The organism is Xanthomonas citri pv. citri, from assembly GCF_000961215.1.
In the GTDB taxonomy this organism is placed as follows: domain Bacteria; phylum Pseudomonadota; class Gammaproteobacteria; order Xanthomonadales; family Xanthomonadaceae; genus Xanthomonas; species Xanthomonas cissicola.
Genome location: NZ_CP008998.1, coordinates 747952 through 863294 on the forward strand (window position 1 = coordinate 747952; position 115343 = coordinate 863294).

General features: G+C 65.4%; 91 protein-coding genes, 1 other RNA gene and 1 pseudogene (2 of these 93 only partly in view). 72 read left to right on the top strand and 21 right to left on the bottom strand.

Annotation, left to right across the window (positions count from 1 at the left end; genetic code table 11):
* From AMD14_RS03750 to hslU, 8 genes are all read left to right on the top strand, one after another.
* Nucleotides 1-26, top strand: partial view of a S9 family peptidase gene (locus tag AMD14_RS03750; RefSeq protein WP_015462840.1) — the final stretch only. It extends 2083 nt beyond the left edge of the window; only the last 26 of its 2109 coding nucleotides appear in the window; the start codon falls outside the window, past its left edge; it ends in the stop codon at nucleotides 24-26.
* Between the two features lie 362 nt (nucleotides 27-388).
* Entirely contained in the window at nucleotides 389-787 is a 399-nt protein-coding gene (locus AMD14_RS03755) for a YbaN family protein (RefSeq protein ID WP_003482768.1), read from the top strand.
* 56 nt (nucleotides 788-843) lie between these two features.
* Complete coding sequence (gene lptM / locus AMD14_RS03760) at nucleotides 844-1092, top strand: LPS translocon maturation chaperone LptM (protein ID WP_011050444.1); 249 nt, start codon at nucleotides 844-846, stop codon at nucleotides 1090-1092.
* Complete coding sequence (gene dapF / locus AMD14_RS03765) at nucleotides 1082-1936, top strand: diaminopimelate epimerase (protein ID WP_015462841.1); 855 nt, start codon at nucleotides 1082-1084, stop codon at nucleotides 1934-1936. The genes lptM and dapF overlap by 11 nt, the downstream gene beginning before the upstream one ends.
* Nucleotides 1933-2604 (top strand): DUF484 family protein, encoded by a 672-nt coding sequence (locus AMD14_RS03770; RefSeq protein WP_003482765.1) that lies wholly within the window; start codon nucleotides 1933-1935, stop codon nucleotides 2602-2604. Before dapF ends, AMD14_RS03770 begins: the two co-directional genes overlap by 4 nt.
* 180 nt (nucleotides 2605-2784) lie before the next feature.
* Nucleotides 2785-3702, top strand: coding sequence for a tyrosine recombinase XerC (xerC, locus tag AMD14_RS03775; protein WP_003482764.1), 918 nt, complete (start codon nucleotides 2785-2787; stop codon nucleotides 3700-3702).
* A gap of 196 nt (nucleotides 3703-3898) precedes the next feature.
* On the top strand, nucleotides 3899-4450 hold the full coding sequence (hslV, locus tag AMD14_RS03780) for an ATP-dependent protease subunit HslV (protein WP_011050447.1): 552 nt from the start codon (nucleotides 3899-3901) through the stop codon (nucleotides 4448-4450).
* Between the two features lie 110 nt (nucleotides 4451-4560).
* Nucleotides 4561-5928, top strand: coding sequence for an ATP-dependent protease ATPase subunit HslU (gene hslU / locus AMD14_RS03785; protein ID WP_003482762.1), 1368 nt, complete (start codon nucleotides 4561-4563; stop codon nucleotides 5926-5928).
* A 198-nt stretch (nucleotides 5929-6126) separates the two neighbouring features.
* On the opposite strand, the gene AMD14_RS03790 is transcribed toward hslU, so the two are convergent.
* From AMD14_RS03790 to AMD14_RS03805, 4 genes are all read right to left on the bottom strand, one after another.
* Nucleotides 6127-6582, bottom strand: coding sequence for a nucleoside deaminase (locus tag AMD14_RS03790; RefSeq protein WP_003482760.1), 456 nt, complete (start codon nucleotides 6580-6582; stop codon nucleotides 6127-6129).
* The gene (locus AMD14_RS03795) at nucleotides 6579-7079 is read right to left on the bottom strand and encodes a GNAT family N-acetyltransferase (protein WP_011050448.1); all 501 of its coding nucleotides are present in this window, start codon (nucleotides 7077-7079) and stop codon (nucleotides 6579-6581) included. Before AMD14_RS03795 ends, AMD14_RS03790 begins: the two co-directional genes overlap by 4 nt.
* Before the next feature lie 115 nt (nucleotides 7080-7194).
* Nucleotides 7195-8283 carry an HlyD family secretion protein gene (locus AMD14_RS03800; protein WP_011050449.1) on the bottom strand — a complete coding sequence of 363 codons (1089 nt, stop codon included), beginning with the start codon at nucleotides 8281-8283 and terminating at the stop codon, nucleotides 7195-7197.
* Nucleotides 8280-9929 carry an MFS transporter gene (locus AMD14_RS03805; protein ID WP_011050450.1) on the bottom strand — a complete coding sequence of 550 codons (1650 nt, stop codon included), beginning with the start codon at nucleotides 9927-9929 and terminating at the stop codon, nucleotides 8280-8282. Before AMD14_RS03805 ends, AMD14_RS03800 begins: the two co-directional genes overlap by 4 nt.
* 87 nt (nucleotides 9930-10016) lie before the next feature.
* Here AMD14_RS03805 and ubiE point away from each other — a divergent pair, with 87 nt between their 5' ends.
* From ubiE to AMD14_RS03865, 11 genes are all read left to right on the top strand, one after another.
* A complete protein-coding gene (gene ubiE / locus AMD14_RS03810; RefSeq protein WP_011050451.1) occupies nucleotides 10017-10778 on the top strand; it encodes a bifunctional demethylmenaquinone methyltransferase/2-methoxy-6-polyprenyl-1,4-benzoquinol methylase UbiE in 762 nt (253 codons plus the stop codon).
* A gap of 189 nt (nucleotides 10779-10967) precedes the next feature.
* Nucleotides 10968-11858, top strand: a complete 891-nt coding sequence (locus tag AMD14_RS03815; RefSeq protein WP_003482753.1) for a GGDEF domain-containing protein — start codon at nucleotides 10968-10970, stop codon at nucleotides 11856-11858.
* A gap of 118 nt (nucleotides 11859-11976) precedes the next feature.
* Nucleotides 11977-13923, top strand: a complete 1947-nt coding sequence (locus tag AMD14_RS03820; protein WP_015472604.1) for a M1 family metallopeptidase — start codon at nucleotides 11977-11979, stop codon at nucleotides 13921-13923.
* A 189-nt stretch (nucleotides 13924-14112) separates the two neighbouring features.
* A complete protein-coding gene (locus tag AMD14_RS03825; RefSeq protein WP_003482749.1) occupies nucleotides 14113-14832 on the top strand; it encodes a hypothetical protein in 720 nt (239 codons plus the stop codon).
* A 352-nt stretch (nucleotides 14833-15184) separates the two neighbouring features.
* Nucleotides 15185-15799: an HAD family hydrolase gene (locus AMD14_RS03835; RefSeq protein ID WP_015472603.1), complete on the top strand. Its 615-nt coding sequence runs from the start codon at nucleotides 15185-15187 to the stop codon at nucleotides 15797-15799.
* A gap of 535 nt (nucleotides 15800-16334) precedes the next feature.
* A complete protein-coding gene (locus tag AMD14_RS03840) occupies nucleotides 16335-18365 on the top strand; it encodes a methanol/ethanol family PQQ-dependent dehydrogenase (RefSeq protein ID WP_075149944.1) in 2031 nt (676 codons plus the stop codon).
* Complete coding sequence (locus tag AMD14_RS03845) at nucleotides 18362-20137, top strand: quinoprotein dehydrogenase-associated putative ABC transporter substrate-binding protein (RefSeq protein ID WP_015472601.1); 1776 nt, start codon at nucleotides 18362-18364, stop codon at nucleotides 20135-20137. Before AMD14_RS03840 ends, AMD14_RS03845 begins: the two co-directional genes overlap by 4 nt.
* Nucleotides 20138-20162: 25 nt before the next feature.
* A complete protein-coding gene (locus tag AMD14_RS03850) occupies nucleotides 20163-20834 on the top strand; it encodes a c-type cytochrome (RefSeq protein WP_040107572.1) in 672 nt (223 codons plus the stop codon).
* Nucleotides 20831-21877, top strand: a complete 1047-nt coding sequence (locus AMD14_RS03855) for a beta-propeller fold lactonase family protein (protein ID WP_011050457.1) — start codon at nucleotides 20831-20833, stop codon at nucleotides 21875-21877. The genes AMD14_RS03850 and AMD14_RS03855 overlap by 4 nt, the downstream gene beginning before the upstream one ends.
* A gap of 34 nt (nucleotides 21878-21911) precedes the next feature.
* On the top strand, nucleotides 21912-23018 hold the full coding sequence (locus AMD14_RS03860; protein ID WP_003482739.1) for an S-(hydroxymethyl)glutathione dehydrogenase/class III alcohol dehydrogenase: 1107 nt from the start codon (nucleotides 21912-21914) through the stop codon (nucleotides 23016-23018).
* An 11-nt stretch (nucleotides 23019-23029) separates the two neighbouring features.
* Nucleotides 23030-25414 (top strand): TonB-dependent receptor, encoded by a 2385-nt coding sequence (locus tag AMD14_RS03865; RefSeq protein ID WP_015462848.1) that lies wholly within the window; start codon nucleotides 23030-23032, stop codon nucleotides 25412-25414.
* A gap of 97 nt (nucleotides 25415-25511) precedes the next feature.
* Here the strand turns inward: AMD14_RS03865 and AMD14_RS03870 are convergent, their stop codons facing one another.
* Entirely contained in the window at nucleotides 25512-27497 is a 1986-nt protein-coding gene (locus AMD14_RS03870; RefSeq protein ID WP_005911193.1) for a sigma-54-dependent Fis family transcriptional regulator, read from the bottom strand.
* 261 nt (nucleotides 27498-27758) lie between these two features.
* Nucleotides 27759-28634: a carbohydrate kinase family protein gene (locus AMD14_RS03875; RefSeq protein WP_045713524.1), complete on the bottom strand. Its 876-nt coding sequence runs from the start codon at nucleotides 28632-28634 to the stop codon at nucleotides 27759-27761.
* A gap of 275 nt (nucleotides 28635-28909) precedes the next feature.
* On the opposite strand from AMD14_RS03875, the gene AMD14_RS03880 reads away from it, so the two are divergent.
* From AMD14_RS03880 to AMD14_RS03925, 9 genes are all read left to right on the top strand, one after another.
* Nucleotides 28910-29956 (top strand): rod shape-determining protein, encoded by a 1047-nt coding sequence (locus tag AMD14_RS03880; RefSeq protein WP_003482734.1) that lies wholly within the window; start codon nucleotides 28910-28912, stop codon nucleotides 29954-29956.
* A 172-nt stretch (nucleotides 29957-30128) separates the two neighbouring features.
* Nucleotides 30129-31481, top strand: a complete 1353-nt coding sequence (gene mreC, locus AMD14_RS03885) for a rod shape-determining protein MreC (protein WP_011050460.1) — start codon at nucleotides 30129-30131, stop codon at nucleotides 31479-31481.
* A complete protein-coding gene (gene mreD, locus AMD14_RS03890) occupies nucleotides 31478-31963 on the top strand; it encodes a rod shape-determining protein MreD (RefSeq protein ID WP_005911183.1) in 486 nt (161 codons plus the stop codon). Before mreC ends, mreD begins: the two co-directional genes overlap by 4 nt.
* A gap of 3 nt (nucleotides 31964-31966) precedes the next feature.
* Nucleotides 31967-34027: a penicillin-binding protein 2 gene (mrdA, locus tag AMD14_RS03895; RefSeq protein WP_011050461.1), complete on the top strand. Its 2061-nt coding sequence runs from the start codon at nucleotides 31967-31969 to the stop codon at nucleotides 34025-34027.
* A complete protein-coding gene (rodA, locus tag AMD14_RS03900) occupies nucleotides 34024-35142 on the top strand; it encodes a rod shape-determining protein RodA (RefSeq protein WP_011050462.1) in 1119 nt (372 codons plus the stop codon). Before mrdA ends, rodA begins: the two co-directional genes overlap by 4 nt.
* A gap of 357 nt (nucleotides 35143-35499) precedes the next feature.
* Nucleotides 35500-36891, top strand: a complete 1392-nt coding sequence (locus tag AMD14_RS03905; protein WP_011050463.1) for a glycoside hydrolase family 28 protein — start codon at nucleotides 35500-35502, stop codon at nucleotides 36889-36891.
* 268 nt (nucleotides 36892-37159) lie between these two features.
* Complete coding sequence (mltB, locus tag AMD14_RS03910) at nucleotides 37160-38299, top strand: lytic murein transglycosylase B (RefSeq protein ID WP_005911174.1); 1140 nt, start codon at nucleotides 37160-37162, stop codon at nucleotides 38297-38299.
* On the top strand, nucleotides 38296-39723 hold the full coding sequence (locus tag AMD14_RS03915; protein ID WP_011050464.1) for a septal ring lytic transglycosylase RlpA family protein: 1428 nt from the start codon (nucleotides 38296-38298) through the stop codon (nucleotides 39721-39723). The genes mltB and AMD14_RS03915 overlap by 4 nt, the downstream gene beginning before the upstream one ends.
* Nucleotides 39724-40139: 416 nt before the next feature.
* Nucleotides 40140-41345, top strand: a complete 1206-nt coding sequence (locus tag AMD14_RS03925; RefSeq protein ID WP_011050465.1) for a D-alanyl-D-alanine carboxypeptidase family protein — start codon at nucleotides 40140-40142, stop codon at nucleotides 41343-41345.
* A 120-nt stretch (nucleotides 41346-41465) separates the two neighbouring features.
* Here AMD14_RS03925 and AMD14_RS03930 read toward each other — a convergent pair whose 3' ends face one another.
* Nucleotides 41466-42527, bottom strand: coding sequence for a lipid A deacylase LpxR family protein (locus AMD14_RS03930; RefSeq protein WP_005911164.1), 1062 nt, complete (start codon nucleotides 42525-42527; stop codon nucleotides 41466-41468).
* Nucleotides 42528-42792: 265 nt separating this feature from the next.
* Between AMD14_RS03930 and AMD14_RS03935 the strand changes: the two genes are divergently transcribed.
* From AMD14_RS03935 to AMD14_RS03950, 4 genes are all read left to right on the top strand, one after another.
* Nucleotides 42793-43071, top strand: a complete 279-nt coding sequence (locus tag AMD14_RS03935; protein ID WP_003482721.1) for a YbeD family protein — start codon at nucleotides 42793-42795, stop codon at nucleotides 43069-43071.
* Nucleotides 43059-43757, top strand: coding sequence for a lipoyl(octanoyl) transferase LipB (lipB, locus tag AMD14_RS03940; RefSeq protein ID WP_011050466.1), 699 nt, complete (start codon nucleotides 43059-43061; stop codon nucleotides 43755-43757). Before AMD14_RS03935 ends, lipB begins: the two co-directional genes overlap by 13 nt.
* Before the next feature lie 15 nt (nucleotides 43758-43772).
* The gene (gene lipA, locus AMD14_RS03945) at nucleotides 43773-44786 is read left to right on the top strand and encodes a lipoyl synthase (protein ID WP_003482719.1); all 1014 of its coding nucleotides are present in this window, start codon (nucleotides 43773-43775) and stop codon (nucleotides 44784-44786) included.
* Nucleotides 44787-45187: 401 nt separating this feature from the next.
* Nucleotides 45188-47347, top strand: a complete 2160-nt coding sequence (locus AMD14_RS03950) for a carboxy terminal-processing peptidase (protein WP_171843855.1) — start codon at nucleotides 45188-45190, stop codon at nucleotides 47345-47347.
* A gap of 84 nt (nucleotides 47348-47431) precedes the next feature.
* Here the strand turns inward: AMD14_RS03950 and AMD14_RS03955 are convergent, their stop codons facing one another.
* Nucleotides 47432-48175 carry a sulfite exporter TauE/SafE family protein gene (locus AMD14_RS03955; protein WP_005911157.1) on the bottom strand — a complete coding sequence of 248 codons (744 nt, stop codon included), beginning with the start codon at nucleotides 48173-48175 and terminating at the stop codon, nucleotides 47432-47434.
* 87 nt (nucleotides 48176-48262) lie between these two features.
* Here AMD14_RS03955 and AMD14_RS03960 point away from each other — a divergent pair, with 87 nt between their 5' ends.
* A complete protein-coding gene (locus AMD14_RS03960) occupies nucleotides 48263-49168 on the top strand; it encodes a LysR family transcriptional regulator (protein ID WP_011050468.1) in 906 nt (301 codons plus the stop codon).
* A gap of 87 nt (nucleotides 49169-49255) precedes the next feature.
* On the opposite strand, the gene AMD14_RS03965 is transcribed toward AMD14_RS03960, so the two are convergent.
* Entirely contained in the window at nucleotides 49256-50119 is an 864-nt protein-coding gene (locus AMD14_RS03965; RefSeq protein WP_011050469.1) for an endonuclease/exonuclease/phosphatase family protein, read from the bottom strand.
* Nucleotides 50120-50301: 182 nt separating this feature from the next.
* On the opposite strand from AMD14_RS03965, the gene AMD14_RS03970 reads away from it, so the two are divergent.
* From AMD14_RS03970 to gnd, 8 genes are all read left to right on the top strand, one after another.
* Nucleotides 50302-51357 carry a bifunctional nicotinamide-nucleotide adenylyltransferase/Nudix hydroxylase gene (locus AMD14_RS03970; RefSeq protein WP_011050470.1) on the top strand — a complete coding sequence of 352 codons (1056 nt, stop codon included), beginning with the start codon at nucleotides 50302-50304 and terminating at the stop codon, nucleotides 51355-51357.
* A 123-nt stretch (nucleotides 51358-51480) separates the two neighbouring features.
* Nucleotides 51481-52884 (top strand): nicotinate phosphoribosyltransferase, encoded by a 1404-nt coding sequence (locus AMD14_RS03975; protein ID WP_011050471.1) that lies wholly within the window; start codon nucleotides 51481-51483, stop codon nucleotides 52882-52884.
* A 22-nt stretch (nucleotides 52885-52906) separates the two neighbouring features.
* The gene (locus tag AMD14_RS03980) at nucleotides 52907-54007 is read left to right on the top strand and encodes a hypothetical protein (RefSeq protein ID WP_011050472.1); all 1101 of its coding nucleotides are present in this window, start codon (nucleotides 52907-52909) and stop codon (nucleotides 54005-54007) included.
* Nucleotides 54000-55064 carry a DNA methyltransferase gene (locus AMD14_RS03985; RefSeq protein WP_011050473.1) on the top strand — a complete coding sequence of 355 codons (1065 nt, stop codon included), beginning with the start codon at nucleotides 54000-54002 and terminating at the stop codon, nucleotides 55062-55064. The genes AMD14_RS03980 and AMD14_RS03985 overlap by 8 nt, the downstream gene beginning before the upstream one ends.
* Before the next feature lie 74 nt (nucleotides 55065-55138).
* Nucleotides 55139-55918: a DUF2242 domain-containing protein gene (locus tag AMD14_RS03990; protein ID WP_003482701.1), complete on the top strand. Its 780-nt coding sequence runs from the start codon at nucleotides 55139-55141 to the stop codon at nucleotides 55916-55918.
* A gap of 124 nt (nucleotides 55919-56042) precedes the next feature.
* Complete coding sequence (locus AMD14_RS03995; RefSeq protein ID WP_005911143.1) at nucleotides 56043-56423, top strand: glycine zipper 2TM domain-containing protein; 381 nt, start codon at nucleotides 56043-56045, stop codon at nucleotides 56421-56423.
* A gap of 162 nt (nucleotides 56424-56585) precedes the next feature.
* On the top strand, nucleotides 56586-57929 hold the full coding sequence (locus AMD14_RS04000; RefSeq protein ID WP_015462853.1) for a hypothetical protein: 1344 nt from the start codon (nucleotides 56586-56588) through the stop codon (nucleotides 57927-57929).
* Between the two features lie 20 nt (nucleotides 57930-57949).
* Nucleotides 57950-58891 (top strand): phosphogluconate dehydrogenase (NAD(+)-dependent, decarboxylating), encoded by a 942-nt coding sequence (gnd, locus tag AMD14_RS04005; protein ID WP_003482694.1) that lies wholly within the window; start codon nucleotides 57950-57952, stop codon nucleotides 58889-58891.
* A gap of 74 nt (nucleotides 58892-58965) precedes the next feature.
* On the opposite strand, the gene AMD14_RS04010 is transcribed toward gnd, so the two are convergent.
* Nucleotides 58966-60021: an oxidoreductase gene (locus AMD14_RS04010; RefSeq protein ID WP_011050476.1), complete on the bottom strand. Its 1056-nt coding sequence runs from the start codon at nucleotides 60019-60021 to the stop codon at nucleotides 58966-58968.
* Nucleotides 60022-60171: 150 nt separating this feature from the next.
* On the opposite strand from AMD14_RS04010, the gene AMD14_RS04015 reads away from it, so the two are divergent.
* The 5 genes from AMD14_RS04015 (at nucleotide 60172) to folK (ending at nucleotide 65186) form a co-directional block, all read left to right on the top strand.
* The gene (locus AMD14_RS04015) at nucleotides 60172-60543 is read left to right on the top strand and encodes a BON domain-containing protein (RefSeq protein ID WP_008572114.1); all 372 of its coding nucleotides are present in this window, start codon (nucleotides 60172-60174) and stop codon (nucleotides 60541-60543) included.
* A 281-nt stretch (nucleotides 60544-60824) separates the two neighbouring features.
* Entirely contained in the window at nucleotides 60825-62636 is a 1812-nt protein-coding gene (locus tag AMD14_RS04020; protein WP_005911134.1) for a sensor histidine kinase, read from the top strand.
* Entirely contained in the window at nucleotides 62633-63073 is a 441-nt protein-coding gene (locus AMD14_RS04025) for a response regulator (protein WP_003482689.1), read from the top strand. The genes AMD14_RS04020 and AMD14_RS04025 overlap by 4 nt, the downstream gene beginning before the upstream one ends.
* Nucleotides 63074-63076: 3 nt before the next feature.
* A complete protein-coding gene (locus AMD14_RS04030) occupies nucleotides 63077-64579 on the top strand; it encodes a response regulator (RefSeq protein WP_003482683.1) in 1503 nt (500 codons plus the stop codon).
* Nucleotides 64580-64670: 91 nt separating this feature from the next.
* Nucleotides 64671-65186 (top strand): 2-amino-4-hydroxy-6-hydroxymethyldihydropteridine diphosphokinase, encoded by a 516-nt coding sequence (folK, locus tag AMD14_RS04035; RefSeq protein WP_003482682.1) that lies wholly within the window; start codon nucleotides 64671-64673, stop codon nucleotides 65184-65186.
* A gap of 168 nt (nucleotides 65187-65354) precedes the next feature.
* Here the strand turns inward: folK and AMD14_RS04040 are convergent, their stop codons facing one another.
* Nucleotides 65355-66092 (bottom strand): pteridine reductase, encoded by a 738-nt coding sequence (locus tag AMD14_RS04040; protein WP_011050478.1) that lies wholly within the window; start codon nucleotides 66090-66092, stop codon nucleotides 65355-65357.
* Between AMD14_RS04040 and AMD14_RS04045 the strand changes: the two genes are divergently transcribed.
* Nucleotides 66091-67344, top strand: coding sequence for a class I SAM-dependent methyltransferase (locus AMD14_RS04045; protein ID WP_015472594.1), 1254 nt, complete (start codon nucleotides 66091-66093; stop codon nucleotides 67342-67344). The genes AMD14_RS04040 and AMD14_RS04045 overlap by 2 nt on opposite strands.
* The gene (locus tag AMD14_RS04050; protein ID WP_005911118.1) at nucleotides 67332-67751 is read left to right on the top strand and encodes a VanZ family protein; all 420 of its coding nucleotides are present in this window, start codon (nucleotides 67332-67334) and stop codon (nucleotides 67749-67751) included. Before AMD14_RS04045 ends, AMD14_RS04050 begins: the two co-directional genes overlap by 13 nt.
* Nucleotides 67752-67992: 241 nt before the next feature.
* Here AMD14_RS04050 and AMD14_RS04055 read toward each other — a convergent pair whose 3' ends face one another.
* Together AMD14_RS04055 and AMD14_RS04060 are read right to left on the bottom strand one after the other, a co-directional pair.
* Nucleotides 67993-70038: a TonB-dependent receptor gene (locus tag AMD14_RS04055; protein ID WP_011050479.1), complete on the bottom strand. Its 2046-nt coding sequence runs from the start codon at nucleotides 70036-70038 to the stop codon at nucleotides 67993-67995.
* Nucleotides 70039-70455: 417 nt separating this feature from the next.
* Nucleotides 70456-71316, bottom strand: coding sequence for a 2OG-Fe(II) oxygenase (locus AMD14_RS04060; RefSeq protein WP_003482675.1), 861 nt, complete (start codon nucleotides 71314-71316; stop codon nucleotides 70456-70458).
* A 187-nt stretch (nucleotides 71317-71503) separates the two neighbouring features.
* Here AMD14_RS04060 and AMD14_RS04065 point away from each other — a divergent pair, with 187 nt between their 5' ends.
* The 24 genes and pseudogenes from AMD14_RS04065 to AMD14_RS04180 all read left to right on the top strand — a co-directional run bounded on the left by AMD14_RS04065 (nucleotide 71504) and on the right by AMD14_RS04180 (nucleotide 106020).
* On the top strand, nucleotides 71504-72976 hold the full coding sequence (locus AMD14_RS04065) for a beta-helix domain-containing protein (protein ID WP_045714546.1): 1473 nt from the start codon (nucleotides 71504-71506) through the stop codon (nucleotides 72974-72976).
* A gap of 77 nt (nucleotides 72977-73053) precedes the next feature.
* On the top strand, nucleotides 73054-75711 hold the full coding sequence (locus AMD14_RS04070) for a TonB-dependent receptor domain-containing protein (RefSeq protein WP_011050481.1): 2658 nt from the start codon (nucleotides 73054-73056) through the stop codon (nucleotides 75709-75711).
* Nucleotides 75712-75880: 169 nt separating this feature from the next.
* Complete coding sequence (locus AMD14_RS04075; RefSeq protein ID WP_011050482.1) at nucleotides 75881-76690, top strand: type II secretion system protein N; 810 nt, start codon at nucleotides 75881-75883, stop codon at nucleotides 76688-76690.
* The gene (gene gspD, locus AMD14_RS04080) at nucleotides 76687-78765 is read left to right on the top strand and encodes a type II secretion system secretin GspD (protein WP_011050483.1); all 2079 of its coding nucleotides are present in this window, start codon (nucleotides 76687-76689) and stop codon (nucleotides 78763-78765) included. The genes AMD14_RS04075 and gspD overlap by 4 nt, the downstream gene beginning before the upstream one ends.
* Before the next feature lie 4 nt (nucleotides 78766-78769).
* Nucleotides 78770-80257: a type II secretion system ATPase GspE gene (gspE, locus tag AMD14_RS04085; RefSeq protein ID WP_003482668.1), complete on the top strand. Its 1488-nt coding sequence runs from the start codon at nucleotides 78770-78772 to the stop codon at nucleotides 80255-80257.
* The gene (gene gspF / locus AMD14_RS04090; RefSeq protein ID WP_040260265.1) at nucleotides 80244-81446 is read left to right on the top strand and encodes a type II secretion system inner membrane protein GspF; all 1203 of its coding nucleotides are present in this window, start codon (nucleotides 80244-80246) and stop codon (nucleotides 81444-81446) included. Before gspE ends, gspF begins: the two co-directional genes overlap by 14 nt.
* A gap of 28 nt (nucleotides 81447-81474) precedes the next feature.
* On the top strand, nucleotides 81475-81939 hold the full coding sequence (gene gspG, locus AMD14_RS04095; RefSeq protein WP_011050485.1) for a type II secretion system major pseudopilin GspG: 465 nt from the start codon (nucleotides 81475-81477) through the stop codon (nucleotides 81937-81939).
* Between the two features lie 48 nt (nucleotides 81940-81987).
* On the top strand, nucleotides 81988-82452 hold the full coding sequence (locus AMD14_RS04100; RefSeq protein ID WP_040107729.1) for a GspH/FimT family pseudopilin: 465 nt from the start codon (nucleotides 81988-81990) through the stop codon (nucleotides 82450-82452).
* Entirely contained in the window at nucleotides 82436-82816 is a 381-nt protein-coding gene (gspI, locus tag AMD14_RS04105; protein ID WP_011050487.1) for a type II secretion system minor pseudopilin GspI, read from the top strand. Before AMD14_RS04100 ends, gspI begins: the two co-directional genes overlap by 17 nt.
* Nucleotides 82813-83415, top strand: a complete 603-nt coding sequence (gene gspJ / locus AMD14_RS04110) for a type II secretion system minor pseudopilin GspJ (RefSeq protein ID WP_003482658.1) — start codon at nucleotides 82813-82815, stop codon at nucleotides 83413-83415. Before gspI ends, gspJ begins: the two co-directional genes overlap by 4 nt.
* Entirely contained in the window at nucleotides 83415-84404 is a 990-nt protein-coding gene (gene gspK / locus AMD14_RS04115; protein ID WP_011050488.1) for a type II secretion system minor pseudopilin GspK, read from the top strand. The genes gspJ and gspK overlap by 1 nt, the downstream gene beginning before the upstream one ends.
* Complete coding sequence (gspL, locus tag AMD14_RS04120; RefSeq protein ID WP_011050489.1) at nucleotides 84401-85489, top strand: type II secretion system protein GspL; 1089 nt, start codon at nucleotides 84401-84403, stop codon at nucleotides 85487-85489. Before gspK ends, gspL begins: the two co-directional genes overlap by 4 nt.
* Entirely contained in the window at nucleotides 85486-85962 is a 477-nt protein-coding gene (gene gspM / locus AMD14_RS04125) for a type II secretion system protein M (protein ID WP_011050490.1), read from the top strand. Before gspL ends, gspM begins: the two co-directional genes overlap by 4 nt.
* A 5-nt stretch (nucleotides 85963-85967) precedes the next feature.
* Nucleotides 85968-86678: a type II secretion system protein N gene (gene gspN / locus AMD14_RS04130; protein ID WP_015462858.1), complete on the top strand. Its 711-nt coding sequence runs from the start codon at nucleotides 85968-85970 to the stop codon at nucleotides 86676-86678.
* 717 nt (nucleotides 86679-87395) lie between these two features.
* Nucleotides 87396-90104, top strand: a complete 2709-nt coding sequence (locus tag AMD14_RS04135) for a TonB-dependent receptor (protein ID WP_011050492.1) — start codon at nucleotides 87396-87398, stop codon at nucleotides 90102-90104.
* Nucleotides 90105-90257: 153 nt separating this feature from the next.
* A pseudogene (gene galA / locus AMD14_RS04140) lies at nucleotides 90258-93151 on the top strand (beta-galactosidase GalA).
* Nucleotides 93148-95544, top strand: coding sequence for an alpha-N-acetylglucosaminidase (locus tag AMD14_RS04145; protein ID WP_011050495.1), 2397 nt, complete (start codon nucleotides 93148-93150; stop codon nucleotides 95542-95544). The pseudogene galA and the gene AMD14_RS04145 overlap by 4 nt, the downstream one beginning before the upstream one ends.
* A gap of 115 nt (nucleotides 95545-95659) precedes the next feature.
* Nucleotides 95660-96826 carry an acyltransferase family protein gene (locus AMD14_RS04150; protein ID WP_011050496.1) on the top strand — a complete coding sequence of 389 codons (1167 nt, stop codon included), beginning with the start codon at nucleotides 95660-95662 and terminating at the stop codon, nucleotides 96824-96826.
* 256 nt (nucleotides 96827-97082) lie between these two features.
* Nucleotides 97083-97805, top strand: coding sequence for a GntR family transcriptional regulator (locus AMD14_RS04155; protein ID WP_005925199.1), 723 nt, complete (start codon nucleotides 97083-97085; stop codon nucleotides 97803-97805).
* 43 nt (nucleotides 97806-97848) lie between these two features.
* On the top strand, nucleotides 97849-99126 hold the full coding sequence (locus AMD14_RS04160; RefSeq protein ID WP_003482635.1) for a sugar MFS transporter: 1278 nt from the start codon (nucleotides 97849-97851) through the stop codon (nucleotides 99124-99126).
* A 40-nt stretch (nucleotides 99127-99166) separates the two neighbouring features.
* A complete protein-coding gene (locus AMD14_RS04165) occupies nucleotides 99167-100234 on the top strand; it encodes a LacI family DNA-binding transcriptional regulator (protein ID WP_003482633.1) in 1068 nt (355 codons plus the stop codon).
* Between the two features lie 6 nt (nucleotides 100235-100240).
* Nucleotides 100241-101269, top strand: a complete 1029-nt coding sequence (locus tag AMD14_RS04170) for an SIS domain-containing protein (RefSeq protein ID WP_003482628.1) — start codon at nucleotides 100241-100243, stop codon at nucleotides 101267-101269.
* Between the two features lie 2 nt (nucleotides 101270-101271).
* The gene (gene nagA / locus AMD14_RS04175) at nucleotides 101272-102426 is read left to right on the top strand and encodes an N-acetylglucosamine-6-phosphate deacetylase (RefSeq protein WP_011050497.1); all 1155 of its coding nucleotides are present in this window, start codon (nucleotides 101272-101274) and stop codon (nucleotides 102424-102426) included.
* 924 nt (nucleotides 102427-103350) lie between these two features.
* On the top strand, nucleotides 103351-106020 hold the full coding sequence (locus AMD14_RS04180) for a TonB-dependent receptor (protein WP_040107573.1): 2670 nt from the start codon (nucleotides 103351-103353) through the stop codon (nucleotides 106018-106020).
* Nucleotides 106021-106199: 179 nt separating this feature from the next.
* Here AMD14_RS04180 and AMD14_RS04185 read toward each other — a convergent pair whose 3' ends face one another.
* The 8 genes from AMD14_RS04185 to AMD14_RS04215 all read right to left on the bottom strand — a co-directional run.
* Nucleotides 106200-107432, bottom strand: coding sequence for a multifunctional CCA addition/repair protein (locus tag AMD14_RS04185; RefSeq protein WP_003482622.1), 1233 nt, complete (start codon nucleotides 107430-107432; stop codon nucleotides 106200-106202).
* Nucleotides 107433-107587: 155 nt separating this feature from the next.
* Nucleotides 107588-109258, bottom strand: coding sequence for a choline dehydrogenase (betA, locus tag AMD14_RS04190; RefSeq protein WP_011050499.1), 1671 nt, complete (start codon nucleotides 109256-109258; stop codon nucleotides 107588-107590).
* Between the two features lie 121 nt (nucleotides 109259-109379).
* On the bottom strand, nucleotides 109380-110852 hold the full coding sequence (betB, locus tag AMD14_RS04195) for a betaine-aldehyde dehydrogenase (protein WP_011050500.1): 1473 nt from the start codon (nucleotides 110850-110852) through the stop codon (nucleotides 109380-109382).
* 40 nt (nucleotides 110853-110892) lie between these two features.
* Nucleotides 110893-112872 (bottom strand): choline BCCT transporter BetT, encoded by a 1980-nt coding sequence (gene betT, locus AMD14_RS04200; RefSeq protein ID WP_005925222.1) that lies wholly within the window; start codon nucleotides 112870-112872, stop codon nucleotides 110893-110895.
* Nucleotides 112873-113015: 143 nt separating this feature from the next.
* Nucleotides 113016-113092, bottom strand: a non-coding RNA gene (locus tag AMD14_RS22770) — sX9 sRNA.
* A gap of 61 nt (nucleotides 113093-113153) precedes the next feature.
* Complete coding sequence (locus tag AMD14_RS04205) at nucleotides 113154-113891, bottom strand: endonuclease/exonuclease/phosphatase family protein (RefSeq protein ID WP_005911045.1); 738 nt, start codon at nucleotides 113889-113891, stop codon at nucleotides 113154-113156.
* Nucleotides 113892-113940: 49 nt separating this feature from the next.
* Nucleotides 113941-114759: a thiol:disulfide interchange protein DsbA/DsbL gene (locus AMD14_RS04210; RefSeq protein ID WP_011050501.1), complete on the bottom strand. Its 819-nt coding sequence runs from the start codon at nucleotides 114757-114759 to the stop codon at nucleotides 113941-113943.
* Between the two features lie 91 nt (nucleotides 114760-114850).
* Nucleotides 114851-115343, bottom strand: the 3' portion of a protein-coding gene (locus AMD14_RS04215) for a thiol:disulfide interchange protein DsbA/DsbL (RefSeq protein ID WP_003482610.1). Its footprint extends 158 nt past the window's final position; only the last 493 of its 651 coding nucleotides appear in the window; its start codon lies beyond the right edge, outside the window; it ends in the stop codon at nucleotides 114851-114853.

Consider the following 115343-nt stretch of genomic DNA (forward strand, 5'->3'; position numbering starts at 1 on the left):
TGCTGGATCAGCTGGGCGTGAAGTAGCTGGAGGGTCGGGATTTGGGAGTCGGGATCTGGGATTGGTTGCAGCGGATGGCTTGGGCTGGAGCTGGCTGCTCGTTGGGATGCGATGGCTAGCCTCCCTCCATCGTCCGCTCCCCGCCTTCGCCTGTCCTTATCGGCGCGTCGCATTCGCCGCCTCGCCCTGAAGCGAGCCGGGTAGCGTAGTCCGGCGTCGCTGCATATTGGGCTGCGTGTCTGACCGCAGCGAGGCTGGGCGCCTTGTCACCGCTGGCGACCAGCGCGCTGCACGCCGCCCGCTGCGGACAGCGCGCCCTCCTGCGGCGACACAATCACCGCTGCAGGGCCGACTCACCAAACCGCAGCGCTGGCCGTATCATTTGCGCATGACGCGACCGACTCGATTCCGCTGGGCCTGGTGGTTGCTGGCCTACGCCAGCCTGGCCACCGGCATTGTCGGGATCTTCGTCCCGGGGCTGCCGACGACGGTCTTCATCCTGATCTCTGCCTGGGCGGCTTCGCACGGCTCCGAACGCCTGCATAACTGGCTGCTGTCGCATCCGCGCTTCGGCCCGGCGATCGTGGAATGGCAGACCTACCGTGCGGTCAGCCGCAAGGCCAAGTGGATGGCGACGCTGACCATGACGGTCTGCGCCGCGATCATGCTGTGGTGCGTGCCGGTGTTCTGGGTCAAGTGCCTGTCGATCGGCAGCATGGCCGTGGTAGCGATCTGGCTGTGGTTGCGCCCCGAGCCGCCGCCGCGCCCTCTGCCCGGCGCGCACTGAACGCAGCGGGCCATTGAGCGCACGGCCATAACGGTGTTCTGGCTATACTTCGGCCCATGAGCATTATGTCCCGACCGTCTGTTCGTCTCGCACTGGTTGGTGCGACCTTTGTCCTGCTTGCCGCCTGCGGCAACAAGGGCCCGCTGGTGATGCCGCAGAAGCCGGTGCCGGTGGAAGCCCAGCCGGTGCCGCAGCCGGCGGATGCGTCGCAACCGCTGGACGAGTCCACGCCTGCGCCGGTGGATGGCGACACCAAGCCTGCATCCACCACCGACCAGCCCGCTAGCAGCGGCAATGAGCGCTGACGGTCGCAGCGGGCGTCTGCGTTTCACCAAAATGCATGGCGCCGGCAACGATTTCGTGGTGCTGGACCTGCGCGACGGTACGCCACCACCGGATGCCGCACTGGCAGCGCAGTTGGCCGACCGCCACTTCGGAATTGGCTGTGATCAGATCCTGACCATCGAGGCGCCGCGCAGCGAAGGCGCCGCGGCAGCCTACGGCATCTGGAATTCCGATGGCTCGGCCGCGCGCCAATGCGGCAATGGCGCACGTTGTGTCGCCGCGTGGCTGGTGCGCGACGGCACCGCCCAGGGGGAGCGCTTCATCATCGACAGTCCGGCGACCGCGCACGCGGTCGAGCGCCTCGACGGCGACCGCTACGCGGTGGCGATGGGCGTCCCGCAGTTCGAGCCCACCCAGATTCCGCTGGCCGGGTTTGCGCATGCACGCGACGAATATGCGCTGCCGGTGCACGGCGAGACCGTGCGCTTTGGTGCGGTGTCGATGGGCAACCCGCACGCGGTGGTCGAGGTCGGTCGCGTCGATGCAGCGCCGGTGGAACGCGTGGGCGCGCTGCTGCAGCAAAACGCTGCGTTTCCCGATTCGGTCAATGTGGGTTTCGCGCAGGTGGTCGACCCCGTGCATGTGCGCCTGCGCGTGTTCGAGCGCGGCGTTGGCGAAACGCTGGCCTGCGGAAGTGGCGCCTGTGCGGCTGCGGCGGTGTTGATGCAGCGCGGCCGTGTCGAGCGCGATGTGCAGGTGTCCTTGCCCGGTGGCGAGTTACGCATTCGTTGGCCCGGCGACCAGGAGCAGGTGGTGATGTCCGGCCCGGCTGTGTTCGTCTTCGATGGAGAGTGGAACCGATGAGCGAGAACACGGATAAATTCGGCGCGCACGAGGTGGCCACGTGGTTGCGACGTCACCCCACCTTCCTCAAGCAGTTCCCGGATCTGGCGGTGAGCTTGCTGGTGCCGCGCGACGACGGCCCCACCGCCTCGTTGGCCACCTACCAGCTGGAAGTACTACGCGACAAGAACCGCGAACTGTCGCGCCGCCTGCACGAGCTGGGCAGCAACGCGCAGGAAAACGAGCGGCTGGCAGTACGCACCCATCAACTCACGCTTGCGTTGATGCGCCAGACCAGCGCGGCCGACACGCTCAAGGCCATGGCCGCCTCGCTGGCAGAAGATTTCAACGGCGAACTGGTGCGGCTGGTGTTGCTCAAACCCATCGATGCGCTGGATGCGGACTGGCTGCAGATCATCGCAATCGACGATGCGCGGCTGGCGCCGTTCCGCGATTGCCTCAACGATGGCGAGCCCATCTGCGGCCGCCTGCAGGCTGAAAAACACGCGCTGCTTTACGGCGCACAGGCGGGGCAGGTGCAATCCACCGCGTTGCTGCCGCTGCCGGGCATCGGCCTGATCGCAGTGGGGAGCAGCGATGCCAACCGGTTCTATCCCGGCATGGGCACGCTGTTCCTGCGCATGATGGGCGAATCGCTGAGCGTGGCGTTGCAACGCTTCGACGTGTGAGGCCGATGGCTGCGTCCATCGACGTTGGCGACATGGGGTCGTTGGCGATGGCGCTGCTTCCGCAGCGGGGAGGGCGAGGTGGTGGCAGTCGACTATCCGGGTTGTCTGCACCTGCAGGGCGCGCGTTCGCGCGCATGTTGCAGATGACGGCAGTCACGCCGCGATATCGGAGGCGCTGACGTGTCATCGGTCGATGAGTTCCTGACGTACCTGCAGGTCGAGCGGCAAGTATCGGCGCACACGCTGGACGCGTATCGGCGCGACCTTGCTGCCCTGGTCGTCTGGGCGTCTGAGCAGAAGACAGACGATGGCGTGCAGGACGCTGCAGTGCCTGCCGAGACTGCACAGTTCGATAGCGCGCACTTGCGGCAATTCGTTGCGGCAGAACATCGGCGCGGGCTGTCGGCAAAGAGCCTGCAGCGCCGTCTGTCGGCATGCCGCAGTTATTACGCCTGGTTGCTCAAGCGTGGCCGCATTTCGGCCAGCCCGGCGGCGGCGCTGCGTGCGCCCAAGGCGCCGCGCAAGTTGCCGCAGGTGCTGGACGCCGACGAAGCAGTGCGTCTGGTGGAAGTGCCGACCGATGCGCCACTAGGCCTGCGCGATCGTGCGCTGCTGGAAGTGTTCTACTCGTCCGGGCTGCGCCTGAGCGAGTTATGCGCATTACGCTGGCGCGACCTGGACCTGGACAGCGGCCTGGTGATGGTGCTCGGCAAAGGCAGCAAGCAGCGCCTGGTGCCGGTGGGCTCGCACGCGATCGCCGCCTTGCGCGAATGGCGGCGCGACAGTGGTGCAAGCGCCGACAGCCACGTCTTCCCTGGCCGTGCCGGCGGTGCGATTTCGCAACGTGCGGTGCAGATCCGCATCAAGCAACTTGCCGTGCGTCAGGGCATGTTCAAGGACGTGCATCCGCATATGCTGCGCCACAGTTTCGCCAGCCATATCCTGGAATCGTCCGGCGATCTGCGCGGCGTGCAGGAGTTGCTGGGCCATTCGGACATCGCCACCACCCAGATCTACACGCATCTGGATTTCCAACACTTGGCCAAGGTCTACGATGCTGCGCATCCGCGTGCCAGGCGCAAGAAAGCTGCAGAGTGAGCGCTAAGCTGTAAGCAGCCGGCAGCCGGCGTCATCGACTCCTGCAGTTCACTGCCGCAGGTCGGTCTGCATGTCGCGTGCAAACGTGTTGCCGTCTCGCAAGTGAGCGCTGCCACACCAGCCTGCGGCGACTGGTCGCAGCGTGCTTGAACCCGGCAGGGGCGTCCCCACCTCCTTGGAAACCCCCGGAGGATCCATGGACCCTAGCCAGAACCCCAACATCGTTCACGCCACCACCATCATTTCGGTTCGACGTGGTGGGCATGTCGCCGTCGCCGGCGATGGCCAGGTCACCCTTGGCCATACGGTCATGAAGGGCAATGCACGCAAGGTGCGTCGGCTCGGGCGCGAGGGTCAGGTGCTGGCCGGTTTCGCCGGTGCGGCAGCCGATGCGTTCACCTTGTTCGAATTGTTCGAAGCCAAGCTCGACAAGCATGGCCAACTGACGCGCGCTGCAGTGGAACTGGCCAAGGATTGGCGCACCGAGCGCCGGCTGGGCAAGCTCGAAGCGCTGCTGGCCGTGGCCGATAAAGAAACCTCGCTGATCATCAGCGGCACCGGCGATGTGGTCGAACCGGAAGACGGCATCATCGCCATCGGCTCGGGTGGCTCGTACGCCTTGTCGGCTGCGCGCGCGCTGCTGGCGCACACGCAACTGGATGCCAAGACCATTGCCGCCGAAGCGATCAATATCGCCGGCGATATCTGCATCTATACCAATCGCAACGTGGTGGTCGAAGAGCTGTGAATCGGGAGTGGGGAATCGGGAATCGCAACAGCGGTTTCGTCCCCACTTCGACGCCATAGGCTCTTGATGTTTGCTTTTGCGATTCCCCTTTCCCAATTCTCGATTCCCTAATGCCTAATATCGATACCGCCACCATGACTCCGCGCGAAATCGTGCAGGAGCTCGACCGTCATATCGTTGGTCAGCACGACGCCAAGCGCGCGGTTGCCATCGCGCTGCGTAACCGCTGGCGCCGCATGCAGTTGCCGGAAGAACTGCGCAACGAAGTGATGCCCAAGAACATCCTGATGATCGGCCCTACCGGTGTGGGCAAGACCGAGATCGCACGGCGCCTGGCGACACTGGCCAACGCGCCGTTCGTCAAGGTCGAAGCCACGCGCTTCACCGAAGTGGGGTATGTGGGCAAGGATGTGGAGCAGATCATCCGCGACCTGGCCGATACCGCCGTCAAGCTGTATCGCGAGCAGGCCAAGGTGCGCGTGCGCAACCAGGCCGAAGAGCGTGCCGAAGACCGCATCCTGGACGCATTGCTGCCACGTCGCGCGACCGGTATCGGGTTTGATCCGGAAGCGGCGCGCAACGAGCCCTCCTCGCAAGATAACGACACCCGCATCAAGTTCCGTCGCATGCTGCGCAACGGCGAGCTGGACGAGCGCGAGATCGAACTGGAAGTGGCGGTGAACGCCAGCATGGACATCATGACCCCGCCGGGCATGGAAGAAATGGGCCAGCAACTGCGCCAGATGTTTTCCAATCTGGGCAGCGGCAAATCCCAGAAGCGCAAGCTCACCATCAAGGCAGCGCGCCCGCTGTTGATCGAAGAAGAAGCGGGCAAATTGGTCAACGAAGACGATGTGCGCACCGCGGCCATCGAAGCGTGCGAGCAGCACGGCATCGTGTTCATCGATGAGATCGACAAGGTGGCCAAGCGCGGCGAAGCCGGCTCCAGCGGTGGCGATGTCAGTCGCGAAGGCGTGCAGCGCGATCTGTTGCCGCTGGTGGAAGGCTCCAACGTGTCCACCAAGTACGGCACGGTCAAGACCGACCACATCCTGTTCATTGCATCAGGCGCGTTTCACCTGGCCAAGCCCAGCGATCTGATCCCGGAGCTGCAGGGCCGCTTCCCGATCCGTGTGGAACTGACCGCGCTGACCAAGGCCGATTTCGTCCGCATCCTCACCGAGCCCAAGGCCGCCTTGATCAAGCAGTACGAAGCCCTGTTGCAGACCGAAGGTGTGGCGTTGACGTTTGCGTCCGATGCGGTGGATCGGCTTGCCGAGATTGCCGCGCAGGTCAACGAGCGCCAGGAGAATATCGGCGCCCGTCGCCTGCACACCGTGTTGGAGCGTTTGCTCGATGTGTTGAGCTACGAAGCGCCCGATCGCGATGGGCAGAGCGTGACCGTGGACGCCGCCTATGTGGATGCGCAGCTGGGTGAGCTGGTACAGGATCCGGACCTGAGCCGCTACATCCTCTGACGACGTTGCACGGCAACCTGCGCGTGGGATGGAACAGACCCGCCAATGGCGGGTCTTTTTGTTTGCAGCATGCACGACGGACGAGGCGGGCTTTGGCAATGATCGGCATTGTGGTATCGGGCAACGCAACGGCCGCTGCGCAGCGGCATTGCCCGCGGCCTGTGATGGTGCGGCAATGCCGTGGTGCTTTAGCTGACCTCAGTCCTCGCCAATATCTTCGTTCCACACATCCGGGTTGGCGGAAATATAGCCACCGAGCAGATCGATGCATTCCTGGCTCTGCAGATCGATCACGTTGACGCCGTGCTCGCGCAACCATGCGATGCCGCCCTGGAACGTGACCGATTCGCCGACCACCACGGTGCCGATGTTGAACTGGCGCACCAGCCCGCTGCAGTACCAGCACGGCGCCAGCGTGGTGACCATGATGGTGTCCTTGTAGCGGCGCTGGCGTCCGGCCTTGCGAAACGCGTCGGTCTCCCCGTGTACCGAGGGATCGTTTTCCTGCACGCGGCGATTATGGCCGCAGCCAAGCAGGCGCCCGTCGTTGTGATACAGCGCCGCGCCGATCGGGATGCCGCCTTCGGCCAGGCCCTGGCGGGCCTCGGCAATGGCGGTGTCCAGCAACGCGCGGTAATCGGGAGTGGTGATCATGCGAACTCCAAAGGGGCCGCGCCGGCAGGGCGCAGCATGTCGAGATGGGGAATGCCGTCTTCCAGGTACGGTGCGGAAGCAGGTGCAAATCCGTGCGTCGCGTAGAACGATTGCAGGTGCGCCTGCGCACCGAGCTGGATCGCGCAACCCGGCCACTGCGCGTGCACCAACCCGATGCCTTCGCGCAACAGCGCATGCGCCAGTCCAGTGCCACGAAATGCAGCAGCGACAACCACACGGCCGATGCTCGGTTCGGAATAACTCAAGCCTGGGGGCAGCACGCGCAGGTAAGCCGCCAACGCGGCGTCATTGGCGATACCCAGCACATGCAGCACGGCGGGATCGGTATCTTTGCCATCCAGTTCGGGATAGGCGCATTGCTGCTCCACCACAAACACATCCGTGCGCAGCCGCAGCAGCGCATACAGCTGCATGGTGCTCAGTTGCGCAAACCGCAGGTGCTGCCAGCGCAGGAAAGGAAGAGGCAGGGTGGGCATCACTGCATGATAGCGGCTGTGCCGCGGTTGAGCTGCGACGTCATGCCGGTGGGGGTACTGGCCGACCCGCCTGCGTGCGACGGCATTGCTGCCCACGCTCGGGGGCAGGTTGTGCCTAGTCGACCGCGCTGTCGGTATCGACGGCCACCACCACCGACATGCCCGGCCGCAGCCGCGGCGCCAGCGGCTGGTCCGGGTCGACGCTGATGCGCAGCGGAATGCGCTGGGCAATCTTGACGAAGTTGCCGGTGGCGTTATCGGCCGGCAGCACGCTGAATTCGGAGCCGGCAGCCGGCGAAATGTCCTGCACGCGGCCATGCAGACGCGCATTGTCCAGTGCATCCACGGTGAAGCTGGCGCGCTGGCCGATCCGGATCCGGGCCATCTGGGTTTCCTTGAAATTGGCCACGATCCACAGCGTGTCCGGCACCAGCGACATCAGCTGCGTGCCGTTGGTGACGTAGGCGCCCTGGCGCACGCCAAGCTGACCGAGCTGGCCATCGCGCGGGGCCAGGATGCGCGTGTTGTCCAGGTTGATCCGTGCCAGCTGCACGGCGGCCTGCGCGTTGGCAACCGCGGCTTCCAACGCGGCGCGGTTGACGGTCACGCCGCGCGCGTTTTCTTCGGCGGCCTGCACTGCGGCACGTGCCTGCGCCACGCCGGCCTCGGCCTGCGCGCGCGCGGCGAATGCGGTGTCGCGGTCCTGTTCGGAGACCAGTTGCTGGCTGGCCAGCTGCTGCGTCCGTGCATAGGCCGAACGGGTGCGGTCGCGTTGTGCCTGGTTGCTGCTCAGCGCCGCGCGTTGCTCGGCAATCGTCGCTTCGGCGCTATGCCGTTGTTGATCCCAGTTGGCGAGGTTGGCCTGCGCGGTCTGCACTTGCGCCTTGGCCTGTTCGAGTTGCTGGGCATAGATGCGGTCGTCGATGCGTGCCAGCAGCTGGCCGCGCTTGACGTGCGCAAAGTCCTGCACCGGCACCTGCGTGACATAGCCGCTCACCTGCGGCGCAATCACGGTGATCTGACCGTGCACCATCGCATTTTCGGTGCGTTCGATCGCACTGACGAACGGCGGCAACCGCCAGGCATATAGCACCAGCGCCACGCCGATCAGGGCGAGCCCGCCGAAGCCAATGACCCCGGCGAGACGGCGACGCCGACGACGTTGCCGGTCGGCAGGCGGGGAGGAATCTGCTGGTGTATTCATGGGCGCGCAGTGGGAGCAGGAGGGGAGGGCGATACCGAGGGCCGCAGATAGCGGCGCCACACCAGCACGGACAGGATCCACACGCCGGTGGCGATGGCGATGCAGCCGATCAACAGGAACACGTCGTTGTACGCCAGCACATTGGCCTCGCGCGTGGCGACGGTGCCCAGCGTGCGCACGCCTTGGGCCTGACGCAGTGCCGGGTCGCCGATGCTGCGGCCATACAGGCTTGCATAGGCCTGCACGCGCGCGGCCACCTGCGGGTCGGTCAGCACCAGATGTTCCACCAACTGGCTGGAATGGTATTTCTCGCGCACCACCTGCACGGTGCCGAGCAGGGCGCTGCCGAGCAGGCCGCCCATGTTTTGCGCCATGCCGAACAGCACGATGAAACTGATCAGGTTGCCCGGCTGCGCGATCACCCGGCCGATGCCGGCCACCATCGCCGGGCCGATGAAGAACGTGCTGCCGAAGGCGAGCAGGAACTGGCTCGCATACATCTGCTCGGGGCGGGTGAGGCTGGTGGCATCGGCATCCATGAAGCAGCCGGTACAGATGGCCGCCACCGCGATGATCAGATGTTCGGCAACCCGCGCCGGGTTGATCAGCCACGCGCTGGCCGCCACGCCGACCACTGCGCCCAGCAGCATCAGCGCGAACAGGGTCTGCAGTTGCGTGTTGGCCAGGCCCAGCGTCTGGAAGAAGCCGATGGCGCCGGTGCTTTGTTCGGACAGCACCAGCCGGATCAACAGAATCGCCAGCCCCAGCCGCAACATGTCCGCACTGGCCAGCCAGCGCGTGTTGATCATCGGATTGCGGCGGTTGTGTTCGATCCAGGCCGCCGTGCACAGCAGCACGATGGATGCGGCCAGCACCACGCCCAGCCACGGCGTACTGGTCCACCACAGCAGGCGCCCGAGCGAGAGCACCGCGGCCATGCCGGCGGCGCCTGCGGCGAACAGACTGAAGGTGAGGAAATCCAGCGGCTCGAACACGCGATACCGGTCGCTCGGCGGTAACTTGAGCGCCAGCACGCAGGCCAGCGCGAACACCGCCAGCCCGCACTCGAACAGGTACAGGCCTTGCCACTCGCCAAATTCCAGCAGGTCGGTGGAAAACACCCGCGCCAGCGGCAACGCCAGTTGGGTCATGCCCAGGCCCAGCACCACGGCCTTGAGCCGGTATTTCGTTGGAAATGCCTGGATCACGTAGTACAGGCCCAGCGAGCTGAGCGCGGCGCCCACCAAGCCATGCGCGGCGCGCACGGTGATCGCCGAGCTCAGGCTGTGCACGAACAGATGCGCGAAGGCGATGAGCGCGTACAGCGCCAGGAAGATTTCGGTGAACCGGCGCAGCCCGAACTGCTGGCGAAACTTTACCAGCAGCAGGTTCGCCGACATGTTGGTCATCACGTAGGCGGCCGGCAGCCAGGCCATTTCGGTGGCATAGGCGCCCAAGGTGCCTTGCAGATAGGTCAGGTTGGCGGTGACCAGGGCATTGCTCAGCCCGCCGGTGAGCGCCACCACCACGCCCACCAGGCCGTACTGGATCCGCCGCCGGGTAGGGTGCAGGGGGGTGGAGGCCGACCCCGGCAGGGTGGGCCGCTCATGGGGCTGCCAGTCGCGCTGGACGTACTTGTCGCGCACTGAATGCTCGCAGGGCCGGTCGGAGGTGAAAACGCGATTGTGGTCCGGTTGCGGTCATGGTGGCGTCAGCGGTGCGATAATCCGCCCATGAGCGAATCCCCCTATACCTCCGGTACTACCCATTTCGGCTTTCGCGATGTCGCTGCCAAGGACAAGCAGAAGCTGGTCGGTGAAGTGTTCACCTCGGTCGCCCGCAATTACGACCTGATGAACGATCTGATGAGCCTGGGCGTGCACCGCGCATGGAAACGCTACTTCGTGGCGACCGCGCAGGTGAAGCCAGGCGACCGCGTGCTGGACCTGGCCGGCGGCACCGGCGACATCGCCGTGCTGCTCAAGGAGCGGGTGGGCAACGAAGGGGCCGTGGTGCTGGGCGACATCAATGCCGGCATGCTGTCGGTGGGCCGCGACCGGCTGACCAACCGCGGCTTGGTGTCCGGTTTCGACTACGTGCAATGCAACGCCGAAGCGCTGCCGTTCCCGGACCAGAGTTTCGATCTGCTGACCATTTCCTTCGGCCTGCGCAACGTCACCGACAAGGACGCCGCCTTGCGCGAGATGTACCGCGTGCTGAAGGTGGGCGGACAGGCGCGCGTGCTGGAATTTTCCGAAGTCACCGCCGACTGGTTCAAGCCGATCTACGACTTCCACTCGTTCAAGATCCTGCCCAGGCTGGGCCAGCTGTTCGCGCGCGATGCCGATAGCTACCAGTACCTGGCCGAAAGCATCCGCAAGCATCCGCCACAGGAATCGCTCAAGGGCATGATGGGCGAGGCCGGGTTTGCGCGTTGCCACTTCAAGAACCTCACCGGCGGCATCGTGGCGATCCACTCCGGCTACAAGATCTAAGCAGGGCGTTTGAGCCGGCTGGTGTCGGCGCGCTTAGCGTGCGCTGGCGCTCGCCCACCGCGTGCACGGGATCGCTTGTTGAGGCGAACCGGTGCCGCACATGGGTACAACCAGCGAGGTCTGAGACTTCCGTCGCGTTGGCTCCACACGCTCTCGGCGACACTAAGCGCTCTTTTGCCGGAGTGTTGGATGCGCTTGTACGCCGGGCTCTCGCGCGTGTTTCCCCGCTCCTTCAGCGCCAAACTGCTGGCGGTGACCTTCCTGGGCATCCATCTGCCGTTGCTGTTGTTGATCGCCTGGTTGGCATCGCAGAGCGAACTGGACGGGCGCCCGCTGTGGTCGGTGGTGATCGTGGCATTGCTGGCCACGCTGGCCGGCACCGCGCTGACCTTGGTTGCGCTGTATCGGCTGCTGGCGCCGCTGCGCATCGCCGCCGATGCGCTGGATTCGTATTACGCCGATCAGCGCCTGCCCACGCTTCCTGAACAGGGCGACGACGAATTGGGCCGGCTGTTGCGCGGCATCAACCGCAGCCTGCGTGGCATCGATGCCGGCATGCGCGATCTCAAGAAACACGCCTTGTTCGACCCGCTGACCGAGGCGCTGAACCGGCGCGGTTGCGAACAGGCGATGCGCGATTCGGTGATCGCCTCGCAACGCGAAGGCTGGCCGTTCGTGCTGTTCGTGCTGGACATGGACAACCTCAAACAGATCAACGACCGCTTCGGCCATCTGGCTGGCGACCGCGTGCTGGTGCGCCTGGTGGACTCGGCCTACGGCTGGTTGGGTGCGCAGGACTGGGTCGGGCGTTGGGGCGGCGACGAATTCCTGATCGGCATCCATGCCAGCGAAGACGACGCCACGCTCAAGCTCAACCAATGGCTCTCGATGCTCGAGCGCGAGGATGCCGGCGATGCGCCGCTGCATGTGAGCGCCGGCAGTGCGGTGTGCGAACAAGGGCTGGATGCCACCGAACTGTATCGCCGCGCCGATGCGGCGATGTATCGCGCCAAGTTCTCCGGTGGCCGGCGTCTGGTGCGCGACGGGCACGACGCTCCGCGCGGCCATCCGGTGATCTGACCTGGGCAAGCCGGTTGCGATACTGAGTGGCAGGTCATCGCTTATGGCCGCCGATGGCACGGGCAGGCTGCGGCGCAGGGCGCTAAAATGCCCAATTCTCCTTGCTGCGGTGCCGTCGATGCGCTTCCCGTTCCTGTCGCTGTCCCTGGCCGTGTCCATCGCGCTGGCCGGCTGTTCCAATGACTCCACGCCGTCGGTATCCCCCACCGCGCCGGCCGCCACTGCCAAGGCTCCCGTGAAAGCAGATGCCCGCAACCACGACGAAAGTTCCTACGCCCAGCCGCAGTTGGTGGTCATCAAGGACCTGGCGCTGGACCTGAAGCTGGATTTCGATGCCAAGCAGATCGGCGGCACTGCCACCTACACGCTGGAGTGGAAGGACAAAGCCGCCAAGCAACTGGTGCTGGATACGCGCGAGTTGAGCATTGCGCAGGTACAGGCAGACGATGGCAAGGGCGGCCTGTCGCCGCTGCAGTTCGCCCTGGCGCCGGCCGACAAGACCTTCGGTAGCAAACTCACCATCGAAGCGCCGAATCAGCCGGGCAAGGTGGTGATCACCTATCACACCGCGCCGACGGCCTCGGGCCTGCAGTGGCTGGAGCCGTCGATGACCGAAGGCAAGCAGCTGCCTTTCATGTTCAGCCAGTCGCAGGCGATTCACGCGCGCAGCTGGGTGCCGCTGCAGGACACCCCGAGCGTGCGCTTCACCTACAGCGCACATGTCACCTCGCGCCCGGACGTGATGGTGCTGATGAGCGCCGACAACGACCCCAAGGCGGCACGCGACGGCGATTACAGCTTCACGATGCCCGAACCGATTCCGTCCTACCTGCTGGCGATCGCCGCCGGCGATGTGGTGTTCAAGCCGATTTCCGCGCGCTCGGGCGTGTGGGCCGAGCCGGCCATGGCCGACAAGGCCGCCAAGGAATTCGAAGACACCGAAAAGATGATCGGTGCGGCCGAAAAACTTTACGGCCCGTATCGCTGGGGCCGTTACGACATGCTGGTGCTGCCGCCGTCGTTCCCGTTCGGTGGCATGGAAAATCCGCGCCTGACCTTCGCCACGCCCACCGTGATCGTCGGCGACAAGTCGCTGGTCTCTTTGGTGGCGCACGAACTGGCGCATAGCTGGTCGGGCAACCTGGTGACCAATGCCAGCTGGAAGGACATCTGGCTCAACGAAGGGTTCACCACCTACGTGCAGGGCCGCATCACCGAGGCGCTGTACGGCACCGAGATGGCCGAGATGGAGCGCGAGATCGACCAGGGCGATCTGCTGGCCGAAGTGAAGGACATGCCGCCGGCCGACCAGGTGCTGGAGTTGCCGCCGCTGGCCCAGCGCGACCCCGACGAGGCCTTGAGCCAGGTCGCCTACGTCAAGGGCGCGTGGTTCCTGCAGTTCCTGGAGCAGCGCTTCGGCCGCGAGGTATTCGACCCGTTCCTGCGTGGCTGGTTCGACGATCACGCCTTCCAGAGCGCCACCACCGACCAGTTCGTCGATTACCTGAAGAAGAACCTGCTGGACAAGCATCCCAACACGGTGAGCGCGGCCGACGTGGATGCGTGGCTGAAGCAGCCGGGCATTCCGGCATTTGCGGCCAAGGCGCGCTCGCGCAGCTTCTCGATCGTGGATACCGCACGCATCGCCTGGAGCGGCAGCGGCACCTTGCCGAACAAGCAGGTCACCAGCGAGTGGGGCACGCAGGAATGGGTGCACTTCCTCAGCGGCATGGGCGCCACGCTCAAGCCCGAGCAGCTCAAGCAGCTGGACGAGGCGTACCACTTCACCGGCACGCCGAATGGCGAGATCGCGATGCGCTGGTATCCGCTGGCCATTCGCAGCGGCTACACCGACGCGCGCGCTGCCGCGGGCGAGTTCATCGAACGCGTCGGCCGCCGCAAGCTGGTGCTGCCGATCTACGCCGAATTGTTGAAGACTCCGGATGGCATCGCGTTCGCCGAACAGGCCTTCGAAAAGGCCAAGCCCAGCTATCACCCGATCACCACCGCATCGGTGGCCGAGATGATCGCCAAGGCGAAAGCGGCACCGCCGGCGCAGCCGTAATGGCAGCGGAGGGCGTTGCAGCGCCCTCCCGCCACCTCCATCGCTGCCGTAGGAGCGCACCCGGGCGCGAGGTGGCGTTACCGGGAATGCTCCATCGCGCCCGGGTGCGCTCCTACGGTCTACGGGTTTGATCACGGGTACGGCGGGCAGGCTGGTATCGTTGACGTTGAATTCGCCCCGGAGTCGACGATGAAGTATCTGCTGAGCGCGGCCTTGTGCGTCGCCGCCTTGAGTGCCTGCACCGACCGCGAGGCGCAACGTCAGGCGCAGGCCACCGCGCAGGCGCAGGCCAAGGAAACCCAGGCCGAGGCGCTCGCCAAGCAATACGACGAAGCGGTGAAAGCGCAGAACTGGGACATGGCGCGTGCGCATGGTGCGGCCTTGATCGAAGGTTATGCGGGCACTGCGGCCGCCACGCGCATCGAGCCAGGCTATGCCGATATCAAGGCCAAGGGCGAGCAGGCGCGCGAGCTGCGCCGCATGCAGGCGCTGTGGCAATACTCGCAGGTGCCGGCCAAGGGCGGTACGCAGCGCTCGGCGATGATCGACGCCAAGCAACGTGTGGATGTGGATGGCAGCGGACCCAAGCCGGTCAGCCTGGTGTTTCGCGATCATCCGCAGTGGAAGCGCCACAGCTACCTCGTGCTCAAGGCCGGCGATTTCAACTGCTACGGTGGCTGCAAGGTGCAGGTGACGGCCGATGGCGGCGCACCGCGTGCCCTGGCGGCGCACCGCCCGGATACCGACGAAGCCATTGCCATGTTCATCGACGATGACAAAGCGTTGTGGAAGCTCGTACGCAACGCCAAGCGCATCGGCATTACCTTCCCGGTCAAGGCCGGCGGTACGCGCACCGCAGAGTTCGAGGTCGGCGGCCTGGACACCACGCAGATGCCCGGGTGGAAGTAGGCGAGTCCGCGATGAGTGCTGGCGTACACCGATCTGTTTGCGAGTTGGTGCAGCATTGCCGCGCTTGATCGATAGTGCAGTACCCGGTGTGATGGCGCTGCAGCGCACCGGCATTCAGCGCTCGGGATGGTCAGCAGACCTGGCGCGCATTCGTTCGGATGAAGGGGCGCGCGCGTTGGCGTGTCCGCGCAGGGACATGTCGAGCGAGCGCCACCCGCACCTGGTTGGCAATGCGCGCAAACGCCTGGTTGACCGCCTTGGGCGAGGTCGCCGATTGCGCACTGCAGGTTGGCCGCGCCGCCGCCTGCCGCACCGAATCGATCACTTTGATGTCTTTGCAAGGATGGACAACATGACAAGCGCCGCTCTCTCTCCCACGTTGTCCGACTATCGCCATTGGGTCTTCGATATGGACGGCACGCTGACCGAAGCTGCGCACGATTTCGCCTTGATCCGCCGCGTCCTGGACATTCCGCCAACGGCGGACATCCTGCATCACCTGGCAGCGTTACCGGCCGACGAAGCGGCGGCCAAGCATGCCTGGTTGCTCGAACACGAGCGTGCGCTCGCCCAAGGCGCACGCGCCGCGCCGGGCGCAGTGGCGCTGGTGCGCGCGCTGCATGCCGCCGGTTGCCGGCTTGGCATGCTCACCCGCAACGCGCGCGAGCTGGCAAAGATCACGTTGCAGGCGATCGGTCTGGACGATGCATTCGCCTGGGACGACATCGTTGGCCGCGACGAGGCTGCCCCAAAACCTGCGCCCGACGGGCTGCATTATTTCGCGCGGCGCTGGTCGGTGCAGGGCAGCGCGCTGGTCATGGTCGGCGATCACCACAATGACCTGGCCTGCGGCCGCGCCGTCGGTGCCTGCACTGTCCTGGTCAATACACCCGGCGACCCCTGGCCCGGTTTCGCCGACTGGCGCCTGCACGATTGCACGCAGTTGCTCGCGCAATGGGAGCGCTAGGGTGGCGCGTTGTGCCTGTGCAACGGGGGTAACGTGCACCCGAGCAGGCATGGGAACTGTTGACTAGCCGCCGACGTCATGACGCGTCGTGGACGGCGCACCTGTCTATTGGCCGTATCCGTCTCCGCATTCGCCTTTCTGACGCCTTCGCCCAGCGGGGGAGAAGACCGGCATGCCTGGCGACATCGCGCAGTGCTGCTTGCCATAGCGCATTGCCCTGCATCAGCGGCGCAGCGATCTGAGTTCACGCCACGCTCGGCGTTGCTGGGATGTCACTGGACCGTCTGCACCACCTGTGTCACAGCACGTGCGGCGCAAACTGTGCCAAAACCGTGACAGCACGAGATGCCCAGCGCGCCGTCATCACCCCCGGCCCTCGCTGACTCGACGTGGTGCGGCGCACCAGTGTGCTGGCATGCCGTTTGCCCAGGTCTCTCCCGACGTTTCCTACGTCCGCATCGCCACGGCGGTGATAGCGCCTGCGCTGCGGGATGTTTCAACCGACTGGTTGTTCAAACGAGAGGGGTAGACGCACATGCACCAATCTTCCTGTCGCAGCGTACGCAGCGCCGCGCTGCTCATGCTTGCGCTGAGCGCCGTTCTGTCTGGCTGCAAGAAAGACACACCCACCGAAACTGCGGCGCCGGCAACGGCTGCAACACCTGCCGCTGCGCCCGCCGCTGCACCCGCCGCCGCGGCCGTGGTCGACACCGATAGCGAGTTCACCGCCAATGCCAGCAATGCGGACAACTGGGGTGGCGTGGGGCGCGACTTCGCACTCACCCGGCATAGCCCGCTGGCCGAGATCAATCGCGACAACGTCAAGAATCTGAAGATGTCGTGGGAGATGAAAACCGACGCCACGCGCGGCCACGAAGGCCAGCCGCTGGTGATCGGCAGCATCATGTACATGGTCAGCGCGTATCCGAACAACGTGTTCGCCATCGATCTTGCGGCGCAGGACGACGGCGGCAAGGTGTTGTGGAAATACACCCCGCAACAGGACGAACGGTCGGTGGCGGTGGCGTGCTGCGACACGGTCAATCGCGGCGCCTCGTATGCCGACGGCAAGCTGGTCTTCGGCAGCCTCAGCGGCGATGTGATCGCGCTCGATGCCAAGACCGGCAAGGAAGTGTGGAAGCAAAAACTTGCGCACCCGGACAAGGGCGAAACCATCACCATGGCGCCGATCATCGCCGACGGCAAGGTGGTTGCCGGCATCAGCGGCAACGAGTTCGGCGTGCTCGGTCGCGTGGCCGCCTACAACCTTGACGATGGCAAGCAGGCATGGTCCTGCGATGCGGCCGGTACCGACAAGGCGATCTGCCTGGGCCCGGATTTCAACAAGGCCAATCCGCAGCATGGCCAGCTCGGCGACCTGGGCGTCAAGACCTTTCCCAACGACGAATGGAAGCGCGGAGGCGGTGCAGCCTGGGGCTGGTACAGCTACGACCCGAAGTTGAAGCTGGTGTACTACGGCACCGGCAATCCCGGCCTGTGGAGCCCGTCGTACCGTTGCGGCAAGACCTCGCAGGAGGAATGCAACAACGGCGAGCATGACAACAAGTGGTCGATGACCTTGTTCGCGCGCAAGATCGATACCGGCGAGGCGGTGTGGGGCTACCAGAAGACCCCGTTCGACCAGTGGGATTACGACGGCATCAACGAGCCGATCCTGGTCGACCTGAGCATCGATGGCAAGCAGGTTCCGTCGGTGGTGCAGTTCGACCGCAACGGGTTTGCCTACGTGCTCGATCGGCGCGATGGCACGCTGCTGCGCGCGCACAAGTTCGTGCCGGCCAACTGGGCCGAACGCATCGACATGAAGACCGGTCGCCCGGTGAAGGTGGCCGCGCATTCGCCGCTGGAACGCGGCAAGAAGGTGCAGGCGTTCCCGTCGGCGATGGGCGGCAAGGACCAGCAGCCGTGCTCGGTGGATCCGGCCAATGCGGCGGTGTTCTTCTGCGGCACCAATAACTGGCACATGGAGCTGGAACCGCAGGAGCGCGGCAACACCATGATGGGTCTGCCGTACGTGTTCGCCAACGTGATGATGAAGCCGAATGAGCCGGGCGCGCTGGGCATCGTCAAGGCGTTCGATGTGGTGGAAGGCAAGTCCAAGTGGGAGATCAAGGAGAAGTATCCGGTGTGGAGCGGCACCCTGGTCACCGACGGCGGGCTGGTGTTCTACGGCACGCTGGATGGGTGGTTCCGCGCGGTGGACAAGGACACCGGCAAGAAGTTGTGGGAGACCAAGTTGCCGTCCGGCATCATCGGTAACCCCATCGCCTACAAGGCCAACGGCCATCAGTACGTGGCGGTGTTCTCCGGTATCGGCGGGTGGATCGGCTTGCCGGTCACTGCAGGCCTGGATCCGTCCGATCCGTATGGCGCACTGGGTGCGGCGGGGCTGGCGTTCGGTGCGGGCTTCGACAAGATCCCGCTCGGCGGCATGGTCCACAGCTTCCGTATCGATGGCGCCGGCAAGACCGTGACTGCCACTGCCACTGCCACTGCCACCGCAGGCGGCGGCACCGCCAATGCAGCAGCGAAGACGGCACGATGACCTGCACGCAAGGCGTTGGGCGCGCACCTCGGCAGCTTGCTGCCGGGGTGCGCGGCATCACCCGGCACCTGCAGCAGGTGCTGGTGCTGTGCAGCCTCGGACTCGTCGCCGCAGGCTGCACACGCGAGCCGTCCTCACCGACGGCTCGCGCTTCTCATTCCGCTGCGGCGTCCGCTGCGGCGCCTGCATCCACCGCTGCGCCGGCAACCACGCCTTCCGCGGCATCCGCGCCGCCACCTACGCCAGATCCGCACGTCCTGCGCGTGTGCGCAGACCCGGGCAACATGCCGTTGTCCAACAAGGCCGGCGAAGGCTTCCAGAACAAGATCGCGCAGGTGGTTGCCGATGCCATGGGCCGGCGCCTGGAATACGAGTGGCGCACCTATTACCAGCGCGGCCTGGCGCGTAGCACCATCAATGCGGGCCGCTGCGATGTACTGATGGACCTCAACAGCGATTTCGAGCAGGGGCTGACCACGCGCCCGGTCTATCGCTCGGCGTATGTGCTGGTCACACGTCAAGGCTTGTCGTTGAGGCCGACCTCGCTGGACGACCCGGCGTTGAAAAAGCTGCGCCTGGGCGTGTTCCAGAGCTCGCCTGCGCGTCAGGCGCTGTACGAGCACGGCATCAGCGGTGAGGTGCAGTACCTGTTCTACGACTCGGCCACCGCGCCGGAAGAACATCCCGGCAAGCTGGTCGAACGGGTCGCCGCCAACACGCTGGATGCGGCCGAATCCTGGGGTCCGGTGGCCGGGTATTACGCGCAGCGCAGCGGCCTGGGTCTGGTGCCCTTGAACACCATCGACGATGCGGTACTGGAGTATTCGATGGCCTGGGCGGTGTCGCGCAAGAATGCCGACCTGCGTGATGCATTGAACACGGCGTTGCAGCAAAGCGCGGCCAAGATCGCGGAAATCCTGCGCAGGTATCACGTGCCGCTGGTGCGCTGTCGTGACTGCGTGGTAGCCGGCGAGCTGGCATCGCATGGGCCGTATGTCACGCCCACACCGGCATCCACTGTGCCCAGCCCGGCGGCCTCATCGCAGGAGCTGGCGCAGCTGCAACTGCGCATCGCCGACGGTGCCGACCCGAATCAGGAACTGGCGCATGCGCTGGATGCCGGCGACGCCGTGCGTGCGGCATGGCTGCTGCGCCATGGCGCCGATGCCAATCACGCGAACCTGCTGGGCGAGCCGCCGCTGCACCAGGCCATCCGCAACCAGCAGCCGGATCTGGTCGGCCTGCTGCTGGATGCCGGCGCACGCCTGGACGCCCGCGACGCCAGCGGCTGGACCGCGCTGATGAAGGCGGCCTGGGCCAACGATGCGGACAGCCTCAGCAGGCTGCTGGCCAAGCGCGCGCCGGTGGATACCGTGTCCAGCGATGGCTGGAGCGCACTGGATCTTGCGGTGTCGTATGCCGATGTCGCGGTGGTGCAGGCGCTGCTGGACAAGGGCGCGAATGTGCGGCGCGCCAATCCCACCGGATTCACCCCGGTGATGTTTGCCGTGGCGCGCGACGACCCGGCCATTCTCGATGCCGTGCTCGCACGCGGTGCCGAGGTCGGTCACGCCAATCAGGCTGGTGTCACCGCGCTGATGCTGGCCGCAGCGGCCGGACGCGAGGCGGTCGCCAAACGGTTGCTGGTTGCGGGCGCCGACCCGTCTGTACGTAACCGCGACGGCAAGACCGCCGCAGATCTGGCGCAGGCACGTGGCGACACCCCACTGGCCACGCTGCTCACCAAGGCCAGGCGCCCAGCGCGCGAATGACTGCGTCACCCGCCGCGTGCACGGGGTGCGCGGTGTTCCCTCCGATCAGAAAGGTTCGTTCATGCGCACGTCCACCAAGGGTTGTTTCGATCGTCTTGTCCGCGCACCGCTGTGCGCGTTGATGTTCAGCGTCGTGCTGGCGGCATGCGGCAAGGAGGCACCGCCGGCACCGGCCGCCGATGCACCGCCCCCGCCACCGGCGGCCGCCAGCGCACCGGCGCCTGCGCCAGCCGCCGGCAGCGCAGCGCCTGCGGCCGCAACTGCAGCTGCACCCGCAGCACTGCCCAACCCCGCAGCGGGGCCAGCCCCGGATCCGGCAACGCCGGCCGCGCCACCTGCCACGATCGTGCCGATTCCCAAGGGACCCGAGGTCAAGGTCACGCCCGAGCTGGTCGCCGAAGGCAAGAAGATCTATTTTTCGGCCGGCTGCAATGCCTGTCACGGCGGTACCGGTGGCGGTGGCATGTGCCCGCCGTTGACCAACGACATCTGGGTGTATGGCAGCGACGACGACACCTTGCGCACGCTGATCAGCGAAGGCACCGCGGCCATGATCACCCACGGCAAGACCCGTATCGGGCACGAAAAGGTGGTGGGGCAGATGCCGCCGTTCGCACCGGTACTCAAGCCCGGCGATACCGAAAAGTTGCTCGCCTTCATCCACTCGATCAACAAGGCCGCGGGCAAGGCGCAATGAGCTCAGCGCCTGCTCGCTGGTCGCGCATGTGTGCAGCAGGGATGCTGGGTGCGTTGCTGCTGGCGGGCTGCCAGCGCGATGCCGTCACACCGGCCTCCACCACCGCACCTGCGGCGAGCGGCAACGCAACACCGGCGCCGGCAACGCCGCCGGTGCTTGCGTATGTGCCCAATCAACGCAGTGGCACCGTGTCGGTGATCGATACGCACACCGACACGGTGGTGCGCACGCTCAGCGCGCAGGGCCGGCTCGGCAAGCGCTTGCAGCAGCTATTGCCCGGCCCGCAAGGGCATCTGTACCTGATCGATGCCGAGCACCACAGGTTGGTCGAACTGGATAGCGAAAGAGATGCGGTGTTGCGCAGCGTGGACATCGGCGAGAACGCCGAAGGCATCGCGTTGTCGCCGGACGGCAAGCAATTGGCGGTATGCGTGGAAGGCCAGAATCAGGTGATGCTGATCGACGCGGCGCAACTCACCGTGCAGCAGGTGATCGCCACGCGCGGGCAGGCGCCGGAGCATTGCGCCTACACCCCGGATGGCAAGTGGTTGCTCACCAGCAATGAAGGCTCCAACGACATGGACATGATCGAAGTGGCCACCCATCGATCGCGCGGTGTGGTGGCCACCAGCGGTCATCCGCGCGGCATGGCGTTCGCACCCGACGGGCACAGCGCGTACGTCGCGCAGGAAACCGCCAACGTGGTGGACGTGATCGACCTGCAGACGCGTCAGCGTCGCGCCAGTCTGCCGGCCGGCGTGCGCACCGCCGGCGTCGCGCTGTCGGCCGATGGCACGCGGCTGTATGCGTCCAACGGCGGCGCCGGCACGGTCAGCGTGATCGATCTCAATACCGCGCGCGCGCTGGCCGAGATTCCGGTTGGGCAGCGCCCGTGGAATCCGGCGCTGACGCCTGCCGGCGACAAGCTCTACGTCGCCAACGGGCGCTCCAACAGCGTGAGCGTGATCGACACCGCCAGCTTGCGCGAACTCAAACAGATCCCCGTGGGCGAGCTGCCGTGGGGCGTGATCATCGCGCGCTGAGCGGCCGGCAGGCCGACGGCGTCAGGGAGGCCGGATGAAGACACGCGCTGCGGTGGCCTGGGGTCCGCACCAGCCGTTGACCATCGAAGAAGTAGACCTGCAGCCGCCGCGTCCCGGCGAGGTGCTGGTGCGCCTGGTCGCCACCGGCATTTGCCAGGGCGATGCGCATGCGTTGGCGCATGGCCATGCCGGCAGCTTTCCGGCGATCCTGGGGCAGGAGGGCGCCGGGGTTGTCGAAGACGTCGGGATCGGCGTCACCAGCGTGCGGCCCGGCGATCACGTGATTCCGCTGTATATGCCCGAATGCGGCGTGTGCAAATTCTGCCGTTCCGGCCGTACAAATTTGTGCCAGGCGATTCGCAGCAGCCAGGAACGTGGCCTGATGCCTGACGGCAGCAGCCGGTTTTCGTTGCATGGGCGGCCGATCCTGCATCACATGGGCACCAGCACGTTTTCCGAATACACCGTATTGCCGGAGATTGCAGTCGCACGCATCCATCCGGAGGCGCCGCTGGAGCAGGCCTGCCTGCTCGGCTGCACGGTCACCACCGGCGTCGGTGCGGTGCTCAACAGCACGCATGTGCGGCCGGGCGATTGCGTGGCGGTGTTCGGGCTGGGCGGCATCGGATTGTCGGTGATACAGGGCGCGCTGCTGGCGCAGGCCGGCCGCATCATCGCGGTGGACATCGACCCTGCGAAATTCGCACTGGCACGTACGCTGGGCGCCACCGATTGCCTGGATCCGCGCGACTACGGTGCGCCGATCCAGCAGGTGATCGTGGACCTGACCGATGGCGGTGCCGACCACAGTTTCGAATGCGTCGGCGATGTCGGCGCGATGCGGGCGGCGCTGGAGTGTTGCCACAAGGGCTGGGGCGAGAGCGTCATCCTGGGGATGGCCGACGACACGCAGGAAATCAGCACGCGCCCGTTTCAATTGGTCACCGGGCGGGTGTGGCGCGGCAGCGCCTTCGGCGGCGTCAAAGGCCGCAGCGAGCTACCCGGTTACGTCGAACGCTATCTGCACGGCGATATCCAGCTGGCGCCGTTGATCACGCGCACGCTGGCGCTGGATGACATCAACCAGGCGTTGACGGACCTGCGTGCGGCGCGCGGCATCAAATCCATCGTGGCGTATTGAAGGAGATGCACATGGCAGCAGGCAGATGCAGGACAGCGACGCTGCATCGCACGGGATTGGCAGGCGCATGGGCCATGACCCTGCTCGCACGCAGCGCATTGGCCGTTGCAGCGGAAGCACCGCAAGTCACCTGGTTGGACCGTATCGAGGTCACCGCCACGCCGATCCCCGGCACCACCATCGATGCGGCGCAATTGCCGTACATGGTGCAGTCGGCAAGCAACGCCGAGCTGTCGCGTGGGCGCAGCAACAACCTGAGCGATCTGCTGCAGCGGCGCTTCGTCGGCGTGGACGGCAACGACGTGCAGGGCAGCGCGTTCCAGAACGATCTCACCTTCCACGGCTTTCGCGCTTCTGCCTTGCCGGGCGCTTCGCAAGGGGTGTCGGTGTATCTGGATGGCGTACGGTTCAACGAACCGTTCGCCGATATCGTCAGTTGGGACATGCTGCCCGAAGCGGCGATCACCGCGATGACGCTGATGCCGGGTTCCAACCCGTTGTTCGGGCCGAACACGCTGGGCGGCGCGGTGGTGCTGTCTACCGCGTCGGGGCTGACCGCACCGGGAGTACAGGGCGAATTGAGTATCGGCAGCGGTGCGCGCAAGCGGCTGGATGCCGGTTACGGCGTCGCCGGCGCCGACGGCTGGCATGGCTTCGTTGCGGTGACCGGCTTCGACGAAAACGGCTGGCGTGCTGCCTCCGAAGGCCGGCTTGGCACCGTGTTCGGCAAGGTCGGTCGGCAAGGCGAGCAGACCGACTGGAGCCTGTCGCTGCTGCACGGGCGCAGCCGTCTGATCGGCAATGGCCTGCTGCCGGACACGCGGTATACCGACGAGGGGCCAGAGCCCGGCTTGTATCGCGCCGATCGGCGTTCGGTGTATACCTCGCCCGATCTCACCCGCAATCGCAACACCTTATTGACCGTGCAGCTGGACCATCGTTTCGATGCAGACACTGCGTTGCACGCCCTCGCTTATTCGCGCGTAGGGCGCCGCGACACCGTCAATGGCGATATCGGCGAAGACTACGAAGCGTTCGTCGAAGAATGCGCGTCCGGTTACGCGGCCGATGGCAGCGCACTGGATGCCGAGTGCGATGTCGCCCGCACCGATGCCGACACGTTGCACACCGGCGCGCTCAACACCACCCAGATGCGTCAGCAAGCACAGGGCGTCGCGCTCAACCTGAGCATGCAGCGGGGCGCGCATGCGCTCACGGCCGGTGTCACCTTCGATCGCGGCCATGTGCGTTACCGGCAGTTCGCCCGCGATGGCTGGGTGCAGCCCGACCGCTCGGTCGCTGCCGATCCCGATGCCGAACGCGCCTTCTTCTCCGGTGTACGCGGCAGCACCGAGACGCTGGGCATGTTCCTCGCCGACACCTGGGCGCTGAGCAATGCGACCCATCTCACCGCTGCAGTGCGCTGGAATCGTGTGGTGGTGGACAACATTCTTTCCACCGCCGACGACGGCGACCGCCCACGCGAGCGCTTCGTCTATGCCAAGGCCCACCCGTCGTTGGGCCTTACGCATCGGCTCGATTCGGGGCTGACGCTGTACGGCTCGGTCGCGCAGAACAGCCGTGCACCGACCGCCATCGAATTGGGCTGCGCCGATCCCACCCAGCCCTGTCGGTTGCCGACCGGCCTGCAGGCCGATCCGCGGCTGGAGCAGATCATCTCGCGCACCTACGAACTGGGCGCGAGCTGGACGCCGTCGGCCGACCGCAACGCCACGCTGTCGGTCTACCGCGCCGACAATCGCGACGACATTCTGTTTCTACGCGCACCGGATACGCAATTGGGCTACTTCGACAATGTCGGCCGCACGCGCTATCAGGGCGTGGACGCGGCACTGCATCTGCGCAGCGGCGATTGGCAGTGGTGGGCCGGCTACAGCTACCTGGATGCCACTTACCGCAGCGGTGGCCAATTGCTGTCCGGCGAGCGCGTGATCGCGCTGCGGCCGGGCCTGCGGATCGCCGCGCTACCGCGGCACAACCTCAAGCTCGGGATGGCGTGGCAGCGCGATGCGCTGACGCTGGGCGTAGGCGTGCGTGCGGTCTCCGGGCGGGTGGCCAGCGGCAACGAAGATGGCCAGGTCGACAATGCCGAAGAAGGCCAGACCGCACCCGAGCGCCTCGACATCGGCAGCGCCGGCTATGCCCTGGTCGACCTGCAGGCGCGCTGGACCATCAACGCGCGGGTGTCGCTGTTCGCCCGGATCGACAACGTCTTCGACCGCCACTACGCCACCTATGCCGCCGTGGCCGAAGACGTGTTTCCCGACGGCGAACTCGCACGTCCGCAGGATGCGCCAGTGGAAACCGGCCCGGCACGCTTTCTCGCACCTGGTGTGCCGCGACAGTATTTGATTGGGTTGCGTTGGGCGCTTTGACTACGGGAATGGGGAATCGGGAATGGGGAATCGTAGAGCGTCAGCGAACTGCTTTTCTCCATTCCCGATTCCCGATTCCCGATTCCCGATTCCCCATTCATCCCGTCTCCAGTCCATGCTTGCGCAGCTTGCGGTACAGCGTGTTGCGACTGATGCCCAGGGCATCGGCGGTGCGGCTGACATTCCAGCGGTGGCGTTCGAGTTGTTGCTGCAGCACCAGCCGCTCGGCCTGATCCAATGCCACGCGGCCAGACATATCGTCGGCCGCGACCGCTCGTCCATCGACCAGGCAGGGTGCGCTGCCGGCGTCGACGATCTCCTGCGGCAGATTCGGCAAGCGAATCACCTCGTCACTGCACAGCACGGCCGCCGTGCGCAGCACGTTGCGCAGTTGGCGCAAGTTACCCGGCCAGGCGTAGCTGAGCAGCTTGTGCAGCGCCTCTTCGCTGATGCGCACGCCTTGCTCGCCGTTTTCTTCGCGCAGCAGCGTGCGAATCAGCTCGGCCTTGTCGCTGCGTTCGCGTAGCGGCGGCAGGTGCAGCACCACGCCGTTGAGGCGGTAGTACAGGTCCTCGCGGAATTCGCCGGCGGCCACCATCTGCGCCAGGTCGCGGTGGCTGGCGCTGATCACGTGCAGTTCCAGCGGCATCGCACGGTCGCTGCCCAGCGGGGTCACGCTCTGTTCTTCGAGCACGCGCAGCAGCCGCGTCTGCAGCGGCAGCGGCATGTCGCCGATCTCGTCCAGGAATAAGGTGCCTCCGCTGGCCTGCAGCAACTTGCCGTGGCGGCCTTCGCGCGCGGCATCGGTGAACGCGCCGCGTGCGTAGCCGAACAGTTCGCTCTCGATCAGCGCCTCGGGGATCGCCGCACAGTTCACCGCCACGAACGGCCGCGCCGCCCATGGCGAGCCGCGGTGCACCGCCTTGGCGAACTCCTCCTTGCCGGTGCCGGTGGCGCCACATAGCAGGATCGACACGCGATGCGCGACCAGCTTCAGCGCGTTGTCCAGGTTGTGGCGCATGCGCGGATCGGAGCCGACGTGTTCGCGTGCGTAAGCCGCCTGGTCATCGTCGGCGGTGGTGGCCTGCGCGCCGCCAGCAACCACGTTGCGGCGCGGCGGCTGCGCCAGGGCGAAGAAGCGGCGACCGTGGCAGGCGCAGCGGATCGACCACAGCGTGCTGGCGTCGTTGCGCGCACGCTGCTCCACGGTGTCGAAGTCCAGCTGCATCACCTGCGAGATGTCGCGCCCGACCAGCAGGCTGCGGTCGCCCTTGCCGAGCTGTTCCAGTGCCGCTTCGTTGACGGCCAGCACGCAGCCGTCGGCGCCGATCGCCATCAGCGCCTCGTGCAACAGGCCGGCGAACTCCGGGCGGCTGTGGAAGCGCAGGATCCACGCGTGCCGGTACTGCGCCAGGAAATACGAACGTGCGATCTGTGCCGCCGACATGCGCACCAGCGCGCTGGTATGGCGTTGTACCAGCCTGGTGTCGCGCGCATCCGGTGTGGACGCATCCAGCACCGCCAGCAATTGCCCGTGCGGGTCGAGGATGGGCGCACCGCTGCACGACAGCGGCAGGTGCCGGGCCAGGTAATGCTCGCCGCGGTGCACGCCGAGCGCGCTGCGCTCCACCGCGCAGGTGCCGATACCGTTGGTGCCCTGGTAGCGCTCGGCCCAGCTGGCGCCGCAGAACAACCCGGTCTGGCGGAATTCGCGCAGCAATGCCGGGTCGTGCACGCTGTGCAGCAAGGTCGCCTCGGCGTCGGCGAACACCACGGCGTAGCCGCCGCCGGCGATCTGTTCGTAGAGGTTCTCCATCTCCACCTTGGCGATGCGCAGCACTTCCTCGAGACGCTGCTGGCGCTCGCGCAGCCCGCTGCCGTCGTGGACCATCGGCGACGGGGACGCATCCGGACTCAGCCCATACTCGTCCAGGCAGCGCTGCCACGAGCGCGCCAGCGCTGGCGGCAGTGGTTCGATCTGGCGGAAGCGGCGCATCCGTGCCAGCAACGCGGATTCGGCCTCGGCAGCGGACGAGGGCCCAGGCGTGGCCTGCAGGAGGTTGGCGACAGTCACTTCCGACACGTGGCGCTTCCTCGGTCCCTACCCGGGGCCAGAGCGGCAGTGACGCATAAACCGGGGCGAGGCTCAAACCGCGGTGCAGCAAACGCCGGGATTGGAGATTGGGGGTTGGGGAGTAGGGATCGGCAAGAGCGGCTTGGCTGGGGTGGCTCCTTTTGCGCCTCGGCCAAAACGAAAAAACCGCGCGATCGCGCGGTTCTTCGTGGCCTCAAAACGCAGGATTGCTGCTTTGCGACTCCCCAATCCGACTTCCTAATCCCAGGCTTACAACGCGTAGCCGAACTGCTGCTTGAACTGGTCGTTGAACTCGGCGAAGTCGAAGCGCTGGTTCTGGGTGCCGGGGTGTTCCACTTTCAGTGCGCCCATCAGGTTGCCCATGCGGCCGATCGTCAACCAGTCGTAGCCACCCTGGATGCCGTAGATCAGCCCGGCGCGGAACGCGTCGCCGCAGCCGGTCGGGTCGACCACGCGCCGCTCGTGCGCCGGCGGAATATCGTAGGTTTTCTCCGGGGTATGCACCAGCGCGCCCTTGGGGCCCTGCGTGGTGATGTAGGCCTGCACGCGCGAGACGATGTCTTTTTCGTCCCAGCCGGTGCGCTCCTGCAACAGGTTCGACTCGTAGTCGTTGACCACCACGTACTGGGCCTGCTCGATGAACTGGCGCAGCTCCGGGCCGTTGAACAGCGGCATCGCCTGGCCAGGGTCGAAGATGAAAGGAATGCCCGCAGCAGCGAACTCTTCAGCGTTCTGGATCATGCCTTCGCGCCCGTCCGGGCCGACCAGGCCCAGGGTCACGCCCGGCACATCCTTCACGTGGTTTTCGTAGCTGCGCATCATCGCGCCCGGATGGAAGGCGGTGATCTGGTTGTTATCGTGGTCGGTGGTGATGAAGGCCTGCGGGGTGAACAGGTCGTCGATGATCTTCACCCGCGACAGGTCGATGCCCAACGTTTCGAAGTGTTCGCGGTACGGGCCGAAATCCTGGCCGACGGTGCCCATCGGGATCGGCGCGCCACCGAGCAGATGCAGGTTGTAGGCGATGTTGCCGGCGCAGCCGCCGAACAGGATGTGGTTCTTGAACTGGTCCGGAAACACCATGATGGTGCCGTAGGCGAGGGAACCACAGATCAGTGCGGACATCGAGTCGGGCCTTTGCGTTGGGAAAACCCGCCAATTGCCGGGCATGGCAGCGGGACGGCGCGTGCGCCGCGGCGCAAAGGGTAACGGCTGCGGCCGATCAGAGCCAGAACCGCATGCCATGGCCGGCGTGACCGGCACATGAAAACGGGGGCGAAATCGCCGATTTTTCCTTGCTCACCCCGGGGGGGATTGCTAGGCTAGCCGACTTCGTTTTCTGCCCAAAATTTCGCCAGTCTGGCGGCGGGCACGCGACTTACCCAGGAACGACTCCCTCGATGTTCAAGAAACTCCGCGGCATGTTCTCCAACGACCTGTCCATCGATTTGGGCACGGCCAATACGCTGATCTACGTGCGCGGACAGGGCATCGTGCTGAACGAGCCGTCGGTGGTTGCGGTGCGTCAGGATCGCGCGATCGGCGGCACGCGCTCGGTCGCCGCCGTCGGTGCGGAGGCCAAGCAGATGCTCGGCCGTACCCCCGGCCACATCACCACGATTCGCCCGATGAAGGACGGCGTCATCGCCGACTTCACCTACACCGAAGCGATGCTGAAGCACTTCATCAAGAAGGTGCACAAATCGCGCTTCCTGCGCCCCAGCCCACGCGTGCTGGTGTGCGTGCCGGCTGGCTCCACGCAGGTCGAGCGCCGCGCCATCAAGGAATCCGCGGAAGAGGCCGGTGCGCGCGACGTCTATCTGATCGAAGAGCCGATGGCCGCGGCGATCGGTGCCGGCATGCCGGTGACCGAGGCGCGCGGTTCGATGGTCATCGACATCGGCGGCGGCACCACCGAGGTGGCGGTGATCTCGCTCAACGGCATCGTGTATTCGCAGTCGGTACGTGTGGGTGGCGACCGGTTCGACGAGTCGATCACCAATTACGTGCGCCGTAACCACGGCATGCTGATCGGTGAGGCCACGGCCGAGCGCATCAAGCTGCAGATCGGCTGCGCCTACCCGCAGGACGAGGTGCAGGAGATGGAAATCTCCGGCCGCAACCTCGCCGAGGGCGTGCCGAAGATGATCAAGATCAATTCCAACGAAGTGCTCGAAGCGCTGCACGAGCCGTTGTCGGGCATCGTCTCGGCAGTGAAGCTGGCGCTGGAGCAGACACCGCCGGAACTGTGCGCCGACGTCGCCGAGCGCGGCATCGTGCTCACCGGTGGCGGCGCGCTGCTACGCGATCTGGACCGGCTCATCTCCGAAGAAACCGGCCTGCACGTGCAGGTGGCCGACGACCCGCTCACCTGCGTGGCCCGCGGTGGCGGCCGGGCGCTGGAGCTGGTGGACATGCATGGCAACGAGTTCTTCGCGCCGGAGTGAAGCGCTCGGGAATCGGGAATCGGGAAAGGGGAATCGTGAGAGCGGTTCCTGCCTACGGCCCTGAGTGGTTGCATCGTGATCCCGCCAATGTGAGTTCTCGCCTTACCCGTCGCGTGGGCAGCCACCTGCTCCCCGATTCCCCATTCCCGACTCCCCATTCCCGGCCCTGACAGTGCCCTCCTACGCCGGTCCTCCCGTCGCCTCCCGTCCGGGCGAAGTCACCTCCACGCTGCGCCTGCTGGTCTATCTGGTGCTGGCGATCGTGCTGATTGCGCTCGATAGCCGCGGTGGTTGGCTCAGCCAGGTGCGCATGCAGGCCAATCTGCTGATCCAGCCGATCTGGGCGGTGGCCGGGCTGCCGGGACGCATCGGCTCGCAGGTGCGCGACAACGCCGCAACGCATGCGCAACTGGTGGAAGAGACCCGGGATCTGCGCAACCAACTGCTGGTCGCCAATGCGCGCCTGACCCGGTTGCAAACCGCGGCCCTGGATAACGCGCAACTGCGCGAACTGCTCAACGTGGCCGAGCGCCGCGGTCTGGATGTGCAACTGGCGCCGATCCTGAACATCGATCTGGATCCGACGCGCCAACGCTTGCTGCTGGACGCCGGTAGCCGCGAAGGGGTGGTGCTGGGCCAGGCGGTGATCGATGCCGGCGGCCTGATGGGGCAGGTGATCGAAGTCACCCCGCTGCATTCCACCGTGTTGCTGCTCACCGACCCCGACCACGCAGTGCCGGTCAGCGTGGCGCGCAATGGCGTGCGGCTGATCGTCTACGGGCGCGGCGACCGCCTGGAACTGCGCGACATCCCGCTCAGTGCCGGCGTGCAGGTGGGCGATGAAATCGTCACCTCGGGCCTGGGCGGCCGCTTCCCGGCCGGCTTCCCGGTCGGCAAGGTCTCCGAGTTGCATCCCGACGATACCCACGCCTTCCTGGTCGGCGAACTGACCCCGGCCGCCAAGCTCGATCGCGGCCGCGATGTGTTGCTGCTGCGTGCCGGCAAGCCGTTGCGGGTGGTGCCTGGAATGGGGAATCGGGAATTGGGAATTGGGAATGGCAACAGCAACAGCAACAGCAACAGCAACAGCAACGCGGCGCCTGCTGCTGCGCCGGCGACCGCGCCGGTGAGCAGAACGCCGGGCACTCCGACGGGCGGCGCTTCCCATGCGGCGATCGATGCGGCACGCCCGCCGGCTGCGTCATCGGGCGCCGCGACCGCAGCCGGCGTCGCACCGCGCGCGCAGCCCGCGCCGGCATCTGCCGCGCCTGGCGTACAGCCGTCCGGTGCGGCCGCATCCATCCGCCAGGCCAACCTGTCCGCCCGTCCATCCACATCGGACGTGAACGAAAACCAGAATCCCAATGCCCGCCCGGCTTCACCGCAGCAGGGCACGCGGGCGGCAGCGACTGGACAATCGGGGGCAAGCAACCGCAACGCCCCGCCAACGCAGGGCGCCGCGCCTAACGATTCCCGATTCCCGATTCCCGATTCCCGTCCGTCTCCGCCGGAGACGGACCGATGACCCGCATGCGCAACACCTGGATCCTGCCGGCGAGCATCTTCATTGCGCTGGTCCTGGGCCTGCTGCCGTTGCCGATGGTGGTGCAGCCGCTGCGGCCTTACTGGCTGGCGTTGGTGCTGGCGTACTGGGTCATCGAGGAGCCGGATCGGGTCGGGCTGGGCCTGGCCTTCGTGGCCGGCGTGCTGGCCGACCTGCTGTATGGCGGGCTGCTCGGCGAACAGGCGCTGCGGCTGGTGATCATGACCTTCATCCTGCAGCGCTTCCGCGCGCGCATGCGGTTTTTCCCGGTCTCGCAACAGGCGCTGGCAATCGGCGGGCTGCTGCTCAACGACCGCATCGTGTCTTCGGCAGTGCATCTGGCCGTGGGCGAGCCGACCCTGCCGTGGAGCTACTGGTGGGCGCCGCTGCTGGGCATGGCCTTGTGGCCGCCGCTGTTCGTGGTGCTGGATGCGGTGCGGCTGGGCAAGCGGGGCAAGAAATAAGCCATGCACGGGCGCCGTCATCCGAAGAATCCGCATGCGGAGGCCGAACAGTTCCGCCGCCGCGCGGTGCTGGGCTTTGCGATGGTGGTGATCTGCCTGGTCGGCCTGGGCGGCTGGTATTTCAAGCTGCAGGTGCTCGACCACGAGGTCTACGCCACCCGCTCGGAGGCCAACCGCATCAAGCCCAAGCCGGTGGTGCCCGGGCGCGGCATGATCTACGACCGCACCGGCCGGCTGCTGGCCGAGAACGTGCCGGCATTCCGTCTGGACGTGACCCCCGACAAGGTCGCCGACATGAACGCCATGCTGGACGCGTTGGGCAAGGTGATCCCGATCGCGCCGGAGGATCTGGAGCGCTTCAACCGCGAGCGCCGCGCGCGCCGCAGCTTCCTGCCGGTGACGCTCAAGCTGCGCATGAGCGATGAAGAGATGGCTCGCTTTGCGGTGGAGCGCTGGCGCTTCCCCGGTGTGGAGCTGGAGCCGTATCTGACCCGGCGTTATCCCTACGGCCCGTTGTTCGCGCACATCATCGGCTATGTGGGCCGGATCGACGAAAAAGACCTGGCGGTGCTGGGCGAGGGCAATGCTGCGCTCACCCACATGGGCAAATCCGGGCTGGAGCGCTACTACGAGCAGGATCTGCGCGGGCAGGTCGGTTACGAGCAGGTCGAAACCAACGTGCAGGGGCGTGCCATCCGCACCGTCGGCCGGGTCGCGCCGCAGTCGGGTGCGGATCTGCGCCTGTCGGTAGACGCCGACCTGCAGCGCGCGATGGTGGCCGCCTTCGGCGAGCACGAAGGGGCGGCCATCGCGATGGACCCGCGCACCGGCGAGATCCTGGGCATGGTCAGCCTGCCCAGCTACGACCCCAATCTGTTCGTCAACGGCATCTCGCATACCGATTTCAAGATGCTCAACGACAACCCCTCGCGTCCGCAGTTCAACCGGCTGGTGCTGGGGGGCGTGGCGCCGGGCTCCACGCTCAAGCCGCTGATCGCGTTGGCCGGCCTGGACAGCGGCCTGCGCCGGCCGGAAGACCGGGTGCTGTCCACCGGCATGTTCTACCTGCCCGGCGTCAGTCGCGGTTGGGGCGATTCGCACCGTGGCGGCCATGGCTGGACCGACCTGCGCAAATCGATCGCCCAGTCGGTCAATACCTATTACTACCGCCTGGCGGTGGACATGGGCATCGAGCGCTTCGACCGCTACATGGGCGAGTACGGCTTTGGCCAACCCACTGGTGTGGATCTGCTGGGCGAAATCGGCGGCATCCTGCCGTCGCCGGCCTACAAGTACAAGACGCGCAAGGAGCGCTGGTATCCCGGCGACACGGTCAACATCGCCATCGGCCAGGGCGACTGGAAGGTGACACCGCTGCAGCTGGTGCGCGGCGTCTCGGCGATCGCCAGTGGCCTGCTGCTGCGCCCGCATCTGGTGCTGGAAGAGCGCACCGGTTTCGATCACCCCTGGGAGCCGATGATCCAGCCGCCAGGCAAGCCGCTCAGCCAGAACCCCGCGCATCTGCAAGTGGTGCGCGAAGGCATGATGGACACCATGCGGCCCGGCGGCACCGGCTACGCCATCACCCCTGGCGCGCCGTACCAGATGGCGGGCAAGACCGGCACCGCGCAGGTGGTCAGCCGCAAGGGCGTGGCGGCAGTGGATCCGCGCAGCCTACCGTTGCACCTGCGTCACCGCGGCCTGTTCGTCGGCTTCGCGCCGGCCGACAACCCGGTCATCGCGGTGGCGGTGGCGGTGGAAGGCGGCGGTTTCGGCACCAGCTCGGCGGCGCCGATCGCACGCAAGATCTTCGATGCCTGGCTGCTGGGCAAGATGCCCGCCGGTCTGGAGCCGTTGGACAGCGAGCTGGGCGTGACCGCCGTGGGCGTCAATCAGTTCGAGGCCGGGGTCACCGACGCGCGTGCCGCCGGCGATGCCGCCGCTGCCACGCTGGACGAGTTGCCGGTGGTGATCGGCCAGAGCGCCGTTGCGCTGGACCCCAACATCCCCGCGCAACCGGTGGTGCCGGATGTGCCGGACGCGGTGCAGGAGACCGACCATTGAGCGACATCCTGCGCTGGTTGGCGGACATGGCCGCGCGCTTTACGCGCAGCCTGGACTGGGTGCTGTGCCTGGCGCTCGGCGGCCTGATGGCCATCGGCCTGTCGGTGCTCAAGAGCGCCGGCGGCACTGCCAATGGCGAGCACCTGATGCTGGCGCAGGGCATCCGCTTCATCATCGGGTCGGCGGCGATGTGGGGCATCTCGCGCATGTCGGTACTGCGCCTGCGCGCCTGGACGCCGTGGGTGTACGGCTTGTCGATGCTGCCGCTGCTGGCGGTCTTCGCCCTGGGCACCGGTAAATACGGCCGGCAGTGGCTGGATCTGAAAGTGTTCTACCTGCAGCCGGCAGAGCTGCTCAAGATCAGCTTGCCGATGATGGCGGCCTGGTATCTGCACCGCATGCCGCTGCCGCCGCGCATTTCCACCGTGCTGGTGACCGGCGTGATCATCGGCGTGCCCACCGCGCTGATCATGTTGCAGCCGGACTTCGGCACCGGCGTGTTGATCGCTGCCAGCGGCGTGTTCGTGCTGCTGCTGGCCGGCCTGCCGTGGTGGTGGGTGGCCGTCGGTGTGGGTGGGGTGTCTGCGGCTGCGCCGGTGGCATGGTTCTGGCTGCTGCGGCCGTACCAGAAGGACCGCATCATGATGTTCCTCAACCCCGAGAACGATGCGCTTGGCGCGGGCTGGAACATCATCCAGTCCAAGATCGCGATTGGCTCGGGCGGGTTGAACGGCAAGGGCTGGGGTCTGGGCTCGCAATCGCACCTGAACTTCATCCCCGAACAGACCACCGACTTTGCGTTCTCCGTGCTCAGCGAAGAATTCGGCTGGATCGGCGTGGCCACCGTGCTGACCCTGTACCTGATCGTCATCGGCCGCTGCCTGTGGATCGCCTCGCAGGCGCGCGACACTTATTCGCGCCTGGTTGCCGGCGCCACCGGCCTGGCGTTCTTCGTCTACGTACTGGTCAACGGCGGCATGATCTCCGGCCTGCTGCCGGTGGTGGGCGTGCCGATGCCGCTGATGAGTTACGGCGGTACCTCGGCGGTATCGCTGCTGGCCGGGCTGGGCTTGGTCATGGCAGTGAAGTCGCATCGCCCGGTGCATGGGTACTGAGGCCGCGTCGCTGCACTGCATCGCGTACGTGCGCTTTGTGAGCGCCAGGCAGAGTGCCTGACGTGCGTCACACCAATCACTCCGCGCGCAGCAGGCCACACGAACGCGTTGTTGACGGTCGTGACGAGCGCATGTCATCGCGCTGACAGCTCGGCACCCGTGTCGTGTTTTGCGCGCTGCGTTGCAAGGAGCGCGCAGCGCGCGGGCGTGACTTCGCTCCCACGGTGTCCGATTCGCTCGTCTGCTACAGGCGCGCACCACGCTCCGTAGAGTCCGCCACGCCGCTGCAGCGATGGCGGTGCGCACCGCGTGGCCTGCACGGGCACGCGCACTTTACTCTTTCGGGTGATCTCTTCTATGAAACTGCTTACCGCTGCCATCGGCGGCGTTTGTCTGACGCTTGCTGCGCAAGCCGGCGCCGTTACGATCGCTACCGGCGATACGCGCGCTGTCGTGCAACCGGCGATTCCCGCCACTTGTCAGCCGTCCTTGAAGGCCAGCCAGACGCCGACCGGGCGGCAATTCGACGCCGCGCTGGAAAGCGCGCCCCCCGATACCAAGGCCATCCAGGCCGCGCTCAACGCCTGCAAGAACGGAAGCGTGCTGTTGACCAGCGGCAGTGGCAACGCGTTTCTGACCGGGCCGTTGTCCATCCCGGCCAACGTCACCCTGGTCATCGACCAGGGCGTAACCTTGTACGGCTCGCGCAACCCGGCCGACTACGGCAGCGGTTGCGGCACCGCCGGTTCCAAGAGCGGTGCTTGCCTGCCGTTGATCAGCGTCAAGGGCAACAACGCAGGCGTGATGGGCATCCGCACCGGCGGGCGTCAGGGCACCATCGATGGGCGCGGCGACCAGACCATGCTGGGCAAGAGCACCACCTGGTGGGAGTTCGGCGAAAACGCCAAGAAGGCCAATCAGGTGCAGAACAGCCCGGACCTAATCAAGGTGCAGAATTCCAGCGAGTTCACGCTCTACGACGTCAACCTGATCAATGCGGCGTACTTCCATTTCTTCTCGCATATCGTCAATGGCCTCACCATCTGGGGCGTGCGGGTGAGATCGCCGGCCACCAGCCCCAATACCGACGGCCTGGATCTGGACAGCGTGGTCAACGCCACCATCCACGACAGCGATGTGATGGGCGGCGACGACTGCGTGGCGATCAAGACCATCGCCTCCAGGTCGGCGAACATCACCGTGCGCAACTCGCGCTGCTACGGCACCCACGGCATCTCGATCGGAAGCGAAGTGATGTCCGGCGTCAGCAATGTGCTGGTCGACAATAATGCGCTGGTGTCCACCGACGATCTGGGCAACCGCAGCACCGACAACAGCGGCCTGCGCATCAAGACCAGCCTCGCCAAGGGTGGTCCGGTCAGTCTGATTACCTATCGCAACACCTGCCTGTACGGCGTCAGCAGCCCGGTGGTGATCAACCCGTTCTACGCCGCCGCAACCAGCGGTACCAAACCGACCTTCAGCCAGATCGTGGTCGATGGGCTCAAAACCGGCAACGACGCCGGCGGCAAGGGCTGGATCCTGAAAGGCTTCGATGCGCAGACACCGCTGGATCTGGTGTTGGCCAACGTGGCGCACAGCGACGCGTCGATCAGCGCCAGCAACGCACAGATCGGGCTGAGCAACAGCGCCGTCACGCCGTCGGGGACTGGCGTCACCACCGGCACCGTGCAGGTCGGCGGTGTGGTGCCCACCTGCTCGGGCGCACCGGGCTTCCCCGCGCTGTGATCTCGCTGGCGCGGCCGTCACTCGCCGCGCCAGACCCGCTGGTGCCTCGCCCGCGAACGTACGTCTTTCAGCATGGCAGATAGGGCTGCGGCCCCATACATCACCACCGCCGCGTGCCGGAACCTTCCGCCCGCAGGCACCACCGGCTCCCCAATCCCGCCATCCCGAATCCCCTGCCGCACACGCGGCAGGCTTGACTTTGACTAAAGTCTTTTCGTTTCATGGCCTTATTGCCAGAAGTTCATCTGATGTCTGTTACCCTCGGCCGATGATTCGACGCACCCTGACCTGCCTGCTCACCCTCGGCCTTGTCGCCTGCGCGACCCAGCCCAGCCCTCCGTCCCCGCCACCGGCCGCCAGCGCGCCGCCGGCCAAGCCACCGGTTGCGCCAACCCCGCCCGCAAGCGCCGCCGCCGAGGCGCCTGCGCTTCCGCCAGTCGACCTGACCCCGGTCCCGTTCGAGATCGCCCGCGCCAACTTCGTGCGCGACACCTCGGCCAAGTACGGCATCGATGCCGCGCAGATCGAAGCGGTGCTGGCGCAGGCGCAATTCAAGGACGCCATTGTCACTGCGATGTCGCGCCCGGCCGAACGGGTCAAGCCGTGGAACGAATACCGGCCGATGTTCATCACCCAGGCGCGTATCGACGGCGGCCGCAAGTTTCTCGCCGAACATCGCGCCGAGCTGAGCAAGGTCGAAGCGGCCACCGGTGTGCCGGCACAGGTGATCGTCGCCATCATCGGGGTGGAAACCAGCTACGGCAGCAACGCCGGCAAGTACCGCGTGCTGGACGCGCTGTACACGCTGGCGTTCCGCTATCCGCGCAGCGGCGACCCGGCCAAGCTCGAGCGCGAAGTGCGCCGCGAACTGTTTTTCCGCGACGAACTCGGCCAGTTGTTCGCGCTCGGCAAGGAAGAGCAACTCGACGTCACCACCCTGATCGGCAGCTATGCCGGCGCAATGGGCATGGGCCAGTTCATGCCGTCCAGCTATCGCCAGTTCGGCGTGGACGGCGATGCCGACGGCAAGCGCAATTTGTTCACCGACTACAACGACGTGTTCGCCTCGATCGCCAACTACTTCGTCAAGAAGGGCGGCTGGGTGCGTGGCGGGCAGGTCGCGGTGCCGGCCACGCTGGCCGCTGGGCACGAAGAATTCAATCCCACCGACTGGTCGCCGGTGTACACGCTGTCCGAGCTGTCGGCGCGCGGCTATCACCCGAGCGCACCGGTGGTGGCCGGCAGCACCGCCACCCCGATCAGCCTGGACGACGCCAACGGCAAGCAGTATTGGCTGGGCTTCCAGAACTTTTATGCGATCACCCGTTACAACATTTCCAAGATGTATGCGATGGCCGTGTTCCAGCTGTCCGAGGCCATCGCCGGCAAGGAGTTACCCCCGGCATGAACAGCATTGCAGGCCCCAAGTGGCTGATCCCGATGGCGCTGATGCTTGGCCTGGCGTCCTGTAGCAGCGCACCGAAGAAAACTGCCGGCGGCAACGGCAGCGGTGCGATCAAGGGTGTGAAGGTCGAAGGCAAGGGTCCGGCGTATGTCGCCACCGGTTGCCCGTCCACCTCGCCGTATGCGCCCGCCAAGGAAGACCCGTCCACGCGCGGCGACTACACCGCTGGCGGCTTGTACAAGCCCGGGGTGAAAGACTCCACGCCCGATCATGTGCCCAACGTGGCCTGCATCCCCGAGCCACTGGTCACCAACGAGCCGCGCTCGGCGGTGGGGAACCGTTCGCCGTACGAAGTGCTGGGCAAGCGCTATGTGGTGATGGACAACCCGGGCGACTATGTCGAACGCGGCACCGCCTCGTACTACGGCAACAAGTTCCATGGCCGGCTGACCTCCAACAAGGAGGTGTACGACATGTACGCCTTCACCGCCGCGCACAAGACCTTGCCGCTGCCCAGCTTTGCGCTGGTCACCAATACCGACACCGGCCAGTCGGTGGTGGTGCGCGTCAACGACCGCGGCCCATTTCACGACGGCCGCGTGATCGATCTGAGCTATGCCGCGGCGGTGAAGTTGGGCATCACCGGCAAGGGCACCGGCAATGTCGAAGTCCGCGGCCTCACCGAAGCCGACAACGGCAATCTGCTCGCCAAGCGCCGCAGTGGCCAGGCACCGGTGAATACCGCCGTGGCCACGGCGCGGCCGGCTGCCGGCGCCAGCCAGATCGATGGCCTGGTGCAGCGCTTGCCCACGCGCACCGTGCCGCCGCGTGCGGTCGCCACCGGTGCCACCGGTGCCGGCACCGGCGCCGCGGTGACCGCGTCCACCACAGCCCCCACTGGCAGCGCGCCGGTCGCTGCGGCTGGCGAGCGTTGGCGTTACCGCGTTGCCGACTCGCGCCAACCCGGCAATGCCGACAACTTCGATGCCTGGATGAAGGCGCAGGGCGTGCGTGTGGCCACCGGCAAGCCGGCCGCTGCGGCCCCGCGACCGGCCGCGTCAGTGTCTGCCGCCGTACCCGCCGCGGCGCCGCCAGTGGCGGTTGCGGCGGTCAAGCCGTCCGAAAGCACTGCCTCGCGCCCGCTCAAGGCCGAGCCAGCGCCCGCCAAGGCACCCAGCGTGGCCGAAGCCGCACTTGGCGACATCCTGCTGCAGGTCGCCAGTTTCGCCAGCCGCGAAAACGCCAATCGCGCACTGTCGCAACTGGCCTCGGCGGGGATTGCCGGTGCCAGCGTCAGCGACATCGTCAGTGGCGGGCGCACGCTGTGGCGGCTACGCGTGAATGCGCGCGACCATGCAAATGCGTCGGAGATTGCCCAGCGTATCGCCGGACTCGGTTTCGGTCGTCCGCAGATCGTGGCCAATTAATGCGCACGGGTCGGTCACCACGTCGCTGATCGAGCGTGAGCGCACCCGCTGCTTGCGCGTTGGCTGCATCGGCGTTACCGGGAACGGCTGAGCACCCCAATTGGCGGCCAATATCGCGCATCTGCAAGGCGGATGGGGCCAAGGTCGGCTTCGGCATGCGCGTCGCGGCCCCTCGCGTCGTCTGCATCCAGCCAGCGCCTGCGCACCAGCGTCGCCTCGTTGGACGCTGCAAGCGATGCCTGCACCTGTGCATGCCGCTTCCGGCAGCTCGCCTGAGGCACCACAAGCGTCCGTACGACCGCCGCCATCGCTGAACTGCGCAAGCGCGCGCATCGTGCAACGCGTCGCCCTGATCGCCGTGGCGTCTTACAATTTCGCATTGCCCGGCGTTCGGGCCCGTCAGGAGTCGTTCTTCAATGAAATTCCGCTTCGCCGCCGCTGCCGTGGCCACGTTCGCCTTCGGCCTGGTCTGCGCCCAGACACCTGCGCCGCAGCCGACTCCTGCCGTGGCTGCCGCCCCGGTCGCCTTGCCGGTGCCGCCGGCGCCCGCACCGGCCGTGTCCAAGTCCTGGATCCTGATGGACTACGCCACCGGGCAGGTGCTGGCCGGTGAAAACATCCACCAGCAACTGGCGCCGGCCAGCATCACCAAGGTGATGACCTCCTACGTGGTCGCCGCCGAGATCAAGAACGGCAAGGTCAAGCGCGACGACCAGGTCATGATGAGCGAACGTGCCTGGCGCGAAGGCGGTGCGGGCACCGACGGCAGCTACAGCGGCTTCCCGGTCAACCAGACGGCGCGTCTGGAAGACATGGAAAAGGGCATGGCGATCCAGTCCGGCAACGATGCCGCCATCGCGCTGGCCGAGCATGTGGCCGGCAGCGAAGAAGCCTTCGCCTCGCTGATGAACAGCTACGCCGCCAAGATCGGCATGAAGGATTCGTACTTCGTCAACGCGCACGGCCTGAGCGCCGAAGGGCATCACTCCACCGCCTACGACCTGGCCCTGCTGGGCCGCGCGATGGTGCGCGATTACCCGGAAACCTACGCCTACAACAAGATCAAGGAATTTCAGGTCGGCACCATCAAGCAGAGCAACCGTAACCGGCTGCTGTGGCGCGACCCGGCCGTGGACGGCATCAAGACCGGTCACACCTCCGAAGCCGGCTACTGCCTGCTGAGCTCGGCCAAGCGCGGCGATCAGCGTTTGATCGCCGTGGTCATGGGCGACAGCTCCGAAGAACAGCGTGCCACCGATAGCCTGGCGCTGCTCAACTGGGGCTTCCGCTTCTTCGAAACCCACAGCCTGTACGCGCCCGGCAAGGTCGTCACCAAGCAGAAGGTCTGGAAGGGTCAGCAGGACGAAGTGCAGCTCGGCGTGGCACAGCCGTTGCTGGTCAGCCTGCAGCGCGGCCGCTACAACGACCTCAAGCCCAGCATGGAAGTGCCCAAGAACCTGCAGGCGCCGATCAAGCAGGGCCAGCAGGTTGGCACCGTGAAGGTCAGCCTGGACGGTAAGGTCATCGCCCAGGCCCCGCTGGTCGCCATCAACGCCGTCGAAGAAGGCGGATTCTTCAAGCGCCTCTGGGACGCGTTCTGGATGTGGTGGGAATCGGAGTAAAGAAAATGCCGGCGAAAGCCGGCATTTTTTTTGGAATCGGGAATTGAGAGTCGGGAATGGTTAGACGCCAGGCACAGCCTTGGCTTTTGCGATTCCCGATTCCCGATTCCCGATTCGCCGTCAAAGCATCCGACTGATCGTAAAACTGCCATACACCGGCGTTTCGCGCTGGGTGTCGAATTCGCGGGTGCGGTGATAGCGGGCAAGGGCGAATTTCCAGCGGCCGTACATCACCGCCAGGCCGTAGCCCACATCGCCGACGAACGGGCGCTTGTCCACGCTGTGGCTGTTGCGGAAGGTGTTGCCGTCCAGCGTGATGTCGCGGATTACCCAGCGCGCGTCGGTGGTGACGAACAGGTGGCCGGACCAACCGCTGGCGCGCCCGAGCCGGCTGGGGGCGGTGTTTTCGCCCGCCGGGCGGGTCGGGGTGCTGCCGAAGTCGTCCGGCAGTTTCCAGCCAAAGCGGGCCTCGCCGCCGGCATTCAAATGCGTGGCCATGTTGCCGACCGCGCCGCCCCAATGCGAAATGAAGTCCCAGCCGAATCCACCGGCATTGCCGCTGGCATCGGCCGGCCAGCGATGCATGCGCTCGTGCACCAGGTTGATCAGCGGCTCGTTGTGCAGCTGGTTGTCCCAGCCCTGGAATTTCTCGTCCCCGAGCGCATCGTGGATCGCATCCTGCGCTTCCTTCGCAAGCGCCCACGGACCGACAATGCCGACCTGCAGCTGCGTGGTGCGCAGGTGCGCATCGTTACGCGCGTTGTAGCCGAAGCTCGCCAGCAGGATGCCCGCATACGGGCGGTCGTCCGGGATGACGTCGCGGCGGGTGTAATCGGTCGGGGTGAAGATCGCCTGGCCGATCGAGAACACCATGTTCTGCTGATCGAATTCGCCCGGGTGCAGCCGCTCCAGATAGCTGTTGACCCACCGCGCAGTCCGCGGCAGGCACGGGTCGTCGGTGTAATCGACCAGGTTCGGCGACACCAGCGTCAGCACCGCACCGTTGGAATAGCCCTGGTCCTGATCTTCGCCGCCGAACAGGTCGTTATCGACACGGAAGTTCACCGCAGGCGGCGTGCGCCCAAGGCGGCTGGAATCGCACTGATCCGCCGCCAGGGCCGGCAGCGACAGCCCGGAAAGAGAAAGCAGCAAGGCAGCAGACAACGCGCGCGGTCGAAGCATGGAGGGCCTGGAGAGGGGAGCTGGAATCGGAAAAATGCCTGCGTCTTCTGTTGCGCCGTGTGAAGTGTCTGGTCGCGACTGCAGCCTCTGCCGCTTCGGCTCGCGACCGCGTTGCCAACTACCCATGGCTGCGTTCGGTTAAACAGCCTAGTTACGTTACCTCTTGGAAGGTTCGGTGCCGATTGCATGGCACCATAGACGAGCCAGGCGCGTCGATCGGTTGCGCGGGCTTGGGTTTGCCCATCGCCGGCCCGATAATGGGCGGATGGATATCAGCACCGACAACCCCGATCACGGCTTTCAGTTTCCCGGCACCTTCGAGCTCAGCGCCATGGGCACGGCTGAGCGTGGGCTGGAAACCGAGCTTCCGCGCCTGCTTGCCGCCACCGGCGTGGAGCTGCTGCAGGAGAGCGTGAGCTGGAAGCATTCTTCCAGCGGAAAGTATGTCTCGGTCAAGATTGGCTTCCGTGCCCAAAGCCGCGAGCAGTTCGAGGCCGCGCACCAGGCGCTGCGCGATCATCCGGAAGTGAAGTGGACGCTGTAGCGGCCGAGCCTGTGAGCAGCTCCATGGCTGGCCTGCCTGCGCAATTGCGCGACCTCGGCCAGCAAGACTACGCGCCTGTGTGGCGTGCAATGCAGCGTTTCACCGATGCGCGCGAAGAGTACACCGCCGATGAGATCTGGGTGGTCGAGCATGCGCCGGTGTTTACGTTGGGTCAGGCGGGCAAACCCGAACATGTCCTGGCACCGGGCGAGATTCCGGTGCTACAGGTCGATCGCGGCGGGCAGGTCACGTATCACGGCCCTGGCCAATTGGTGGTGTACCCGCTGCTGGACCTGCGCCGGCTGAAGATCGGCGTGCGCGATTACGTGTGCAAGATCGAACAGGCGCTGATCGATACGCTGGACGAGTGGAACATCGTGGCCGAGCGCCGCGACGGTGCTCCTGGCGTGTATGTGGGCGGGGCCAAGATCGCCGCGCTTGGGATCCGGGTGCGGCGTGGCTGCACCTTCCATGGGTTGTCGTTCAACGTTGCGATGGACCTGCAACCGTTCCACCGCATCAACCCGTGCGGCTACCAGGGTCTGCAGGTGACCTCGGTGCTAGACTTGGGCGGCCCCTCCGGGATGGACGCCGTCAAGGCGGTGCTGCTCGACCAGCTGGCGCGCCAGTTCGGCCTCGTGCTGCAGCCCACTTCCGCATTGCCCGACCTTTCGCTTCCGGCCTGAGCGCCCCGTATCGTCATGACCCAGCCTATCGCCCGTTCCATTCCCTTGCAGGTCGTCTCTGGCGACACCGCCGCGCCTGCGCCGCTGCAGACTGGCGTCAAGCAGATCGGTGGCGACAAGATCAACCGCTCGCCGGTGCAGTTCGTGGATGCGCCGGTGCTGCGGAAACCGTCGTGGATCCGGGTGCGGATTCCGTCTGGCAATGCGGTACAGAACCTCAAGGCCAAGCTGCGCGAAAACCGCCTGGTCACGGTGTGCGAAGAAGCCAGCTGCCCGAACATCCACGAGTGCTTCAGCCACGGCACCGCGACCTTCATGATTTTGGGCGAGGTGTGCACGCGGCGCTGCTCGTTCTGCGACGTGGCGCATGGCCGGCCAAAGCCGCCCGACGCGAGCGAACCTGCCAGCCTGGCCGCCACTGTTGCCGACATGGGCCTGAAGTACGTGGTGGTGACCAGCGTGGATCGTGACGACCTGCGCGACGGTGGCGCGCAGCATTTCGTTGACTGCATCTCGGCGATCCGGACCAGCTCGCCCAACACGCGTATCGAAATCCTGACCCCGGACTTCCGCGGCAAGGGCCGCATGGACCGCGCGCTGGAGATCCTGGCGCTGAGCCCGCCGGACGTGTTCAACCACAACATCGAAACCGTGCCGGACCTCTACCCGAATGTGCGCCCCGGCGCGGACTACCAGTGGTCGCTGACGCTGTTGCAGCGCTTCAAGGCGCAGCATCCGTCCATCGCCACCAAGTCCGGCATCATGCTGGGCCTGGGCGAGACGATGGAGCAGGTGCAGGCCACGCTGCGCGACCTGCGCGCGCACGATGTGGACATGATCACCATCGGCCAGTATCTGCAGCCGACGCCGCACCATCATCCGGTGATGCGTTACTGGACGCCTGAGGAATACAAGGCGCTGGAAGACTACGGCAACGCGCTGGGCTTCAGTCATGTTGCCTCCGGCCCGATGGTGCGTTCCTCGTACCACGCCGATCGTCAGGCCGCAGGCGCCGGCGTCGCCGCCTGAGTCGGCAACAGGCGATCGGACGAGTGCCGCGGCGGGTGGGCACCGGTGCCCGCAGCAGCACCGCGATGCTGGTGCGCTCAATGCCGGCCGGTCTCGCGTGCTGCCAGTAGAGCACTGACTCGACAAGTCGCGACGTTCTTCGGCCGGCCACATCGCAATGCCGATCGACGACAGCCCCGTGCATCGCGCGGGGCTGTCGCCGTCTCTGGCCCGTGCGGCGTGCAGCCGCAAGGTACGGTCTCGTTCACAATCCGCTACGGGCCCGGCGCTAGGCTGATTCAGCCAGCGGATGACAACGCCAGCAACTTTCGGCACTGTCATGCTGTCTGATCCGTTCACCGCCTCTCTTTCATCGGCCCCGTGCCGAGAGCCATTCGATGACCTACAACGTTTCTTCGTGCATGAAGGCCGGCCTGCTGGCGCTGGTGTTGACCACTCCGATGGCCTTGCTCGCACGCGCCGATACTGCGCTGCCGGCCGCTGCCACGCCCGATCAGGCGACGGCCACCAAACTCGTGTACGGCCTGCTCTCCGACAGCCGCTATGCCTACCGGCCGCGCACGCTGGACGAGGCGATGTCCAAGGACGTGTTCAAGCGCTATCTGGAAACGCTGGATGGCGGCAAACAGTTCTTCACCCAGGCCGATATCGACAGCTTCGCGCCCCTCCAGGCCGGTGTTGGCGACGCGTTGCGCGGCGGCAACCTGGAGCCGGCGTTCAAGGTGTTCTCGGTCTACAAGAAGCGCGTCGATCAGCGCGTCAAGTACGCGCGCGACCTGCTCAAGCAGGACTTCGATTTCAGCGGTAACGACAAGTTCGAGTACGACCGCAAGGACGTGCCGTGGGCTGCGGACGACAAGCAGTTGGACGTGCTGTGGCGCCAGTCGGTGATGAACGATTGGCTGCGCCTGAAACTGGCCGGCAAGAAGCCCGACGACATCCGCAAGACGCTGGACAAGCGGTATGTGGCGCTGGCCGATTCGGTCAAGCAGCTCAAGGGCGAAGACGTGTTCCAGTTCTTCGTCAACGCCTACACCAACGCCGTCGACCCGCACACCGATTACTTCACCCCGCGCACGGCCGAGACGTTCAACCAGCAGATGTCGCTGTCGTTGGAAGGCATTGGCGCGCAGCTGCAGAAACAGGACGACATGGTGGTGATCCGCGAGGTGATCCCGGGCGGTCCGGCGGCGGTGGATGGCACGCTCAAGCCGGGCGATCGCATCGTCGGCGTTGGGCAGGCCAAGAGTGGCGCGATCGAAGATGTGATCGGCTGGCGCATCGACGACGTGGTGGCCAAGATCCGCGGCAGCAAGGATACCCAGGTGCGCCTGGAGTACATCCCGGCCGAGTCGGGCATCGATGGCAAGCACCGCACGGTGACCCTGACCCGTCAGAAGGTGCGTCTGGCCGAGCAGGCTGCCAAGGGCGAAACCATCACCTTGCCGGCCACCGGCAGCGAGCCGCAGCGCCGCATCGGCATCATCAAGCTGCCGGGCTTCTACCAGGATTTCGAAGGCCGCCGTCGCAATGCAGCCGACTACGCCTCGGCCACGCGCGACGTCGCCAAGCTGCTGGCCGGCTTCAAGACCGACAAGGTCGATGGCGTGGTGCTGGACCTGCGCAATAACGGCGGTGGTTCGCTCGACGAGGCGATCGAACTGACCGGCTTGTTCATCGAGCAGGGGCCGGTCGTGCAGGTCCGCGAATCCGGCGGCCGCGTCACCGTCAATGGCGACAGCGACCCCAAGGTCGCCTGGGACGGCCCGCTGGCTGTCTTGATCAACCGCGGCTCGGCGTCGGCATCGGAGATCTTTGCCGGTGCGATCCAGGATTACGGCCGCGGTCTGGTGATCGGCGAAACCAGCTTCGGCAAGGGCACCGTGCAGAACATCGTCGACCTGGATCGCTGGCCTGCTGCCGAAGGGCAGCGGTATGGGCAGGTCAAGCTGACGATCGCGCAGTTCTTCCGCGTCAGCGGCTCCAGCACCCAGCACAAGGGTGTGGTGCCGGATATCGCCTTCCCGGCCAGCGTGGATGCCACCGAGTTCGGTGAGAGCACCTACGACAATGCATTGCCGTGGACGCGTATCGCCGCTGCCCCGCATACCCAGTACGGCAACTTCGCGGCATTGCTGCCCAAGTTGCAGGCTCTGCACACTGCGCGGATTGCCAGCGACAAGGAGTTCCAGTGGTGGGAAGAAGACGTCAAGCAGTTCCGCGACGAAAAGGCCAAGAAGTACATTTCGTTGAATGAGGCCGAGCGCGTTGCCGAGCGACAGAAGCAGGATCAGCAGCGCAAGGATCGCCAGCAGATTCGCAAGCAACTCGGCCTGCCGCTGGATCCGCTTGCCGAAGACAGCGACGACGGCCTGACCGGTAACGAGCGCGACATCGTCAAGGACACTGCACGCGAAAAAGCGGCCGAAAAGCGCCCGGATCCGTTGCTGCATGAATCGGCGGCCATCCTTGCGGATGCGCTGGGCTTGCTGTCGCAGGACAAGCCCTTGTCGGCGCAGGTGCTGCCGAAGTCGACCTCCCCGGGACGTTGGGCAGACTGAGCCACGCTGCCGATCGACTGCATGGACGCCACCGCTTGCCGGTGGCGTTTTCATGTTGGCAATACCGTGGCCGCTGGCAGCGTCTCAGGCGACCGCCTGCCAGCAGGCCTGCAGGCCGAGCAGCAGCAAGGTGCCGAAAAATATCCGGCGGAATGCCTCGGGAGAGATGCGGCGTCGCAGCTTCGTGCCGGCCCACACTCCCAGTGCGGTGGGCAGCAGCGCCAGCAGCGATGGCAGGCCGGCCGAGAGCGGCACCCCACCATGCCAGACCAGCGCCGTCGCCAGCGCAAGCGTTGCCGTGCCGAAGCACGCGGCCAGTGCGCGGATCAACAGGTCGCGTGGCAGGCCAAGTGCAGACAGGTACGGCACCACCGGGAGGACCAGCACGCCGGTGGCGCCATTGAGCAGGCCACCGACCAGGCCGATCAGCGGGCTGCCCCAGCGTTCGTGACGTGGCGGCAGGGTCCATTGCCGGCGGGCAAGCCCAAGCAGGGCATAGGCGACCAGCAGGACCCCAAGCGCGCCGCGCAGGTAGCGCGGATGACCGCCAATCATCAATCCGGCACTCAACCAGGTGCCCACCACCACCATGGCCAGCACCGGCCACAGACGTCGCAACAGCAGGGTCGCAGCTGGCCCCCAGGCCTGCTGCAGGTTCGTCACCAACGAAGGCAGCACCAGCAGCGCGGCGGCTTGGCTGGGCGGCAGCCACAGTCCCAACAGGCCCATTGCCACGGTTGGCAGCCCCATGCCGGCGACGCCTTTGACCGCGCCGGCAAGCAGGAACACAGCGGCGACCATGCCAAGTTGCGAAACGTCTTCATTCATGGCGGTCAGGATCGGTGCGGCAGCGGTGTCCGGCAAGCTGTCTTTGTTTGAGGCAGACTTCGGCCACGCCGAAGGCTGGAGGTGCAGATGCAGGTGGAATTCACCGACTTGCGGATCTTTGTTGCGGTGGCCGACACCGGCAGCATCACTGCCGGCGCCGACCGCGTGGCGCTGTCGCTGGCGGCTACCAGTGCGCGTATTCGCGCGTTGGAGCTGCAGATCGGCGTGGCCCTGTTCGAGCGTGGTCGGCGAGGCGTGACGCTCACCGCCGCCGGCCAGGTCCTGCTGCGGCATGCACGGGCATTGGCACGCCAGGAACAGGCCATGCGCAGCGAGCTTGGCGATTACGGACTCGGTGGACAGGTCACCCTGCGATTGGCTGCGAACACCGCCGCACTCTCCGAATGGCTACCCGAGTGCGTTGCGGATTTTTTGCTGGCCCATCCGCGGGTGGACCTGACCCTGGCCGAATGGGGCAGCGAGGAGGCTGCCGATGCCGTGCGCGATGAACGTGCCGACCTTGCCGTGGTGGCCGGGCATGCCGACTTCACCGGCCTGCAACGGCGTCCGTTCCGACAGGATCGCCTGGTGGTCGCGGTGGCCGCCAGCCATCCGCTTGCCGGCGCAGGCAGCCTGCGTCTGGCCGATATCGCGCCGATGCAGTTGCTGGCGTTATCGGCCGACAACGCCTTGCAGCGCCACCTGCGGACGCATCTGGCCCGGGCCGGCGTACAGCTGCGCATCCGTGCGCGCGTGCCGGGTCTCGAAACGCTGTGCCGCATGCTGGCACGCGGCGTGGGCGTGGCCATCGTGCCGCACGCGGCGCTGGCGTGCTCCAGTGTCAGGCAGCAGCTGGCGGCGGTGCCGCTGGAGGAACCCTGGGCGCGGCGCGAGCTGTCCATCATCTGGCGCGACGCCCCCTCGGTCACCCTGCAGGCCTTGCTGGAATGGCTGCAGGCCAGCGCCACGCATGCCGGCATTCATCCGGCTTGATGACCGCAGCGCTGCGGGCATCGGGTGGCCGTGTCACAGCCGGCACGCGCCTGGCTGCCGGCCAACGGCTCTTGCACGTCCGTGTTTTCAGCGTGGCCACTCGAACTCGGCCATCACTGGGTAATGGTCCGACGGCAGAATGCCGCCGGGACGATCGTCCAGTGTCGCAAAGCGGGAAGGACGCAATCCGCGATACAGGATCCAGTCGATGCGCCGGGTCGGGTGCGTGGTGAAATCCTGGAAGGTATTTTCCGGCCCGCTGCGCTTGCTGGCCTGTGCGCGCGCATCGCGAAGTACTGCGGTCAGCGTGGGGTAGGTGATCTTGTCCGGATCGCTGTTGAAGTCGCCGGTCAGCACCACCGGAATCGTGGCAGGCAACTGCGCGATGCGCGACAGGATCAGGCGCGCGCTGCGCTCGCGGGCGGGCTCGTCCTCATCGCGATACGGAAAGTGCGTATTGAACAGGTAAAAGCGGCGTTTGTCGCTGCGGCGCTCGAACAGCGCCCACGTGGCCATGCGGGGCAGTACATTGCCCCAGGTGATGCTGCCGGCGCGTTCGGGCGTGTCGGACAGCCAGAAGTCGCCTGACTCCACCACTTCCAGGACGCGCGCGTCGTAGAACACGCCCATGTGCTCGTCGCTGTCATCGCCGCGCCGGCCCTGGCCGAACCAGCGGTAGTCGGGCAACTGTTCGGCCAGAAAGGCCGCCTGTTCGCTCACCAGTTCCTGCGTGCCGAACACATCGGGATGCGTCTGTTTGATCAAGGCGACCATGGCAGCGCGACGCACTTGCCAGCGTTTGTCGCCATCGGTATCGGCCGGCACGCGCACGTTGAACGACATGACCCGCAGTGGTGCCACCGGCGTGCCAGCCAGCGCGGGTAGGGCGATGCACGACAGTGCACCGATTGCCAGAAGGCAGCGCAGCACCTGCGCGATGGAGCGTGGCATGCAGGGAAATTCCTCGAAGAAGCAAGAGCGCCGAGTCTAGCCAGAGATGATGACCGCTGCGTCACGGCGACGATCACCGAGGCACAGGCAAGCGGCCGCTTGACGCCGTCGTGCATCGGCGTAGCATTTCACCAAGCCGGCGGACAGACCGCCAGCTCACCACTCAACCGTGAGGGATTCTCATGGCAACACCGTACCACTATCTCGTGTTTATCGGGCGTTTCGAGCCCTTTCATAACGGCCACGCCGCCGTCGCCCGCCACGCGCTGGGCAAGGCGAAAAAGCTCATCGTGCTGATCGGCTCGGCCGACACGCCCCGCACCATTCGCAATCCTTGGACCGTCGCCGAACGTGCGGTGATGATCGAATCCGCGTTGCCGGGCGAAACCGCGCGGTTGCTCGTGCGCCCGCTACGCGACCATCTGTACAACGAAAGCCTGTGGATCGCCGAAGTGCAGCGGCAGGTTGCCGAAGCGGTGCACGCCGATGGCGGCACGCTGGATGCGAACATCGGCCTGATCGGCATGGACAAGGATGCCAGCAGCTACTACCTGCGTGAGTTTCCGCAGTGGCCGCTGGAGGACGTGCAACATACCGCAACGCTGTCGGCCACCGAATTGCGCCGCTATCTGTTCGAAGCCGGCGACATCGGTTTCCACGGCGGCTTGTTGATGCTGCGCGGCAATGTGCCGGCGCCCGTCTACGACATGCTGGAGGCCTTCCGGCGCAACTCGCCCAGCTACGCGCAGCTGGTGGCCGAATACCGCTTCATCGAGCAATACCGCGCCGCGTGGAAAGACGCGCCATATCCGCCGACATTCGTGACCACCGATGCGGTGGTGGTGCATTCGGGCCATGTGCTGCTGGTGCGGCGTCGCGCCGAACCGGGCAAGGGATTGTGGGCGTTGCCTGGCGGTTTCGTCGGCCAGGAGGAAGGGCTGCTGGATTGCTGCCTGCGCGAGTTGCGCGAGGAAACCCGGCTCAAGTTGCCGGTGCCGGTGCTCAAGGGCTCGTTGCGTGGCAGGCAGGTCTTCGATCATCCCGAGCGCAGTCAGCGCGGACGCACCATTACCCATGCGTTCCATTTCGAGTTTCCGGCCGGGGAGTTGCCTGCGGTGCGCGGCGGCGACGATGCCGACAAGGCGCGCTGGATTCCGCTCGCCGAAGTGATGGCGATGGGCCCGCGCCTGTACGAAGACCACCTGCACATTCTTGAATTCTTCCTGGGCCGTGGCTGACGCGCGCAAACGACGACGTGCTGCCGCGATACCACCAGGGGCGCACATGCCGTGACCGCTTGAACCGTGACCTCCCGCCGGCGGACAGACCGCCGGTTCATTCGACGCGAAGGAGCTTCCGTCATGCATTACCTCGATAACCTGCTGCTCAACACCGATAGCTACAAGGCCAGCCACTGGCTGCAATATCCGCCCGGCACCGATGCGTCGTTTTTCTATGTCGAATCGCGCGGTGGGCTCTACGAGCAGACCGTGTTCTTCGGTCTGCAGTCGCTCCTGAAGGACGCGATCAACCGGCCGGTGACGCACGCCGACATCGACGATGCGAAAGACTTGCTGGTTGCGCATGGCGAGCCGTTCAACGAGGCAGGCTGGCGCGATATCGTCGACCGGCTTGGCGGTCAGTTGCCGATCCGCATCCGCGCGGTGCCCGAGGGCGCCGTGGTGCCAACGCACAACGTGCTGATGACCATCGAGTCCACCGACGCCAAGGCGTTCTGGGCGCCGTCGTATCTGGAAACCTTGTTGCTGCGCGTGTGGTACCCGGTGACGGTGGCCACGGTGAGCTGGCAGGTGAAGCAGATCGTGCGCGACTACCTGGAGCGCACCAGCGACGATCCGGAAGGACAGCTGCCTTTCAAACTGCACGATTTTGGCGCGCGTGGCGTGTCCAGTCTTGGCTCGGCCGCATTGGGCGGTGCCGCGCATCTGGTGAATTTTCTCGGTACCGACACCTTGTCGGCGTTGCTGCTGGCGCGTGCGCATTACCACACGCCGGTGGCCGGGTATTCGATTCCCGCTGCCGAGCACAGCACCATCACCAGCTGGGGCCGCGAGCGCGAGGTGGATGCGTATCGCAACATGCTGCGGCAGTTCGCGCGCCCGGGTTCGATCGTGGCGGTGGTGTCGGACAGCTACGACATCTACCGTGCCATTCGCGAACATTGGGGCACTACCTTGCGCGAGGAAGTGATCGCCTCCGGCGCGACGGTGGTGATTCGTCCGGATTCGGGCGACCCGGTGGACGTGGTCGAGCAGTGCCTGCTGTTGCTGGACGAAGCGTTCGGCCATCAGCTCAATGGCAAGGGCTACAAGGTGCTCAACCATGTGCGGGTGATCCAGGGCGATGGCATCAACCCCACCTCGCTGCGCGCGATCCTGGAACGCATCACCGCCGCCGGCTATGCCGCCGATAACGTTGCCTTCGGCATGGGCGGTGCGTTGCTGCAGAAGGTGGACCGCGACACGCAGAAGTTTGCGTTGAAGTGCTCGGCGGTGCGCGTGGACGGGCAGTGGGTCGACGTCTACAAGGACCCGATCACCGACCAGGGCAAGCAGAGCAAGCGCGGTCGCCTGACCTTGCTGCGCAATCGCCACGATGGCAGCTACCGCAGCGCGTTGCTCGATGAGGTCGACACCTACCCGGACAGCGAAGACGCGCTGGTCACGGTGTGGGAAAACGGCGTGTCGCAACAGGAGTGGACGCTGGAGCAGGTGCGCGCGCGTGCCGACGCTGCTCGTCGCTGACGCGCGGCGCGCAGGACTCGCCATGCACGCTTCCATCGACGACATCTCCTTGTTGCCTGCTTCAGCGCTGTTGGCGCGTCTGCGCGCCGCAGCACCCCACCTGCAGCGGCGTGTGCCGCTGCAGGACGACGCCAGCCGCTGGTATACGCTGCGCATCGGCGGGCGCACGTATCGCGCGGCGCTGCCGATCACCTTTACCCCGTATGCCTCGGTGCGGCCGTGTTCGGCGCGCTGCGGGTTCTGTTCGGAAAATCTGCGGCAGCACCGGGGCGGTCGCGCGGCAGCGACGTTGCGACCTGGGCCTGCGTATTTCCAGCAGTTGAGCGCTGTCTTGCAGTTGCTGCGCGATGTGCCGCTGTCGTATTCGTTGTCGGGTCTGGAAATGACCGACGATGCAGCGTGGCTGCAGACCTTGCTGCAGACGCTGGCAACCACGCCGAACGGCCCGCGCATCGAGCAGCGCGTGCTGTACAGCAATGGCGCAGGGCTGGCGCGTGCGGACGGTGCGCGGTTGATCGAGGCGTTGGTTGCCTTCGGGCTGTCGTGGGTCGAGCTGTCGCGTCATCATCCGTTGCAGGAGCGCAACGACGCGATCATGCGTTTCCGCCCGGATGAGCCAATCGCAGATGTGGCGACCTTCGTGCAGACGGCACGGCGGCTGGCAGCACGGTTGCCGCTGCGATTGGTCTGCATCGTGCAGCGCGGTGGCGTGGACAATGCCGACGCCATTGCGCAGTACATCGCGTGGGCGCGCAGCTGTGGCGCCAGCCAGGTGATCTTTCGGGAATTGTCGCGGTTGGACGATGCCTATCGCAGCAACGGCACGCTGCGCTACATCGGCGCGCACCGCGTCGGCGTGGACACGTTGCTAGCCGAGTGCATGCAGCAGCCCTGGTGGTCGCGCTGGCAACCCGATGGCCTCACCGAAGGCTATTACTTCTGGAATGTGCGGCTGCGCGATCGGGCGGGCTTGCAGGTGGTCTTCGAAAGCGCCGACTACGCCGCGATGCATGCGCGTCACGCGACCGGCGATCTGTACAAGCTGGTGTTCTTCGCCAACGGTCGTCTCTGTGCGGGCTGGGACCCGGATGCCGATGTTTTGTGGGAACCCATCGATGGATGAGTTCGATCAGCGCAGTTGGTGGACGCCGGTCCCGGACGATGCCGCCTGGGCGCTGCCCGACGATCTGCGCGCGGCCGACCCGCTCGGCGGGCGCGATTGTGGCTGGGTCAATCAGATACGCCCGTTTGTGCGCCATTTCAGCCGGCCGGGCGAGCAGGTGTTCGACCCGTTCTGTGGCTTTGGCAGCAGCTTGCTGGCGGCCGCGCTGGAAGGCCGCAACGCGCATGGCATGGAAATCGATCCGGCACGCGCGCAGTTGGCACGTGCGCGTCTGCAGCGGCATGCGGTGGAGGCGCCGGTGGTGGTCGGCAGCCTGGCCGTTAACGCGCCGGCAGGGCCGATCGACCTGTGTCTGACCAACGTGCCGTATTTCGGCTGCCACTGGCGTGGCGACGTGCTGCCTGGGCAGCTTTACGCAAGCAGCGATTACGCCAGCTATCTGACCGGCATGCGTGCGGTCTTCCATGCGCTGCGCAAGCAGATGCGGCCCGACGGCGTGGGCGTGGCGATGGTGCAGAACGTGGTGGTCGGCGGCCGCGTGATCCCGCAGGCCTGGGATCTGGGCCGCATCCTGGCCAGCCTGTTCACCCTGCGCGAGGAGCGGGTGCTGTGCTATCGGCGTCCGGCCGCCGCGCTGGCGCATGCCGAGACACAGAGCAATCGCAGCCACGAATACGCGCTGATCTTTCAGCATTGTCGTGCCCGGCTGGATCTGCAGCAGGCCGCGCAATTGCTGCAGGCGGTGCAGGCACAGGGCCTGCCGGTGGTGGTGCATGGCAGCTACGCGCGCTGGCTGGCGTCGCCGACCCTGGTGCCCGACGGTCCGGCCGATCTGGACCTGATGCTGCATGGCGAACAAGCGCTGTGGGACCGCCTTACCCTCTGGCTGCAGCAACAGGGCTTCGCGTTGAGCCTGTGGGGCGAACCGTGCCGTGCGCCGGTGGCACTGGCGGTGGTGCGTGCGCACCGTTACCTGCGCGCCGAGCGCATCGGTGCCGATGGCCGCCGCCTGCAGATAGACCTGCAATTGCCAGTGGATGAACCGCCGTTGCCCTGACCCGGCAACGCGACGCCGCGCGCACATGGGTTGCCGCTATGCTCTGTGCCGGTTTTGGATGCCGGAATCTCTCTATGTCTTGTTCTTCCCTGATCGCGCGCGGCACACTGCTTGGCGCGCTGGCAACCCTGGCTGGCTGCGGCGGCAGCAAGGGCGACACGATGCTGATGCGCGAGTCGTTCAATTCCGACGACACCTATTCGCGCAGCGTGGCGGCCAGTTCGCCGCAAGCCTGCGAGGCGGCGCGGCGCGTGCTGTTGAGTCAGGGCTACGCGGTCACGCGCGCAGATGCCGCCGCGGTGGAAGGCAGCAAGAACTTCCAGCTCAAGGAAGCCGACCAGAGCGAACAACTCAATCTGCGCATTTCCTGCGCCAGCCAGGACGGCGGCAAGGCGCAGGTGTTCGTCAGTGCGTTGCAGGACCGTTACGCACTGAAGAAGAGCTCCACCTCGGCCAGCGTGGGCGTCGGCGTGCTGGGCTCGTTGTCGTTGCCGGTCGGCAGCAGCGGCGATTCGCTGGTGCGCGTATCCAGTACCACGGTGCAGGATGCGGCGTTCTACAAGCGCTTTTTCGAACGCCTGAATTCGTATCTCCCCAAGGTCACCGAAGCCGTACCTGCTGCGGTGAGTGCAGCGCCTGCGCCCGCACCTGCTCATGCGGCCACACCAGCGCCGGCAGCCGCAGTGCCCGCAACGCCTGCAGCGAACTCTTCGACGCCCGCATCGCCTGCGCCCGCTGCAGCCGCTCCCACAACGGTCGCGCAGCCGCCGGTTGCGCCATTGCCGGTCGAAGCGCAAGACCCCCCGCCAGCACCGGCGCAGGTGCCGCAAACCGAGCCCGCCACGCAGCCGTGATGGCGTGTTCACGCTTCGCGCCAAAGCCTGAATAGCCAGGTGTGCGCTTCACGTTATGTTCTCGAGCCAGCGGCCAGAGTGCGCCCATGCCTCGCCGAGCGGGCGAGAAACGTGGAGAACAACGATGAAAATGCGCACCTCCCTGCTGGGTATGTCCCTGATCGGCCTGATGGCGACGAGCACCTTCGCACAAGCTCAAAACTATTCGCATCAGCAGCGCTATACCGAAGCGGACGAGGGTCGCAGGTTCAATGACGGCACCCGCGTGCGCTGCCGCAATGTCGAAGTGCAAAAGAACTCGACCGACCCGAACCGCATCGGCGGGACGCTGGCCGGCGCTGCAATCGGTGGCCTGCTGGGCAACCAGGTTGGCGGCGGTAACGGCAAGAAGCTGGCGACCGTGGCAGGCGCCGTGGCGGGCGGTGCGGCAGGCCGCACCATCCAGGGCAATCGCCAGCAGGCCAACGGCAATCGCCAAGTCGAGCGCGTCTGCGAACGTCGCTGAGTCTGGTGCAGCGATTGAGCTGAATTGAATCCTGCGAGCCCCGGCCATGCCGGGGCTTTCTACGTTTGAGAGTGGCGTCGTGCGGACGATTCATTGCCTATGCCATCGATGAGGGTTGTCCGCGCGCAGCGCAGTGCGTCATCGCGCTCACCAGCGGCGCCGATGCCGCCATGGCATGCGCGCCTGCGCCGACTTGCTGCGCTGGTATGTGCAAGCGGCTTGCTGGCGGGGCAGCTGCTGCAGGTCGCCGACGCTGCGCCGAGCCAGACCGCCAGCGCCGCCAGCGCAGATTGCGTGGAAGCCCTGCTGCGACGGCTGGGATGGACCATCCATCGCGCCGCGGTGAGCGCGCCGTTGGTCCAGCGCGGCGCACCTTGCACGCGCGGCACGCTTGCGCAGGCGCAGGCCGCCGGCGATCTGCAGCTGACGCTTCCGGCCGATTGGGACACGCAACAGCGCGGCGCAGCGCTCACCGCCGTGCTGGACGATGCAGCCACGCACTGCGCCTATGCGTTCGAACTCGGTGCAGCCACCCGCCGCGCGGTAACGCAATTGCAGAACAACCCGCGCTATCGCTTCTCGGCGCTGCAGCTGGGCTGGGTCGGATTCGGCTGGCGTGGCGCAGCCGCGCAGGGCTGGAGCGGTTTTCGCAGTTTCGGTCGCGGGTATCAGCCGCGCGGCAGCAATGCGCAGGCGTTGGATGCGTTCTACCGTGGCCAGGTGCGTTCCGAGTGCGGCGTAGGCCGACAGGTGGCTCAGCTCGCTACCCAGCGCGAGCTGTTCGGCGATGCCGGGTTCGACGAGGTATTTACGCCTGGCGAATTGTCGATCGGCACGTTCCTGACCTTGCACAACACCGACAGCATCCTGCTCGGTGCGCATGCCGGCGAATTCTTCGCCGACGGCAAGGCGGTGAAAACCTCTCAGCTCGGGCGGCAGGCGTTCGTCGGCGCACCTGGCTTCATCGCGCATGTGTTCGATAAGTCCTACCTGGATGACATCCACAATCAGGCCGAAAATTTCGTGGTCGTGGATGTCAGCGATGCAGCCGCGCAGGCGCTGGCGCAGCATGGTGGCTTTGCGTACTACGACGCGCGCAACCGGCAGATCTGGGAGTTGGCCAAACAGTTGCGCGGGCCTGGCGAGCGCCGCTTCGAACGCCTGCTTTACGAGCGCGATGCAGCGTTGCGCGCCACGCTCGACCCACAGCAGCAGGCACAGCTGCTGCAGCTGCAGACGCTGCTGGATGACCCGTTCTACCAAGGCTTTCTGGTCTATGTGCATCCAAAAGGCACCAAGCCGATCGGCTACCACGTGGCACGCCTGCTCGACCGTAACCCGCGCACGCCGTACGCCATCGACCTGACGTTGCACAATGTGCGCACCACCTTGTACTGGCGATGGATCGACTGGCAGCTGCAGCAGTGCAGCGCCGCCACCGTCGCGGAACAATCATTTGAGAATTCCGCCACGCCAGCGTACGCCGAGCGTGGCACCCTGCACTGATCAGATCATGAGGAGCGATTATGGAACTGGGTATGGTGGGACTGGGCCGCATGGGCGCCAACATGGCCGAGCGCTTGGTCAATGGTGGGCATCGCGTGCATGGCTACGATCCGGGCGCGAACGCGCGCACCAGCGCGCAAGCCAAGGGCATCGTCACCGCCGATGCGCTGGCAGCGCTGGTGTCCGCACTGCCGAGCCCGCGCGTGGTGTGGTTGATGGTGCCGGCCGGCAAGATCGTCGATGACACGCTGGCGCAGCTGCTGCCCTTGCTGCAGGCCGGCGACATCGTCATCGATGGCGGCAATTCGTACTACAAGGATTCGCAGCGGCGTGCGGCATTGCTGCAGGCCAGTGGCATCGCGTTTGTCGATTGCGGCACCAGCGGTGGCATCTGGGGTCTGCAGGAAGGCTATAGCCTGATGGTGGGTGGCGACGAAGCGGCGGTGACGGGGTTGCATCCGATCCTGGCAACGCTCGCGCCGGCGCCGGACAAGGGCTGGGGACGGGTTGGCCCGAGCGGTGCAGGCCACTTCACCAAGATGGTCCACAACGGCATCGAATACGGAATGATGCAGGCCTATGCGGAAGGCTTCGCGCTGATGCAGCACAAGGCCGATTTTGCGCTGGATCTGCACCAGGTTGCCGAAATCTGGCGCGATGGCAGCGTGGTGCGTTCGTGGTTGCTGGATCTGACGGCCGACGCGTTGACGCATAACCCGACCATGGCCGGCATCGCGCCGTTCGTGGCCGATTCGGGCGAAGGCCGCTGGACGGTTGCAGAAGCGATCGATCTGGAAGTCTCTGCACCGGTCATCACGTTGTCGCTGATGGAGCGGCTGCGCTCGCGCGACAAGGATTCGTTTACCGACAAGCTGCTCGCGGCGATGCGCAATCAGTTCGGCGGCCACGCGGTGATGACCACGACCTCGGCAGCGCCGACGATCGGTAGCAAGGACGCGTAAGGGCTGGGATGCGATGGCTGTGCGCGCCGGATCGCGGCGCGCACTGTTGGAAGTACAGAACCGTCTCAGCGTGATCAGTCGCGCGCGGCATCCAGCCACTGCACTCGGCCGTCCGCAGCGCCGCGTTGCGCAAGGTCCACCAGCTGCATCAGCTGCACCGCATCGCTGCTGCTGACCGGCGCCGGGCCGGTGCCTGCCAGTGCGTCGCGAAAGGCGGCGTAGCACTGCCGGTAGTCGCCCGGCAGGTTATCGGGCTGATGGGTGTGGACGCGGCCTTCGTCATCGACGCGGGTGAGCGTGCCTGGTAAGGGGTCCACGCCCCAACCGACCGTGCCGGGCCGACGGCCCGCGCGCAGCTGGTCTTCTTGCGTATCCAGGCCGTGCTTGAGGTAACTGCCACGCGTGCCGTGCACGGCGAAGCGCAGGCTCCCATCGGCCACCAGCGACCCGGCGTGCAGAATCACGCGCAGCCGGGGGTAGTGCAGGGTGACATGGAAATAATCGACGCTGCGTGCCTGGTCGCGCTGACGTTGCAGATCCGCGCCAATGCCCTGCGGCATACCGAACAACTGCATCGCCTGATCGAGCAGATGCGGGCCCAGGTCGTACCACAGTCCGGCACCGGGGCTATCGCTCTCGCGCCAACGGTCGCGTACCTGCGGGCGATAGCGGTCGAAGTGCGAATGAAATTCCACCACCTCGCCCAGCTGGCCTTCTTCGATCAGCCGGCGCACGGTGAGAAAGTCCGCATCCCAGCGGCGATTCTGGAACACGCTGATGATGCGTCCCGCGGCGTTGGCGGCATCGACCATCTGTTGCGCCTGCGTCGCATCCAGCGCGAACGGCTTGTCCACCAGCACATGCTTGCCGGCGGCCAAGGCCTCCAGCGCGAAGGGCGCATGGGTGTGGTTCGGGGTAGCCAGCACCACGGCATCCAGTGCGGGATCGGCCAGCGCACTGTCGAGGTCGGCCACCACGGTGACGCCGGGGAAATCGGCCTGTGGCTGTTGCGGCTTGGACGACACCACGCTGTGCAGCTGCAGGCCGGGGGTGCTTGCGATCAGCGGTGCATGAAAGGTGCGGCCGACATAGCCATAGCCGACGACGGCCAGATTGAACAGTTTAGGCATTGAAAACGGTTCATCGCAACGACGGAGGGAGCCGGCATGGTATTGCACCTGCCCGTGTGCGCAGGGTTCACAACCTCTGCATGCAACGGTCACGTCTGCTCGACGAGCGCCACCGCAAGCTGCGCCCACATTCAACAGGAGGTGCTTGGTATGAAGAACATGACGCATGCACGCAAGTTGCTGGCTCTGTCGCTGTCGCTCGGTCTGACCCTCGGCGCGTCGCAGGCATTTGCGGCACCGCAGGAACATGCCGACCACAAGGATCATGCTGCCGGCATGAACGAGTCCAAGAAGCCGGTCACCGACACCTGGATCACCACCAAGGTCAAGGCCGACCTGCTGGCCACCGACAACGTCTCCGGTACCGACGTGAAGGTCGAGACCAAGAACGGCATCGTGACCCTGACCGGTGCGGTCGCCACCCAGGCCGAGCATGACAAGGCCGTTGCCGTTGCCAAGGGCATCGAGGGCGTCAAGAGCGTCAAGTCGACCGGCCTGAAGGTCACCGCTGCGAAGAAGTAAGCGCAGCTGCTGCGAATGCCGGGCCGCCGAGGCGAGGCGGCGACCCGAGCACCAGGCGCACTCCACGGAGTGCGCCTTTTTCGTTCTGAAGAACCGTCCAGTCTGCCGATAGTCGGCAACGCGCTCGCGCCGTTTTCACGCATGCTATACGTATGCTATGCCCATTCAGCTATGTCACAGACGGACATGATTTCTCTGAATCATTAATCTGGCAAGCTGCGTGATCGGAGACAATGCCGATCAGTCTTAGGCCCCCTGCAGCGAGCGAATTCGGTCCAGCAATGCAAACAACGGTCCAAGCAGACAAATGGGATCGCTGGCGCCTGCCTCTATTGGCGGTTGCCGTGTTCCTGATTGTGGTGGTGCCCTCGTTGTTGCTGCAGCAGATGGCCCGCAACGCCAACCAGGCCGCGACCTGGGTCTCGCATAGCCAGCAAGTGCTGGAAAACGCGCAACGCTTGGAAGCGGCGATGCGCAACGCCGAATCGGCAGCGCTGATGCGCTCGCACGGGGTCGAGCGCCCGGCGCTGCTGGAACGGATGCGGCGTGGGCGTAGCGAGGCCCAGGCCGCGGTGCAGCGGCTGATTTTTCTGACCAAAGACAACCCCGCCCAGCAAGTACGCATGGGGCGCATCCAAAGCACCATCGAACGGCGTCTGCTATTGGCCGAGCGCATTGCGGTGACTACCGCGCCGGAGCAAATCCGCGCGCTGATCAACGACATGACCCTGAACAACCCGATCCGTGTGCTGATCGATGACCTGCAAAGCGCCGAGGGACGCTTACTTGACCTGCGCAATGCGCGCGCCGAAACCGAGCGCATGCATTACGCGGTGTTGAGCTGGGCGGCGCTGGCGGTGCAGTTGCTGTTGCTGGGCACGGTGACCTGGCTGCTGCAGCGGCAGATCCGCCGCCGGTTGGCGGCCGAGCAGGAATACCTGCGCGCCAATGGCCGCGCCAGCTCGGTGCTGCAAACCGTGCGCGAGCCGATCGTGCTGCTGGATGCCAGCCAGCGCATCGTGTTGCATAACCCTGCCTTCGCCGACCTGTATGGCCTGGAAGAGCGCGGCAACGAATTGATGGCGCTGGAAGATGTGGGCGGGGGCGTCTGGCGCGATGCGCAGATCCACCAGCGTCTGGCGGACGTGTTGTTGCGTGGACGCGAGTTGTGGGATTACGAACACGAGCAGCGCGCCGCCGACGGCGTGCTGCGCACCATGTTGATCAATGCACGCCGCATGCCGCTGCCCGACACCGCCGACGAAGACGTGGTGCTGATGACGGTGAGCGACATCAGCCTGCAGAAGACCGCGCAGTTGCGCATCCATGAGCTCAACCGGCAGATGGAGGGCAAAGTGGAGCAGGTCTCGGAAGTCAACCGCGAGTTGGAAGCCTTCAGCTATTCGGTCTCGCACGATCTGCGCGCACCGTTGCGGCATGTGGCCGGATTCTCCGACAAGCTGGCGCGTCATCTGGGCGATACGGCCGACGAGAAGTCGCGCCATTACATGGAAGTGATCAGCAGCTCGGCGCGGCGCATGGCCTCGCTGATCGACGATCTGCTGGTGTATTCGCGCCTGGGCCGCGGTGCGCTGCGCCTGCAAGCGGTGGACATGCAATCGCTGGTGGCCGAAACGCGTGCGATTCTGGATTCCAACGTGCAGAGCGAGAACACCGGCCACCGGGTGGAATGGCATATCGCACCACTGCCGGTGCTGGTTGCCGACGAAAACATGATGCGCCAGCTGTGGATGAACCTGCTTGGCAATGCAGTCAAGTACAGCGCCAAGCGTGAGGTGGCCAAAATCGAGGTCAGCTACACGCCGATGTCCGACGGCGGCCACCAGTTCAGCGTGCGCGACAATGGTGCCGGTTTCGATATGGAATACAGCGGAAAATTGTTCGGCGTGTTCCAACGTTTGCATAAGGCCAGCGAATACGCTGGGACCGGCATCGGCCTGGCCAGCGTGCGGCGGGTGTTGACCCGTCACGGCGGCCGGATATGGGCCGAAGGCGCCGTCGACGAAGGCGCCACGTTTTATTTCGTGTTACCTCCTGCGCTTGAAGCGCCCAACCAAGAGTTCACTGCATGACCGCCATCCGTACCATTCTTCTGGCAGAAGACAGCCCGGCCGATGCGGAGATGGCGGTCGACGCCTTGCGCGAAGCCCGCCTTGCCAATCCCATCGTGCACGTCGAAGACGGCGTGGAAGCCATGGACTACCTGCTGCGCCGTGGCATGTTCGCCGACCGCGAGGAAGGCCTGCCGGCCGTGCTGCTGCTGGACATCAAGATGCCGCGCCTGGACGGGCTGGAAGTGCTCAAGCAGGTGCGCAGCGACGAGACGCTCAAGCGCCTGCCGGTAGTGATCCTGTCGTCCTCGCGCGAAGAAAGCGATCTGGCCCGCAGCTGGGACCTGGGCGTGAATGCCTATGTGGTCAAGCCGGTGGATGTGGATCAGTTCTTCAACGCGGTCAAGACGCTCGGCACGTTCTGGGCGGTCATCAACCAGGCACCGGAGTTGGACTGAACCATGCCGCATGAGGGGGGCAACCTGGAGCAGCTGAAGATCCTTCTGGTGGAAGATTCACCGGAAGACGCCGAGCTGTTGTCCGATCAGTTGCTCGAGGCCGGGCTGGATGCGGCATTCGAGCGCGTGGACAGCGAGCCGTCGCTGCGCGCCGCGCTGGACGACTTCCAGCCGGACATCGTGCTGTCGGACCTGAGCATGCCGGGCTTTTCCGGACACCAGGCGCTGCGCCTGGTGCGCCAGAACGGTGCCACACCCTTCATCTTCGTCTCCGGCACCATGGGTGAGGAGACCGCGGTCAAGGCGCTGCAGGATGGCGCCAACGACTACATCATCAAGCACAACCCGACGCGCTTGCCGAGCGCGGTGATCCGCGCGATCCGCGAGGCGCGTGCGGATCTGGAACGCCAGCGCGTGGAAAGCGAGCTGATGCGCGCGCAACGTCTGGAAAGCCTGGCGATGCTCGCGGCCGGTTTGAGTCACGACCTGCGCAATATCCTGCAACCGTTGTTGATCGTGCCCGACCTGCTGGCCGGGCGCACCGACGACCCGCAGCTGCGTCAGCTGGCCAACGTGGTGGCCGAATGCGGCCGGCGCGGGCATGAGATGGCCGAGTCGATGCTCTCGTTCGTGCGCGGTTCCAACAAGCCGCGCGAGCAGGTCTCCATCGCCAATCTGTTCCAGGCCGTGCAGATGCTGCTCAAGAGCAGCCTGCCCGATGGGGTACGCCTGCAGATGGACACCATCGCCGCGGATCTGACCATCGAGGCCAACTACACCGAATTGCAGCAATGCCTGCTCAACCTTGGCTTGAACGCGATCCAGGCGATGCCCGAGGGCGGCAGACTGATCCTGGCAGCCGATCGCTACGATGCCTCGCGCGTGCGCATGAGCGTGGCCGACACCGGCGTGGGCATGAGCGATGAAACCCGCGCGCGCCTGTTCAGCCCTTTCTTCACCACCAAGGCCGATGGCACCGGGTTGGGACTGATTTCGTGCAAGCGCATCATCGAAAGCTATGGCGGCAGCATCGTGGTCGATAGCCGGCTGGGCGAAGGGACGCGCTTTGACATGATCGTGCCGATGCGTGCGGTGTCGACGGCGGTGACGGAAGCCGAACTGCCGCTGCCGCTTGGCCATGGGCAGCGCATTTTGCTGGTGGATGGCGAGGCCACGCGCCTATCGCTGCTGGGCAATGCGCTCTCCAGCCAGGGCTATCAGCCGCAGCTGGCCAGCGATGGCGCCGCGGCGCTGCAACTGGTGCAGCAGCACGCGATGCCGGATCTGGTGATCATCGACAGCGACATCATCCTGCTCTCGGCAGTGAGCGTGCTGTTGAGCATGCAGGAGCTGGGGTACCAGGGCCCGGCGATCGTGCTGGAAGATGTCGGTGCGCCGCTGCAGCGTGCGCATTTCCCGTCGGATCTGCCGGTGCATGTGCTGCGCAAGCCGCTGGAAATGCGCCGGGTGTTCCGCGCCGTTTCGCATGCGCTGGAAGTGGCCTGAGATCACGTTTGCGCGCAGCCGGCGCATGCGTCGACGGTGCAACGCGATTGCAACAGTTGACGTCCACGCCGGCCGCATGCGCGAATAACGTATGACCACCGTGCTTCTCAGCCTCGGCAGCAACGTCCAGCCGACCCACTACCTGCGCTTGGCTGTCGCCGCCCTGCGCGCGCGCTTCGGCCAGGTTGTCGTGTCACCCGCGTACCGCACGCCCGCGGTGGGCTTCGATGGGCCGGACTTCGTCAACAATGCGGCGGTATTGCAGACCGATCTGGATCTGGACGCGCTGGATCACTGGCTGCATGCGCTGGAAGATGCGCATGGGCGCGATCGCAGCGGCCCGCGTTTCAGCGACCGCACCCTGGATCTGGACGTGGTGTTCTTCGGCGACCGTATCGTCGAAGGCCCCGGGCATCTGCGCATCCCGCGGCCCGAACTCAAACATGCATTCGTGCTCAAGCCGCTGGCCGACATCGCGCCGGACTTCATCGACCCGCTGAGCGGGCAGACATTGGCAACCCTGTGGCAGGCGCATCCGCAGTACGGCAGCGCGTTTGCCACGGTGGAGCTGGATGCGGCTGCGCCGGAGTTGAGCGTCACGCAATAGCGCTGTTCTGGCAGCGCGGTTGAACGCGGCCGAGCAAACATGCACCTAGCGCGACGGCGTGCGGACTGTCTGGCAGTGCCGCACGCGCCGAGGCGGCAGCCGGGCTCACGTGCATGACAGGGATATCGTTGCCACGCAGCGAAAGCGCGCAGGCCCCGGACGCATCGTTCAACTGAGCTGGCGGCCGCCATCGACGTGCAGGGTATGCCCGGTGACGAAGCTGGCGTCGTCCAGCAACCAGCGCACCGCTTCGGCGATTTCCTCCGGCGTGCCGATGCGCGCCAGCGGCGTGCGCGCGAGCAGCGCATGCTTGGCGTCGGCGGATTTGCCTTCTTCCGGCCACAGGATGGCGCCAGGTGCGACCGCGTTGACACGCACGTGCGGCGCCAGTTCCAGCGCCAGCGAACGGGTCAGCATTTCCAGCGCGCTCTTGGAGGCGCCGTATAGCGGGTGGTTGCGCATCGGCTGCTGCGCGTGCAGATCGGTGAGGTTGACGATGGCCCCGCGCCGCTGGCGCAACTGTGCGGCGGCGGCTTGCGCGATGAAGAACGGCGCGCGTGCATTGACCGCAAACAAGTCGTCCCACTGCGCCGCAGTGGCCTCACCGATGGCGGTGGGGTAGAACGCCGAGGCGTTGTTGACCACGCCATCCAGACGACCGAAGGCGGCAAGGCAGCCGGCCACCAATTGCGCAGGTGCATCGGGCAGCCGCAGATCGGCGTGCAAGGCGTGCGCGCTGCCGGCACGCTGCGCGCACAGTTCGGCCACGCGTGCGTCCAGCACCTCGGCGGAGCGGTGTGCATGCAGCGCAACGCAGTAGCCGGCAGCGTGCAGCGTGGTGGCGATCTGCGCGCCGATGCGGCGGGCTGCACCGGTGATCAACACCACCTTGGAACTGTCTGTCATGGCGTACTCGCTCGGCGTTGCGGAGGGCTCGGCTATCCTGTGCATTGTCCCCGCAACCGGTGCCCGCATGCACGCCGACCTTCCCACACCCGATCCGGACGCGCTGGCCCACAGCGACCGGCTGGCTGCGCATGTGCGCGCCGAGATCCAGGCCGCCGGCGGTGCGATTCCGTTCTCGCGCTTCATGGAGCTGGCGCTGTATGCGCCGGGCCTGGGCTATTACAGCGCCGGCGCCAGCAAGTTCGGCGAGGCCGGCGATTTCGTCACCGCCCCGGAATTGGGGCCGTTGTTTGCGGCCACCGTTTCCGGCGCGTTGGCGCCGGTATTGCAGCAGCTCGGGCCGCAGGCGCGGGTGCTGGAAGTGGGCGGCGGCAGCGGTGCGTTTGCCGAAGTCACGCTCAAGCGGCTGCTGGAACTGGACGCGCTGCCCGAGCGCTACGCGATCCTGGAGCCCAGCGCCGACCTGCGCGAACGTCAGCGCGAGCGGCTGGGGCGCAGTCTGATCCCGCCGGTATTCGATCTGGTGGAATGGCTGGATGCGCCGTTTCCGGACGATTGGGATGGCGTGCTGTTCGCCAACGAAGTCATCGACGCATTGCCCACGCCGCGCTTCGCACTGCGCGATGGGCAGGTGTATGAAGAAACCGTGGTGCTGGATGACCAGCAGCACTTCGCGCGCGGCGAGCAACCGGCCGATGCGTTGCTGAGTGCGGCCGTGCGTCACCTGGAGCGCTATCTGGAGCAGCCGTTCGCCGATGGCTATCGCTCCGAGTTGCTGCCGCAGTTGCCGTACTGGATCCAGGCGGTAGCCGGCGGCTTGAAGCGTGGCGCGATGTTGTTCGTCGACTACGGTTACCCGCGCGGCGAGTTCTATCGTGCGCAGCGCCAGGACGGCACCTTGCGTGCGTTTTACCGGCACCGCATGCATGAAGATCTCTACCGTTGGCCGGGTTTGCAGGATCTGACCGCATCGGTGGACTTCACCGCGTTGGCCGAGGCAGGCACCGGCGCAGGTTTCGAGCTGGCCGGCTATTGCACGCAAGCGAGCTTCCTGCTCGGCAATGGGCTGGACGCATTGTTGGCGCAGGCCGATACGCGCACCGATGAAGTGGGGCGCATGCGTCTACGCGAACAGATCAAGCGGCTGACCCTGCCCAGCGAGATGGGCGAGCGCTTCCAGGTGATGGGCTTCTCGCGCGATGTCGATTTTGCCCCTGCATTCCTGTCCGGCGATCTGACATGGCGGTTGTGAGTTCGGCACTCCGGCCGTTTCACCGGCCGCGGTTGTGGGTGGGCTTGTGGATCGCTGCGATTGTTGTGGTCATTGCCGTGTGCCTGGGGCCGCCGCCGGAGTTTCCGGAGCTGCCGTCCAACAGCGACAAGGCCGAGCACTTCATCACGTTCGCGTTGTTGTGCTGGGGAGCGGTGCAATTGTTTGCGACCCGGCGCGCACTGGTGTTTGCCGCCTTCGGGCTGGTGCTGCTGGGCATCGGCATCGAAATCGCGCAAGGCGCGCTGACCACCAATCGCAGCGCCGACCCATACGATGCATTGGCCGATACCTTGGGCATTCTCGCCGGGCTCTGTCTGGCATGGACGCCATTGCGATATGTGATGTTGCGGATCGATCAGCGCCTGTTTGGACGGCGGCGACGGTGATTGAACGATGCCACGGCAGGCCAGGCGCCTGCCCACGGCCGTAAACGGACCCCGGCGCCGACGCGGCCCTGGTCAACCTGGCAGCATATTGCCGCACCGGTATAAAGCATCGCGCTCAAGGGCCGCTTGCGCCAGGCAGCATGCCGAGGCCGCGGCGGGGCGCCAGTTACCGGCTTGGCGATGACGGTTTGTGCAGCCGCTACGCTGCGGACCAGCGATTCGCACCTCGCCACCGCTGCCGTTACAGCTTCATTCTCAGCCCGAGATACAGCTGCCGTCCGGCCGCTGGCGAGAACATGGGCTGCGCCTGTGCCCAGAAGAAGCTGTCGTACCACACGTAGGCATACTCGCGACCGGTGGCATTGCGGACCTGCACGTCCACGCTCCAGTTCGGGTTGATCGTATAGCGCACCGTGAGGTCGAGCGTCGCAAAGCCGCCGTACTTGCCTGCCACGTTGCGCTCCTCGAGGTAGTAGTCGCCCTGGGCGCGTCCCTGCAGACCCAGTTGCAACGCCTCGGTCGCGCGGTAGTCCACGCCGATGTTGCTGATGTAGCGGGGCGTGGCGATGACTTCATTGCCTTGCAGCGAAAGCGCGGCGGCACGGTCGTCGCGCGTGATCCTGGCTTCCTGGTAGGCATGCGATGCCCAGAGCGTCCATCGATCGCCCAGCTGTGCGCTGATCTGCGCATCCACGCCGCGGCGACGCGTCTTGCCCAAGGTGACGGTGGTGCCGGTGGCCGGCATGTTCGACACCTCGTTTTCCGCATCCTGTTGCCAGACGGCGATGCGCGCCTGGCTGCCTGCAAATGGGCTGAACTTCATGCCAAGCTCGACGCCGGTGTTGGTGGAAGGGCGGATGCCGGCTTGCCCCGGGGTGAGATAGGCCGGGGCGGTGGAGCCGGTCAACACCTGGAAGGTACGGCCCCAGTTGGCATACACGTTGGTGGTGGGGGTCAGGGCGTAGATCACGCTGAGTTTGGGCTGCCCGATGCTGCCGTAACGCTGCAGCGGTGCGCGCACCGCGCCCGGCAGCAGTGTGTCGCCGTCGAAGCGGTCCACGCGATAGGCCGGCACCAGCTTCAGTGCCTCGACCGGCTGATAGATGGCCTGCACGTAGGCGCCCCAATTGTCGAACGTATAGCGGTCGTCGTTCTGGATGCGCGCTGGCGCTGCGGTGAAGTCGGTGGGCTCGGCATAGTTGAAGCGCTCGCGTCGGTACGCATTGTCTTGATGTTCGTAGTTGATGCCGCCTTCCAGGGTCAGCAAGTCGTTGGCGCGCCAGGTCAGGGTGTTGAGCATGCCTACCTGCGTTTCGTCCCAGCGCCGACGCTGACGCGGCGCATTGCCGATGGGCAGGTCGCTGAAGGTCACCCGGCGGTCGTCCTCGTAGCGGTTGTAGTAAAGCTTGCTGCCCAGGAACAGGGCGTCGGTCAGTTTCAGGTCCAGGTGCACGCCGGCCTGCTGCATGTCGCGGTCGTCGCCATCATTGCGGTTGCGGCGGTCCGAGCTGCGACGGTCGGTCTGCAGCTCTGCTGCGGTCATGAAGCCCGGCTCGTCGGCCTGGTTGCGGTACGCGCGTGCCGTCAGGCCGATGCGCATGCCGTCGTCGAGATTGCCGTAGAACCACTTGCCGCCCAACACATACTTGCTGGAACGATCGTGCGCACGATAGCCATCCGATGCCTGTGCGCCGATGAAGTAGTTCTGCGCGAATCCGTCGTGCTCGCGCCCTATCGCGATCTGCGCATCGCGGCTGGCGTAACTGCCGTAGGCAACGCGGGCATCGGTGTAGCTGCCGCCCTGGCGGGTGCCGAAGTTGATGTTGCCGCCGATGTTGTGCAGCCCATAGCGCGGATCGTTGGTGCCGCGCACTACCTCGATGTAGCTGATTTCCAGCGGAAACAGCATGTCGATGAAACGCTGGTTGCCGCTGTTGACGTTGCTGGGAATGCCGTCGATCAGGGTCTTGATTGCATTGAGATAGCCCTCGCCGTTGAAGGCGCGGAAGCTGACTTTGCCCGATTCGGCGCCCTGACGGGTTTCGGTCAACTGCATGCCGGGCATCTGCCCGAGCAATTCCCAGCTGTAGGACACGTTCTTGTCCTCGATCTGGTCGGCGCCCAGGACATCTACCGACGTCAGCACCTGATGCGCACTGAGCTGGCCTTCGTGATGCTGATGGACGTCGACCTTGCCGAGCGTCAGTGCCGAATCGGAGGACTGCGCGCGTGCGTCGGCAGCAAAGAGCAGAGCGGCGACAGTCGCCACGAGGGGACGGATCTTCATGAAGCGGGCAACACCTGCGGGCCAGTGGAAGTATGTGTCAGAAATGACATGTTATAACATACTTTGACAAATTCAATTTGTGTCGTGCTTTATGGCGGCTTGGGAAGCGGTCAGTAGGCAGCTCGTGGCGCAATGCGTGGCGGGCGGCTTGCATGTTGGCGATGCGCTCGCAGCGTGGATAACGGCCAACGGCCAACGGCCAACAGCCAACAGCCAACGGCCAACAGCCAACAGCCAACAGCCAACAGCCAACAGCCAACGGCCAACAGCCAACAGCCAACAGCCAACAGCCAACGGCCAACGGCCAACGGCCAACAGCCAACAGCCAACAGCCAACAGCCAACAGCGCAGCAGGCGCCGCGTCGTTCCTCGCTGGCGGTGGACGTGGCCGATCCCGCCGGCGCGTTGTTGCCGTGCTTATGTGGGCATGCGCACTGCGCGTTCGCGTAACCACTTTGTGGCCACCCACTTTTCGCCGGCCAATACCGGCGCGCCGGCATGCAGGCTGCGCGTCATCGGATGCGGGCGGTCGTAGCTGAAAAACACTGCATTGCCCTTGACCGCAGCGACATCCAGATGCGCGTCAGGAAAACGCGTCGCGCCGCCGCGTTCTGGCGTATTGAGGTACATCACCAGCGAGGCGACGCGTTGCCCGCCGGCCTGCAACAATATCGGGGTGCCGGCTGCGTCCGGGTCGAAGTAATCGTAGTGCGGCCGGTATTCGGCACCGGTCGCGTAGCGCAGTACCTGCAACCCTTCGCCGTGATCGACTGGCCAGTCGAACAGGCGCGCGATGCGCGCTTCGATACGTTGGCACAGCGCATCCTGGCCCACGCGCAGGCACATGCTGTCGCTGGTGCGTGCTGCATGCACCATGTGCTCTCCGTTCGCATTGTCCACGGTGCGCGAACGCGCCAGGCGCGGACGGGCCAAGGCGATCAATGCATCGCATTCACCGTCGGAAAGAAAACCGCCGAGTACCACCACGCGCGGCAGCAACAGGCTGACCAAGACGCGTACCTCGCGGTCGCCCAATGCAAGCAGCGATGCATCGGTGTCCTGTTGCAACGCGGGCACGCGCACCGGCATCGGCAAGCCGTTTGCTTGCGCGTGTTGTTGGATGTGGGCACGGACCAGTGCCTCGACCGCATCGATGGCGTCCTGCTCGTTCCAGCCCTGATCCAGGAGCGGCTGTAGCGCTTGCTCGGGCGGATGGCCGGCCACGGCTTGCGCCACGATCCAGTCGGCCAGCGGGGTCGGGATATCTGTGTGTGTCATCGCTCTACAGTGTATGTCGACGTGTGGCATTCGTATGTCAATTGTGTCGCGGTAAGACAAATGAAACAGATGCCCTCTATAAAAGTGACGGGGATCTTGAACGTGCTCGCCACTGCAGTGCGCGGAACGCCACCAATTCTTGACGACTCCTCTTCATACCGGACCCGTTGACCTGGAGATCAGCCGCATGGCCTTTCGCAACAGCAGCAAGACACTTCTCATGACGTTTGGTACCGCACTGGCGCTGTCGGCCTGTGGTGGCGGAGCCGACCGTGTCGCCTCGCCAGGGGAAGGCGCATTCCCGCCGGCACCGGCCCCCACACCGACGCCGGCGCCCACGCCCGCGCCGACGCCGGCACCCGCACCGAGCGGCCCGGCCGCCGATTGCCCGAGCGGTTTTTCCAACGTCGGCACCATCGCCAACAACACGCTACGCGCCTGCCAGTTGCCGGAAACCATCAACGGCAACCTGGTGGTGCCGGCGCGCGCGGGCACCGTGTATTCGATCAGCGGTCGCGTCAATGTCGGCACCGACCGCGGCGGCAACGCCACCGCACCGGCCGCCGGCAGTACGCAGGGTGTCTTGACCATCGAGCCGGGCGTGACCCTGTTCGGGTCGGCCGGGAGCGACTACATCGTGATCAATCGCGGTTCGCAGATCTTCGCCGAAGGCAGCGCGACTGCGCCGATCGTCTTCACCGCGCGTCAGGCGCTGGAGAGCACGGTCAGTGCAAATACCATTGGCCTGTGGGGCGGCATCGTGGTGCTGGGGCGCGCGGCGATCAACAACTGCCCGGGCACCACCGTGTCCGGTACGCCGGAATGCCAGGCGCAGGTGGAAGGTACCAACGCGTTCTATGGCGGCAACAACGCCACCGACAACAGCGGTTCGATGCGCTACCTGCGCGTGATGTATTCGGGCTTCGAAATTTCGCCCAACAACGAATTGCAGGGCATCACGCTGGCTGGTGTGGGTAGCGGTACCAAGCTGGATTATGTGCAGATCCACAACAGCTCCGACGACGGCATCGAATGGTTCGGCGGTACGGTCAACGGTAGCCATCTGGTCATCACCGGTGCCGACGACGATTCGCTGGATACCGATGCTGGCTGGAACGGTGCACTGCAGTTCGGCATCGTGGTGCAGCGTGCCGGTGGCGGCGATCGCATGAACGAGTGGAGCAGCCTGCGTCGCCAGCCGTATTCGCGCCCGAAGGTGGCCAATTTCACCTACGTGGGCAATGCGCGCGCCGGTGCGGCGATCATGCTCAACCAGGGCACGCAGGCCGCGTTCTACAACTCGGTGGTGACCCGTCCTGCCGGCGGCACCGGCGATGGCCTGGTGTGCTTCAACCTGGCCGATACCGACACGCTCGGTACCTTCAACTCGGTGTTCTTCGCCTGCCCGACGGCCTTCGGCAGCGACGCGCGTGCCGCCAGCCAGTTTGCGGCCGGTACCAACAATGTCGCCAATGGCGTGTCCACCTTGCAGAACACCTTCGTCAATGGCGCCAATGGAAACGCAGTGCCGGCGTTTCAGGGCTTGAACGGGGTGAGCAGCTTCTTCCAGCAGGTGAACTACATCGGTGGCGTGCGCGATGCCAACGACACCTGGTGGCAGGGCTGGACCTGCGGACTGACCGCCGACCGTCCCTGCTGAGGCATGGCATCGCACGGCGGCCATCGGTCGCCGTGCGATGCGTCCAGCTTCATCTTTCTGTTGCCAGGGCTCCCACGATGCGAACCTCTGCTGTTGCCCGTCTTTCGCGGACGGGCCTGTCTCTTTCCATTTCCACCTTGCTGATGTCCGGCGCCGCCATGGCGCAGTCGACCGCCAGCGACGCCGATGCCGGCAGCGGTACGTCCAGCGCGGCCGGTACCAGTGTGCCCAAGCAACTCGACCAGGTCGTGGTGCGTGGCGACTACATTCCCGAGCCGATGCTGCAAACCTCCGAAGTTGCCTCGTTCGTGACGCGCGAAGACATGGAGCGCACCGGCGACAGCAGCGCCGCGGTGGCGCTGACGCGTGTCACCGGGCTGAGCCTGTCGCGCGGCAAGTATGTGTATGTACGCGGCCTGGGCGAGCGCTATTCGTCTGCGTTGTTCAACGGTTCGCCGCTGCCCAGCCCGGAGCCGATGCAGCGCGTGGTGCCGCTGGACCTGTTCCCCAGCGACGTGCTGGCCAGCGTGACCGTGCAAAAGACCTATTCGGCCGATTATCCGGGCGAATTCGGCGGCGGCGTGATCGATCTGCAATCGATGGAGATCCCCGACAAGCCGTTCCTGTCGTTGACCGTGGGTGGCGGCGCCAACAGCGTCAGCACCGGCGAAAAAGGCCTGACCTATTACGGTTCCGACGATGACGAGTGGGGCGTTGATGATGGCACCCGCAAGCAGCCTGCTGCCTTGCGCGATGCGATCAGGACCGGTCGTCGGGTCGATCTGGGCAGCTTTTCGCGCGAGGACATCCGTCGCATCGGGCGCAGCTTGAACGATGCCAACCTGTATGTGCTACAGGAAAAGGACGGCATCGCTCCGGACGTCAATGTCGGCGGTAGCGCCGGCTACAGCATGGACGTGGGCAAGGCCAAGCTGGGCATCATCGCAGTGGCCAGCTACGACAACGAATGGCGCACGCGTACCGGCAAGCAGCAGGACGGCATCTTTGTCGGCGATAGCGTCGAGTTCAATTCCAATTACGACTTCGCCACCACCCGCAACAACGTGCGCAGCAACGGCATGCTGGGGCTGGGCTGGGAATATGGCCGGCATACCATCGGCTGGACCACGCTATACGTGCACGACACCATGAAGGTGGCGCGCAGCCGCGCCGGACGCGACGAACTGGCAGGTTTCGACGTGCGCGACGACAACACCGAGTGGTACGCGCGGCAGTTGATCAACAATCAGCTGCGCGGCACGCACGCGTTCGGCGAATACGACGACCTGAAGATCGAATGGCGCGCTGCAGTGGCCAACGCCAGCCGCGATGTGCCTTACGAAACCGGCATTCGTTACGAGCTGCTGGATGGCTATTGGGCGCACGACGCCTCACGGGTGCAGAACTACACGCGCTTCAGCAAGGTCGACGACACCGTGGCCAGCGGCGGCGTGGATGTCACCTGGCGCTCGCCGATGGAACACGACCTCACCGTCAAGGGCGGGCTGGCCTATCTGGACAACGACCGCAGCGCGTGGAGCCGCGAATTCCGCTTCCTGGCGCTGGACGGCCCGCTGCCGTTCCTGAACCAGTATCAGCGCGTGGATTATCTGTTCTCCGATTACAACCTCAGCAACGATCTGCTGCGCCTGCGCGAAACCACCGGCAGTTTCGGTGCGGCTGCCTACGAGGCGACCTTGAAGGTCAAGGCAGCGTATCTGCAGGCGGAGGGCGAGATCGTGCCGACACTGCGCGCCACGGCGGGCGTACGTCATGAGGACGCCACCCAGGCGGTGCATCCATACGACATCTTCAGCGGCACGCGCCAGGACGGCGTGGCACCGTTGCACAACAGCTATGCGCTGCCGTCGGCCACGGTCACCTGGAATTTTGCCGAGAACCAGCAGCTGCGCTTTGGCGCTTCCAAGACCATCGCGCGCCCGCAGTTCCGCGAAATGGCGCCGCAGCAGTATCTGGACCCGGACATCGACCGTCAGTTCTTCGGCAACCCGTTCTTGGTCGATAGCGAGCTGGTCAATCTGGATGCACGCTACGAATGGTTCTTCGAACCGGGCCAGTACGTCACCATCGGCGCGTTCTACAAGAACATCGACAAGCCGATCGAAGCCATCGTCAACGACGCCCCCGGCGGCGGCATCGTGCAGAGCTTCATCAATGCGCCCAAGGCCATGCTGTACGGCGTGGAGCTGGAGGCCAAGAAGTACCTGGAGCTACCGATCGCTGCCGACTGGTGGGGCGACAAACGCCTGTTCGTGTCCGGCAATTACACGCGCACCAAGTCCAAGGTAAGTGCCAACGCTGGCGATACGGTGCAGCCGTTCGGCTTCAGCGCACCGGTGCAGGCGACCTTGTTCGTTCGCGATGGCTCGGCATTGCAGGGCCAGTCGGATGACATCGCCAACCTGCAGATCGGCGTGGAAAGCGAAAGCACGCATAGCCAGGCGACACTGATCGCCAACTACGTGGGCGAGCGGGTGTCCGCGCGTGGTCGCCCCGGGCAGCCGGATTACATCGACAGGCCGGGCACCTCACTGGATTTGGTGATCAAGAAGGGACTGACGTGGTCGGGCGATACGGTGTCGGTGAATTTTGCCGCGCGCAACCTGCTCAAGACCAAGTACCAGGAGTATCAGAAGGTGGCGAGCAACCGGGTCGACCTATACACCTACCAGCCCGGTATCAGCTATGACATCAGTGTGACAGCGCGCTTCTGATCTGGGCTGCAGGTGCCAGGTGCCGCAAACGCCCGCTGTGCATTGCATGGCGGGCGTTCGCATTTTGTCGTGTGGCGCCGTGTGTCGGTCTGTGTCATCGGTTTCTTCGAACTGACACATTGCCGCCGCATTCTGTCATCCGATCGAAATCCTGAGACGGACGTCCGCTTTGCAACGCGCCTGGCCCTCGTTGAATTCCTTGTTGCTGGCGCCGGGCGTTCGCACGGCGGTGGCGGGCGGTGTGGCCGCATTGCTGGTGCTGCAAGGTGTTCGTCTGTTGTGGCTGGTGCTGACGCCGATCGGGCCGTTGGGCACTGCGCAGGCCGGTGCGGTCGCTACTCTCGATGTGTCCGCATTGCGTCGCGATGTGTTCTATCGCAGCGCATCCGACGCCAATCGCGATGGCATCGTGCTGCATGGCGTGCGTGTTGGCGGCACCCAGGCGGCTGCCTATCTCAGCGGTAGCGATGGCCGCCAAGGCGCGTACCGCGTCGGCGACACGGTGGCGCCCGGCCTGATGGTGCAGGCGATCGCGGCCGATCATGTGTTGCTGCGCGCTGGCGGCAGCGTGCGTCGCATCGCATTGAGCGAGGCATCTGCTGCGGGTGCAGCGCCCCCGGCTGCAGCAACGAGCGCAACCGCACCAGCCATTGCCCCGGCAGCTGCGCAATCGAATGTCGCCACGGCAGCAGACCCGACCGCAGCCACCGCCGTCGACCCGCAGCAGTTGCTCGCCAGCGCAGGTCTGCGGGCCAGCGCCGAGGGTGGCGGCTTCACCCTCATGCCGCGCGGAGATGGCGCGTTGCTGCGTCAGGCCGGCTTGGCGCCGGGCGATGTGCTGACCCAGATCAATGGCCGCACGCTCGATGCAGAACATCTGCGCGAACTGCAGGACGAATTGCGCGATGGCCAGAGCGCCACGCTGACCTACCGCCGCGACGGCCAGACCCACACCATGACCTTGAAGCGCCCGCAATGACCGTTGTCCGCCCGCTCTGGCTGATCTCGGCCACGTTGTTGCTCGCATTGCCCGCGGTGCCGATGACCGCACTGCATGCCGCCGATGCGCCGGCAGTGCGCCTGCAGGACGTGGACCTGCGCGCCTTCATCCAGGACGTCTCGCGTGCCACCGGCATCACCTTCATCGTGGACACGCGCGTGCAGGGCTCGGTCAACGTGGCGCGTGCGCAGGCGATGTCCGAAGCCGATCTGCTGGGCATGCTGCTGGCCGTGCTACGCGCCAATGGATTGATTGCGGTGTCCAGCGGGCCATCGACCTACCGCGTCATTCCCGACGACACCGCCGCGCAGCAGCCGGGCAGCGCCGCCAACGGCAACCTGGGGTTCGCCACGCAGGTCTTCACCCTGCAGCGCGTGGACGCACGCAGCGCCGCCGAGATCCTCAAGCCGTTGATCGGGCGCGGTGGCGTGATCATGGCGATGCCGCAAGGCAATAGCCTGTTGATCGCCGACTACGCCGATAACCTGCGACGCATCCGCACGTTGGTGGCGCAGATCGATACCGACCGTGCGGCCATCGATACGGTGACGTTGCGCAATAGCTCGGCGCAGGAACTGGCGCGCACCTTGACCTCGCTGTTCGGGCAAGGCGGCGAGCGCAGCAATGTGTTGTCGGTGTTGCCGGTGGACAGCAGCAACTCCTTGATCGTGCGTGGCGACCCCGCACTGGTGCAGCGCGTGGTACGTACCGCAGTCGATCTGGACGGGCGCGCCGAGCGCCGTGGCGACGTCAGCGTGGTGCGCTTGCAACACGCCAGTGCCGAGCAACTATTGCCGGTGTTGCAGCAATTGGTCGGCCAGACTCCAGGCAATGAGGCGCAGGTCGGGCAGGACACACGTTTGGCTACGATCGATGTGGCCGCCGCGAGCGGCGCTGCGCAGACGCAGGTGATCGCGCCGGCGGCAGGCAAGCGCCCGGTGATCGTGCGTTACCCAGGCTCCAACGCGTTGATCATCAACGCCGACCCGGAGACCCAGCGCGCCTTGATGGATGTGATCCGGCAGCTGGATGTGCATCGCGAGCAGGTATTGGTCGAAGCGATCGTGGTGGAGATTTCCGACACCGCCGCCAAGCGCCTGGGCGTGCAGCTGCTGCTGGCCGGCCGCAACGGCACGGTGCCGTTGGTCGCCACGCAATACAGCGGCGCATCGCCAGGCATCGTGCCGCTGGCCGCGGCGGCGGCTGGCACGCGCAGCGGCAATGCCGACGACGATTCGGTGCTGGAACAGGCGCGCAACGTGGCTGCGCAATCGCTGCTCGGTTTGAGCGGCGGCTTGATCGGCCTGGCCGGGCAAAGCAACGATGCGGTGTTCGGCATGATCATCGATGCGGTCAAGAGCGACACCGGCTCAAACCTGTTGTCCACGCCCTCGATCATGACCCTGGATAACGAGCAGGCGCGCATCCTGGTAGGCCAGGAAGTGCCGATCACCACTGGCGAAGTGCTCGGCGCGGCCAACGACAACCCATTCCGCACCATCCAGCGCCAGGACGTGGGCGTGGAGCTGGAAGTGCGCCCGCAGATCAATACCGCCGGCGGCATCACGCTGGCGATCAAGCAGGAGGTCTCGGCGATTGCCGGGCCGGTCAGCGCGCAATCGTCGGAGCTGGTGTTCAACAAGCGCCAGATCGAAACGCGCGTGGTGGTGGAGAACGGTGCCATCGTGGCGCTTGGCGGCCTGCTCGATCAGAACGACCGCCAGACCGTGGAGAAGGTGCCGCTGCTTGGCGATGTACCCGGCCTGGGCGCGTTGTTCCGGCACAAGTCGCGCAACCGCGACAAGACCAACCTGATGGTGTTCATTCGCCCCACCATCATTCGCGATGCAGCCGATGCCCAGCGCATGACCGCGCCGCGCTACACCTATCTGCGCGAGCGTCAGCTGGCCGATGGCGACCCGGAAGCGGCGCTGGATGCGTTGGTGCGCGACTACTTGCGTGCTCAGCCGCCGCAGTTGCCGGCACGTCCCTCGTCAGTTGCGCCGGCACCGGCAACGACACCTGCGCCCGGCGCACGTCCCGTGCAGCGGTGACGCCATGAGCACTGCGCGCGCCGGCATTTCCTATGCATTCGCCAAGCGTCACGGCGTGGTGCTGCTTGGCAGCGACACCACAGCGCAGATCGGGTTGCGCGAAGGTGGCGATGTGCAGGCCTTGATCGAGTTGCGCCGCGCGTTGGGCCTGCCATTGCAGGTGCGCACGCTGGCGCCGTCGGTGTTCGACCGGCATGTGTCGGAGATCTACGCCGATGCCGGGCTGGAACAAGGCGTGCAGGTGGAAGCGCTGGATCTGCATGGCAGCCTGGATTCGTTGATCGACGACATCCCCACCGCCGATCTGCTCGACAGCCAGGACGATGCGCCGATCATCCGCCTGATCAACGGCATCATCGCCGAAGCCGCGCGGCTGGGTGCATCCGACGTGCATCTGGAATCCTACGAATCGCGTTTGCGCGTGCGCCTGCGCGTGGATGGCGTGATGCGCGAGGCAGCCACGCTGCCCGGACGCATCGCACCGCTGCTTGTGTCGCGCGTTAAGGTGATGGCGCGGCTGGATATCGCCGAAAAACGCATCCCGCAGGATGGGCGCGTGTCGCTGGTGATGGGGGCCAAGGCGCTGGATGTGCGCGTCTCCACCTTGCCCACGCGCGGCAGCGAGCGCGTGGTGCTGCGTATTCTGGATAAGGAACAGGGCACGCTGTCGCTGGCGCAACTGGGCATGCCACCGGCGGTGATGCACACCGTGCAGCGTGCCTTGCAGGTGCCCAACGGCATCGTGCTGGTCACCGGGCCCACCGGTTCGGGCAAGACCACGACCTTGTACGCGGCGCTGCGCTTGCTCAACGATGGCTCGCGCAACATCCTCACCGTGGAAGACCCGGTGGAGTACGCCATCGACGGCGTCGGCCAGACCCAGGTCAACGCACGTGTCGGCATGACCTTCGCCGCCGGCCTGCGCGCGATCCTGCGCCAGGACCCGGACGTGGTGATGATCGGCGAGATCCGCGATACCGAGACCGCGCAGATTGCGGTGCAGGCCAGCCTCACCGGCCATCTGGTGCTCTCCACCGTGCACACCAATGATGCAGTGGGTGCGGTCACGCGGTTGCGCGATATGGGGATCGAGCCGTTTCTGCTGGCATCGAGCCTGCGACTGATTCTGGCGCAGCGGCTGGTGCGGCGCTTGTGCACGCAGTGCCGCAGTGCACGGCCGATGGACGCTGGGACGGCCCACCTGTTGCGGGCGCCGGCCGATGCAGTGATCTACGCAGCGGCCGGCTGCAACGCCTGCCACCACAGCGGATACGCCGGGCGCGTGGGTATCTACGAAGCGATTGCGGTAGACGATGCGATGCGCCGTTTGATCGGCGACAACGCCGACGAAGACGCACTGGCTGCGGTCGCCTTCGCACGCGTACCGCGGCTGGGCGAAGCGGCACGGGCGGCCGTGCTGCAAGGCCTGACCACGCTGGAAGAAGCGCTGCGTGTGACCCGCCAACAGGACGATGCGCATGCCGCAGTTTGATTACACCGTGCTCGATCTGCATGGGCGCAACCGGCACGGCGTGATCAGCGCCGACAGCATAAACAGCGCACGTGCGCAGCTGGAACAGCGCCAATGGGTGCCGGTGCGTGTGGAAGTTGCGGCCGCGACCGCCAGCACGGCCGTGCGCGCGGCGCGCTTCAGTGGCAAGGATCTGGTGCTGTTCACCCGCCAGCTCGCCACGCTGGTGGAGACCGCACCGCTGGAAGAAGCCTTGCGCACCATCGGCACACAGTCCGAACGCCGCGGCGTGCGTCGGGTCACCAGCCAGACGCATGCATTGGTGGTCGAAGGGTTTCGCCTGTCCGATGCGATGGCACGCCAAGGCAAGGCGTTTCCTGCGTTGTATCGCGCGATGGTGGCCGCTGGCGAAAGCGCGGGTGCGTTGCCGCAGGTGCTGGAACGACTGGCCGATCTGCTCGAACGCCAGGCACAGGTGCGCAGCAAGTTGCAGTCTGCATTGGTCTATCCGACAGCGCTTGCAGCGACGGCCGGTGCGGTGGTGATCGTGCTGATGACCTTCGTGGTGCCCAAGGTGGTGGACCAGTTCGATTCGATGGGCCGCGCCTTGCCGTGGCTGACGCGCGTGGTAATCGGCGTGTCGCATTTCCTGCTGCACGCAGGCATCCCGCTGCTGATCGCCCTGGTGGTGGCGCTGGTTGCAGCGGTGCGGCTGCTCAAGCGCCCGGCGCTGCGCCTTGCAGCGGACCGGGCGCTATTGCGCGCGCCACTGCTGGGCCGGTTGATCCGCGATCTGCACGCCGCGCGCATGGCACGCACCCTGGCGATCATGGTCAACAGCGGCCTGCCATTGATGGAGGGGCTGATGATCGCTGCGCGCACCGTGGACAACCGCGCGCTGCGGCTGGCCACCGACAGCATGGTCACCGCGATCCGCGAGGGCGGCAGCCTGGCCGCGGCCATGAAGCGCGCGGGGGTGTTTCCGCCGACGCTGCTGTACATGGCCCCCAGCGGCGAAAACAGCGGGCGTCTGGCGCCGATGCTGGAGCGTGCGGCCGATTACCTGGAACGCGAATTCGAGGCCTTCACCACCGCCGCGATGAGCTTGCTGGAGCCGGCCATCATCGTGCTGCTCGGCGGCGTGGTGGCGGTGATCGTATTGTCGATCCTGCTGCCCATCCTGCAATTCAACACCCTCGCGCTTGGTTGAGCGCAGCCGCTTATCTTTGGAGACCGTCATGCAGTCCATCCACTCTCGTGCACGCCTTGGCTCGCCGACGGCACAGCGACGCACGCGTGGTTTCACCCTGGTCGAACTGATGGTGGTCATCGTCATCATCGGCCTGCTCGCCACCGTGGTGATGATCAATGTGATGCCCAGCCAGGATCGCGCAATGATGGAAAAAGCCCGCGCCGACGTGGCGGTACTGGAGCAGGCGCTGGAAACCTATCGCCTGGACAACCTCAGCTACCCGAGTACCGAACAAGGGCTGCAAGCCCTGCTCGACCCGCCGAGCGGATTGACGCGACCGGAGCGCTATCGGCACGGCGGCTACATCCGCCGGCTGCCGGAAGACCCATGGGGCCATGCGTACCAGTATCGGCGTCCGGGTCGCAATGGCGGCTTCGATGTGTATTCGCTAGGCGCAGACGGTGCAGAAGGCGGCGACGCCGACAACGCCGATATCGGCAACTGGCGCTGAGTGCCGACAATGTCATTCATGCCGGCCACAAGGCAATCGTCGATGCGCATGCACGTGGCGCCAATGCGCGCGCGTGGCTTCACTCTGCTCGAGGTGCTGGCCGTACTGGTGATCACCGCGCTTGCCAGCACGCTGGTGGTGATGACCTTGCCCGATACGCGGCGCGATCTGCACGATCATGCCGACACGTTGGCCAGCGCGCTGATGCATGCACGCGACGAGGCGATCATGAGTTTGCGCATGGTGGAGGTCAGCATCGATGCCGGTGGCTATGCGTTCCGGCGTCAGGCGCAGCAGCGTTGGATCGCCTTGGATGAAACGCCATTCGCTACGATGCGTTGGCCGGAAGGCATCCAGGCGCAACTGCCGGCCGGCAGCAAGCAACTGAGTGTGCGCTTCGATCCCACCGGCGCGGCCACACCGCAGCGCGTCGCATTGGGCGATGGCCGGCAACAGATGCAGATCGTGGTAGATGCCGCAGGCGTAGTGCAGGTCGATGCGCCCTCTCGCTGACGCACGCGCATCGGGTGGATTTTCGCTGCTCGAACTGATGGTCGCGCTGGCGATCTTCGGCATGGCGGTGGTCGGCCTGTTGAACCTTTCCGGCGAGAGCGCGCGCACAGCGATGGTGTTGGAAGAGCGCGCGCTTGCCGCGGTGGTGGCAGAAAACCAGGCGATTGAAGCGACGCTGGCGCCGGCTTCGGCAATCCGTGCGCCTGCGAACGGGCAGGTAATGCTCGGCGGGCGCAGCTGGGAGTGGCAACGCCAGTCGCTGCCGGCTGGCGCGGCAGGCCTGTTGCGGATCGAGGTGCGCGTGCGTGCCGCAGGCCAAATGCAGGAAGTTGCCAGCCTGAGCATGCTGCGGAGCGCAGAATGATCCGCAAACAGCGCACGCGCGGCTTCACCTTGATCGAATTGTTGGTGGCCTTGGCGGTATTCGCGTTGGTGGCCGCAGCTGCGGTGGCGGTGATGCGGCAGAGCATCGATCAGCGCGATGCCGTGCGCGCGCGACTGCAGCAGATTCGCGACTTTCAATTGGCCCATGGCCTGCTGCGCAGCGACCTGCAGCAGGCCGCGGTGCGCCGTACCCGCAACAGCGAGGGTAGCGCCGCACGCAGCGCCTTTGTTGCGAGTGCGTCCGGGACGTACGGGCCCTTGTTCGGGTTTGTGCGACGTGGCTGGAGCAATCCGGACCAGGCGCCGCGTGCGTCGCTGCAATACGTGGAATATCGCATCGTGGATGGGCGGCTGGAGCGCAGCGCACGCTCTGCGCTCGACGGCGGGGCAGCTGGCACGCCGCAAGTGTTGTTGCGCGGCGTACGTTCGGCGGCGGTGGCATTCCATTACCGGGCGCAATGGAGCGATGGCTGGAGCGGTGGGCTTGAAGCGTTGCCGGATGCAGTCGCGCTGGAGCTGGACCTGGAGCACTGGGGGCGCGTACGCCAACTGTTCCTGTTGCCGGAAGGGCGCACGTGATGGCACTGCACGCACCTGCCAGGCAACGCGGCGTAGCCTTGCTCACGGTATTGCTGCTGGTTGCCGTGATGACCTTGCTGATGGCGGCCGTGCTGGAAGACCTGCGCTTTGGTCTGCGCCGCAGCGGCAATGGCGAAGCCATGACGCAAGCGCAGTGGTACGCGCTGGGCAGCGAGGCCGTTGCGCGGCAACGCTTGCAGGCGCTGTCCGAGCGGGATCCGCTGCGCACTACGCTGGACGGCGGCTGGAACGACCAGCCGATCGGCTTTCCGCTGGACGACGGTGCGGTGAGCGTGCGTCTGCACGATCGCGGCGGCTGCTTCAATCTCAACAGCGTGGTCGTTGGTGCGCCCGAACAATGGCAGCGTAGCGATGAGGGCGCACGCCAATATCGCGCATTGCTCGACGTGTTGGGCATCGCCCCGCAACAGGCGCATGCGCTGACCGACGCATTGGTGGACTGGATCGACTCCGACACACAGCCGGGCGTGCACGGTGCCGAAGACGACCGCTACCTGCAGGCGGCCGCACCGCAGCGCACCGGTGCAACCTTGCTGGCAGGCGTCAGCGAACTGCGCGCCATCGCCGGTTATACGCCGCAACTGATTGCGCAACTGCAGCCGTATGTCTGCGCATTGCCGGAGGGCCGCTTGTCGCCGATCAATATCAACACGCTGCGCCTGGACGATGCGCCGGTGCTGGTGGCGTTGACCGGAGGAGCGCTGGAGCTGCCGGCCGCGCGACGCGTTATCGCTGCACGGCCGGCTGGAGGATGGCGCGACATCCGGATGTTTCTCAGCCAGCCGGCGCTGATGCAGGCCGAGTTGTCCAATGCGGTGATGGAACAACTCGCACTGCGCACCCGCTATTTCTCTCTCTACAGCCAGGTCGACCATGCCGGCGCGCAGGTCATGCTGGAAGCGTTGCTGCAACAGGAAACGGCCGGCCGGATCCGACTGGTCGCGCGCCAATGGAGTTCTGACCAATGACCACCACGTTGTTGTTGCTGCCAGCCGATGCAGCCGCCGAATCCATTGCGGTGCGTGCAGATGCGCAGGGGCAGGTGCAATCGGTGGGTCACGCCACCGCGCCGCCCGAGCCTTCCGCGCGCGCCCTCCTGGTGGTGCCGGGTGTGGATGTGCATCTGCGCTGGTTGCGCTTGCCTGGCCGCAGCATGGCGCAATCACGGGCCGCTGCGCGTCTGCAACTGGCCGAGCATCTGGCGATTGAGACGCAGGCCCTGCATGTGGTGATCGCCGGTAGCGCTGAGGCCGATGGCACGCGCCTGGTCGCCGCAGTGGACAGCGTGGTGATGCAGCAGTGGCTGGCGCGCGCAACGCAACTCGGCTTCGCTCCCGATGCGGTGGTGCCGGATTGCCTATTGCTGGAGCCTGGTGCCGATGCGACGGCAGCAGTGATGCACTGGGACGGCCGTTGGCTGATCCGTGGCGCACAGCTGGCCTGCAGCCTGGAGCCAGAGGCAGCGCGTCTGCTGCTGGGCGATCGTGTGCCGGCAGTGCCGCCGGGGCCCGACCCAACGCACTCCATCGCCGGCTTTGCGCGCTCCGCTGCGCACGTGCCGATCGATCTGCTGCAGCACCCGTTCGCGAACAAGGCCGCTGCCGAGCAAAAGCGCGCTCCGCGCCGTCTGGCGGTGCTGGCTGCGCTGGTGCTGCTATCGCCGGTGTTGCTGTTGCTGGCGCAGACCTTGCGCTACGAAATCGGTGCGCGTGTACTGCAAGCGCGGACCGCCACGCAGTTGGGTGTGCACGACGCAGCGGCGGTGCCAGCCGCATTGCAGGCGCGTCGGCAGGCCGGCACGGCGACCGATCGCCTGGCGATGCAACTGAGCACCTTGTTCGCCGCAGTCGATACCCTTCCAGCGGCAGAATTGGATCAGCTGGACTACAACCCCGCACAGCCGTTGCGCGCGACCTTGCTGCACACCGATGACGCCAGCCTGCAGCAGCTCTCGGCGCGGCTTGCGGATGCTGGATGGCACCTGGATCCGGGCAGCAGCCAAGTCGAGGACGGTCGCATGCGGACACCGTTCACGCTGGAGCCATTGCGATGAAGGCATCTCTGCAACGCGGTACGCAATGGTGGCAGACTCGGGCGCCGCGTGAGCGGCGCATGTTGGGCGTGATGTGCGCCGCACTGGCGGCATTCGTCGGTTGGTATGCGCTTTACGTCCCATTGCGGCACTGGCATGACCGGGCCTGGGCGCGCTATGCCGATGCTGCGCAGCTGGCGCTCGATGCATCTGCGCAGGCAGCGTCGACCAGACGCGCCGCCGCACTGGGCTCAGCGGCCCTGGCCGACATCATCGCAAGCAGCGCACGCGATGCCGGCGTCAACATCACCTCCCAACAGCGCAGCGCCGTGGGCGGGGTGGACGTGCAGATCGAGGCCGTCAGCGCCGCCGCGCTGTTCGGCTGGCTTGAGCGATTGCGACAGGCGCACGGCCTGGCGCCGACACAACTGAGCGTGGCACGCGAGCAGGGCCAACTCCGCGTACGCTGCGGGTTTGCGGAATCGGGACCGTGACACGCATGCGCTGGGCCTTGATCTTGGTGTCGATGGCGGGCGTCGCGCTGCTGGCATTTGTCCCGTTGCGTCTGGTGCTGCCGCGCGAGGGGCTGCCGTTCTCGGTGCTGGATGTGGAGGGCCCGATCTGGGCCGGCACGTTGCGGCAGGTGCAATGGCAAGGCATCGTGTTCGGCGATGTGGCGGTGCGGCCGCAGGTCTGGCCGCTGTTGCGTGGCGAACGTCGGGTGCAGTTGCAGTCCACACAGTTGCAACTGCTGTTGGTGGACGGCGCGCAACGCGGCATGCGCAATGCACAGGGCCAACTCCTGGTGCGCCAGCCGGGTGGCGTGGCACTGATCGATCTGGCGGTGCAGCTGCAGCAGGTCGATCTGCTATTCGATGCCACCGGCTGCGTGCAGGCGCACGGGCGTGTCAGCCTGCAATTGCTGGCAAGCGGGGCGGGCGCGCTGCCCGGTCTGCCGCCACTGCGCTTGTCCGGGCAGCCGGCGTGCGTGGATCACACCGCCGTGCTGACCTTGCTGCCCGACACCGCATTGCCCGCCGGCGTGCAGGCCAAGGCGCAGCTGCAACTCTGGCCCGACGGACGCTGGCAACTGCAGTCGCGCGTGGATCCAGCGCAGGACGCAGTGTTGGGTGTCGGACTGCAATTGCTGGGCTTCGCTGCTACTCCGGAGCGCGGGTTTTTGCGCAACGATGAAGGTCGATTGCACTAGAAACGCTATGACTGGCGACGTGCCACAGCGCCCGTCTTCTGCACCATGATCGTGCATGCGTTGCGGCTGGTATGTTCGTTGCGGCGATTGGATGGCGTGTAGGCTCATCCGTTGACAACGTTGTCGTCGTGGCGCGGCAAGCAGTCATCGCGGCACGGGTTCGCCTGTGCAAGTACCGCGATACGCGCTTTGGAATACACATGAGCACGCTGCGAAGGACGGTGACGCAGCCAGCAGTGTGCGACGTCGGGGCCGCGACGTCGACTGCCCAGAATTGGTCTGGTCACAAGGAATTGGTCAGTGACTGGTCATGTGACAACGATGCCCAGTGCGCTCCCGATATCTTTGCACGCACCGTTGCAGGTCAATGGCGGTAAGGATCGGGTGCACTATCAGAGCGCTATCGAACGCTTTCGAAAGTGACTGTTGACACGATCTTTTAGAGACCATAAGAATCAACTCCACTGAATTGGTACTTTCCAGTCAGGGCCGTTGGTCAGCAATGGCATGCGTGCCCGTCCTGGGACGGACGCGGCATCGGCACCCACGGGGGGGCTTGCGGGGTGCTCGCAGACAACAGATCGCCGGCGGTTCCGGACATCCGGAACTGGTGACCTGTGCGCGCGTGGTTGGGTTGCCAGCGCCGGGATCTGTCATCGCTGATCGATCGGAACGCCAGTCGCGTTGTCGTCCAGCCATTCCACTTCAGGATTTCTCATGTCGCCTCTCCCGCGTGCCTCGCTGCGTTGTTGTTCGCCCTCGTCGCTGTCCCTTGCCATTGCGCTGTCGCTGCTTGCCTGCGGCGCCAACGCGCAGACACAGGACGCATCGGCGGCGGCGGCGGCGCAGATCTCCCAACTCGATGCCATCAAGGTCACCAGCTCGTACCAGAAGAGCCTGATCACGGCCATGGACAACAAGCGCGACGACGTGCGCATGACCGACGGCATCTCTGCGCAGGACATCGGCAAGTTTCCTGCCGAAAACATCGCCGAGGCGATCCAGCGCATTCCCGGTGTGCAGATTTCCACTATCAACGGGCGCGGTTCCACCATTAGCGTGCGTGGCCTGGGGCCGCAGTATTCGGCCACCACCATCAACGGCCAGGTGATCAAAAGCGCCGATTTCACCGATGGCTTCCGCTACGACATCATCCAGCCAGAAGTAGCCGCCGGCATCGAGGTGATCAAATCGCCATCGGCGGACATGGACGCCGGTGGCCTATCGGGCACGGTCAACATCAACACCACCAAACCCCTGGACTACCAGCAGACCAAGCTGCTGTTCTCAGCCAAAACGCAGTACTCCGAGTTTGCCGGCGGTTCGCCAACGCCCAAGGGCGTGCTGACCTATATCGACCAGTTCAAGTTCGGTGGCGGCGATCTTGGCGTGTTCCTCAGCGCCGGCTATCAGAAGCTCAAGGATCGCGCCGATTATCTGTGGATCGACCGTTGGTACACGCAGGCCACCGACGCCGGCACGTTGTATATCCCACGCCGTCCGCGCTATCGCTCGATCGAGCGCGAGACCACGCGCAAGATGTTCAATGGCGGGCTGCAATGGAAGCCTAGCGAACAGCTGGAGATGAACCTCACTGCGCTGTATTCGCAGGACAGGACCGCCAACGACATGAACCAGCTGGTGTACTCTTTCGAGCGCAGTCCGCTGACAGTGCTGCAGACCAACGGGCTGACCGCCACACAGGTGTCGGCGTCGGATTACTGGCTGGAAAATAATCACCAGATCGAACAGCACAATCTGTCCACTCAGTTGCTCACCTACGACTTCAAGTGGACGGGCGATGCCTGGACGCTGAGTGGCGCGGCCAATTACACCCAGGGCAAGACCGACGAGAACGAGCGCGCCGCGATCCTGGGACGGATTCCCTCGGCAACGCTGCTGGATACCTCCAATCCCGACGCGATCTCGCTGACCACCGATGCCGATGCCACTGACGCCAGTGCATGGAACAAGGCCAATCTGGTGCGCAGCGAATACCCCAACGGTTCCATCCAATCGCTCAGCAACAAGGAATGGTCGCTGCAACTGGATGCCGAACGGTATCTTGAACTGGGCGCGTTGAACGCGGTGCGCTTCGGTGCCAAATACCGTCGCGAAACCTTCGATCGCGATGTGCGCCGGCGCGACTTCCTGTATCTGCTCAGGACCGGTGCGGTGTCCGGCTTCGACATGTTCCCGGAGCTGTCCGCAGCCAGCAGCACGGTCAGCAACTTCCTTGACGGACAACTCGCCTCGCAGGACAGCTGGGTCACCCCGGACGTGGGGGCTTATGCGCGCTCGCTGGCGGCCGCGGGCATCACCGTGCCGGTGCTGTTTGCACCGCAGAGCAGCTACAGCATCGAGAACGACATTTCTTCGGCGTATGCGATGGCGCGCATCGACACCGACATCGGCAGCATGCGTCTGCGCGGCAATGTCGGCATGCGCTACGAAAATACCAAACGCACCACCGATACCTACCTGACTCAGACGCAAGCCGCCAGCGACGACGCCAATGTCGTGGTCGGCACCGCTCGCGCGCCCTACGAGTATTCCAACTGGTTGCCCAGCCTGAATCTGGTGCTGGATATGCGCGAAGACTTGTTGCTGCGCTTTGCGGCCGCCAAGGTCCTGGTGCGGCCGATTCTGGACAGCAACACCGCGATCGCTTCGACGATTTCGACCGGCACCAATACTGGCGGCACCACCACCTATGTCGTCGCCCAGGGCCAGACCGATCTGAAGGCATTGACCGCTGACCAAGCCGACCTGAGCCTGGAGTGGTATTACGGCAACGGCGGCGCGCTGACCGTGGCCGGATTCTGGAAAAACATCAAGAACGGCACCTTCAATAGCATCGTTTGCCCGGCCGCCTTTAACGGCACCGTGCTGTCCAGCAATGCAGCCGGCGATTGTGTGAGTAGTAACGGCGATATCTACGAGATCACCGCCACCACCAATGATCCGAGCAAGGTAAAGATTCGCGGTTACGAGCTGGGCTGGACGCAATCGCTGGATGCCTGGTTGCCGATCGATGGTTTCGGGTTCACCACCAATTTCACCCGGGTGATTCCGCAGCGCGATACCGATTTCAAGATCCGCAACCTGTCAGAAAAGACCTGGAACGCGACCGCGTACTGGGAGAGCGCGCACTACTCGGCACGCGTGTCGCTCAATCATCGCAGCGAGTACGAACAGGACAGCAGCGACAGCTTCTTCGCGCGCGAAGGCCACATCATGAAGGCACGCACGCAGCTGGATGCAGTGCTTGGCTACCAGGTCAACGACAAGCTGAGTTTCCAGCTGGGCGGCCTGAATCTCACCAACCGAAAGGAAGAAGCGTACAAGGACATCCCCAGCCGCTGGCAGATGACCGGCGTCACTGGTCGAAGCTACTACCTGTCGATGCAGTGGGACATGCTTTGATGCTGAGGCAGCGCGCTTCGGGCCGCCGTGCACGGTTGCGTGCGGCGTCCAGCAGTGAGGGCGACAGTGCGGTTTCGTTGGAAGCGTGCCATGCAGTGCTAGCAGTGCAGGCACCATGTGACGTGCATGCACTGCAGTTGACCAGGCGCTGCCATGCGCAGGCGTGAGTTCCTAGCCGGCAGCGTCTGCGCCTCATCGCTGCTTAGCGCGCCTGCGCTGGTCTCTGGCGCGGCAGCCGCAGGCACCAGACGTGTCGGCACCAGCGCCAAGCCGCGTCCCAGGCCACAGGGCTCCGCGACAGATGCCGGCGGCCAATGGCTGGATCTGGACGATGGGTGGCGCTTCCATGCCGGCGATGTGCCATTTCCGCGCCTGCTGGGGCAGGACGAGACGTACGCCAATGGCAAGGCGGGCCGGGCCTGGGGCGCAGCGGCGCCGGAGTTCGACGATACCGGTTGGCGGCAGCTGCAAGTGCCGCACGATTTTGTATTGGAGCAACCGGTGCGCGCCGACGCCAACGTCGCGCAAGGCTATCGCCCGCGCGGTATCGCCTGGTACCGGCGCACGTTTCGGCTGGAAGAGGCAGTGCGCGACCAGGCGGTGGAACTGCGTCTGGACGGTGTCGCCAGCCATGCCACGGTGTGGGTCAACGGCATGCTGATGGCGCGCAGTTGGAGCGGCTACAACGGGCTGGTGATCGACATCACGCCCGTCGCACGTTATGGCAATGCATTGAACTGCATCGCCATCCGCGTCGATGCCGAGGCAATGGATGGGTGGTGGTACGAAGGCGGCGGCATCTACCGACACACCTGGCTGGTGCTGCGCGCGCCCCTGCATATCGCCGGCGACGGCCTGGCAGCCGTGCCGCGGGAAGGCCCAGACGATGTTTGGCAGGTGCCGGTGCAGTTGGACCTTGTCAACAGCGGTGAACAGCCCGCTGATGCGTGGGTCGAGGTCGTCTTGCGCGACACGCATGGCGCTGTCGTGGCGCATGGTGAGACACAACGACGCGTCGCTGCATTCGGCACGGCACAGGCGGCGCTCAGCATCCAGTGCCGCAGCCGCAGCGCTGGAGCGTGGACACCCCCGTGCTGTATCGCCTGCAAGCCGAAGTGCGCAGCGCGGATGGCCGCAGCGACCGTGCCGCATGCGAGGTCGGTTTTCGTAGCCTGCGCTTCGACGCTGATCACGGGTTTTTTCTCAACGGACGTCCGCTCAAGATCAAGGGCGTCTGCCTGCATCAGGACCATGCTGGCGTCGGCGTGGCGTTGCCCGATGCGCTGCATGTGTTTCGTCTGCAGCGGCTGAAATCGATTGGCTGCAACGCCATCCGTCTGCATCACGCAGTGGCGCCGGAACTGCTGCAGGCCTGCGACCGTCTCGGCATGTTGGTGATGGCCGAGAACCGCTTGTTCAATCCTGCACCCGACTATGTGGCGTTGCTGCGCAACATGGTGCGGCGCCAGCGCAATCATCCCAGCGTGTTTCTGTGGTCGCTGCTCAACGAAGAGCCGCTGCAAGGCACCGCCACCGGTTACGCGATCACGGCGCGCGCCGCCAGCGCGGTGCGGGCGCTCGACGACACGCGCCCAATCACCGCCGGCATGAACGATGGCATGTTCGCCACCGGCGGCGCGGCCGATGTGGTGGACGTGCTCGGTTTCAACTATCGGCAGTACAACTACGACCGCGTGCATGCAGCGCGTCCGCGCACGCCGATGCTGTCCAGCGAAGACACCAGTGCGTTTCAGACGCGTGGTGCGTGGTTCACCGATCTGGATGCGCACGTGGTGGCCGAAGACGACAGCCTGGCCGCGGACTGGGGCAATACCCATCGCCGCGCCTGGCAGCTGATTGCCGAACGCCCGTTCGTCGCCGGCAGTTTCGTGTGGACCGGCTTCGATTATCGCGGGGAACCCACGCCGTTCGAATGGCCATCGGTGGGGGCGTTCTTCGGCATCATGGACCAATGCGGATTTGCCAAGGGCGCCTATTGGCTGCGTCGCGCCTTATGGATCGACGATGCGCCGGTACTGCATCTGTTGCCACACTGGAACTGGCCCGGCCGCGAAGGTCAGCCGATCAAGGTCATGGCGTTCTGCAATGCCGAGCAGGTGGAGTTGTGGCTCAACGGCCGCTCGCTCGGGAAACAAGCGGTGGATCGTGCGCAATCGAATCAGTGGCAAGTGGACTACGCGCCGGGCGTGCTCGAAGCGGTGGCCTGGCGTGGGGGACACGAAGTGGCGCGCACGCGCGTCGAAACCACCGGCGCTCCGGTCGCGCTCAAACTCACCCCCGACCGCAGCGAACTGCACGGCGATGGCCGCGATGCGCAACCGGTGACGTTGGAAGCGGTGGACGCGCAGGGGCGCCACGTGCCCGATTGCAATGCACTGCTGACGCTGCAGATCAGCGGCGGCCGGCTGTTGGGTATCGGCAATGGCGACCCGAATTCGCATGCAGCGGATCAAAGCACGCAGGTGGCGTTGTTCAACGGGCTGGCGCAGGCAATCGTGCAAGCCGGGAGCGGTGCGGGCGTGTTGCGCCTGCAGGCAAGTAGCCCCGGATTGCGCGATGCAGTGCTTGATATCGGCTGCACGTCGGCGCCGCTGCCGGCATCGGTGCCGATCGCGGCGCCAGTGATGGTGGTCGAAAGCTGGCGCCACACCGCTGCATTCGCGCAGCCGCCCGCACCGGACCTCCCGCGCCGTCCTAACGACAACAACAGCTGGAGCAATACGTTGCCAGGCACCTTGGAAAGCGCCCCCGAACGTGCCGGCTATGTGTTGTATCGCAGTCAATTCACACCGTGGCAGGGCATGCAAACCCGCGGCGGCATACTCGACCTGGGCCGCCTCAGCGGGCCGGCGCAGGTATTTCTGGACGGCCGCGCGGTCGCCCAGGCAGCGGCCGGAACACCGGTCACCGTGGCGCTTGCACCCGCGGCCGGCGAGCGCACCCTGGCGGTGATTCTGCAGGTCGCTGCCGATCAGCCATTTGGATTCCACGACGTCGTCACCGTGCATTATCGGAACCCGCCATGACCTTTTCACTGTTTTCCTCATCGTCGCCTGCGCGCCTGTTCGCCGTGGTGCTGGGCGCGTTGCTCGCCACTCCCGTCTCCGTGCTGGCGGCATCGCCCGCGCAGGCGGTCGTGCAACGCCTGATCGGCGCGCGTGCCGCCCAGTTCGACATGACCGTCGCACCGCGTGGCGATGGTGCAGACTGGTATCGCATCGACGCCGGCGGCGACACGGTGCGCATCGCCGGCTCCTCGCAAGTGGCCTTGGCGCGTGGCGCCTATGCGTATCTCGGTCAAGCAGGTGCGGCCTCGATGAGTTGGGAGGGCGACCGCGTGGCGCTGCCAGCGCAATGGCCGGCCTACCGCAGTGGTCAAGTGCGCACGCCATTTGCCCACCGCGCCTATCTCAATACCTGCACCTACGGCTACACCACGCCGTTCTGGGATTGGCCGCGCTGGCAGCGCGAGATCGACTGGATGGCCTTGCATGGCATCGACATGCCGCTGGCGATGGAAGGCCAGGAAGCGATCTGGCAAGCGTTGTGGCGCGAGTTCGATGTCGGCGATGACGCGCTGGCGGAGTATTTTTCCGGCCGGGCGTTCACGCCGTGGCAGCGCATGGGCAATATCGAAGGCTATCGCGCACCGCTGCCGCAACACTGGATCGATAGCAAACGCGTGCTGCAGAAGCAGATCCTGACGCGCATGCGCGAGTTGGGCATGCAGCCGGTGCTGCCCGCATTTGCCGGCTACGTGCCCAGGGCGTTCGCGCAGGCGCATCCGCATGCGCGCATCTATCGCATGCGCGCCTGGGAAGGCTTTCACGAGACCTATTGGCTGGATCCGCGCGATCCGCTGTTTGCCAAGCTCGCGCGGCGCTTCCTTGAGCTGTACGCCCAGACCTACGGCGCAGGCGAGTTCTACCTGGCCGATGCCTTCAACGAAATGCTGCCACCCGTGGCCGACGATGGCAGCGACGTGGCCGCCGCCAGGTACGGCGACAGCATCGCCAACTCCGATGCTGCGCGGGCAAAAGCGGTACCGCCAGCGCAACGCGATGCACGCCTGGCCGAATACGGGCAGGCGTTGTATCGCTCCATCGCGCAGGTGAATCCGAAGGCCACCTGGGTGATGCAGGGCTGGCTGTTCGGTGCCGACCGCCAGTTCTGGCAAGCGCAGGCGATCGCTGCGTTTCTCGGCAAGGTGCCCGACGCGCGCTTGATGGTGCTTGACATCGGCAACGACCGCTATCCCGGTACCTGGAAGGCATCGCGGGCCTTCGACAACAAGCAGTGGATCTACGGCTACGTGCACAACTATGGCGCTAGCAATCCGTTGTACGGCGATTTCGCGTTCTATCGGCACGATCTGCAAGCCTTGCTGGCCGATCCGGACAAACGCAATCTGCGCGGCTTCGGCGTGTTTCCGGAAGGCCTGCACAGCAACTCGGTGATCTACGAGTATCTCTACGCGCTGGCCTGGGAAGGCCCGCAACAATCGTGGTCGCAGTGGCTCACGCACTATCTGCGCGCGCGCTACGGCCGCAGCGATGCTGCATTACTGAGCGCATGGTCTGATCTGGAAGCAGGCATCTACCAGACCCGTTACTGGTCGCCACGCTGGTGGAACAAGCGTGCCGGTGCCTACCTGCTGTTCAAGCGGCCGACTGCCGACATCGTCGATTTCGACGATCGTCCTGGCGACCCGCAACGCCTGCGCCGCGCCATCGATGCGTTGCTGCGGCAGGCCAACCGTTATGCAGATGCGCCGCTGTATCGCTACGATTTGATCGAAGACGCACGCCATTACCTGAGCCTGCAGGCCGACCGTCAATTGCAGGCAGTGGTGCAGGCCTATGATGCCGGCGATTTCGCGCGCGGCGATGCGCAGCTGGCGCGCACCACGCAACTGGTGCGGGGACTGGATGCGCTGGTTGGCGGTCAACACGAAACCTTGGCCGACTGGACCGGCCAGGCCGCCGCTGCGGCCGGCCACGATGCCGGATTGCGGCGCGCCTATGTCGGCAATGCGCGAGCGCAGGTCAGTGTCTGGGGCGGCGACGGCAACCTTGCTGATTACGCGTCCAAGGCGTGGCAGGGCATGTACGCAGACTTCTATCTGCAGCGTTGGACGCGCTTTCTCAGCGCGTATCGTGCTGCACGCAAGGCCGGCACGCCGTTCGATGCGGTGGCCGTGGATCACCAGCTTGCAACATGGGAACGCCAATGGTCCGCGCAGGACGAGATGTCGAAGCGTCAGCCGCCACGTGAGCCACTGAGCTTGCTGCACACCTTGCTGGCACAGGTAGATGCGCACGATCCAAGGCAACGCGCTTCGCAGGATCGCGGGCCAGACGCGCGGCAGGAAAGTGCATCCGTTGGCGTTCACAGCACTACGCAAGGGGTCGCTCAATGAACGCATCCGTGTTGCGCGTGGCGTTCATGCCGGAGCGCAGTTGCGTCGATGCAAGAGCCCAGACCACCAGGTGTGCATGTCGCATCCACCTCTATGACGTGGGCGAGGGCGTGCAATGAGCGCACACAGGCCCGCGGCTGCCACTCCCGCTGCAGCCGCACCGTCAAAGCGCGAACGCTTCCTCTCACTGGATGTGTTCCGCGGCCTGACCATCTTCCTGATGATTCTGGTCAACACCGCAGGGCCGGGCGCTCAGGCGTACGCGCAGCTGACCCACGCGGCTTGGTTCGGCTTCACGCTGGCCGATCTGGTGTTTCCTTCGTTCCTGTTCGCGGTTGGGAGCGCGATGAGTTTTGCGCTGGCAACCAACACGCCGCATCTGCAGTTCCTCGGCCGTGTGAGCAGGCGCGCCGCGCTGATCCTGCTATGCGGTGTGCTGATGTACTGGTTTCCTTTTTTCCATCTGCAGCCAGATGGTGGATGGGCGTTCACGACGGTCGATCAACTTCGCCTGACCTGCGTATTGCAACGGATCGGCCTGTGCTACCTGGCGGCGGCATTGCTGGTGCGCTATCTGCCACCGCGCGGCATCGCGCCTGTCTGCTTAGCACTGCTGTTGGGCTATTGGGCGTTGTTGTACGCCTTCGGCCAACCTGGCGCGGAATTGAGCAAGACCGGCAATGCCGGCACTCGCCTGGATCTGTGGCTGTACGGGCGTGATCATCTGTACCGCAAGGACGGCGGCTTCGATCCTGAAGGCTTGCTCGGCACGCTGTCGGCCACGGTCAATGTGCTGGCCGGTTATCTGTGCGGGCGCTTCCTGCAGCGACATGGCAAGACCATTGCCAGCACGCGCAGCTTGTTGTTGGCGGGCGCAGGTCTGGTGCTGCTGGCGCTGCTCTGGGCACCGGCCTGGCCGTTGTCGAAGAAGCTCTGGAGCGGCTCGTTCGTCGCCTGCACGGTGGGCCTGGATCTGCTGGCGCTGGGTGCACTGGTATACCTGCTGGAATTGCGCGGCTGGACCGGCGGCAGCGGTTTCTTCACCGTCCTGGGGCGCAACCCGCTGGCGATCTACCTGTTCTCCGAATTGTTCGTGGTGGTGTTGCGGCTGATCCCGGCCGGAAGCTCCGGGCTGGACCTGTACGCCTGGGCCGGCATCGGCGTGTTCCAGACCATTGCGCCAGGACCACTCGGCTCGCTGCTGTGCGCGCTGAGCTACACGCTGATGTGCTGCGCGGTGGGTTGGTGGATGGATCGGCGGCGCTGGTACCTGCGGCTGTGATCGCATCGCCCATCCGGCGACGGGCCAGGGTGCAAAGCACTGACCAGCTCGGCCATGGCTGCACGATGCCCACCCGTGGCAGCGGTCAATGTGGCGCGGCCAGGCAATTCACGCGATTGCGTGCGTCGAGGTCGGCCGCGGCCTGATGCGCGTTGCGTAAATTGGTACTATATTGGACCTAACGAATCCCCGTCGGTCCGGAGGACAGGCAGTGGTCAAACCGAAAACCAACGCCAGGACGGACGACGATCCCAGGATGGACGCGCTGGCACTGGACGCGTCCGCGCCGACCCCGCTGTATCTGCAACTGGCCGCCAAGCTTACCGACGCCATCCGTGGCGGGCAGTGGAAGGCCGGCGAGGCGCTGCCGGCCGAGCGCCAGCTGTGCGAGCGGCTGCAGATCTCGCGGGTGACCCTGCGCCAGGCGGTGGATGTGCTGGTCGAACAAGGCCTGGTCTCGCGCCGGCAGGGCGCCGGCACCTTCGTCACCACGCAGATCCAGCATCAGCTCAGCGGCCTGACCAGTTTCAGCGAGACGCTGCGCATCAAGGGCTATGAGCCGGGCACGCGCTGGCTGGAGCGGCGGCTGCGCCCGGCGCATGGCGAAGAGATCCTGCGCCTGGGCCTGTCGCCGGATGCCGCGGTGGCCTCGCTGACGCGGCTGCGCAGTGCCGACGACCGGGTCATGGCCTACGAGCACGCGGTGTTGCCGCAACGCATCGTCGCCGACCCGCAGCAGATCGGCGATTCGCTCTACAGCTATCTGGATGCGCAGGGCACGCCGGTGGTGCGTGCCCTGCAGTACTTCCGCGCCATCAATCTGCCCGCGCGGCTGGCCGAACACCTGCGCATGAAGACCGGCGAGGCGATTTTGCATGTGGTGCGCGTGGGCTATGCCCGCGATGGCAGCGCGATCGAATTGACCGACACCTATTGCCACAACGACTTCTACGATTTCGTCGCCGAACTGCGCCGCTGACGCCAACGGCATTCCTTACGACAACCTCAGAGCCAGCCGATCCATGACTACCGCCAGGCCCGCAAACCCCGTTGTCTCGATCGCCATCGTCGGCGTGCTGTTTTTCATCATCGGCTTTTTCACCTGGATCAACGGGCCGCTGATCACCTTCGTGCGGCTGGCGTTCGACCTCAACGAGGTCAACGCATTCCTGGTGCTGATGGTGTTCTACCTGTCGTACTTCTTTCTGGCCTTGCCCTCGTCGTGGATTCTCAAGCGCACCGGCATGAAGAAAGGCCTGGCGCTGAGCCTGGTGGTGATGGCCGTGGGTGCAGCAGGCTTCGGCCAGTTCGCCACGCAGCGTTGGTATCCCGGCGCGCTGGGCGGCCTATTCGTCATCGGCAGCGGCCTGGCCTTGCTGCAGACGGCGATCAACCCGTACATCAGCATTCTCGGGCCGATCGAAAGTGCCGCGCGGCGTATCGCCTTGATGGGCATCTGCAACAAGATTGCCGGCATCCTGGCGCCGATCCTGATCGGCTCGCTGGTGCTGCACGGTATCGGCGACCTGTCCGCGCAGGTGGCCAGTGCCGATGCGACGACCAAGGAAACCTTGCTCACCGCCTTCGCCGCCAAGATTCACGCGCCGTATCTGGTGATGTCCGGCGTCCTGCTGTTGCTGGCCATTGGCGTGCTGTTCTCGCCATTGCCCGAGCTCAAGCCCTCCGAAGCCAACGCCACGCCGGGCGCGACCGGTGGCGTGCAGAAATCCAGCATCTTCCAGTTCCCGCACCTATGGCTGGGCGTGCTGTGCCTGTTCGTCTATGTGGGCGTGGAAGTGATGGCCGGCGATGCCATCGGCACCTACGGACACGGCTTCAATCTCCCGTTGGACAGCACCAAGATCTTCACCTCCTACACGCTGGGCGCGATGTTGCTGGGCTACATCGCCGGCCTGGTATTGATTCCGCGCGTGATCTCGCAGGCGCGTTACCTGAGCGTGTCGGCGGTGCTGGGCGTGCTGTTCTCGCTCGGTGCCTTGTTCACCCACGGCTACGTGTCGGTGGGCTTCGTCGCCGCGCTCGGCTTTGCCAACGCGATGATGTGGCCGGCGATCTTTCCGCTGGCCATTCGCGGACTGGGCCGGTTCACCGAAATCGGCTCGGCATTGCTGGTGATGGGCATCGCTGGCGGCGCGATCATTCCGCAGCTGTTCGCCATCCTCAAGCAGCACTACGACTTCCAGGTCGTGTTCGCTGCACTGATGGTGCCGTGCTATCTGTACATCCTGTTCTATTCGCTGCGCGGTCATCGCGTGGGCCTGCCGGCCCAGGCCAAGTGATCGCGGCGGCATGATGCGTTCCGACGGACAAGGTACATCCATGCGCAGGCCCACCATCAAAGATGTCGCCGAGCGCGCCAAGGTCTCGTTGAAGACCGTGTCGCGGGTGATCAACAACGAGCCATCGGTGATGCAGGCCACGCGTGCACGCGTGCTGCGCGCCATCGCCGATCTCGACTACGAACCCGATCCGTCCGCGCGCAATCTGCGCAGCGGCACGCCGTTCGTGATCGGCCTGGTATACGACAACCCCAACCCGTACCACATCATCGGCATTCAGAATGGCGTGCTGGCCGCGTGCCGCGAAACCGGCTTCGGCTTGCAGATCCATCCCTGCGATTCCACCTCGCCGTTGCTGGCCGAAGAACTGGCCGAATGGGTGCAGCGCTCGCGACTGGCCGGCGTGGTGTTGACCGCGCCGATGTCCGAGCGCCCGGAATTGCTGGCCGGTCTGGCCGCGCGCGGCATCAAGAGCGTGCGCATCATCGCCTCCACCGACGACCCCGGCGATGGCCCGTGCGTGTATATCGACGACCGCGATGCCGCGTATGAAATCACCGAGCACCTGATCCAGCTCGGCCATCAACGCATCGGCTTCCTGTGGGGCGGCCCGCAGCATCGCTCCAGCGGCGAACGTTACGCCGGCTATGAAGCGGCGTTGAAGGATTACGGCATCAGCCTGGACAAGCACCTGGTGATTCCCGGCGACTACACGTTCGACGATGGCTTCCGTGGCGCACGCCGGCTGTTGTCGTTGCGCGAGCCGCCCACCGCCATCTTCGGCAGCAACGACGAGATCGCTGCAGGCGTGCTGGCCGCGGCCAAGTCCACCGGCATGAACGTGCCGTATCAATTGTCGATCGCCGGGTTCGAAGACAGCCCGTTCTCGCGCCAGTCGTGGCCGGCACTGACCACTGCCAAGCAGGCCACCGACGACATCGCGCGGCATGCCGCACGCTTGTTGATCAGCCAGCTGCGCAGCGATGCCTACGACGACCAACCGGCGCAATTGCAGAGCCGCGGCTTCGTGCCGCAGTTGGTGGTGCGCGGCTCCACCGCGCCGGCGCCTGCGTCCACCGGCAAACCCCTTCCTCCTGAATCTGCCTGAGCCACGATGAGCCTTCCCTCCGAAACCGAGACCTTGATGTTCCGCGAAGCGGCGCAGACCGCCGATGTGGTCGCTGCACAGTTCGCACGTAATGCCGACACCATCGCCGCGCTTGTGCAATCGCTGCGCGAGACGCCGCCGCCGTTCGTGGTGACCTGCGCGCGCGGTAGCTCCGATCATGCGGCCACCTATGCCAAGTACCTGTTCGAAACCCAGCTCGGCATCGTCACCGCATCTGCGTCGCCGTCGGTGGGCTCGGTCTATGCAGCGCCGCTGCAACTGCGTGGCGCGCTGTACATCGTGATTTCGCAATCGGGCAAGAGCCCGGATCTGCTGCGTAATGCCGAAGCCGCCAAGGCTGCCGGCGCGCGCGTGGTCGCCCTGGTCAACGTGGAAGATTCGCCGCTGGCGCAACTGGCCGAGGTGGTGATTCCGCTGGGCGCAGGCCCGGAAAGAAGCGTGGCCGCCACCAAGAGTTATCTCGCTTCGCTGGCCGCGGTCCTGCATCTGGGCGCGGTGTGGAAGAACGACCCCGCCTTGCTTGCCGCGCTCGACGCATTGCCGCAGCAGTTGCGCAGCGCGTGGCAGGCCGATTGGTCCGCGCTCACCGCCGGTCTGGCGCCTGCGCACAATCTGTTCGTGCTCGGCCGCGGCCTGGGCCTGGGCGCAGCGCAGGAAGCGGCACTGAAGTTCAAGGAAACCTGCGGCCTGCACGCCGAAGCCTACAGCTCGGCCGAGGTCAAGCACGGGCCGATGGCCCTGGTGGGGCCGGGGTTCCCGGTGCTGGTCTTCGCACAGCCCGACGAAACCGGTGCCGGTACCCGCGCACTGGCCGAAGAATTCCGCGCGCGTGGCGCGCAGGTGTGGCTGGCCGCGCCCGGTGGCGATTTGCCGCTGGCAGAGGCCGCGCACCCGGCCTGTGCGCCGCTGTTGACCGTGCAGAGCTTCTATCGCGCGATCAATGCATTGGCATTGCAGCGCGGCAACAATCCCGATCTGCCGCCGCATCTGAACAAGGTCACGGAAACCGTCTGATCATGCACGCTCTCACGACTCAGGCACTGTGCAATGCACGTGTGCTCACCGACAACGGATTGCAGGACGGCCTGGTCGTGATGCTGGCTGGCACGCAGATCCAGGCGATCGTGCCGGCCGACGATGCGCGCGTTACGCAGGCCGATACGCGCCTGGACCTGGGTGGCGCCAGCTTGTTGCCGGGCTTTATCGACATCCAGGTCAATGGCGGCGGCGGCGTGTTGTTCAACAACGCACGCGACCCCCAGGCACTGGCCACGATCGCCGCCGCGCATCGTCGCTTCGGCACCACCGGCATGCTGCCAACCTTGATCAGCGACACCGCTGAGGTGATGGCCGAAGCGATCGATGCCACTCGCCAGGCCATCGCGCAAGGCGTACCCGGCGTGCTCGGCATCCATCTGGAGGGCCCGTACCTGAGTCCTGCGCGCAAGGGCACGCACGACGCGGACAAGTTCCGCGTACCGGACGCGCACGAGATTGCCGTCGATACCTCATTGGACAATGGCGTCACCTTGATCACGCTCGCACCCGAGCGCGTTCCGCTGGACGATATCCGTGCCTTCGTTGCCGGCGGCGCGCTCGTGTTCGCCGGCCACACTGCGGCCACCTACGAGCAGGCACGCGATGGCATTGCCGCCGGCGTCAGCGGCTTCACGCACGTGTACAACGCGATGTCGCAGCTGGCTGGCCGCGAACCCAATGCGGTGGGCGCGGCACTGGAAGACCCGACGATTTGGTGCGGCGTCATCGTCGACGGCGTGCACGTGCATCCGGCCAGCTTGCGTGTGGCGCTCGCGGCCAAGCCACGCGGCAAGTTGCTGCTGGTCACCGACGCCATGCCGATGGTCGGCAGCGAAAGCGCCAGCTTCGATCTCTACGGCGAAACCATCACCGCCGTGGACGGCGTGGTGCGAAATGCCGATGGTGCACTGGCCGGCTCCGCATTGGACATGGCCACCGCCGTGCGCAACAGCGTGCGCTGGCTGGGCGTGGACCTGGCCGAAGCCGCGCGCATGGCTTCTACCTACCCCGCGCAATGCATTGGCCTGGGCGAACGCCTGGGACGCATCGCCCCCGGCTACCAAGCCGATCTGGTGCTGGTGGATGACGATGTGCAGGTGTTGAGCACGTGGGTGGCTGGGCAGCGCGACTAAGCGCCGCCGCCCACACGCCTGCGTCGCCGCAGCGGAACGCGGCCGGTGCTCGGAGCGGCACGACCACCGGTCCGCTGCCGCTGCCGTGCGCTGACCGTGCCCAGGTAACTGCTGCTTGAGACCTATCTTGGCCGGCCAACGTATCGTGCGCGCCGCATTGCGTGATGCGGCGCGCGCGTTGCGTTTGATCCTTGAAATGCAGGGACATGCAGCGGCCCATGCAGTGAGTCGTCGCATGTCGCATGCTTCGCCTTCACCCAACAAACGCGCTGGTCGCCGCCGGCACGTGATGTACAGGTGTTGTTGCCGGACCGACGGAACTGCACCGGACGCTGGCACCGTGCACGCCCTGCGGCAGCGATGAAACCAGTCCCACGGTGGACAGGTTGTTGTCTAACCCGACACGCGTGCAACGGCCATCGGCCATCGGGCGACAGCGCAGCGTTCCAACCTGCGCAAGTTTATGCGCATCATCCACGCGCGCATGCGCAGCACACTTCGCGTGCGCAGGTACTTTGCGTCGCAACATTCGGGTGCGCCACCGTGTGCGAACAGGGCATAGGGCGCAGTGGTCTGCATCGACGCCAAGGGCAGTGAGACAACGATCACGCCATCATCCCGATATCTGCAGGGAAGGCGTTGTTTAGCGCATAAAAATGGACGTATGCAGCAACGGGTTGACACTACAAGCCACGGAAGGCACCTTCGCTGGTAACGTTCTCAGCGAAGAAGCATCTGCTCGACGTTCGAGAAGACGATAACCGGCCGTTGTCCCAGTGGTCGGCTTTTACCCGCATGTCGTCATGCAATGCGGGTGGCTGTTCGTATCCGGCACAGGGGACGGATCACGGGCATGGCACGCGCGTCGCGCGCCGTTGTGCAACCAGACGGTTGCCATCCGACATCAGTGATGAGGTCCACGCAATGCTGTTTTCCCGTCTGTTCGCTTTGTCCCCTTGTGTTCCGGTATCTGCGTCCGTCGACCCACTGCGCCGCTCACCATTGAGCGCGGCTGTCAGGCGTCTGCTCATAGGTGGCGCCAGCTTGGCCTGCGTCGCAAGCCTTCCCGCATTTGCGCAGGAGCAGCCCGCACCCGCGCAGCAACAGACACCACCACAAACCGATCCCTCGGTTTCCACCCTGGACGAAATCAAGGTGGTGGGTTACCAGGCCAGCCTGGGCAAGGCGCTCAACGTCAAGCGCAACGCCGATGCGATCGTCGACGCGATCAGCGCCGAAGACATCGGCAAGTTTCCAGATACCAATGTCGCCGAATCGCTGTCGCGGTTGTCCGGTATCACCGTGGACAGGCAGTTCGGCGAAGGCGAAAAAGTCAGCATCCTGGGCACCGATCCGGCGCTCAACCGTGTGCTGCTCAACGGCCAGACCATTGCATCGACCAGTTGGGGCGGCGACCCCAACGACCCGGACAGCCGCTCGTTCAACTACAGCACCCTGGCGCCGGAAGTGGTCGGCTTGATGGAGGTCTACAAGACGCCCGAAGCGCGCATCGACGAGGGTTCCATCGGCGGCACCGTGATCGTGCATACGCGCAAACCGCTGGATCTGGATCGCAATACGCTCACCGGGACCGTGAGCTATGGCTACAACGATCGCTCCGACGAAGGCAAGCCGAATGCCTCGGCGCTGTATAGCTGGAAGAATCAGGACCAAACCCTGGGCGTGCTTACCTCGGTGATGCATTCGCAGCGTGTCCTGCGCCGCGACGGCGTTGAAATTTTCGGCTACGACAATGTGCAGGGCGCCGGGTTTCCGCCGGGTGTGGTCGGCAACAACACCGGCGTGTTTCCGACGTCGATCAACACGGCGTTGTTCCAGCAAACGCGCAAGCGCGACGGTGTCAGCGCGGCGCTGCAGTGGAAGCCGGACAGCGATTTCGAGCTCAATCTGACTGGCCTGTATGTCAAGGAAAGCTTCGATAACTACAACCAGAGCCGCTACGGTTACTGGGGCTCGACGCCGGGCGATGCGCAGGCCTTGGGCTTCGAGAACGGTATCGCCACCTCGGGTACCTTCGGCGACCAGTCCAACACCTATCTCGACGGCTATCTGCGCAATAGCCAGGTCAGCACCGGCAGCATCCACCTGCGCACCGACTGGCATGGCGATGGGTGGAACGCCTCCAGCCAGGTGGGTTACACCAGTTCGCAAGGCGGCGCCGAGCGTATCTACGGCATCCAGTTCCGCAATCTGGCCGGCTACAGCTACACCATCGACGGGCGCCGTACCGCGATGGACTACAGCACCGATCCCACCAATGCGGCGGCGATGCAGCTCAACAACGCCTCGGCCAGTCACAGCCCGCAGTACGACAAGGAGCGCTATCTGCAGCTGGATTTCGATCATGCGGTGGAGTGGGGGCCGTTTACGCAGATCCTCACCGGCATCAAGCTCACCAATCACGCCGCCGGGCAATCGTCCTACAGCCGTACCTGGACCCCGAACGATGGCAGCACGCTGGCGGCATTCTCGCCGGGCACCACGCCCTCGGGCTATCTGGATGGGCTGTCGACCAGCGCCGACATGCAACGCTGGTCGACCATCGACAGCGGTGCGATCAGCCGGTATATCAGCGGACTGGAAGGCGACGACGGTCTGCCGATCAGCTATGCCGGCAACTACAGCATCGAGGAGCAGAACCGTGCGTGGTTCCTGCAAGGCAACTTCTCCGGCGAGCGGTATCGCGGCAACATCGGCGTGCGCTATGTGCATTCGCGCGATTCAACAGATGGCTTCAGCTATGCGCCGGGTGGCGGTTACACGCCGGTCAACTTTCTCAGCAGCTACGGCAAATGGTTGCCTTCGTTCAATATCGCCTACGACCTGCGCGACGACCTGATGCTGCGATTTGCCGCCTCCAAAGTGATCGCGCGGCCGCGCTACACCAACATGACGCCGTACGTGGCCACCGACGACACCACGCTGACGGCGTCGACCGGCAACCCAGGACTGAGCCCGTACGAGTCGACCAACCTCGGTGCATCGCTGGAGTGGTATTTCTCCGACAGCAGCCTGCTCAGCGGCGAATTCTTCTCGCGCGACATCTCCAACTACATCCTGACCACGGTGCAGGATCGTGTGTTCTTCAATAACGCCACCGGCGGCTCGAGCACCTACCAGACATCGGTACCTACCAACGCCGGCGATGCCAGGGTGCGCGGTGTTGCGCTCAATCTGCAGCACAATTTCGGCAATGGCTTCGGCGTGGTGGCCAACTACACCTATTCCGATTCCAAGACCGACGGCGATTACAGCCTGCCGTACAACTCGCGCAATGCCTACAACGTCAGCCCGTACTACGAACAAGGCAAGTGGAGCGCACGGGTGAATCTGGGTTGGCGCTCGGAATACTTCACCCAGATTGGCAGGCTCAACGGGCAGCAGATGACCGACGCGTTTACGCAAGTCGATGCGTCATTCGGCTACCAGGCCACCGAGCGACTGCGCGTGGCGCTGGAAGCCACCAACCTGCTGGACGAAACCTACTTCAGTTACATCGGCAACAAGAACCAGCCGTACTACATCTACAAGAACGGTCGCTCTTTCATGTTGAGCCTGAATTTCAAGCTGTAATGCCCGGCCAGGGCGGCTGCTTTGTGCAGCCGCCTTTATCTCGTGGCGGACAACTAGACTCGCTTGAGTTCCTGGCTTCGAAGGGCAGATTCCGTCAGCCGTGCGGTTCGCTGCAATGTCGCTCTTTCTAACGTTGCCGCATCCTGTTGCATGCAGAAAACGGTGCGCGCGAGACGTCGCTATGCACCAGTGTTTCGCGCTGCCGCAATCGCGGCAATGCGCGCCTTCGTCAGTGCCTCGCCGATCTGCGGCCCTTGCAGACCCTCGGCCGCCAGATCCCGCGCATTGATCGCCAGTGCGGCGGCGTGCAGCCGTTTGAGCGCTTCGCCCTGCGGGTACGCGGCTTCTTCACTGCCCAGACGGCCACGCTTGTCTGCTTCGCAGACCAGTGCCAGCTGCGCGATACGCTCCGGCCGGCGAAACGCATCGCAGCGCACCAGCAGCTCGTGCAGGGTGCGGTCGCGGAGCTCGGCCAGGCGATGCACGTTCAAGTGTTCGCGGCAGGCGATGATGGCAAGTTGCCGAAAGTCCTGCGGCACCTTGAGCCGCTCGCACAGCGCCTGCAATGGCGCAACGCCGCGTTGCTCGTGCATGACATGTCGCGGCCATTGCGCTTGCGGCGTGAGCGCCTTACCCAGGTCGTGGGTCAGTGCAGCAAAGCCCACCAGCGCATCGCCGGGCGCCAGACGTGCCGCTATATCGCTGACCATTTCCTGGTGAATGCCCGTGTCGACCTCCGGATGGAAATCGGCGCGCTGCGGCACGCCGTACAGCGCATCGACTTCCGGCAGGATGACGCGCAGCGCATCGGCATCGTGCAGCGTGCGCAGGAACGCCGAGGGCTGCGCGCAACTCAATGCGCGCCGCAGCTCCTGCCACACGCGCTCCGGCACCAGGCTGTCGAGTTCGCCGCCGGCGGCCATGTCCCGCATCAATGCCGCAGTTTCAGCAGCGAGCGAAAAGCCCAGCGGGGCCAGCCGCGCCATGAAGCGCGCGGCACGCAATACACGCACAGGATCTTCGATGAACGCCGGACCGACATGCCGCAATACGCGCGCCTGCAGATCACGCACACCGTTGTACGGGTCGAACAATTGGCCCGTGTCCTCATCGCGCGCGATCGCGTTGATGGTGAAGTCGCGGCGCAGCAGGTCTTCTTCCAGGGTCACCGATGGGTCGGCGTCCACCACGAAGCCGCGATATCCGCGGCCGGATTTGCGCTCGGTACGCGCCAGTGCGTATTCCTCGCCACTGCGCGGGTGCAGAAACACCGGGAAATCCTTGCCGACCGGCTTGAACCCCTGCGCCTCCATCTGCGCCTGATCGGCGCCGACCACCACCCAGTCGCGGTCGCCAGCCGGCTGCTCAAGCAATGCATCGCGGACTGCGCCGCCAACAAGATAGATCTTCATCAGCGCATGATGCCCGAGCAATCATGCGCCTGTCTGTGCGCTCTCCCGGCTGCTTGCGGGACCATTGGCGGCGTGGACGCCGCTAACGCGCTCATGGACGGGTTCACGGTACATGCCAAAGGGTTAGCGCACCGCACGCTCGACCCGTAGAAAAGTCACCCGCGCACAGGGGCATCGCCGGCAATGTAGTAATCGGCGGTACTGCGCGGCAATGGGGTACGACCGCGAACGCGGTCGGCGATTTTCTCGGCAATCATGATGGTGGTGGCGTTGAGGTTGCCAGTGATGATGCGCGGCATGATCGAGGCGTCGATCACGCGCAGACCCTCCATGCCGTGCACCCGGCCCTGGCCGTCGACTACCGCCATGGCGTCGGTGCCCATCGCGCAGGAGCAGGAGGGGTGATAGGCGGTTTCTGCGCGAGAGCGGACGAATGCGTCCAGCTCCGCATCGGTCTTGCAGTCCGCACTGGGGCTGATCTCGCGGCCGCGGTAAGCGTCTAGCGCCGGTTGCGCGATGATCTCGCGGGTGATGCGGATCGCGTCGCGGAATTCCTGCCAGTCCTGGTCGGTGGATTGGTAGTTGAACAGGATCGAAGGATGCTGGCGCGGGTCGCGCGACTTGGCGTGCACACGCCCGCGGCTGGGTGTGCGCATCGAGCCGACGTGCGCTTGGAAGCCGTGCTCCTTGACCGCATTGCTGCCGTTGTAATTGATGGCAACCGGAAGGAAGTGGTACTGGATGTTGGGCCAGTCGAATTCCTCGCGCGTGCGGATGAAGCCGCCGGCTTCGAACTGATTGCTGGCGCCGGTACCGGTGCCGGCGAACAACCATTGCGCGCCGATCGCCGGCTGGTTCCACCATTGCAGTGCCGGATACAGCGAGACCGGTTTGGTGCACGCATACTGGATATACACCTCCAGGTGGTCCTGCAGATTCTGGCCCACACCGGGCAGATCGTGCACCAGTTGCACATCGAGGGCGCGCAGCAGATCGGGTGCGCCCACGCCGGAGCGTTGCAGCAGCTGCGGCGAGGCGATCGCACCTGCGCACACCAGCACTTCGCGGCGCGCATGCGCATCGATTCCTTCGCTGCTGTTGCCCACCAGGTAATGCACGCCGATGGCGCGCTTGCCTGCAAACAAAATGCGATCGGTGGTGGCGTGGGTGACGATATGCAGGCCATCGCGCGGCTTGGCCATGTCCAGGTAGCCGCGCGCGGTGCTGGCGCGGCGCCCGCGTGGCGTCACCGTGCGGTCCATCGGTCCGAAGCCTTCCTGCTGGTAGCCGTTGAGATCGCCGGTGCGCGGGTAGCCCGCCTGTACGCCTGCCTCGACCATGGCATGGAACAACACGTTGTTGTCGTTCTTCGGCGTTGCCACGCTCACCGGACCGTCGCCACCGTGATAGTCGTTGGCGCCGATATCGCGCGTCTCTGCCTTGCGGAAGTACGGCAGCACATCGCGGTAGCTCCAGTCCTCCAGGCCGGGGCGCTTGGCCCAATGATCGAAGTCGAGCGCATTGCCGCGGATGTAGCACATGCCGTTGATCAGCGACGAGCCGCCCAGGCCCTTGCCGCGACCGCATTCCATGCGCCGGTTGTCCATGTAGGGTTCCGGCTCGGTTTCATAGGCCCAGTTGTAGCGGCGCCCCTGCAACGGGAAGGCCAATGCTGCCGGCATCTGCGTGCGGAAATCCACCCGGTAATCCGGCCCGCCCGCTTCGAGCAGCAGCACGGTCACGCCGGGATCTTCGGTCAGGCGTGCCGCCAGCACGTTGCCTGCCGAGCCGGCACCGATGATGATGTAGTCGTATTCGCGTTGCATGGTGTTCTCCTGATGCGGTAACGGTGCGGTGGCGATCGAGGCGGATGGCGCAGACGCGGGCGTGCGCGCGGGAAGCGATCGCGTCGCTGCCGCCGCGCCTGCCAGCGCCGGCTCCCCGCCCTCAGAACACCGACGCGTAACGTTCCAGTTCGATCTGGACCGATTTGGTGCGCGTGTAGGCCTGCAAGGTCGCCAAACCGTTTTCGCGCCCCACGCCCGACTGCTTGTAGCCGCCCACCGGCATCGGGGCCGGCGACTCGCCCCAGGTGTTGACCCAGCAGATGCCCGCTTCCAGGCGATGGATCAGCCGGTGTGCACGCGCCAGGTCCGGCGTGACCACGCCTGCAGCCAGCCCATACGTGGTGGCGTTGGCGCGCGTCACCGCTTCGTCTTCGTCGTCGTAGGTGAGCAGGCTCAAGACCGGTCCGAAGATTTCCTCGCGCACGATGGTCATCACATCGGTGCAATCGCTGAAGATGGTCGGCGCCACGTAATAGCCTTGCACCAGTGCGCCATCTTGCAGGCGCTCGCCGCCGCATAGAAGACGTGCGCCTTCTGCCTTGCCCTGTTCGATATGCTCCAGCACGCGCTGCATATGCGCGGCGCTGGCCAGCGGACCGAAGGTGGTGCGCTCATCGAGCGGGTCGCCGATATGGATCCGTTGCACGCGGGCCAGCAGGCGCGCTTCGAATGCGTGACGCAAGGCGCGCGGCACGAACACGCGCGTGCCGTTGGTGCACACCTGCCCGGAGCTGTAGAAGTTGGCCATCATGGCGATGTCGGCAGCCACGTCCAGATCGGCATCGGCGCAGACAATCAGCGGCGACTTGCCGCCCAGTTCCATGGTCACCTCCTTCAGCGACGAACTCGATGCGCTGGCCATCACCTTGCGGCCGGTGGCGGTGCCGCCGGTGAAACTGATCTTTTCGATCTGCGGATGCTCGGTGAGCGCAGTGCCCACGCTGGCGCCATCGCCGGGCAACACGTTGAACACGCCATCGGGCAGGCCGGCCTCGGTAAAGATTTCGGCCAGTTTCAGCGCGGTGAGCGGGGTGACTTCGCTGGGTTTGAAGATCATCGCGTTACCGGCGGCCAGGGCGGGCGCGGCTTTCCACAGTGCGATCTGGATGGGGTAATTCCACGCGCCGATCGCACCCACAACGCCCAGCGGTTCGTGGCGCGTGTAGAAGAAGCTGCCTTCGCGCAGGGGCACTTGCGCACCCTGCAGCGCCTGCGCAACGCCAGCGTAATACTCCAGTACGTCGGCACCGGTGACCACATCGACGCTGCGTGTCTCGCTCAGCGGCTTGCCGGTGTTGAGCGTTTCCAATTGCGCCAGTGCATCGTTGCGTTCGCGTAGCAACGCCACCGCACGCAGCAGAATGCGCGAGCGCTCCACCGTCGTCAGGGCTGCCCATCGTTGCTGGCCTGCCTTCGCGCTATCGACGGCGGCATCCAGATCGTCGACGCCGGCGTTGTGCACGTTGGCCAGCACCTCGCCGGTAGCGGGGTTGACCACTTCGAGCGTGTGGCCGCCGCGGGCGGGAACATAACGGCCGCCGATATACAGCAACTGGTCGGGGAAACGTGGCATGACAAACCTCCTGTGGGACGGTCGCCGCAGCGACGCACCTTTAGCGGGTGAGATGCAGAAACTGCAGGTGACGTTCGTATTGATCGATGATGTCGTTGATGATCTGTTCGCGGCTGTAGCCCACCAGGTCGTAGTCCTGGCTGCCTTCGTACAGGTAGACCTCGGCGCGGTAGTAGCGCTGGTTACGGAAGCGCTGCGCGGCAAACGACGGAGTGAGATACCCGCGCATCACGATTTGATAGCGGAAGCCCTGCTGTTCGCCGTGATCGACGCTGATTTCCATGTCGCCGTCGTCGATGCGGCTGCTCACCTTCCAGCCTTCCTCTTGCAGTTGTGCGGTGACCGCTTCGATCGCCGGGCGCACCTGGTCGTGCATGAAGCGATACACCTCATCGCGCGCCGGGAAGTGCATCGCCTGGCCCAACCGCTGACGCCAGCCGCCGTGATGGCGTGATTGCCCGATCAACGGGCTGGGGCTGTAAAGCTGCGCGCGTTTGCGCTGCGATTCTTCGCTGAGTGCGCGCGACAGGCCCCAGGCCATCAGCAGCAGCACTGCAGAGAATGGCAGCGAGGCCAGCACCACCGCCGATTTCAGTGCGTCCATGCTGCCGGCCAGCAACAGGCCTGCCGTGACCACGGCAGTGAGTACGCCCCAGAACACACGTAGCCAGCGCGGGCCGTCGTCGTGCGGTTCACCGCCGTGAGAGGAGAGCGTGGACAACACCACCGTGCCGGAATCGGCGGAGGTCACGAAGAACACGAAACTGATCGCCACCGTGACCGTGATGACCGTGCGGCTCCACGGGTAACGCTGCAGCAACGCATACAACACGGTCTGCGGCGCATCGATGGCCTGCTGCGCCCATGCTGTCTGGCCGTGATGCAGCAGCTGATCCAGCGCGCTGTTGCCGAAGATCGACAGCCATGCCAGCGTAAACCCGAGCGGGATCAGCAACACCCCCAACACGAATTCGCGAATGGTGCGGCCGCGCGAGATGCGCGCGATGAACAGCCCGACGAAGGGCGCCCAACCGATCCACCAGGCCCAATAGAACACCGTCCAGTCGCCCAGCCAATCGGCGCGGCCACCATAGGCATACACGTCGAAACTCTTGTTGACCACGCTGCCCAGGTAGTCGCCCAGGTTTTGCATCAGCGCATTGAGCAGGTACTGCGTCGGGCCGGCGAACAGCATGAACAACAGCAGCGCCATGGCCAGCAGCATGTTGATGTCCGACATCCAGCGCACGCCTTTTTCGACGCCGGAGACCGCCACCACAATGGCCGCGCCCATCATCGCCACGATCAGCGCCACCTGCACCCAGTGCGTATGCGGCACGTCCATCAAGGTGCTCAGGCCGGCGTTGAGATGCAGCACGCCAAAGCCCATGTCAGCGCCCAGGCCGAACACGGTGGCCACGATGCCCAGCGCATCCACGGTGTAGCCGATCGGCCCATTGATGCGTTTGCCGATCAGCGGATACAACGCCGATCGCAGCGCCAGCGGCAGGTTGTGGCGGAAGGCGAAATACGCCAGCGCCATGGCCGCCAGCGCGAACACGCCCCAACCATGCAGGCCCCAATGCAGGAACAGCAGCTGCATCGCCTGGCGTGCGGAGGCTTCGCCACTGCCGGTGCCGCCCTGTGGCGGTTGCAGATAATGCGTAAGCGGCTCGGAAACGCAGAAGAAGAACAGCGTGATGCTGATGCCCGCGGCGAACAGCATGCCGGCCCAGGAGAGGTAACTGAATTCCGGCTCGTCGTGATCGGCGCCGAGCTTGATGTTGCCGTAGCTGGACAGGGCCGTGGCCAGCACGAACACCAGATACAGCGTCGTCGCCAGCAGGTAGTACCAGCCGACATTGCGCGACGCCCAGGTCTGCGCATCCAGCAGCACACGTCCTGATTCCAGCGGAAACAACGACACCAGCAAGGCAAACGTGCACACGACAGTGGCAGCCAGTACGAACACCGGGCGCAGGGTGCGTACCGGCAAGATGTGCGGCGCTGTCGCACTCATGGCGACACACTCATACGCTGCATATCACGTGCTGCGCTCCCAACGAAAAACCGCCTGCGTTATCGCACAGGCGGTGTCGAGGGGGCGTCAGCGGTCGAGTTCGCCAATGCGAACCGGGCGTCACTTTTCCGGTTGTTCGGAGTGGCCGACAAAACGTGGCGAGCAGCCGTTAGGTGGGTGTGGGCGGCGCGCTCAGAACTGGAGTGGACGAGTGATACAAGAGGATTCCGAGCACCGGCCGCGCCCGCCTGGCGGCTGCGCAGGAGTTCTGTTGGCTGCTCTTAACGCAGCAATTGCTTTGGTACGCGGATATCCATCCCCACTGCCAGATGATCTGAAAACGCGGCCGGAATCGCTTCGGTATGTTCGATCACCAGGCTGTCGCTGACCAGGATGTGGTCGATCGCCCGGTCTGGACGCCAGCTGGGAAAGGTGTGCACGTCGCAGCTCGGCGGTTGCAGACGGGTATGGCGATAGAGCGACTGCATCTCCGGTCGATCGGCCATGCAATTGAAATCGCCCATCAACATGGCGTTGGGATGGTCGGACAACAGTTCGGCGATGAAGGCCAGCTGCGCCATGCGCGAATTGGCGCCCAGCGACAGATGCGCCACCGCCACGGCCAGGCCATCGCGGCCCTCACCGAATTTCGCCAGCAGGATGCCGCGTCCGCCGATGCGGCCGGGCAGGGCATGGTCCTGCACTTCTACCGGTTCGAGCTTGCTCAGCAAACCGTTGGCGCTGGAGGCCACCCCACCCATGCGACGGTTGGGTTGGTGGCTCCAGTAATCGAAGCCGGCGCGCTCGGCCAGATAGTGGGTCTGGTTGGTGAAACCCGAGCGCAGGCTGCCGGGGTCGGCCTCCTGCAGGCCGACGATGTCGCGTTCGCCGACCAGCTTGGCGATGCTGTCCAGGCTGGTGCGCTTGCTGCCCAGCGGCAACGCGTGCGACCAGCTACGCGTCACATAGTCGCTGTAACGGCGGGTGCTGGAGCCAGCCTGGATATTGGCGGTCAGCACCCGCAGGGTGCGCGAGTCCGAAGCGTTCACGACGTTGCGTTCGCGCGACTCACTTGGCCAGCGTGGCGCGTTCGCGCGCGATCAGGTGATCGGCAATGCGCAGCATGTCCGGGAAGCTCTGGCCCTTGACCAGATACTTGCCGTTGACGATCAGCGACGGGGTGCCGGTGATCTTGCTGCGGGTGGCGAACTGCTTGGCGCGGTTGGTCTTGGCCGAGACGCCGAAGCTGCTCATGGTGTCGATGAAGGTCTTCTGGTCCACGCCGTACTTGGCGTAGAACGCGGCGATGTCCTGCACCGAATCCTTGCCGCGCTCGCCCTTGAGGGTCTGGTCGACGTGGATGGCCTTGTACAAGGCTTCGTGGGTCTTTTCCTGCACGCCCAGCGTCTCGGCAGCATAGAAGGCGCGGCCGTAGTCATCCCACGGGCCGCCGAACATGGCCGGCACATAGACGAAATGCACGTCCGACGGCAGACCCGCCTTCCATGGCCCGATCAGCGGCTGGAACGCGTTGCAGGCAGGGCAGACATAGCCGAAGACTTCGGCCACTTCGATCTTGCCGGCGGCCTGCTGATAGGGCTGGCCACCGTCGATGTCCAGATAATCGGTGCCGGCGACCGGCTCGGGGCCATTCGGTGCGCGCGGGGCAGCGCTGGGGGCGGCGGGCGGCGGAGTGGTGGCGCTTTCGCCGACTGCAGGCGGAGCGGCGGGGTCTGCGGCCGGGGTAGCGACAGCAGGAGGGGCGGGCGCCGTTTCGGCAGCTGGGGTGGTGGCGGCAGGTGCGGTGTCGGACGAACCGTCCTGCGCCTTGCAGGCGACCAGGATCGGCAACAGCGCCATCAGCGTCAGGGCGAAGCGGGTCTTCATCGGATTGGATCTCCAGCGTGGGGCGAGAAAAGGGCCGGACGGCCGCGGGGCGCATGATGCCACGCGCGGCCGTCGCTGGCGGTTATGCGGTTCAGCGCTTGGCCGGCGCGGCGTGCTCGCGGGCGATCAGGTAGTCGGCAATGCGCAGCATGTCCGGGTAATTGCGTGCGCCGATCAGGTAGCGGCCGTTGACGATGATGGCCGGTGTGCCGGGGATCTTGCTGCGCAGCGCGAACTCGCGCGCGGCCTTGAGCTTGGCATCCACCGCCTCGCTCTTGTAGGTCTCGATGAAGCGCTGCTGCGGGATGCCGTAACTGGCGTAGAACGCGGCCAGTTCTTCCGGCGCCACGTTCTGGGTGGGCACGGTCTGCTTTTCATGGATGGCGTCGAACATGGCGCGGTGACTGCGCTTGGCCACGCCCAGGATGTCGGCGGCGAAGTAGGCGCGTGCGAACGCGTCCCAGAAGCCACCAAAGGCCGCCGGCACCGGGGTGAAGCGCACATACGCCGGCTGCTTGGCCACCCAGGCTTCCAGCACCGGTTCGAAATGCGCGCAGTGCGGACAGGTGTAGCCGAAGACTTCG

Excerpts from the sequence above, each read along its gene's own strand:
- AMD14_RS03755 (WP_003482768.1), top strand. The coding sequence starts at position 389 with ATGACGCGACCGACTCGATTCCGCTGGGCCTGGTGGTTGCTGGCCTAC.
- lptM (WP_011050444.1), top strand. The coding sequence starts at position 844 with ATGAGCATTATGTCCCGACCGTCTGTTCGTCTCGCACTGGTTGGTGCG.
- dapF (WP_015462841.1), top strand. The coding sequence starts at position 1,082 with ATGAGCGCTGACGGTCGCAGCGGGCGTCTGCGTTTCACCAAAATGCAT.
- AMD14_RS03770 (WP_003482765.1), top strand. The coding sequence starts at position 1,933 with ATGAGCGAGAACACGGATAAATTCGGCGCGCACGAGGTGGCCACGTGG.
- hslV (WP_011050447.1), top strand. The coding sequence starts at position 3,899 with ATGGACCCTAGCCAGAACCCCAACATCGTTCACGCCACCACCATCATT.
- hslU (WP_003482762.1), top strand. The coding sequence starts at position 4,561 with ATGCCTAATATCGATACCGCCACCATGACTCCGCGCGAAATCGTGCAG.
- AMD14_RS03790 (WP_003482760.1), bottom strand. The coding sequence starts at position 6,582 with ATGATCACCACTCCCGATTACCGCGCGTTGCTGGACACCGCCATTGCC.
- AMD14_RS03795 (WP_011050448.1), bottom strand. The coding sequence starts at position 7,079 with ATGCCCACCCTGCCTCTTCCTTTCCTGCGCTGGCAGCACCTGCGGTTT.
- AMD14_RS03800 (WP_011050449.1), bottom strand. The coding sequence starts at position 8,283 with ATGAATACACCAGCAGATTCCTCCCCGCCTGCCGACCGGCAACGTCGT.
- ubiE (WP_011050451.1), top strand. The coding sequence starts at position 10,017 with ATGAGCGAATCCCCCTATACCTCCGGTACTACCCATTTCGGCTTTCGC.
- AMD14_RS03815 (WP_003482753.1), top strand. The coding sequence starts at position 10,968 with ATGCGCTTGTACGCCGGGCTCTCGCGCGTGTTTCCCCGCTCCTTCAGC.
- AMD14_RS03820 (WP_015472604.1), top strand. The coding sequence starts at position 11,977 with ATGCGCTTCCCGTTCCTGTCGCTGTCCCTGGCCGTGTCCATCGCGCTG.
- AMD14_RS03825 (WP_003482749.1), top strand. The coding sequence starts at position 14,113 with ATGAAGTATCTGCTGAGCGCGGCCTTGTGCGTCGCCGCCTTGAGTGCC.
- AMD14_RS03835 (WP_015472603.1), top strand. The coding sequence starts at position 15,185 with ATGACAAGCGCCGCTCTCTCTCCCACGTTGTCCGACTATCGCCATTGG.
- AMD14_RS03840 (WP_075149944.1), top strand. The coding sequence starts at position 16,335 with ATGCACCAATCTTCCTGTCGCAGCGTACGCAGCGCCGCGCTGCTCATG.
- AMD14_RS03845 (WP_015472601.1), top strand. The coding sequence starts at position 18,362 with ATGACCTGCACGCAAGGCGTTGGGCGCGCACCTCGGCAGCTTGCTGCC.
- AMD14_RS03855 (WP_011050457.1), top strand. The coding sequence starts at position 20,831 with ATGAGCTCAGCGCCTGCTCGCTGGTCGCGCATGTGTGCAGCAGGGATG.
- AMD14_RS03860 (WP_003482739.1), top strand. The coding sequence starts at position 21,912 with ATGAAGACACGCGCTGCGGTGGCCTGGGGTCCGCACCAGCCGTTGACC.
- AMD14_RS03865 (WP_015462848.1), top strand. The coding sequence starts at position 23,030 with ATGGCAGCAGGCAGATGCAGGACAGCGACGCTGCATCGCACGGGATTG.
- AMD14_RS03875 (WP_045713524.1), bottom strand. The coding sequence starts at position 28,634 with ATGTCCGCACTGATCTGTGGTTCCCTCGCCTACGGCACCATCATGGTG.
- AMD14_RS03880 (WP_003482734.1), top strand. The coding sequence starts at position 28,910 with ATGTTCAAGAAACTCCGCGGCATGTTCTCCAACGACCTGTCCATCGAT.
- mreD (WP_005911183.1), top strand. The coding sequence starts at position 31,478 with ATGACCCGCATGCGCAACACCTGGATCCTGCCGGCGAGCATCTTCATT.
- mrdA (WP_011050461.1), top strand. The coding sequence starts at position 31,967 with ATGCACGGGCGCCGTCATCCGAAGAATCCGCATGCGGAGGCCGAACAG.
- AMD14_RS03905 (WP_011050463.1), top strand. The coding sequence starts at position 35,500 with ATGAAACTGCTTACCGCTGCCATCGGCGGCGTTTGTCTGACGCTTGCT.
- mltB (WP_005911174.1), top strand. The coding sequence starts at position 37,160 with ATGATTCGACGCACCCTGACCTGCCTGCTCACCCTCGGCCTTGTCGCC.
- AMD14_RS03915 (WP_011050464.1), top strand. The coding sequence starts at position 38,296 with ATGAACAGCATTGCAGGCCCCAAGTGGCTGATCCCGATGGCGCTGATG.
- AMD14_RS03925 (WP_011050465.1), top strand. The coding sequence starts at position 40,140 with ATGAAATTCCGCTTCGCCGCCGCTGCCGTGGCCACGTTCGCCTTCGGC.
- AMD14_RS03930 (WP_005911164.1), bottom strand. The coding sequence starts at position 42,527 with ATGCTTCGACCGCGCGCGTTGTCTGCTGCCTTGCTGCTTTCTCTTTCC.
- AMD14_RS03935 (WP_003482721.1), top strand. The coding sequence starts at position 42,793 with ATGGATATCAGCACCGACAACCCCGATCACGGCTTTCAGTTTCCCGGC.
- lipA (WP_003482719.1), top strand. The coding sequence starts at position 43,773 with ATGACCCAGCCTATCGCCCGTTCCATTCCCTTGCAGGTCGTCTCTGGC.
- AMD14_RS03950 (WP_171843855.1), top strand. The coding sequence starts at position 45,188 with ATGAAGGCCGGCCTGCTGGCGCTGGTGTTGACCACTCCGATGGCCTTG.
- AMD14_RS03955 (WP_005911157.1), bottom strand. The coding sequence starts at position 48,175 with ATGAATGAAGACGTTTCGCAACTTGGCATGGTCGCCGCTGTGTTCCTG.
- AMD14_RS03960 (WP_011050468.1), top strand. The coding sequence starts at position 48,263 with ATGCAGGTGGAATTCACCGACTTGCGGATCTTTGTTGCGGTGGCCGAC.
- AMD14_RS03965 (WP_011050469.1), bottom strand. The coding sequence starts at position 50,119 with ATGCCACGCTCCATCGCGCAGGTGCTGCGCTGCCTTCTGGCAATCGGT.
- AMD14_RS03970 (WP_011050470.1), top strand. The coding sequence starts at position 50,302 with ATGGCAACACCGTACCACTATCTCGTGTTTATCGGGCGTTTCGAGCCC.
- AMD14_RS03975 (WP_011050471.1), top strand. The coding sequence starts at position 51,481 with ATGCATTACCTCGATAACCTGCTGCTCAACACCGATAGCTACAAGGCC.
- AMD14_RS03980 (WP_011050472.1), top strand. The coding sequence starts at position 52,907 with ATGCACGCTTCCATCGACGACATCTCCTTGTTGCCTGCTTCAGCGCTG.
- AMD14_RS03985 (WP_011050473.1), top strand. The coding sequence starts at position 54,000 with ATGGATGAGTTCGATCAGCGCAGTTGGTGGACGCCGGTCCCGGACGAT.
- AMD14_RS03990 (WP_003482701.1), top strand. The coding sequence starts at position 55,139 with ATGTCTTGTTCTTCCCTGATCGCGCGCGGCACACTGCTTGGCGCGCTG.
- AMD14_RS03995 (WP_005911143.1), top strand. The coding sequence starts at position 56,043 with ATGAAAATGCGCACCTCCCTGCTGGGTATGTCCCTGATCGGCCTGATG.
- AMD14_RS04000 (WP_015462853.1), top strand. The coding sequence starts at position 56,586 with ATGCCGCCATGGCATGCGCGCCTGCGCCGACTTGCTGCGCTGGTATGT.
- gnd (WP_003482694.1), top strand. The coding sequence starts at position 57,950 with ATGGAACTGGGTATGGTGGGACTGGGCCGCATGGGCGCCAACATGGCC.
- AMD14_RS04010 (WP_011050476.1), bottom strand. The coding sequence starts at position 60,021 with ATGCCTAAACTGTTCAATCTGGCCGTCGTCGGCTATGGCTATGTCGGC.
- AMD14_RS04015 (WP_008572114.1), top strand. The coding sequence starts at position 60,172 with ATGAAGAACATGACGCATGCACGCAAGTTGCTGGCTCTGTCGCTGTCG.
- AMD14_RS04020 (WP_005911134.1), top strand. The coding sequence starts at position 60,825 with ATGCAAACAACGGTCCAAGCAGACAAATGGGATCGCTGGCGCCTGCCT.
- AMD14_RS04025 (WP_003482689.1), top strand. The coding sequence starts at position 62,633 with ATGACCGCCATCCGTACCATTCTTCTGGCAGAAGACAGCCCGGCCGAT.
- AMD14_RS04030 (WP_003482683.1), top strand. The coding sequence starts at position 63,077 with ATGCCGCATGAGGGGGGCAACCTGGAGCAGCTGAAGATCCTTCTGGTG.
- folK (WP_003482682.1), top strand. The coding sequence starts at position 64,671 with ATGACCACCGTGCTTCTCAGCCTCGGCAGCAACGTCCAGCCGACCCAC.
- AMD14_RS04045 (WP_015472594.1), top strand. The coding sequence starts at position 66,091 with ATGGCGTACTCGCTCGGCGTTGCGGAGGGCTCGGCTATCCTGTGCATT.
- AMD14_RS04040 (WP_011050478.1), bottom strand. The coding sequence starts at position 66,092 with ATGACAGACAGTTCCAAGGTGGTGTTGATCACCGGTGCAGCCCGCCGC.
- AMD14_RS04050 (WP_005911118.1), top strand. The coding sequence starts at position 67,332 with ATGGCGGTTGTGAGTTCGGCACTCCGGCCGTTTCACCGGCCGCGGTTG.
- AMD14_RS04055 (WP_011050479.1), bottom strand. The coding sequence starts at position 70,038 with ATGAAGATCCGTCCCCTCGTGGCGACTGTCGCCGCTCTGCTCTTTGCT.
- AMD14_RS04060 (WP_003482675.1), bottom strand. The coding sequence starts at position 71,316 with ATGACACACACAGATATCCCGACCCCGCTGGCCGACTGGATCGTGGCG.
- AMD14_RS04065 (WP_045714546.1), top strand. The coding sequence starts at position 71,504 with ATGGCCTTTCGCAACAGCAGCAAGACACTTCTCATGACGTTTGGTACC.
- AMD14_RS04070 (WP_011050481.1), top strand. The coding sequence starts at position 73,054 with ATGCGAACCTCTGCTGTTGCCCGTCTTTCGCGGACGGGCCTGTCTCTT.
- gspD (WP_011050483.1), top strand. The coding sequence starts at position 76,687 with ATGACCGTTGTCCGCCCGCTCTGGCTGATCTCGGCCACGTTGTTGCTC.
- gspE (WP_003482668.1), top strand. The coding sequence starts at position 78,770 with ATGAGCACTGCGCGCGCCGGCATTTCCTATGCATTCGCCAAGCGTCAC.
- gspF (WP_040260265.1), top strand. The coding sequence starts at position 80,244 with ATGCCGCAGTTTGATTACACCGTGCTCGATCTGCATGGGCGCAACCGG.
- gspG (WP_011050485.1), top strand. The coding sequence starts at position 81,475 with ATGCAGTCCATCCACTCTCGTGCACGCCTTGGCTCGCCGACGGCACAG.
- AMD14_RS04100 (WP_040107729.1), top strand. The coding sequence starts at position 81,988 with ATGCACGTGGCGCCAATGCGCGCGCGTGGCTTCACTCTGCTCGAGGTG.
- gspI (WP_011050487.1), top strand. The coding sequence starts at position 82,436 with ATGCGCCCTCTCGCTGACGCACGCGCATCGGGTGGATTTTCGCTGCTC.
- gspJ (WP_003482658.1), top strand. The coding sequence starts at position 82,813 with ATGATCCGCAAACAGCGCACGCGCGGCTTCACCTTGATCGAATTGTTG.
- gspK (WP_011050488.1), top strand. The coding sequence starts at position 83,415 with ATGGCACTGCACGCACCTGCCAGGCAACGCGGCGTAGCCTTGCTCACG.
- gspL (WP_011050489.1), top strand. The coding sequence starts at position 84,401 with ATGACCACCACGTTGTTGTTGCTGCCAGCCGATGCAGCCGCCGAATCC.
- gspM (WP_011050490.1), top strand. The coding sequence starts at position 85,486 with ATGAAGGCATCTCTGCAACGCGGTACGCAATGGTGGCAGACTCGGGCG.
- gspN (WP_015462858.1), top strand. The coding sequence starts at position 85,968 with ATGCGCTGGGCCTTGATCTTGGTGTCGATGGCGGGCGTCGCGCTGCTG.
- AMD14_RS04135 (WP_011050492.1), top strand. The coding sequence starts at position 87,396 with ATGTCGCCTCTCCCGCGTGCCTCGCTGCGTTGTTGTTCGCCCTCGTCG.
- AMD14_RS04145 (WP_011050495.1), top strand. The coding sequence starts at position 93,148 with ATGACCTTTTCACTGTTTTCCTCATCGTCGCCTGCGCGCCTGTTCGCC.
- AMD14_RS04150 (WP_011050496.1), top strand. The coding sequence starts at position 95,660 with ATGAGCGCACACAGGCCCGCGGCTGCCACTCCCGCTGCAGCCGCACCG.
- AMD14_RS04155 (WP_005925199.1), top strand. The coding sequence starts at position 97,083 with ATGGACGCGCTGGCACTGGACGCGTCCGCGCCGACCCCGCTGTATCTG.
- AMD14_RS04160 (WP_003482635.1), top strand. The coding sequence starts at position 97,849 with ATGACTACCGCCAGGCCCGCAAACCCCGTTGTCTCGATCGCCATCGTC.
- AMD14_RS04165 (WP_003482633.1), top strand. The coding sequence starts at position 99,167 with ATGCGCAGGCCCACCATCAAAGATGTCGCCGAGCGCGCCAAGGTCTCG.
- AMD14_RS04170 (WP_003482628.1), top strand. The coding sequence starts at position 100,241 with ATGAGCCTTCCCTCCGAAACCGAGACCTTGATGTTCCGCGAAGCGGCG.
- nagA (WP_011050497.1), top strand. The coding sequence starts at position 101,272 with ATGCACGCTCTCACGACTCAGGCACTGTGCAATGCACGTGTGCTCACC.
- AMD14_RS04180 (WP_040107573.1), top strand. The coding sequence starts at position 103,351 with ATGCTGTTTTCCCGTCTGTTCGCTTTGTCCCCTTGTGTTCCGGTATCT.
- AMD14_RS04185 (WP_003482622.1), bottom strand. The coding sequence starts at position 107,432 with ATGAAGATCTATCTTGTTGGCGGCGCAGTCCGCGATGCATTGCTTGAG.
- betA (WP_011050499.1), bottom strand. The coding sequence starts at position 109,258 with ATGCAACGCGAATACGACTACATCATCATCGGTGCCGGCTCGGCAGGC.
- betB (WP_011050500.1), bottom strand. The coding sequence starts at position 110,852 with ATGCCACGTTTCCCCGACCAGTTGCTGTATATCGGCGGCCGTTATGTT.
- betT (WP_005925222.1), bottom strand. The coding sequence starts at position 112,872 with ATGAGTGCGACAGCGCCGCACATCTTGCCGGTACGCACCCTGCGCCCG.
- AMD14_RS04210 (WP_011050501.1), bottom strand. The coding sequence starts at position 114,759 with ATGAAGACCCGCTTCGCCCTGACGCTGATGGCGCTGTTGCCGATCCTG.